Origin of the sequence: Rothia sp. ZJ1223 (assembly GCF_016900985.1) — a bacterium.
GTDB lineage: Bacteria > Actinomycetota > Actinomycetes > Actinomycetales > Micrococcaceae > Rothia.
In genome coordinates this window covers 1-97,657 of sequence record NZ_JAFEUT010000004.1, presented here as the reverse complement: position 1 = coordinate 97,657, position 97,657 = coordinate 1, and the positions used below count along the sequence as shown (strand labels likewise).

Below are 97,657 nucleotides of genomic sequence, written 5' to 3'. Positions count from 1 at the left end.
CCCCCCCCCCCCCCCCCCCCCCCCCCCCCCCCCCCCCCCCCCCCCCCCCCCCCCCCCCCCCCCCCCCCCCCCCCCCCCCCCCCCCCCCCCCAGCGATAAAAGTACCCTTGTATGGCACTTTCGGGCGTCCTAAGGTGAAGCAACCGGTGAAAGGGGCAACGCGCGTCCCCCTACCGCCAGTCTCAACACCCCCTTTTCTTCATGTACCGTTTACCACCGCGTTACGTGCAGGTAAGCGATAGGCTTAGAAGATAGTAGACACTGAAGAAATGGTGAACACAATGATTGAAAAGATGCGCGTACACCCGCCCGTCACCAGCGACTGGGCGAAAGAGGACGCCACCTATCTGGTGGCAATTGATATCGACGGTACCCTGGTGCATCACGACGGCACCATGAGCGAGACCGTCAAAAAGGTGGTACAAGAGGTGATGGCGGCGGGGCACCACGTCATTGTTTCCACCGGACGCTCGCGCCAAGCTGCTTTCCCCATTGCCCAAAAGCTGGGTCTGACCGACGGGTACATGGTCACCTCAAACGGTGCGGTCACCCTAGAACTCAACCCCCGCCTTATTGACGGTTGCCGGGTAGCAGACAGCGTTGTTTTCAACCCCAGCCGAGCTCTGCACCTTCTTGCCGAGAAAGTGCCCTACGCCCAGATGGCGCTGGAATCAGAAGACGGCACTATCTATGCCACCGCTAATTTTCAGGACGGCTCCTTCGGTGCAACTTCAGTGCCTGTCACCAAGGATCAGCTGCTGCAGATGGACGCCGCCACGCGCGTCGTTATTTTCGCTGAAGACGTCGATCAGGACGAGTTCAAGCAGGCTATCTATCAGGCTGGTCTGCACGGTGTGAACTACGCGGTGGGGTGGAGCGCATGGCTCGATATTGCCGCCCATGGTGTTTCTAAAGCATCAGCCCTGGAGCAGTTGCGCCGCCAACTGGGGGTGGATCCCGCTTACACTATCGCTATTGGCGATGGGTATAACGATAAAGAGATGATTCACTGGGCAGCGCGAGGCGTCGCCATGGGCGAGGCACCCGATGAGGTTATCGCCGTGGCGAAAGAAGTGACCCTGAGTGTTTATGAGGACGGGGTCGCCCACACCCTGGCAAGCCTGCTGTAGGAGGCGTCCGTGCTACTGAGAGGGCTGATGTTTCAGATATACCTGAAATTTTCTTTCTAGGGTGGGGAGGAGGGCGACCGGCGCAGACTAGGCAGGTCTTAACCAGCGTATAGAGCGCATTGCCCATCAACTGGTGCAGCAGGTTCTTACACGAAAGGACGCTCGATGAAACAGGCATTTATCGGGGCTCTGCTCTATGACCCCGATTGCGGGTTCTGCGAAAAAAGCGCCTCTTTTACCCAAAAATACCTGAATCTTGCGGCAGAGGTGAAGCCTGCCTACCCCGACGAGCTGGTTGCCTACCGTGTAGACCGGGCGCGCTTTGAGAGCGCCATCCCTTATGAATAACCCTCACACAATCCAAATAAACCCTTGTGTGATGTAGATTGCTATGGTAAATTTTTTTCCAATGAGGCATAAATACAATAGTTAATTCCAGGAAAATTAAGTAAATATTTAGCTGATACCTGTCTATTACATTTGATGTGTAGTCCTCATGGAAAGGAGGTGAAAAAATGAACCAAGAACTAAATCTCGACAACGTTGAAATGATTCTTGAAGAAGTTACTGAGGAAACTCCGGCGCTGATTCGGCAGGGAAACGTTATTCGTTAGAACGCAATAATTTATAGTGTGTCGCATTTTGGATATCTCTAAAATGCGACACAATTTCCCATTAAGGAAGAAATGAAAAACAATACGAAAAAGAGAGATGGGAAAAACTGGGATGGCGTCAGGCTTATAGATACACAAGAATATCTTGGAACTACCCATTCAATGACTACTCATCTAATGGTCAATCATTAGATAAAAGACAAATGATGGATTATGAAAAAATTCAAAATGATACGAAAAGATACATTGAACCTAAAAGCGATAACTATATAGATTTACCTAATTTCGATGAATCTCTTCACATAGTAAGTGAACCATCTTTTGACAATTTAGATATATTTGAAAAGGCAAAAGTTGTGTCGGCATTAGTAGCATTTCCAAGAGGTAAATATCTGTCTAAAACAAATGGAACTGATCACCTAAGCAGAACCAGTCCTTCAGGGGGAGCGCGGCATCCTTCAGAGCTTTATTTAATTGTAGTAGAAAGCGAATTTTCTGGAGTTTATCAAGTTAGTATTGGCACCGAAGACCTTAGAAAAATTTCTGAAGCTCCTACAGTAGAGAAACTTAAGAAAAATATTCCTGGAGCTTTTAGATTACCTGTTACTCCTAAATTAATTTTTATAGTTGCATCAGACTTCGAGAGGAATATGTATAGGTACAGGGAGCCTCGTACTTTTAGGACTTTATTTTATTATGCAAGGCATCTAGGAGGCCTAGTGGAATCTCTGATGGATACCGGGAATACAATTTCTCATGGGCACCAAGGATTTAATGATAGTTATTTGCAAAGAATTATATCTTCTGAGAGTCTTGCATCGGAAAGCCCCATATACATCATTTCTGCCGGATACAGAATAGCTAACTCCAAAGAATTACAAGTAGGAAAATCGTTTATATCAAAATGAAACTAACAATTATTTCTCAGTATAAATTTAATAATGGTAAAGTTTTCCTAAACCCACTTGGTTCATCAAAAAAATATACAATTGATGCTAAAAAACTTGAAATTTCAATTGCAGAAAAACGTTTCGATTTTCGAGGATTAGATAAGGACATTATTAGTTATAAAAAATGGTACGAAAATGGCTGGGGTGAAAGTGTCCCATTTTACTTGTCAACACTTGACGGCAAATATGAGGATGCTGGTTGCAACTTTAATGATGTGCATAAAAAAGTATTGGCTGTCTATGCAGATAAAGATGAATTTCCGTCTGAATTAATCCCAAATTCAGAAACTGTATATGAATTAAAAAATGATATAGATCAGAATTTTTCCAGAAAAGATATTCTTGTTAACAGAAGAACTACTTACATCCCTCAAGGTTCGCGTTTAAAGTACTCTGATATTTCTCATATTTTACTAGACGGGTTCGATAAATTAAGTGAATTTAGAACGATAGACAACCAAAAGAATCCCTTAAATGCATTAGTAAATTTTGGGCCGTCTTTGGATGTATATGTTGTTGTTTACTCTGTTGAAGGGATGGATGAAGGAATCTATAGATATGATTTGGTCAATAAAAATTTATTGCAGATTGATAACAAAGCAGATCGTAAAGAATTTCAAGAAGCCTTAGTCGGCCAGCCTGCACCCTTAACATCTAGCGTATCTGTTATTTATGTATCTGACATAAAAAGACATCAGTGGAGGTACCGTCATGAACGTGCACTACGTGGCTTGTGGATTGATACTGCAAAAGTTACAAATGAGTTGCTTTGGAAGTTGGCATCACTGGCAATAACTCCGCATATAACACCTGCATTCAGGGATTCTAGAATCCTTGGATTATTGGGACTACCTGCTGATCTTAGTTATCTACCTGTATATGCTGTATCATTCAAGGGGTCAGAGAAAAACCATGAATAGCAAGAATAAAACTAAAAATAATTTACTTAAATATGTCTGGCCTTCTCTTCTTGCAGCTTTAGGAAGTATAGTTGTTGGTTTAACAGATTCAGCATTAATTTCTTATTACTCAACTTATGCTCTTGCGGGTGTATCCTTAGGAGCTTCATTCTATGAGCTTCCAGTAAATTGTATTCTCGGTGCCTTAATGGCCTATAGAATTCTCGCACCACGAGTAAACTCTGATTCGAGTCACGAAACTATTGGAATAAAACTATTTTTTAAAATATTTGTTCCTATTTCGCTGTTTATTTCTTTTGTGGGTATAGTATTTTCAATACTGATTTATCGAAATAATTCTGATCCTGTTTGGACCGCTGCACTTTTATACTTTGCTGCTAGAGTACCTAGTCTCGTTGCCGAAACTATCTCAACACTTGTGGCAATACAATTGGTTTCTTGGGGTAAAACAAAAGTTCCAATTATCATATTCTGTATAACTGCTCCATTTAATTTAATTATTGATCTTTTTCTTATCTACGGATTATTTTTCTTTCCTGAGTTAGGAGTTTTTGGGGCAGGTTTAGGAAGCGCCATCGCTTCATTTATCCCTCTTGCATACCTTTTCATGGTATTCAGGAAGGAAAAGAACAAATACAATAAAAAATCAGAGATCATCGTTAGTAACTATAAAGGTTGGGAAAAAATTTCTTTACCTTCACTTGGTTCTGCTTTCGTGGATTACGGAGGTAATATAGTTTTTACAGCATTGATTTCTGCTGCTGGAATTATTGAACTGGCGGGAATGAGATTTGCTATTCAATTCCATATAGTTATTTTTATAATAATATCGAGCTTCTCTGGTGGAATTTTATTTGTGCTGGGCAGTAAGCATAAAGAAGAAATGCGAAATGAAGATTTTATATCTATAAAAAATTATATAGATAAGGTATTTGCTAAAGTTTTTGTCTTTACTCTTATTCTATTTATTTCTTTCTGTGTAATTTTTGGGCGCTTTGTATCTCCAAACGAGGAGGTTGTTCATGCATTTTACAAACTAGCTATATTCTTAGTACTTATCATTCCTTTTGCCTGTATTGCGTACTCAAATATTACGCTGCAGCGCTTTTATGGAATTACTTTAGATGACTTCAAATCCAACTCTTTGGCAGTCTGGGGAGTTCAAATTCCTGTTGCGCTTCTTTTGTTAAACATGTTTTCTGGTATCTGGCCTTTTACTGGACTCCTTGGGTACTGGATTTTTAGAGCATTCTGGAGTAGGAAGCAGGTTAGAACTAGGTTTTATAAGGCGTGTGATCTAGAAAATTGAAAAATATTGCATATACGAATCCTATAGATCATCTAGTTTTTGGTGAGTGGTGGAAATATGACTACGAAGGTGTCCTTCATGGCCTGAATAGAGATAAAATAATTTTCTACAAAAGCCTACTTGCTGAAAATTTATCGAACCCAGAACTCTATCATTTTGGTAAAAGTAAACCGCTTAATAATAGTAAGTTAGAATTTAGTTACTCATTTATAATTAATTTGTTGAATTTACTTGAAGATGAATTCTTGGAATCTCGAGAAATTGTAGCTAACAACTATAATAGATATTTAGATAGATAGGAATTCATTGGCGATACCCCTCTGGAAGTTATTGATTCATTGAAAAAAATTTATAAATATAACCTCCCTGAAAATCAAGCAAGAATTATCGATGAAACAAATTTTTTATTTTCACCGCCTGAGCTAAATAATAGTGTTGATTTAGCTTGTTTTGTGCCAATGCCTGACAGCCATCAGCCAGTTATTTTGTTAAACCCTGGTATTATTAAAAACTTTAGCAAGGATAAGATGTTTAGAATGAAGATATCATTAATTTTTGCTCATGAAGTTGTAGGGCATGCTCTGCAGCATCGTCTACAGGTTATTGATAACACTGATGGGATGTTTCTTGACTATGAGCTCATGGAGGGGTGCGGCATTGTTGCTGAGAGTTCTTTAAGGTTATTTGGTGATTTTGGTAAAGCTGCTGCTACTTTATATAAAGTCAAACGCATTCTCACTTTTGCTTTTACTATGCTTGAAAATCCATTAATCTATCAAAAGATTATTTCATTTAAGGAAATTTGGCCTGATTTCTTTTGCTCAGATGATTTTAATATTTTCAGACGATCTACCCGAAGACATTCAGAAGGAATATTGAAAACATATTTAGAGTTTAATAATTCATCAAGCACTTGTGAAATTACTCCATGGAAAACCATCACCAGATAAACTGTAGTCTCAGTCAAATTTAAATAACTATGGATATGCGTAATAATATTTATTTTACAATATCTCTAGTAGCATGTAAGAGTAATCTTCCAGCTGCCGAGAACGATCCCTTTTGTAACCGCCGAACGGCAGCTAGCATACGGGGCACTGGGTATCGGGCCTGCCCTACGCACTAGCGGCACTGCCTGGGTACGCTGGGCGGGGGCGCTTATGGTGAGCTGGCCCGTGCGTCCTATCGCTGAAAGAGTCTATGCGCTCATTGCTACCAACCGTTACCGCTTACCCGGTGCTTCCGGGGCGTGCGCCCCACCGCCGTCTTTCTAGTCTGCTTGCTTCATAAAGATTCGGTACTCACCGGTAAACTCTAGAATAATGGGTAACTGAGGTGAACAGGGGTGCTAACGTGGGCGGTATTTTAGAGGGCTTTGCCATTATCGGCATCGTGATTCTGGTGGGTTACTGCGTAGCGCGCCTGAAGATTTTACCCAAGGACGCAGGTTTCACCCTCAACCGCTTTGCCTTCTTCGTGGCGATGCCCGCCCTCATGTATACTACCCTCGCAACCGCCGATGTCAGTATCGTTTTTTCCTCCAGATTACCGGTGGCTGCCTTGAGCTTCACTCTTGTTGCAGGGCTTTACACGCTGATTTTCGGTGTGTTACTGCGGCGAGGGGTGGGGCGCGTGACCATGGGAGCAGTCTCTTCTGCCATGCTGAATGCCAATAATATGGGTGTGCCCGTGGCGGTCTATATCTTTGGTGATGCCGCGCAGATTGCCCCGATTCTGCTCTTCCAAATTATTGTGGTGACACCCATTTTGCTGGCAATCATGGACGTTATCGCCAACGGCAGGCTCAGGCTCAAAGACGTCCTCACCCAGCCTGTGCGTAACCCCCTAGTGATTGCCTCCATGCTGGGAGTTACTACCAACCTGGTGGGTTTTCAAACCCCCAGCGTTGTCATGGAACCCATGGAAATTTTGGGTGGAGCAGGTATACCCCTGGTGCTCGTTTCATTCGGTATGTCTTTGCGCGGTAGCACTCCGCTGACGGTGGCTGACCAGCGCCTTGAAACTATTACTGCGGCGCTGTTCAAGGTAGTGCTCATGCCCCTGGTCGCCTACCTCTTAGGCCGGTTCGCTTTTGACCTGCAACCCGATGATCTTATTGCCGCCGTCATGCTAGCAGCCCTACCCACCGCACAGAACGCCTACAACTACGCCTCGCGCTATCAACAATCTGTGATTCTGGTGCGCGATATCGTCCTGGTCTCAGCCTGCATATCTCTACCGGCAATGCTGGTGATTTCCTGGCTGCTGCACAGCGTTTAGGGCTTAATAAGACCTGAGTTCAGTTGCTTGAGAAGACGGTAGACCACCGCACGTGAGGCGATCTCTTCGTGCCAGGACGCGCGGTTCAGCGCGCGACTGACTGCCTGCGACGTAATACCCAATGCTTGGGCGACCGCTGCGGTCTGACCGCGTACACCGGGTATCAGTAAGTCAATGACGCGGTTTTCTGCAACGCTGCGTTTGGCAATGACGCGATAAAGCAGGCGCATCATGCCGGTGAGGTTCTCTGCTAACCCCTGATCGTCAGCACAGACCGCCACCGAACGCACGGGCATGCCGGTGCGGGCTAACTCAACAGCGCGGCGTGAGAGCTGTAAGCCCTCCCCACTACATTCGGCGGTGGAGACAGCGCCCAGAGCACCCGCCAAACGGGGCACCTTCACCTCGCCCACCCCAATACCAATCCAGAAATTTTGGTCGCGGGCAGCAAGCGCGAACGTTGAATACACCTCTTCGGGGTGTGCGAAAACTCCCTGAATTTCATCGTTGTGCAGGGCAGCAAAAGGCACGGCGGGGTCAAGGTCATTGAGCCGCTTGAGCAGCGGCGTCACGTTGTTGGTTGTGCGTGTTATGAGCGTGAGAGTATACATAGGTTCCTGAAGGTGCGAAGTGCGGGTGTACTATTCCCAGAAAAGCGATTCTGTGTCTACCCCGGCAAGGTAGAACTCTTCTTCCAGAGCCCCCCGGCAGATCATGGGTAAGGCAATGGAACTCATGCGCAGGTCGTACCCCAAATAGGCAGTGGTTTTCTCAAAACCATCGCGATAGTGGGCTAGCTCCAGGCACAGCTGGTGGACTCGCTCTAGGTCATCGGCAGAGCCCAACACCCAGAAAGAATCAGGGTCAGTCAGCTGAAACAACCCGACCGGTTGGCCTGCCCTCTCGCGTCCGCGGGTGCGTACCCAGCCGCCTATATTGCCCGTGCCTTGAGCCGGTGCCACAGGGTCAAAAAACCAGCTACGAGCGTGAGACATCCACCCAGGAACCTCCGGCATCAGCAGTTCCTCACCCTGCGCGGGCCAGCTCATCTGGTCAAACAGCGGCGACTCAAGGGCGCTCCAGAACTCGTCCTCGGTGAGCTCAACACCCACACTGTTCATCATTTCCTGCATGCGCGAGCTTTCTTCAATCAGCTGCGGTTTGTTGCCCTCAATATCATCATCGAGCTGGGCTAAATACACCTGGTCCCAGTAGGTAATCTGCGGGTGGTAACCCTGTTCTTTCAGGTTGTGGGCAATAATATTCAGAAACCGCGGCTCGCCCAGGGCAACGCTGCGCTCACCAAAATGAAAGATATAGGGGGAACGCGAGGCGTGGGTAGGAACAAGTTTCATCTGCGTTCCTCCTTTAAACGGTCGCGATCAGGGGTGTGGTTCATGGTTTTCTCCTTAGCTCACAGGTAGCCCTGCGCTGCTTCTTTCTATCGTAGCGGTTTGGAGTGCGGTTATTTCTGTAGGCTTACCCCAACTGTTTGAGCTTGCGCGCCCGCGCGAGCAGGCGGGTAAATCTGCCCAGGAGCAAAAGCGCGTCCGGGGTGGCGGGTAGGTACTGGGTGAGGGTGGGTGCGTGAACGATAACGGCACACCATTTACCGCGTGAAATAGCAACATTGAGGCGGTTGGGTGAGAGAAGGAACTCCGCGCCGCGGGCTGAATCCCCGGCGTTGGAGGCTGCCATAGAGACCAGCACTACCGGGGCTTCTTGCCCCTGGAACTTATCGACGGTACCCACACGTACGTCCTGCAAACCTGCATGAATCAGATGTTCCGTGATGAGATCAACCTGAGCGTTGTAGGCGGCAACCACCAGAATATCGGCAGGTTCGAGAGGTCTGGGCTGGGGATTAGTAGTATCGCCCACCCACTCTAAACCGAGAAAGCTGAGTGCTAGTTTCACGATTTCTTGGGCTTCTTCACTCGACGCGGTGGTGTTACCGGTGTGAGGTACCGCCAGGGCATAAACTCCGGGCAGACGCCCCTGCAAGGACCGCTGTTCACCAGCCGGTGCTGAGCGCAGTTTATCGCTGTAGGAAAGTTGCGAGACGGGGCTGGTAAGCTGCGGGTGCATGCGCCAGGTGACATCGAGAAAGTATCCCAAGGTATCGGGCAGAGTGGTGTGCCCGGCAGAGAGCCAGCCGAGTGCTGATTCATCTACGGGGTAGGGGTGTGAGCCCTGGGTGACCTGGGGGAGCTGCTGGGGGTCGCCAAGAAGCAGCAGGTTGCGAGCTGCCCGCGAGACAGCAAGGGTGTTCGCCAGTGAATACTGCCCTGCCTCGTCAATGACAAGCAGGTCTAGTTCTGCTTCACTGAACTTGCTGCGGTTGGCAAAGTCCCAGGCGGTGCCACCAAAGAGTACCCCCGGTTGTTGCATGAATTTGCCAATGTCGAAGGTCGAAAGCTCCCACCAGCCGTGGGGGTTGGGGTCTTTGCCGCGTTTTTGGGCCTTGGCAATGCGTGCGGGTGGAATCTTACCGTTGCTGATGCACCCGGCGAGCATGTTATCAACCACCGCGTGGGATTGGGCAACGACGCCTACCCGCCAGCCATCGCGTACGAGACGGCTAATGACGTGTGATCCCACGAAAGTTTTCCCTGACCCTGGTGGACCCTGCACCGCCACATAAGAGTTGTCGAGTTCTTTGACCGACCGGTAGATAGCCTCTGCGGTTGCCATGCTGCCCTGAGCCTCAACGAACTCCTCTGGGCGCGGTAGTGAAAACCCGGTGGTGAGCTTGGGCGGACGCTTGCGCAAGATATCTACCCCGGCATGACGCGGCAGAGTGGGCAGGGCTGAACCCACGCGCAGGGCGAGCTCTACCAGTGAGCCCTCTTGCGCCGCTGTGTGCAACGGGGCTGCCGGGGTGAGGGCTATGGGCAACTCGTGGAAGGGCTGTGCTACTTGCGGCAGGGTTTCCTGCAAGACCACCCGCACTGTGACAAACCCTGCGGAAATTCCCTGCTTCTCAAAATCTAGAATCTCACCGGTAAAGTGTCCCGCTCTATCCATGACGCGCGGTAGTGCCCCCGTGCCATTAGTGGCGGCAAAGTGGGTAGCTTGAGCCATGAGCATCTCTTCAAAGTAAGACGGCAGCGGTGCCCCGTACATCAGGTAGAGATTACGCTCGCCCACCTTTAGTGAGGAACCCTCAGCCATGCGCGCGCGTGCCTCAATAATACGCACCATCGATCTTTTACGCGGGGGAACATGCCAGTTCTCCCGCACCGCGATGCGATCAAAAATAAGGGTATTGCGGGTTTCTGCCCAGTCTTCAACGGGTGCCGCCAGCCGGTCGAAATGATCCCACCAGAACTGCTTACGTTCACGGCGGTGGTAACCGGTAGCAGAAGCGACCATGGCAACCGCCTGCTCATCAGCGCTCAAATCAGCATCTGGCCCCAACTGATCCAAATAGTTATGCAGGGTGAGCTCGGCAGCTGACGCTGTTTCTTCTGCATCCACCTGGTTGGCTTCTAGAAGCTCAACGGCAGCCAGCACCTCAGGTTCACGCTCATACTCGCGGCTCACGTCGCGTTCTGCCAGCCCCAGCAACCACTGACGCAATTCCACCAAAGACGCGCAATGCCGGTGAGCGCCTTCAGATAAGGATGTCAAAAACTGCTGGGCTGATTCTTCCTCACCCACCTCTCGCGCCTGACAAAACTCAGCGTAGGTGATAGCCAAAGCACCCGCGTCCTTGGCTTCGCGAACCTGAAAATTCTCACCTTTGTACAAAGGTTCTAGCTTCTCCAGACCGTAGGAACCCTCAGTAATATGCAAAGACTCCCGCACAGTATCAAAGAGATCAACCAGCACATTCTCACGCAAAAGCTGATCAATAATGTCTTCACCGACACCGTGCGAAGCTGCCAGGTTCCGCAAGGCTTGCTTAGGGGCGCTGGTGTAGTGGTAGATACGCATTCCCGGAAACTGCGCTCGACGCTGAGCAAGGTACTCCACAAAGTTCACTAAAGCGGTGCGCTCTTGAGCGCGCGTATGAGCCCAAAAAGAAGTAAAACGCCCCTGCATGGGGTTATTCGGGTTAGTCTCAAGGGCACCTAATAGGTATTCCAGCCCCCAGCTGCCTTCACTGCCCTGCCACAGAGAATCACCCAGGGTCTCAATAAAAAGATCACCTGCATTAGCCAGCGGCAACCCATCTAGCACCGACCGGTTCATCAGGGTATAGCCCATACTCTTGAGTTCATCACCCTCGCGGTAGGTCACCGCACCGTCAGGTTCAAGGACGCCGGTTTGCAAAGCAGCCTGCACCTTTAGCTTCGCTACAGTACTCGAAAGCTGCCGACCGGCAGGTGCCTCCAACACCGCCAACTCATCAATGGTACGTACCCCAAAGTTCTGCACCAGCGCGGTACGCTGGCGCACGGTCAGCCCGGCGGTGAGCAGCACATCCCGGTGACGCTGAGCTTCAGCAAGACAGCGCTCGCACCTTCCACACTGGCTCAGTGTACTTACTGCCTGCGAGCCCTCCCACCAATGAACCGGGCTAGTACCGCTAGCGCCGTGGGCTGCTACCAGCTGCCTCAGCCGTCTACGGCGGTCAGCTACCACATAGAGCACACTGTCAATATCAAAGAGGGCACGCTCTCCGGTGCCCAGAATAAGCCCGGCATGTGGGGCAACGGAGATGCCGTTTTTGTGTAGCTGATCAGCGTAAGCCGCCAGCTGTAACAGTGCGGTAGCCTTGGCGGTGCGAGCAAGTTTGGTGTCGTAGACCGCGTACGAGTCATCTTCTTGCTTAACTAAGAAGTCCGCGCGTCCGAAAAACTCGCCGTCAAAAAAAGAACCCTGAAAAACAACGTCCGCTCCACCTTTTAGCGTGGCAATCGTTTCGGCGTTCTTGGCGGTGAGTTCCTCAAAGCTGTACCCGTGGCGGGTATCAACCTCATAGACGCCACCGATGTGCCCCGGCGTAAACTCCCCGAACTGCTCGCGATAACCAGCGAGCACCGCAGCTTCGTGGTTTTCGCCGAGAGCTATAGCGCGCTCCAGCATGGAGTTTTCAAGGGCGGGGGAGGGGGCTGATCGACCTAATTTTTCATCGAGTGCCTGAACAATAGCGAACTCACAGCTAGTAGCTGCCACTAAGTCAGTTGCCGAAAAAACGAGGTCTTGAGATTCCCTGCCCTCAAAAGAAATGCGGGGTATGGGGGTATCAACAAAGAACATGGGTGTGAAAGATCTCTTGCTAGGGGGGCGGACGCTATACCCCGGCGCGGGGTTTACTTTCAGCCTAGCAAGGGTGGCTGACATTTTAGGGTTGAATGTGCCGGGTGCAACTGGGGTACTGAGTATCATCGACCTGCTTCGCAGGCGGTGCATCTGGTAGGTGTTTTATGCAGGGTGTTTTGTCGCTTGCAGGTGGGTCTGCCACAGGCAGCGTGGGTAGCTATATGAGGGGTGACGGTAGGCGTTCGTATATTTACATACAAAATAAAAAAGTAATCCTATATTCGATAAAATCGAATCTTTATTCGATAATAGGGTGAAAGATGTTAATGTTTGGTGAAGATTGCCGAGATTTTTTGAGGTCTATTAAGGGGGCAATTTTTATCAAATCTATATATTTGGTGGGGTGTAAATGCCGCCAAAGGGTGATTCAAAATCAGCGCGTCTAGCGCGCCGAAACCACCAAAACCCTTGTAGATAAAAGGTTTTATGGTTTTGATAAGCAGTATTTCTTTTATTCTTGTTGAGGTAGAGCCGTAGAGAGCGAATACGCAAAAATATCGAATAAATAAAAATTTTTAAGAGGTAGCGCAAAAGGTCACGATTCTATAAACTGTCACAAACAGAACGTATCCCTGATAGTCAGAGCCCCTCGTTATCGGCTATCGCGAGATGAAAGTGCTTTACCTATCAATGAGTAACCCCATCACCCGCTTGTCCCCCACCCGCCGTCAATTTGGCGCTCTTGCTTTGGCATCAGTGGCAACCACCGTTGCTGGCGCAACCGCTGCTTCTGCTGCGCCCTCAGATCTACGCTCCGTCTCAGCAGCCCAGCGTGAAGCTGATACTCAGGCTTTACTGAAACTGATCAACGACTACCGTGCAGCTCACGGACGCGGTCCCCTGCGTCACTCAGCTACACTGGCAGCTATTCAGGAGCCCGAGGCTAGCCGTCAGTTCACCCAGGGGTACATCTCACACGGCACTGCCTTTTTGAACGATGGTCGCGCATCGGGCTACTCCTTCGCTCGTGAAGTCATCGCTCTGTCGTACAACAATGATCTCGGTCAGCTGATGTATTTCTGGAAGAACTCACCTGCTCACCGCGCAGCAATCCTTGCCCCCGAAGCTAACGCAGCTGGCATTGGTTTGGCGTACGGTCATGGCAGAGGCTTGCCCTGGCGCGTCCTGGGTAACGTCAGCATCTACCGCTATGAGAACGGACGCGGCCCTGCAGACTTGCGCGGTGCCGTATCACGCGGTGAAGTCGCTCCTACCCCTGCTCCCGCCTTTGCCCTTCGCGGTGGCATTGGTGCGGCTTACCACTCCTACGGTGGTCACGCCCGCTTCGGTCACCCCATTATGAACGAAACACTCACCAGCAACGGTGGTTACTACCAGCGTTTTGAGAAGAACGGTGATATTACCCGTTTCATCTGGTCAGCTGATACTGGCGCTCACTTTATTCGCGAAGCCAGTGGTATCGGTTCGTACTGGCTCAACAACGGTGCCGAAAGTGTTCTGGGATTCCCGGTTATGGAGGAGCGAGGCGGTCTGCTTAACGGAGGCACTCACCTGGTGTTCCGTCGTGCAGATGGTTTGCGTAACCGTGTCATTTGGAGCCCCTTCACCGGAACCTCCCACGTGTATGAGAACGGCGCAATTGGCAACCATTGGCGCGTTACCGGTGCCGAGCGTAACCTGGGCTACCCCACCACCACTGAGTACTGGGACCGTCACGAGGTCAAGCAGCACTTCTCCAGCGGTGCAACCATCGCGTGGAGCTCCATCGACGGTTCGGTAGCTGTTCGGTAGTTTTACTCAATATCCATTCCCTTGACACCTCGGTAAGTATCTTCACCTCTCATATTTTTTTAGGGCGTATCCCTAGCGTGGCGAAGACACTTACCGAGGAGTTTCATACCCTACCGGCGTCCGGCAATAAGTGCCGCGGCGCGGTCGAGGGTATTTTTTGCTTGGCTGGTGTTATCGACATCGTTGGTAATGATAGAGAACACCAGCACCTGCTCACCGGGGGTGACAGCGTAACCGCTGAGTGAGAGAACGTCGTTGAGCGTGCCGGTTTTAGCGCGCACGTACCCTTGAGCGCCGCTTTCGTCGGGGTCATCGAACCGGCTGGTAAGAGTGCCGGTGCCACCTGCGATCGGTAAAGAGTCAAGACCGTGAGCGGTGCCGTGCTCGTTCTGCATCATGCTGGTGATGATTTCGGTGATGAGCTGGTTGGTGACCTTGTTGGTGGGCAGCAGACCGCAGAGGTCTTTAAGGGTTAGCCCCTGGGTCGTGAATCCGTCGTGGGTGAGTACTTCTTCAACGTGGCTAATGGCACCGTCAATGGATCCCTCTTTGCCGCTTTTGAGGGCGGATGCGCGTCCTAAGGTTTCTGCGAGCAGGTTATCTGAGATTTGCATCATGTAGGCGCTCTGCTCATAGACGGGCGCTGATTCTACAGTGCTGAGCTGCTGGGCATCCGGTGAGGCGGGTGTATTGTCACCGGTGGTGAAGCTGGTATCTTGCGGTGCCAGGGCGTTGAGAGCGTCTATGAAAGCTCGGTGGGCACTGTCAGCGGCGTTGTCGTAGCGGTTTTCGGTGGGGGCACCGTTTGCGGGAATCGAGTGGGAGTAGAGGGCGATAGGGTGAACGTCTGAGACAAAGCCCGATGCAGTGTCTTCTTGACTCCACTTGGGGTTGGCGGAGGGGCCACTGAAGGCAGAGGTATCGAGGTTCACTTCGTAGGTTCCAGAGCCGCCCTGGGCTGTCAGCGCGTTGATGGTGTCTTGCGCTAGGGTCTGCAGACCGGCACGCCCCACTATCGACTGCGGATCAGAAACACCGGTAGAAAGCAGGGTGTCACCGCCTGCTACCAGGGTGATGGTTTCACCTTCGAGCACGGTTGATGTGGTGAAAGTGTCAGTGGGTGAAAAGGTACGTAGCACGGTGTAATCTATCAAGAATTTGAGGTTGGACGCTGGGGTACGCGGCTCTGCGTCATTGCGGCTGTAGAGCACTTCACCGGTGGCGGGGTCTTCAACGCGGGCGCTTACCGTTCCCTTGAAGTCTTTAAAAATATCGTCGAGCGCTTGGGCGAGAACCTGCGCGTTGGTGGTACTTGAAACCTGCGGGGGTTGCGGTGAAATGGGGGAGTGGGTGGCGTAGCGCGGCTGTGCCTGCTCTTCAAGGTTGTTCGCTGCAACCATCTGTGGAACAGCCCATACTCCAGCGCCTACACAGGCAAGAGTTGCAACACCGGCGAGGGAACCTATAGCTTTTTGTGATACCACGCTTTGACCTTTCTCAATTACTGCTAAGAGCCTACCGGCTATCCCTGCCCAAGTACATTGCCCCGTGCGGCAGGTACACTGTTGCCCCGTTGAGCTATTGGCTCAAAACCGCAGGCTCAGGATGCACAGGTTCTATAAAGTGTGCTTGCATAGATGCTATGACACTTAGACGTTCGCCCATTAGCTGGAGTACCGCAAGCAAAATCGCAGGGTTCTTAGCCCCTGCCGGCCCGAAACTCAAAGGTGAAGACGCGACAAAAGCCGTGGAGTCGATGCGTGCCGCTGCCGATGCCGCTGTTGAGCATGTGTACGCTATCACCCGTCTTGAAGCTGCCCACAATCTGCGTGACTCTGAAGTTCTTATTGTTGACCGCGCCAGTTGGGCGAAGGCGAACGTGCAGTCCTTCAGCGTGCTCCTTGCACCGCTGGCGTCCTCACCCATGGGTAAAAAGCTTGAGAGCATGAGCGCTACCGAGTACAAGTTGGCTACCTCTGCCGCGTCAGCTGAGCTGGGCGCTATTCTCGCTTTCCTCTCGGGCAAGGTACTGGGGCAGTATGACCCTTACGCCCAGGACGCCGGGGTGAGCGATAAGGTTGGTCGCCTCATGATTGTCGCCCCCAACCTGGTTGCTCTTGAGAAAGAGCTCAACCTTGAGCCCGAGGACTTCCGCCTCTGGGTCTGCTTGCATGAGCAGACCCACCGCGTACAGTTCGCCGCTGCACCCTGGCTGAAAGACTATATGCTCGATCAGGTGCGCGCCCTGACCAACGAAATGGGCGATTCGCAGAAGTTCATGGAGCAGTTAGTTAGCTCATCTAGGAAGGCACGTGCTGAGCTTAAAGGCAAAAAGCTGGCAGATACCGCGCCACCGTCTCGAGTTTTTGACCAAGGGTTCACTGAGGAAGGTCGCGCTCGCATCAGTCACCTGACCGCCATTATGAGCTTGATGGAGGGGCATGCCAACGTGGTCATGGATTCTGTGGATCGTTCGATTGTGCCCACTGTCAAAACCATCCGCCAGCGTTTTGAGCGCCGCAGTGCCGCGCAGAAGTTCCTCACCAAGTTCATCTACTCCCTGCTCGGTATGGATGCCAAGAAACGTCAGTACCGCGACGGTCAGAAGTTTGTGCAGTACATCGTTGATGAGCGCGGTATGGACGCTTTCAACCGCATCTGGACCAGCCCCAATACTCTGCCCACCGAAGATGAAATTCACGACCCTCAAGCATGGATTGACCGCGTGCTGGGGCAACCCAAAGAAACCTCTAGCAACAGCGCGGAGGCGTAAGTGGTTCAGGACGCGCGTTCCGGACGCTTGCACCCGGCGGTGGGCGCCGCCCGTGTTGAGGCTGCCCGTGCCCTCAACGATGCCCTTGGCACTGACACTGTTGCCGCATCGGGTAAAACGCGGGCACACACGGATGGTACAGCACCGCTGATTCTTGTCGGTCTCTCAGGCGGAGCCGACTCCTTAGCCCTGGCTGCAACCCTCTCCCACTTCGCCCGCCGCGGCGAGTTGCGCGTGGGCGCAATCATCGTGGACCACCAGCTCCAAGAAGGCTCAGCTCGGGTAGCTCGCACCGCCGCAGCCCAGGCAACTAAACTCGGTCTAGACCCCGTGCTGATCGAAACCGTCACCGTCGCCACCGGCACTGAAGGTCCCGAAATGGCAGCCCGCCAAGCCCGCTACGGTGCCTACAAAAAAGCCGTGTACGCCACCGGCGCCCGCGCCGTAGCCCTTGCCCACACCCGCAACGACCAAGCAGAAACCGTCCTCCTCGGCCTCGCCCGAGGCTCCGGCACCCGGTCGCTGGCAGGCATTCCGCGCGTCCGCACTGAAAACGGCGTCACCTACCTACGCCCCATTCTAAACACCACCCGCGCCAAAGTTGAAGACATCTGCGCCGCAGAAAACCTCACTCCTTGGCACGACCCCACCAACTCAGATGAAAGCATGACGCGCGCTCGCGTGCGTCACCGCATCATGCCCTACCTTGAAGAGAATTTGGGCGGGGGAGTGGCAGATGCTCTTGCGCGCACCGCGCACATTGTTGCCGCAGACGCTGATTATTTGGCGGTTACCGCGGAGCAAGAACACTCCACAGTAACCCTGAATCTGAGCGAACTAACCAGCACTGTACCGGGTGCAGCCCAGCACAGTGCGGCAAAAAAACTGCAGGTGCCTGCCGATGCTCTGGAGGGGGCAGAGCTCGTACTGGCGATGGATCGTGATGCTGTAAGCCAGCTGCACCCTGCTGTGCGCCGACGGGTTCTTGCCCGCGCGGTTGTACAGGCAGGCGGAGAAACCCCGGGCTTCGAGCGCCTAGAGGCACTCGACGACTTCGCGCTCACCACCGCTAAAGGTGGTCCCTTGCAAATGGCAGGGCACATTTCCGTCTACAAAACCCGGCCACCAGTGGCAGGTAAACACGGCAAATCTTTGAGTAAAAGCGGCGTTCTGGTATTCCTACGAACCGATAACCGTTAGACTTGTACCCTAAGCACCAAGCACTCATATCCAAGGATTATTCTCGTGGACGCAAACGACGTAAAGGACGACATCAAGCACGTACTCTTCAGCAAAGAAGAGATCGACGCGAAGATAGCAGAGCTTGCAGCTCGCATTGACGAAGACTACAAGGGCAAAGACGTTCTGCTGGTAGGTGTTCTCAAGGGCGCCATCATGGTCATGGCAGACCTCTCCCGTGCGCTCAAGAGTCACTACACCATGGACTGGATGGCTGTGTCATCCTACGGATCGGGCACCAAGTCATCGGGTGTTGTTCGTATTCTCAAAGACCTCGACACCGATTTGACCGGTCGCGATGTGCTAATCGTTGAAGACATTATCGATTCTGGTCTGACCTTGCAGTGGTTGCAGGGCAACCTGAAGTCACGCGGCGCTAACTCCGTTGAAATCTGCACCTTGCTGCGCAAGCCCAAGAGCGTCAAGACCGACGTTGAGGTCAAGTATGTGGGTTGGGACATCGAACCCGAGTTCGTAGTTGGCTACGGTCTGGACTTCGCTGAGCGTTATCGCAACCTCGATTGCATCGTGACTTTGGCACCGCACGTTTACTCCTAAGGGTTTTTACTTTTTGTAGTGTCTAGGACGCGCCCATCGGCTCTTTTACAGAAGAGTGGGTGGGCGCGTCCTTGTTGTCTTTGCCTTCAACCCCACTGGAATAGAGCAACTTTCGGTGAGGGCAGAGACAAATAGTGTTTTGCTTTGAGGTGAAGAACGCCCCCCACCGAGCAAAATATCAGCTTTATTGGGTACATTGGATAATTGCAGCTTTTTATCTGCGCGCGTTGCCACCTCAGCTCAACACCTTGGCGGGTGTGGACGCGCGTGTTCAACAGTTGGCGGGACGCCGCCGCACACGGAGGGTAGCTTTGGCTCAGAATTCTGATAACAAGCCCCAGGGTGAGAAGAAGGGCTTTTTCTCGAAGCTCTTTTCTGGTCCTTGGTTCTTTGTCATCATTGCGCTGGTAATTTTTGGTGGCATGTTCGCAGGCCCGCTGTTTTCGGCGACCAACCGCGTTGATACCAACGTCGGTATGAACCTTCTGAATGAGCAGAAGGTGGTGAGCGCGAAGATCCACGATGGCGATCAGCGTGTTGATCTTGAGCTGAGAGATGATTACACCAACGCTGCCGGTGACAATTTGGGTAAGGCGCTGACTTTCTACTATGTAAAGCCGCGCGCTACTGAGGTTGTTGAGGCGATGAACGGCGCTGACCTTGAGAGCTACACTGACCAGCCGGTGCAGACTAACTGGTTTACCACCATGTTCTCGTATATGTTCCCGCTAATTGTTGTGATCGCTATTTTTTGGTTCTTGTTGAGCCGTATGGGTGGCGGTAGCTCACAGATTATGAACTTCTCGAAGTCGAAGGCTAAGAAGTTCAATAAGGACAACCCGACCGTTCGTTTTGCTGATGTTGCCGGTGTCGATGAGGCGTTAGCTGAGCTTGAAGAAGTTCGCGAGTTCTTGGCTGAGCCTGAGAAGTTCACCCGTTTGGGCGCGAAGATTCCCAAGGGCGTTTTGCTGTACGGCCCTCCGGGTACCGGTAAGACTTTGCTGGCGAAGGCTGTTGCCGGTGAAGCTGGCGTGCCTTTCTATTCCATTTCTGGTTCTGACTTTGTTGAGATGTTTGTGGGCGTGGGTGCTTCTCGCGTGCGCGATTTGTTCAAGGAAGCTAAACAGAACCCCGCAGCTATTATCTTTGTGGACGAAATCGACGCTGTTGGCCGTCAGCGTGGCGTCGGCATGGGCGGCGGTAACGACGAACGTGAGCAGACCCTGAACCAGTTGCTGGTTGAGATGGATGGCTTCGACGGAACCTCCAACATTATCGTGATTGCCGCGACCAACCGTCCTGACGTGCTTGACCCTGCGCTGCTGCGTCCCGGTCGTTTTGACCGCCAGGTGGGTGTGGACGCCCCCGATTTTAAGGGTCGTCAGCGTATTCTTGAGGTTCATGCAACGGGTAAGCCCATTGATCGCAGTGTTGAACTTTCATCGGTGGCTAAGCGCACCCCCGGTTTCACCGGTGCTGATTTGGCGAACGTGATGAACGAGGCAGCTCTACTCACCGCCCGTGACGGTGGCAACGTGATTGACGAGCGCGCTATCGATGAGGCTATTGATCGCGTCATGGCGGGCCCGCAGCGTTCTTCACGCATTATGAACGAGCACGAGCGTAAGGTGACTGCTTACCACGAGGGCGGTCACGCTCTGGTGGCTGCTGCCCTGCGTAATTCATCCCCGGTTACTAAGATTACGATTCTGCCACGCGGACGCGCCCTGGGCTACACCATGGTTATGCCGCAGGACGATAAGTATTCAACTACCCGTCACGAGCTGCTGGATCAGATGGCATACGCCATGGGCGGACGCGCGGCTGAAGAGGTCGTGTTCCATGACCCCTCGACTGGTGCGTCCAACGATATTCAGAAGGCAACTGATACTGCCCGCAAGATGGTGACCGAGTACGGTATGAGCGCCAAGGTCGGTTCTGTGCGTTTGGTATCGCAGGAATCTGATCCCTTCTTGGGAGGTGGCTCCGGCGGTGGTAACCAGCACTCAGACGCTTTGGCTTTTACTGTGGATCAGGAAGTTCAGGCTCTGCTGGAGAACGCCCACGACGAGGCATTTGAGATTCTGACTGAGAACCGCGACGTTCTTGACCGTCTTGCCTTTGCCCTTTTGGAGCGCGAGACCCTGCTAGAAAACGAGATCGCTGAGATCTTCAAGGACGTCCGTAAGCGTCCTGAGCGCGAACACTGGTACTCCAAGCAGACTCGTGAGAAGACCGAGATTCCTCCGGTGAAGGCTCCCAGCGAGCTTGCCGGTGAGAAGACCTCTGAGGAACCTGCCGAGGGCATCGTTCAACAGCCCGTGGTTGACCCCGACATGGGGGTTGAGAAACCCGCTACCGATGTGAACCCGACCCCCGGTTTGGGTGATAACGGTGGTGTACAGAACCCCGGCGGTCCGGCTGATAATCCCTTCGGTGGTGCTCGCTAGTGGCTGGTGTTAAAGACACTTACGCTCCCGAGATTGACCAGCCCCGCATTGAAGCTGCGGTACGTGAAATCTTGGCTGCCATTGGTGAGGATCCTGACCGCGATGGTCTGGTAGATACTCCCGCTCGTGTAGCGCGTGCCTACGCTGAAATGTTTGTGGGGTTGCATCAGGATCCGGCTGAGATTCTGGGTACGACCTTCGATATTGAGCATTCAGAGCTGGTGTTGGTCAAGGATATTCCTTTTTACTCGACCTGCGAGCATCATCTGGTGCCCTTTCACGGAGTAGCCCATATCGGTTACATTCCGGGATCCGGTGGCAAGGTGACGGGCTTGAGCAAGCTGGCGCGCACGGTGGACGTGTTTGCCCGCCGTCCTCAGGTGCAGGAGCGTCTCACCACTCAGGTCGTGGAGGCACTGGAAGAGAACCTGAAGCCCCTGGGTGCCATTGTTGTGGTGCAGGCGGAGCACATGTGTATGTCGATGCGCGGGGTGAAAAAGCCCGGCGCGAAGACGGTCACTAGCGCGGTGCGCGGTGCTTTGCGTGACCCTGCGACCCGCGCTGAGGCAATGAGCCTTATTATGAGTCAGAACTAAACCCACCCCAGAGGTGACCACGAAAACTAAGAAGTGACCACGAAAAGTAATGCTGACCGTACATCTCGCGGTCAGCATTACTTTTCGTGGTCACCTTGATGATCTATCGTTAGGCTAAAAACCATGAGCACCCTCTCTTCCCTTCATCAGTTGTCTCTGCCCACTGACCGCACCCTCGTGATGGGTATTCTCAATGTCACCCCCGATTCTTTTAGCGACGGTGGGTTGCATTTGGCAGTTGAGGACGCGGTAACACATGCCAAGACCATGATGGCTCAGGGCGCTGACATCATCGACGTAGGCGGTGAATCAACCCGCCCCGGCGCGACCTCGGTAGGGCTAGAAGATGAGCAGGCGCGCGTCCTGCCCGTAATTGAAGCCCTAGCTAAGACGGACGCTGTCATCAGCATTGATACGAAGAACTGGCAGACCGCTCGGGCGGCTATTGAAGCTGGCGCGCATATTATCAATGACGTGTCAGGTATGGAAATCACGGACGGCATGATTGCCACTGTCGCCGACCTGCAGGTGCCTTACATTCTCATGCATTCTCGCGGTAACTCGCAGACTATGGATTCCCTGGCAGCCTACACCGACACCGTTGCCGAGGTAAAGGACGAGCTGATACAGCTGCGCGAGCGTCTCTATGCTGCTGGGGTGAAGCCCGAGAACCTGATTCTTGACCCCGGCTTGGGTTTTGCCAAGGGCGGGCAACAAGACTGGCAGCTGGTCGCTGCCACCGCTGAACTTGCTCAGCTCGGCAACCCCCTACTGGTGGCAGGCTCACGCAAGCGCTTTATCGGCACTGCCCTTGCTGAAGCCGCGCAAGCGCGTCCTGGCGTCCGCGCAGAAGATCAGCAGAAGGACGCGCGTACCCGCGACGGTGCAACGGCGGCTATTACTGCTCTGGTGGCTGCTGCTGGTGCCTGGGCGGTGCGAGTGCATGATGTTCCTTCGAGCGTGGATGCTGTGACTGTTGCCCAGTATTTCTCGCGCAACTCCTCATAGGCTGGGGCGGTGCGTCCGTAAAGTGCCTGACAAACAGTTGGCGTCGTAACTTCACATAGACGTAAAGTCAGTGTGACCTTAAGCTCGGCTGTGGATACCCATATAGAAACGGTCTGCCTGCGATGCCCTATTTTTCCTAGCAAAAGCGGCAATTAGTAGGTGTTTCATTAAACCTGTGGTGTAACTCGCCCGCGCTGACGCGGGTGTTCGGTGGCGAATTTGGGTGATAATTACGAGTAGCTACCAACAGGCGATGCAGAAAGGTAGAAAGTGCATGCGCGGTACTTTTTCGGCGGACGCGATGGAGCGTTACGCTACGGCAGATCGTATTACGCTCACCGGTGTTGAATGTCTGGGCTACCACGGCGTTCTTGAATCTGAGAAGCAGAACGGTCAGCCTTTTATCGTTGACGTGACTCTTTTGACCGATTTTTCATCGTCTGCCAGTAGCGATGATATTGGTAAGACTGCCAATTACGCTGAGGTCGCTGAGACTATTCGCGAGGTTGTCAGCGACGGTTCGGTGGATCTTGTTGAGACCCTGGCAGAGAAGTTGGCGGCAACTATTTTGAGTCGTTTCGCAATTGATGCGCTAGAGCTGACTGTTCACAAACCGCAGGCGCCGATTGAGGTTCCGTTTGCTGATGTTGCGGTTACTATTTTTAGAAAGAAGCAGGCATGAGCGTAGAGGCTGTACTTGGTCTGGGTTCTAACTTGGGCGAGAAGCAAGAGACTTTGTTGCGGGCGATTGTTGATATTTGTTCGCATCCTAAAATTAGGGTGAAGAAGGTTTCTCCCGTTGCAGTGACTGCTCCTGTGGGTGGGCCAGCGCACCAGCCTGATTTTGTGAATCTTGTGGTGCGTATTGAGACTGATTTGAGTCCTTTTGATTTGCTGGATTTCACCCAGTCTGTGGAGAATAAGCATCACCGGGTGCGTGATGTGCGCTGGGGTCCTCGCACCCTTGATATCGACATTATTGACTACTCCACTCTTGAGATGGACGAACCCGATTTGACTCTGCCTCACCCGCGGGCGGCGGAGCGCGCTTTTGTGTTGGAGCCGTGGGCTCGTATGGAACCTGAGGCGGTGCTGAGTGGCGCGAGCGTGCGTGATTTGGCAAAGACTGCCGATGATGCTGATGGTATTAGAGAGTTCTTCCCCGCCCCGGTGGTGTGTGAATGAATCAGGTGCGTGCCCGAGCTCTTCTCTTATGCGCGTCTGTTGCTTTAGCCGCAGGGGCGGTGCTGAACGGGTTGTCGGTGGCAGCCGGTGGCGCTGAGTTGCTGTTGCCTCAGGCGACTGTTTTTCTTGCCCTGATAGTGGGCGCTGTGGTGCTTTTTTATGCCCGCCAGGTGGCAAAGTTTCAGGATGTTTCAACCCGCGCCCAAGCACCGCGTATGAATGCTTTGTTAGCGGCGCGCGTGGCAGTTTTTGCTCAGTCGAGTGCGTTCTCTGGGGCACTTATTCTTGGCTGGCACGTGGCACTGTTGGGTTTTGAACTGACTCTTTACACCCAGCGCGGTGCGTTTGATCCCGTGATAACTGCTGTTCTGGGTCTGGTGACGGGCGGTATTTTGCTGGGCGCTGGTTTGTGGGCCGAGAGCATGTGTAAGATTCCGCCGAATAAGGACGCGGGTACCTCATCTGCGTCGTCGCCGCGTACGGGCGAAGGTTTTGTGGCTCGAAACGATTAACCCAGCCTACTGAGTGATGCCAAGAGGCAGTTTCTTTGAGAGTATGGGGTTATAACTTTTTGCCCCGTTTCCTAAGGACGTGAATGATGACCGACCACCAGCCGCATCGAGTGGGCACTACTTCTGCTGAACCTCTTGGCTCTGAGACATTTTATGATTCTTCTGCGCTGGTACCAGAAACTGCTGATGCTCCCTGGGAATCTGCGGCAAATACACCTGAGACAACACCCGCTCCAGCACCCGCTGAACAGATTGAAGCCACCCCGGTTGCAGCCGCGTCCTTTCCCGCTACTTTGCCCCCTTTGGAGATTGATGAGCGCGGTGGTGAAACCATAGAACCTGCTGAGATTAGCTGGAAGAGGGTGTCGCCGCGCTATGTTAAAGTGCGCTTGCTGGGTCGCGCTCTCTGGTCGGTAATAATGGTGGCAATCTTCGCGCTTCCTCTGATTTTTACCGAAGTTTTGAACTGGTGGAACTGGCCTCTGTGGGTAACGGTTGGCTTGGTAGCGATCATGCTGGTCTGGCAAATCTGGTTGACGCTTTTGGTGAGTCGTCAGGTGAAAGCTATTGGTTATAGTGAACGTCAAGACCACATTCTGCGTACCAGCGGCATTATGTTCAAATCAATGCGCGCTATTCCCTACGGCAGAATCCAGTACGTTGACGTAAAATCTGGGCCTATTGAGGGTAAACTTAAGCTGGCGAGCGTCACTATAACAACAGCCTCTGGCACTATCAGCATTCCCGGCGTGGAGCGTCCTGAGGCCGAACGCTTACGCGAAATCCTCACTGACCTCAGCGACGCCAAGATGGTGGGGCTGTAAACCATGAACACCGAAAACCTCACTCCCGTTGAGGGGGAGCAACCGGCGTCCGCCCTCGTATGGCGTCGTGCCCACTGGCTCTCACCCATTATTAACGCGTGGCTGCTGATCGCTGTTTTCCTTTTTACGTTTGGTCGAGAGTTCGTAGAGCTTATTGTTGAGGACGGCGAGCTGCCCGATGTCTCTCAGGTACCTGATTTTCCCGATGCCCTGAGCTTTTTGGGTCAGTTGGGTACGCTGTGGTTGCCCGCGCTGTTTCTGCTGATTTTTGCGGTCTTATTGCTGCCCTACTACATCGGCTGGTGGTTCTATTCCTTCGCGGTGGACGCCCGCAACGTCTACGTTCGCTCTGGTATGTTGAGTAAAACTGAGCGTCAGGCGCGCCTTGATAGGGTGCAGTCCATCGATATTAATCGTTCACTCCTTGCCCGGTTGCTGGGCTTGGCTGAGTTGAAGTTTGATGTGGCTGATGGTGATTCTTCTGCTCTTGCGGTGAAGTTCTTGAAGTATAAGGACGCGCGTGAGGTGCGCGTTCGCCTGCTGAGCCAGGTGCGGGCGCTTAAGGAAGAGCTACCCACTGCCCCTGCGAATGTGAGTGCGAAGAACCCGCAGGCTGAAATCGCACCTGGGTCTCAGACCCCTAACCGTCGTGAGCGTTTGCACCAGCACCTAGTGGATAATCTGGGCGCGGGTATCACGGATGCTGATGAGCGTCAGGTACTGCACGTACCTGTTGCCCGACTGCTGGCGTCTATGGCGCTGAGTGTGGGCACTATTTTTTCGGTACTGTTCATCGTGTCAATGGTGGCACTCCTGGTACTTCAGGGCGGGAATTTCGTGGCCAATATTGCAGCGATTTTCGGCGCCGTTTCATTATTGTGGAAGCGTTTTAATGCCGGTTATAACTTTCGCCTCTCTATCAGCCCCGATGGGTTGAAGACTCGCTACGGGTTTACCGATACCCTCACTCAGACCCTCCCTAGCGGGCGAGTGCAGGCTATTTCTGTGACTCAGCCACTGCTGTGGCGAAAGATGGGCTGGTATCGGGTGAGCGTTGCGTTGGCTGGTAAGGGCGAGGGCGAAGATGCTGCGTTCGCCGGGCAGCTTCTGCCCGTTGGCACTTACGATGATTTGTTAGCTGTTTTGCCGCTGGTGGTTCCCGGTGCCGATGTTGGTGGTGCGGACGCAACAACTCTGCAAGCTGGGCTTGTTGGTACTGGCGTTGAGGGTGGGTTTACCGTTTCGCCGAGTCGCGCCCGTATCTTTGACCCGCTGACTTATAAACGTAATGGTTTCACCCAGTTGCCCGCTTTGTTGCTGACTCGCAGTGGCAGGTTTACTCGTCGGCTATCTATTGTGCCCCATAGTAAGATTCAGAGCTTGGAGATTGAACAGGGTCCGCTGGCTCGCCGCCGCGCCCTTGCCAATATCACCGTGCAAACCGCAGGGGGCGCGTTCGCCCGGGTACATAATGCCGATGCGGCAACCGCCCGCGCTCTTTTTGTACGCCAGGCACAGTTGGGTGTACTCGCCACCCACTAGCTTCCTTGGATTCTGTCATACCGCCGGGGGCTAACTGTAGCCCCCGGCGGTATAAGCTGTAGTAAACCCCCGTAGAAAGGCACGGTGTAAAGTGGTGAGCCATGAGTAATTACCTCAAACCAGCCCGTCTGGGTATCGGTATCATCAGCGCCGGTAAGGTGGGTGCTGTACTCGGTGCAGCTCTGACCAGCGCGGGTCACGCCATCGTGGGTGTCTACGCTAAATCAGAAGAATCGCAAGAACGCGCCCGCACCCTCCTACCGCAAGCCCCCCTCATGGAAATCCCCCAGATCGTTGAAAAGTCTGAGGTAATTTTGCTTGCTGTGCCCGATGACGCGCTGGCTCCCCTAGTCGCCTGGATCGCAGAACACACCCCCCTGCAATCGGGCCAGATTATTCTGCACACCTCCGGACGCTACGGGGTAGGAATCCTCAAACCCGCCACAGATAAGGGCGCTATCGGCCTAGCAATCCACCCCGCCATGACCTTCACCGGGCTCTCCCTCGACCTCGCCCGCCTCCACAACACCAGCTTCGGTGTTAGTGGCGCTGCACCATTTTTGCCCATAGCGCAAGCCCTAGCTGTAGAAATGGGCGGTGAACCCGTTATTATTGCTGAAGGCGATAGACCGCTTTACCACGCGGCTTTAGCTCACGCATCGAACCACCTCGTTACTATCACGGGGCAGTCGATGCAGATACTAGCATCGCTGGGAATCGAGAACCCTGCACGTTACCTAGAACCCCTAGTGCGTGCCTCGCTCGATAACGCGCTTGCATCCGGTGAATCAGCACTCACCGGGCCTGTGGTGCGCGGAGATTCCCAAACGGTAGAGGCTCACACTGAGGTTCTACACGGCTTTGCTGTAGAAGAGAATGCTCAAGATATTGAGGTAGCCTACCGGGCGTTAGCTCGCGCAACCGCGCAACGAGCCCACGCCCACCAGGCTTTGAATGATGAGCAATACGCGCGCATCATTGACGCCCTCGATAGCTAAAAGCACACATTCATGAAAGGACCGTTCACACCGTGACGAGCCAACCCGTGATTACCCGTACCACGGCAGAATTTCAGACGGCTGTTGCCCAGGCACTTGCAACAGCGCAGCGCGAATTTGATGCACAGGCAACCGATGAGACACCGGCTGAGGCTGCGCGTCTTGGCTTTGTACCCACCATGGGTGCCCTGCACAACGGCCACGCCACCTTGATGCGTCGCGCCCGCGAACAGAACGCCGTCGTTGCTATATCTATCTTTGTGAATCCTCTGCAATTTGGCCCCGATGAGGATTTCGAGAAGTACCCCCGCACCCTCGAAGCCGACGCACAACTTGCCGGTGAAGCGGGCGTCGATATTATCTTTGCCCCCGATGTCGAAGAAATGTACCCCGGCGGTAGCCCGCTCATTACCGTTTCTAGCGGCTCTTTGGGTGGTCTCTTTGAAGGTAAAACCCGCCCCGGTCACTTCGACGGTGCGCTCACCGTCGTTAACAAGTTCTTCAACATTCTTGAAGGCTGCGTGGGCAACCACGAGATCCTCGCCTACTTCGGGCAGAAGGACGCGCAGCAGCTCTCACTCATGCAGCGCATGGTCACAGACTTCAACCACCCCGTCACCATCAAACCGGTGGCTATCGTTCGCGAAGACAACGGGCTGGCACTCTCATCGCGCAACCAGTACCTCTCAGACCAAGAGAAAGAAGCAGCACTCGTGCTCTCCCGCACCCTGGCTCTGCTGCGCGAACAGAGCATCTCCCGCGGTTTTGAGAACCTTGATCTCAAATCAGCGCGTGATTACATCAACAACGCAGAAGGCGTACGCTTGGACTACCTCGAAGTCGTAGACCCCGAAAACTTCGTAGCTCCTACCGAGAACTCCAAACGGGCACTGGCACTGGTCGCCGCCTACGTGGGCGACACCCGCCTCATCGACAACATGGAACTAAGCTAGCAAAGAAGGTTATAGAAGGTTGAGCACTGAGAACACAACCCCCGAAGAAACCGCGCAGACCGAAAACGCTGACCGCGCCTCTGCCCAGCAGAAAGCAGCCGCAGAAGTTTCAGAGCAGATGCAGATTCGCATGGAAAAGCGCGAGAAACTGCTGGCAGCAGGGCATGAGGCTTACCCCGTAGGTCTTGAAATCACCCACAGCATCGACGAAATCCGTGCCCAGTACGAGGATAAACTCGAAGCAGGCGACGAAACCGGCGACATCGTGGGTGTCTCAGGACGCGTAGTCTTTGTCCGCAACACCGGCAAGCTCTGCTTCGCAACCCTGCAGGCTGGCAACGGCACCCGCATTCAGGCAATGATTTCACTGGCAGCAGTGGGGGAGGACGCGCTCGCCAGCTGGAAGGCTCTGGTCGACCTGGGCGACTTCGTCTTCGTTCACGGTGAAGTGATTTCTTCTCGTCGCGGTGAGCTCTCCATCATGGCTGATAGCTGGCAGATGGCTTCCAAGTCACTGCGTCCGCTACCCACCCTGCACAAGGATCTGAACGAAGAAACCCGTGTGCGTCAGCGTTACCTCGATTTGATGGTGCGCGATGAAGCGCGCGAAACCGTTATTCGCCGCGCGAAGATTACCCGCACTGTACGCAAGGTACTTGAGGACCGCGGCTACATTGAGGTAGAAACCCCCATTCTGCAGCTGATTCACGGTGGCGCGGCGGCACGCCCGTTCGAGACTCACCTGAACGCTTTTGACCAGGACATGACCCTGCGCATCGCTACCGAGCTTTACCTCAAGCGCGCTGTTGTCGGTGGTATCGAGCGCGTGTACGAGATCGGGCGCGTGTTCCGCAACGAAGGTGTGGATTCAACCCACAGCCCGGAGTTCACCACCCTAGAAGCCTACGAGGCGTATGCTGATCAGTTCGTGATGGCTGAGCGCATTAAAGAAATCATTCTTGCCTGCGCTGATGAACTGGATATTCACCAGATTGAAACCGACAGGGGCACCATTGACCTCGCCGGTGAGTGGAAGTGGGTTGGCGTTTACCCCGGTCTGTCAGAGGCTGTCGGCGTAGAGATTACCCCCGCTACTTCACTGGAAGACCTGCAGGCTATCGCTGAAAAGCACGAGGTTGATTTTGACCCCAAGTGGGACGCTGAGAAGCTCGTGGTCGAACTCTTCGGTGAGATTGTTGAGCCTACGCTCATCAACCCCACCTTCGTCTACGACTACCCGCCTTCGGCACAGCCGCTGGCGCGTCCGCACCGCGAAAAGGAAGGCCTCATCGAAGCATGGGACCTGATTATCGGTGGCATGGAACGTGGCACCGCGTTCTCCGAGCTGATTGACCCCGTCATTCAGCGTGAGCGTCTGACCGAGCAGTCAAAGCTGGCTGCCGGTGGTGATGATGAAGCGATGCAGCTTGATGACGACTTCTTGCGCGCGCTGGAACACGGCGCTCCCCCCATGGGTGGCTTGGGCTTGGGTATTGATCGCCTCATTATGCTCTTCACTAACCTGGGTATTCGCGAGACAATCCTGTTTCCGCTGATGAAGCCTGAAGCTGAGTAAGGTTTTTTCTACAGGTTTTCTTTGGTAAGGACGCCGCCAGGTACTTTTATGGAGTACTTGGCGGCGTTTTTGCCGTGGCGTAAACTGATGAAACAGATAAGCCTTACACGTCTCTTGCAGAAGGAACCTTTCATGGATTACCTCATTGCCCTTGTGCCCTCAGTATTTGCCGGAATTATTCTTTATTTCATTCTCAAATGGATTTCCAGCGCTGATAGGGCAGAACGTCAGGCACAAAAGGACGCCGAAGCAGATGCCGCTTTGTGGTATGAAAATGTTAAGAAGTCTTCGGGAAACTCTAATCCTTTTGGCAGTAGGAAAGATGACTAAATTTTAATTCTTTTCTGGTTTCGTTTCTTCCCGGTTTATTTGCTATTATGTGAATGCACTTAGCAAATACATGGTGCATCATTAATGCGTCATAATTCTTGAAGAATCAGCACCTTCAAGTAACCCCGTGATGTATCGTGTTTAAACTACTCCAAGGAGAAATTCCCCATGGCTCAGAAAGTTAAGATTATTCTTGAAGATGATCTCGACGGCGGTCCCGCAGACGAAACCGTGCGTTTCGGTCTCGACGGTGCTCAGTACGAGATTGATCTTTCAGGCGCTAACGCAGCTCGCTTGCGCGATGCGATTCGCCCCTTCGCGGCAAAGGCACGTCGTGCAACTACCGCTAACCGCCTCGGTCGTCCCCGCTCAAAAGCCTCAGCTGGCGTTAACCGCAACCCCGAAATCGCGGAAATCCGTCAGTGGGCTAAAGAAAACGGTTATGAGGTATCAGACCGCGGTCGTATTCAGCAGCACATCCAGGACGCTTACTACGCAGCGAAGAAGTAAACTGATTTAGTATTTAGCTCTCCAGGAGCTATATAAAGGGAAGGTTCTTGCCCCAAAGAGCCTTCCCTTTTTGTGCCTTAAAGTGTTTTAGGGGTAGAACCTTGAAAATATGGTCGGAATATTCTAGAAGTTAGCTCAGGGTTGGTGTGGTAGGGATTAGACCAGTACGGGCTTAAGAAATGGGTTTCGGTGCAGGGTGTCGTGGCCGGCAAGCTGAGAGCGCAGTGGATATTGTCCTCTCTCGCATGGGTGTGACTCTACCTCTGCCTTACCTGTAGAAAGGCAGCTCACCCCTATTAATGTGGTGATTGGCACGGGCGCTTTCAAAGGCACCCTTGCGTTCACTCTCTAGCGAACACAGACGAAAACCTGCCTGAAGATGCGTAATCTGGAGGGTAAGAAAAACTGTTTGAGGGAGAGTTCTATGTTTGAACGATTTACCGACCGTGCTCGTCGCGTGGTGGTTTTAGCGCAGGAGGAAGCGCGCATGCTGAACCACAGCTACATCGGCACGGAGCATCTCTTGCTGGGGCTGATTCATGAGGGCGAAGGTATTGCTGCTCGTGCGCTGGAATCTCTTGGTGTTACCCTAACCGCTGTTCGCGAGCAGGTTCAGGACATCATCGGTTCGGGGCAGCAGGCTCCTAGCGGTCATATTCCTTTTACTCCGCGTGCTAAAAAAGTGCTTGAGCTATCAATGCGTGAGGCTATTCAGCTCAACCACGGCTACATCGGTACTGAGCACATCCTGCTGGGTATGGTGCGCGCAAATGAGGGCGTCGCTAACCAGGTGCTGACCGCGCTGGGTGCTGACCAGGCACGCATCCGACAGACCGTGACCGACCTGATTTCGGGCTACCCCGGTGCTGGCGAGAACAAAGAGACCGCAGGTGTTGGCGCGGGTAACTCTAAGGAAGGCACCCCCGCAGGTTCGGCTATTCTTGACCAGTTCGGCACCAACCTGACTGCCGCTGCCCGCGAAGGTAAAATTGACCCCGTCATTGGTCGTCAGCGCGAGATGGAACGTGTCATGCAGGTTCTCTCACGCCGTACCAAGAACAACCCGGTGCTCATCGGCGAGCCCGGCGTCGGTAAGACCGCCGTGGTTGAGGGTCTAGCGCAGGCTATTGTGGCAGGTAACGTTCCCGAAACCCTCAAAGATAAGCACCTCTATACCCTCGATTTGGGTTCACTGGTTGCCGGTTCACGCTACCGCGGTGACTTTGAAGAACGCCTGAAGAAGGTTTTGAAAGAAATCCGCACTCGCGGCGACATTATTCTTTTCATCGACGAGATTCACACTCTGGTGGGCGCTGGCGCGGCTGAGGGCGCTATTGATGCGGCATCAATCCTCAAGCCCATGCTGGCTCGCGGTGAGCTGCAGACTATCGGTGCAACCACTTTGGACGAGTACCGCAAGCACATTGAGAAAGATGCGGCGCTGGAACGTCGTTTCCAGCCCATCCAGGTCGATGAGCCTTCGCAGGCAATGGCTATTGAGATTCTCAAGGGTGTGCGCGATAAGTACGAGGCACATCACCGCGTCACTATCACTGACGAGGCTATTGAGTCTGCGGTGAACCTTTCAGCGCGTTACATTTCTGACCGTTTCTTGCCCGATAAGGCAGTGGATTTGATTGATGAGGCGGGTGCGCGTTTGCGTATTCAGCGCATGACCGCTCCGCCCGAAATCAAGGTGCTTGAAGAGCGAATTGCCAAGGTGCGTAGCGAAAAAGAAGCCGCTATTGGTGGTCAGGATTACGAGAAGGCAGCTTCACTGCGCGATAAAGAGCAGAAGCTCATTGCTGAAAAGGACGAGAAAGATGCGGCATGGCGTGAAGGCGGCGACGCTTTCGGTCAGGTAACCCCCGACGTTATCTCTGAGGTTTTGGCTGTCTCAACCGGTGTGCCCGTCTACAAGATTACTGAGGAAGAAACCGGCCGTCTGCTCAAGATGGAAGACGAGCTGCACAAGCGCGTCATCGGTCAGGACCACGCGATCAAGGCTCTTTCCCGTTCAATCCGCCGTACCCGCGCGGGTCTGAAAGATCCAAACCGTCCCGGTGGCTCATTTATCTTTGCAGGCCCGACTGGTGTGGGTAAGACTGAGCTTGCTAAGGCTTTGGCTGAGTTCCTCTTCGGCGACGAGTCAGCTCTGATTACCCTTGATATGTCGGAGTACCAGGAGAAACACACCGTTTCACGTCTGTTCGGCGCCCCTCCCGGATACGTCGGCTACGAAGAGGGCGGTCAGCTTACCGAAAAGGTGCGCCGCAAGCCCTTCTCTGTTGTGCTGTTCGATGAGGTTGAAAAGGCTCATGCTGACCTCTTTAACTCCCTGCTGCAGATTCTTGAAGACGGTCGTCTGACCGACTCTCAGGGTCGCGTCGTTGACTTCAAGAACACCGTTATCATCATGACCACCAACCTCGGTTCACGCGACATGGCACGTAAGGTGCCTGTCGGTTTCCAGAGCGTTGGCGACCACGAGGGTGATTATGAGCGTATGCAGGCACGGGTGATGGAGGGTCTCAAGGAGCACTTCCGCCCCGAGTTCCTCAACCGCGTGGACGACATCATCGTATTCCCGCAGCTCTCAGAAACCGAGATTCTGCAGATTGTTGACCTCTTTGTAGGTCGCCTGGCTAAGCGTCTCGCTGAGCAGGATATGAGCATTGAACTCACCCCCGCGGCGAAGGCTCTGATGGCAACTAAGGGTTACGACCCGTCGATGGGCGCGCGTCCGTTGCGTCGTGAAATGCAGCGCAATATTGAGGACGTCCTTTCAGAGAAGATTCTGTTTGGTGAGGTTAAGAGCGGTGAGAAGATCACCGTTGATACTGTAGGCGAGGGCGACCTAGCGAAGTTCACCTTCTCTTCACAGCCGATGAGTCAGATGGAAGCTGACGCGCTGGACGCGTGGGCCAAAGACTCCGATGATGATGAAGAGGCACCGGCAGAGCCCGTTTCGGGTATTGCTAATGCGGCAGCTGAATCGGCTGTAGAAGCTGAGGACGCCCAGGAGCCCGGCGATAGCGCTATCGCTCAGGAACAGCCGCGTACCGACAATGACACCCTCTAATCTAAGAGACTGAGGAAGTTCCTCTTCAAGGGCCTGTCTTTCCAGTCCGGCGAGACAGGCCCTTTTTGTTCACATTACTCATACGTTCACATATTATGAACATGTGAGTAACGTGAATATAAGTAGTGTGGGCGCTGTCGAACCCATTCTCGAGGAATTTTTCGAGGGCGGGGTATTTATGGAGGGCACTGAGGGTCTATTGTTCAGTCCTTTTGGTGGCGAACTAACCTATGAGTTGACCTGACGAAGTGCTACGAAGAATTCAGTCAAGACTGAGTTGTTCAACCGAGCGGTAGTGCCCCGACAGTCACAGGAATACCAGCAGGTGCTACTTTGTTTTCCGCACGTGACCAGAGGGTTTCAGCAGTGGCTTCACAGTAAAAATATTCAGTTTGTTGACGCATCTGGTAATGCTTGGATTGAAGGGAAAAACTACAAGATTGGGGTCGAAGGGCGCAGACCGAAAAATGTTCCCGACCTAGACGGTCATCAGCAGATGTCTCGGGCTTTTACTGCAACCGGACTGCGGGCGGTGTTTATGCTTTTAGTTAATCAGGATTTACTAGAACAGCCGGTGCGGAGCCTTGCGGATGCAGCTGGAATATCGGTGGGGGGCTGCCTCGAACGTGTTAAAAAGTTTGGAGCACGAGGGCTTTATTCGCATCAACGGCAGAAGAAGGTCCTTTATACAAAAATCTAAGCTGGCAAAGCGTTGGATTGAAATGTACCCGGTGGTGCTCAAACCTAAATTACGAACTCGCATAAGTGCTGGCTCTGAGCCAGCAGAGGTGATAAAACGGCGCGACGAATGGTCTGACAGTATTCAACTGGGTGGTGAAGTTGCCATGTTGGCTAAGGGGTATGGTATTCGCCCTGTCGAGTCGCTTTTGTATGGAGGTTTCCCGTGGGGAGACGTTACACACGAGCTCTTCGCCTGCGACCTTCTCAGGGAGGAAACGTTATTCTTACTGAGCGGTTCTGGAATCCTGACTACCTACCTGAATCGGATGTAGTCCCCTCGTTATCGATTTTTGCTGATGAATCTATAGATGGTGATGAACGTCAGACACTTATAGCCCAAGATATGTGGAGAGACGATGAAGACCTTCAGAAATTCCACTAGAGATGAAGTATTTACATTTCTTGAGACAAAAATTCAAGAGGCTGATGCCCTACTGGGGCATCATTCCTACATGATGATTGGTTCGTATGTGCGTGACCTGCACTTGAGCAGGGCGGATATGCCGAGTCCGCGGGGTACCCAAGACCTAGACCTGAGTTTGGTCGCAGAAAATTTTGAGGGGTTTGAGCGAACCTTAGAAAGGTTGGGCCCTTCACATGGGGTTATTACACGTGAGCTTTAGGTGATACTCCGGTGGATGTTATCCCCTTTGGAGCTATTGCAGAAGGCGGATCATGTGAACACGGAGATAGTCATTGGGAGCTGCGTGGTTTGCAAGAGTCTTATGATGCTGCTGAAGCTTTTACTGTTGGAACGAGCAGTGTGAAGATTCCTCCCATCCAAGCGATGATGGGTTTGAAAATCATTGCCTGGGGTGAGCGTACATTTCCCACAGACTGCACTGATTTTTACCACTTATTAGTTGCCGCCTGCAAGATTGCAGATGAAGATGGAACACTGCGGGAGTCAGAGATGTGGGATAGCTACACCATCGTAGAGCTGTGTGAAGGAAACCCACAACTCATTGCTGCCGTGATTCAGAGTCAAAGGCTTAGAAATATTTTTGAGGGCGAAGCAGCTGATAGGTGTCGAGAGATTCTCAGTGATATAGATGCGCGAGAGAACTTTATAGCAATGGCGCTGCGGGAGCAGAGAGACGAAACAGTTATTGCTGATGGTAGAAAACTGTGTGAGGCTTTTATTACCGGGCTAGAGTTAGTTTCATGACTGATCTTCTTGTGCGTTCTGCGACTGTTTTTGATGTGCCTGCTATTGAGGGTTTGGTGGCTCCGTTGGCGCAGCAGAAGATTCTGATTGCTAAAGAGACTGTTGCCTATTATGAGGGTATTCAGGAGTTCGTTGTGGTTGAGGTGCGTGAGGCGGACGGCTCAGCTCGGGTGGTTGCGTGCGGTGCTTTACATGTGATGTGGAGGGATATCGCTGAGGTGCGCACGCTGGCGACCAGCGCGTCCTACCGAGGTAAGGGGTTGGGGCGGATGCTTGTTGCCGTTTTGTTGGAACGCGCCCGCGACTTGGGGGTGAAGCAAGTTTTTTGTCTGACCTTTGAGGTTGCTTTCTTTGAGCGTATGGGTTTTCGGGTGATGCCTGAGCAGTCGCAACTAGACCCTGAAATTTTTGCTGAACTGTTGCGCTCCCCAGATGAAGGAGTGGCGGAGTTTCTGGATCTTGCCCGCGTGAAGCCTAATACTTTGGGCAATACCCGTATGATTATCGACCTCTAGCGCGGATTTTTTGTCTGTTAGACTGATAGGAACCATAGTGACCTAAAGCTCATCATAAATGTAAGGATGTGATTGCGCTATGGCTTATGTGGATTTGAAGGGGCAGCCACAAAAACGTGCCCGCCTGGTTACGATTACCCTGGCGGTGATGTGCTTGGTAATTGTTATACCAATGGTTCTTGTCTCTGTACTGACGATGTCTATTATTACCCCGCCGACTTTTGAGCTGCGACAAGGCGCGGTCGAGACAACCGCCCGGGGCAAGAGTGAAGACCAGCAGTGCTGGATGGTTGCAGACCACCTGAAAAAAGACAATATCTTTGGCGCTGAAGTTCTCTCGGTGCGCTACGAAACATCGTGGTGCGCTGAGAATGATGAGATCACAAATATTTCAGCAAATTATATTATTGAACGACGCTTCGGCAAGTGGGCGATTGAAGCGCCAGAGGTAAAAGTACTCGAAAAAACCGACCGCTCAGCCCTTGTTCAGCTGACTGCGCCCCTTTCTTTCAACTCAGCCATCTACTCCATGGGTGGCGATATCGGACGCTCCTACGAGCTACATTCAGATGGCACTGCTGAGTATAAGTGAGGTAGAAAAAATGACTCAAACACTACCCTCAGGTAACATCCGCTACCCCAGTGATAAGATGCCTCATCGCGAGGAGCTCACCTTCGCACGTGCGCGCCCTGGGTTCTTCGCTAGCTGCTGGTATCCGTTGCTTTACTTAGCCTCATTCGCCATCGGTGGGCTGGTGCCCATCATCGTGGTTCTGGTGGGGCTCTATAAAAACGGTTACCAGTACCCCAGCCGATATCAGGTTTACTACCCCCTATATTTCTGGGGATCGGTTCTTCTTGCCCTGCTCTACATGATTTATCTGCTTTACAGCCTTCCCATGAGTTTAGGCGGCTAAGACAACCAGCAATCGCCTTCACGGGGTGTGCAAGAGACTGTAAAGCTAGAGTGAAACGTGCCCCTCGTATTCGCGGGTAAGACCGTCGTTGAGTAGACCTGCGTAGCAGCGTTCAATTTGTTCAGGTGATGAGTTGAGCGCTGCTAACTTTTTAACCGCTGGCACCAGCTCTTGCGGTATGGCAATGTCCACGCGTCCGCCCGTTTGCAGTAAGGACGCGGGCACCGGCGCAACTGCTGCGCGCAACACCGCCATCATTGCCCCGCGTAGCTGACGGTCGGTGCCCTGCCACGCCTGACCGGTGGGTACATAGTCAGCCTCGGGTTTACCCGCAGCCACCCAAGCGCATAGATCCGCAACCGGGCAAAGCTCGCATTTGGGGGACTTAGCGGTGCAGATTAGCGCGCCGAGTTCCATCGTCGCTGCATTCCACAGCACCGAGGTTGCCAGATCAGCGGGCATGAGAGATTCCGCCAGACGGGTTTCAGCGATATTGAGAGACTTATGAGGCAGAGCCTTACCCTCAACTGCTCGGGCAAAAACCCTACGAATATTGGTGTCAATAACTGTGGCACGCTGACCGAAAGCAAACACAGATATAGCTGCTGCGGTATATGTTCCAATACCGGGCAAAGCTAACAACTCATCGTAGCTGTGGGGAACCTCCCCACCGTGCTTCTCAACAATAGCTTGCGCAGCAGCGTGCAACCGTAACGCTCGCCGGGGGTAGCCTAAGCGACCCCACGCGCGCACCGCTTCACCCGACTCAACCGCAGCTAAATCAGCTGGAGTCGGCCAGCGGTCCATCCATGCCTCCCACACCGGCAAAACGCGCACCACCGGGGTCTGCTGCAACATAAACTCGCTTACCATCACCTGCCAATCGGTGCGATCATCAGCACGCCACGGCAAATCACGGGCATTGGCTTCAAACCAAGAATTAATACGTTCGTGCAACTGTTCTACGCGCGCACGGTCAAGAGAAAAGTCCGAAGAAGAGGTCATCACGTCCACACTCTAAACCATCTCAGTAACCTGCTACAAAGTGCGCTGTTTAAATGTCTCATTCAGCATAAAAACCGGTACTCTATATATATGTCTGAACACGATTACGAAGAACTGAACGGATCTCAAGCAGCACCCGTTGGCGAAGAGACTTACCGTAAGCGCCGCATCGCGGCTGCCATTGTTGCTATTCTTGCTATCCTGCTGCTCATCTGGGGCCTTACCTGGCTCTTTGGCAAAATAATGGGTGGCTCCTCTGATGAGAACGCTGCCGGTGCGGCCAGTACTTCGGCGTCTTCAGAACCCTTTGATAGCTTCAGCGCACGTCCGTCTGAATCGGACGAGGCTACCGACAAAGCAACAGATGAGGCTGAGGCAAGCGAGTCAGCTGATGCAGAAGCTACTGCTGAACCCAGCAATTCCGATGAAACAACTGTTGAAGCTACCGAAACCGTAGAGCCCACTGCTAAGGCAACCGTAGAAGAAACTGTTGAACCCACCGTTGAAGCAACCCCGACTCCCACTGAGACTGTCGCCGTTGCTCAGGCATGTTCAGCAGCTAACATGAACGTGGTTTTGACTCCCAGCCAGACCACCTACACCGCAGGTCAGAACCCCTCTATGGCACTGACCTACACCAACACTTCAGCTAACCCCTGCGAAATTCCTGCGGCGGCTCAGGCAGCGGTTATCAACATTACCTCTGGCCCTGCCCAGGTATATAACACTGCTACCTGCAACCTTTCACCTGCAACCGTAGCTGAGCTTGAAGCCGGTCAGATCGGTCAGGCAGCTTTCACATGGGATCGCACCCTGAACTCGCTGGGTTGCAACAACCTGCGTAACGTTCAGCCCGGTCACTACTGGGCAACTGCAACCGTGAACGGCGTAACTTCACAGCCCGCTCGCATCATTATTGCTGGCTAAGCGCGTGCAGTAATTTTCACGCATCTTCAAAAGGCTCCCCGAGACACTGTTTCGGAGGAGCCTTTTGAGTTTCTTACAGGTTTATTGAAGTGCGGCGGTGCCTTACTTAAACTGTTCAAGCAGTAAAGTCTCCGCCATTCGTGAGAGAGATTCACGAATGATGCGCGCCCGCTGTTCACCGATACCGTCGACAGTACGCAGCTCATCGATGGAGGCTGACATGAGGGCGGGGATTCCATTAAAACGGTTAACCAAGCGAGCAGCCACAGCACCGGGCATATTCTTAATACCCGAGAGCAGGCGGTAACCGTGAGGGGCGAGCAGAGCATCGAGGTCAGCTGAATCAAAACCACATGCCTTCGCGATGGCTTCAATGCTCACAATGTCTTTGTCTCCTAAACTCACCAACGCCTCTACCGAGCGGGTAATCTGCTCGCGGGTCGTATCGATGGGGGAGTAGTCCTTCAAAATCAGCTTGGCATCAGGCAAGCTGTGATTAATGAGTTCCTCTAACTGCAAAGAGACGAGCCTGCCGTGAGTGCCCAACTCCAGGACGTAGTACCCGGCTTCTAACGAAATGCGGCGTACCATCTCCATCCGTTGAACCGCGAGCACCACATCGCGTACCGTTGCGCTACCTTCAATCTCAAGCGCTGAGAGGTTATCGAGTACCTGCTCTAGGCGGTTGCGGTAGCTTTCAAGGGTCTGAATAGCTTGGTTGGCGCGGCTCATCAGCGACTGAGTATCTTCTACCGTGTACCGCTGCCCGTCAACGTAGACAGAAATCATTTGGGTGGAGGCACTCACCGCTATCACGGGAAACCCCGTTTGCTGGGCAACGCGGTGGGCGGTGCGGTGGCGGGTACCCGACTCATTGGTTTCCAAGGTGGGGTCGGGCATCAGCTGCACTGCGGCATTGAGCAAAATGCGCGCATCCTTATCGCAGATGATTGCGCCGTCCATTTTTGAAAGCTCACGTAAACCCGTGGGGGTAAAAGCGGTGTTGATTTCAAACCCGCCCGATGAGATTGAGTTAACCGTTTTATCTGAACCGAGAACAATGAGCGCACCGGTATGACCGCGCATGATGCGTTCTAGGCCTTCACGCAGTTCGGTGCCGGGCGCTATGCGGGCGATGGTTTTGAGCAGACGCTCACTATAAACAGTTAGCACCTATTTAGTATACGGGGGTGAACACCGCATGAGCCTTAGCCTGTTTGCGGAAACAGCAGAGCAATAGCTTCTTGCAGGGACGCAACCTCGCGCACTGCCACTCCGGCGGGTACCTCGCCCACGCCAGAGGGCGAGGCGGGCACAATGACGTGCGTGAAACCTAACCGAGCGACTTCTGCGATGCGTTGGCGAATACCGGGCACTGCACGTACCTCACCGGCAAGACCTACTTCACCGAAGACTGCGAGTTTGCGCGGCAGGGGTTTATCTTGGGCAGCTGATGCTAGCGCCATGACGGCGGCTAGATCAACGGCGGGTTCTGAAATTTTCGCGCCGCCCACCGTTGAGATGTAGCAGTCTAGCTTGCCCACACCAAAACCTGCGCGTTTTTGCAGCACTGCCAATAGCATGGCGATGCGTGATGAGTCTAAGCCCGAGGTTGCGCGGCGTGGTTGAGGGGTAGCTGACTGATCGAGTAGCGCCTGAATCTCAGCCAGCAGCGGGCGGCGTCCCTCCATAGTTACGGTGACGCAGGTGCCAGAGACAGGGTGGGCGGTTCGCGAAACAAACAAACCGGAAGGGTCGGTCACCGGCGCAATACCGTCTTCGTGCATATCAAAACAGCCGACCTCATCGGTGGGGCCGTAGCGGTTTTTGATAGCGCGCAGCATACGAATGGCTGAGTGCTTATCGCCCTCAAACTGGCAGACAACATCGACCAGGTGCTCCAAGAGACGCGGACCAGCGATGGTTCCCTCTTTGGTGACATGACCAACCAGCAGGGTACACATGTTGCGTTTTTTGGCGGCGGCAATAATGGACGCGGCAACCTCGCGTACTTGCGTCACACCGCCGGCACTGCCCTCAACCTCTGTGGACGCGAGGGTTTGCACGGAATCTACAACCAGTAGGGAGGGATTGACCTCTTCAATGTGAGCAAGGGCAGTACCTAGATCTGTTTCACTAGTCAGGTACAGGGTCTGAGCTACTGCTCCAATGCGGTCAGCGCGCAGTTTCACCTGGGCAGCAGATTCCTCGCCCGTCACGTAGAGAACGTTGTGGGTGCGTCCTTCATGCGGGGTGCGCGCGAAAGTTGCAGCCACATCGAGTAAGAGGGTGGATTTACCAACGCCGGGTTCGCCCGCCATCAAAATAACGGCACCGGGCACCAAACCGCCGCCCAAGACCCTGTCAAATTCGGGGTTGCCCGTAGACATGTAACGGGCGATTGTTGAATCAACCTCAGCAATAGGTTTCGCAGGAACCTGCACCTTTGATGCCACGGTTGTTTTTGCGACAACACCGCCGCCAGCTTCTTCTACGGTGCCCCAAGACTGGCACTCACCGCAGCGACCCACCCATTTAGCGGTGGTCCAACCACACTCAGTACATTTGTATGCATTGGCAGAACGGGAACGTTTAGTGGTTGCGCGAGGAGTCATAGAACAACCATAGAATAGGCGACCGACAATTTAGGGCGTTTTCGCTCTGGGAAGTTTTCGTACCCAAGAAAGCCACACAAAGTGCTCTAATCCTAACGACCTTTTCTACCTGCTATCAGTTGTTGAATCTTTAGAGTTAGCTGCCCGCGTGCGTAAAACCGTGTTAATAGCAGCGGTATCAACCGGTTGCTCCGCCTCTTCCTGCGGTACATCGTGCAGGAGCGACTCAACGCGTACCGCGCTTGTCTGTGGTGCTGCAATGACCGGCAGAATGTTGGTCTTGGGTGCTCGCTCGGTAATTGACTCACCCAGCGGCACTAGTTGATCTACCGCGTCCTCGTGGCTGAGACCCGTGACCTCTAGCAGATCAACCACGAGCGGTCTGGTCATCAGCACCAAAGACTCACCTTCGAGGGTTTCTACCTTCATCTGATGGGGTTCGAGAGTCGCTGCGACGTGTTCAAGTTCGGTGCGTGCTTTGTGCATCATGCCGCGTCGAGTTTCGCGTTCTTTTGCGCTCATACCCTCACCGAGAGTGTGTACGGCGTTGCCAATATCTACAAAAACTTGGGCGAGAGAATCAACTGCCGTGGAGGAAAGCTGCACGTTTTCTAGGGTTGATGCCATGCGTCGGTTCAACACACGGGTATTGCGAATCGCCAGGTCGGTAGCCGAGAAGCGCTTTGACAGGGTTTTGAGCTCACCCTGTTGAGACTTACCCACGATCGAGAGCTTCGCCAGACCTATAGCGGTCACAACATCAGCTTCGCACTTGTTGAACAGCGGTTGGAGCTGTCGCGCCTCAGAAAGTGCCAACCAGGCAGCCTTACCATCGTATTCCTTCATGGCTTTTGCCGAAGAGTAGAAAACATCAGCAAAGGCATTCATGAGGGCGGACGCGTTACGCCGGGGTTCTTTGCGGGGATCTTTGGGAAAAATGAACATGAGCAAAAAGGCGCATAAGCCACCCACTATGCCATCGAGACTGCGGGCAAAAACCCCGTCAGGGCTGGGCGGTAGCAACACCACCAGCGTTGATTGCAGTCCCATCTGAATGGTGAACAGAATGCCTTTATCGAGAAAACGGGCAATCTGAATAGATATAAACAATACAAAAGTTGCCTGCCACATACCCTGCCCCATGAGCAACATCAGCACATCGCCAATGGCAATACCCAAAATAACGCCCAGCGAAACCTCAAGAATACGGCGCGCGTGGGTGGCGCCCGAAACATAGCCTAAAGAAACAATTGCTGCTGTTGCCGCAAAGATAGGCTCATGGTGACCCAGGAACTGCTCTGCAATGTAGTAGGCGCCCACACCCGAAGCCACAATTTGAAGTGACTGAAAGAAATCTTTGCGTACTCGGGCAATACGAGTAGAGAGTTCATCACGCAGGCGGGTCTTAACGGCAGCAGAATCTGGCATACCCCCAGTTTACCGAGGTCATCGCACCGGCACCGGCTGATGAGACGCACAGCGTACAAAGGCGGTGGGGTACCCGCCAGCGAATGCGCGCGTCCCCCCATACTCCCGCAGAGATGAAGACCTCTTACTCTTAAGTTAACTTCTTGTTTACCCGTTAAAACCCATCAGGTCACCTGGCGCTCCTAGAGTTTATTTCCGATGGTGATACAAAAAACACCGTGATCCTCGCTCGACTCGTTATCGAGACACGCAGTTTTACAGCTAAGGAAAAGATTTCGTGAAAGCTTTGGGAATAGCGCGCTGGGGCGCATTTGCAGCAGTAGGCGCACTGGCGCTCACCGCTTGCGGTAGCGACAACGCAACCGGCGCCGCAACTGATAACTCTAATGCAGGTACCTCATCTGTATCAGGCACCCTTTCAGGCATCGGTGCCTCATCACAGCAGGCAGCAATCACCGCATGGCAGTCAGGTTTCTCCTCAGTAGCTTCAAGCGCAAACATGCAGTACTCGCCCGATGGTTCAGGTGCAGGTCGCAAGGCACTCATCGCTGGTGCAGCTGATTTCGCTGGCTCAGACGCTCACCTCAATGAAGAAGAGTACAACAGCTCCAAAGAGGTCTGCGGCCCCGACGGCGCAATTGACATACCCGTCTACATCTCCCCAATCGCAATCGCCTTCAACCTCCCCGGTATTGACTCACTGAACCTTGACAGCGAAACCATCGCCAAGATCTTCAAGGACGAAATCACCAACTGGAACGACGGCGCAATCGCAGCTCAGAACCAAGGCACCGAACTTCCCGACCTCAAAATTACCGTTGTTCACCGTTCAGATGACTCAGGCACCACCGAGAACTTCACCGACTACCTCGCAGCAGCATCAAACGGCGCCTGGGACAAAGAAGCTGACGGCAACTGGCCCGGTGACTACGCAGCAGAAGCTAACAAGGGCACCAGCGGCGTAGTAGCAACCACCACCTCAACCGAAGGTGCAATCACCTACGCTGACGCATCAGCAATCGGCGATCTGGGCAAGGCAAACATCAAGACCGAAGACGGCTCATACGCAGAGATCTCAGCTGAAACTGCAGCAAAGACTGTAGAAAACTCAGAGCGCATCTCAGGTCTGCACCCCAACGACATGTCAATCGATCTTGACCGCACCCCCGCAACCTCAGACGCATACCCTGTAGTTCTCGTTTCCTACCACATCGTCTGCTCCAGCTACGATTCGCAGGAAAAAGTTGACCTGGTCAAGGAATTCGGCAAGTACGTTGTCAGCAAGCAGGGTCAGCAGGACGCAGCAGAAGCAGCGTCATCAGCGCCCCTCACCAGCGCACTGACTGAAGACGCCAACAAGGTATACGACGCAATCACCGTCAAGTAACAACACACCTGCAGCACCGTCATGCGGTCGCTCTACACTTTCACCAGGTAGGCGGTCTCATTATGCACGAAAATAAACCTTTTGATTATCGGTCACAAACACTAGAGGCGGCAGTCCAAACATGTCTATAACCTCAGAACAGCCGACTGGACCAGGAACAACCCGCACTAAAACGGGTAGCCTCTCCAACTTGAGTGGTCACGGGAACCCAGCAGCAGACAAAATTTTCTCTGGCATCTCACTGGCAGCAGGCGTCCTGATCCTCGTTGTTCTAGCAGCGGTAGCTATCTTCTTGGTCGCTATGGCATCAGATACGTTCGCTGCCGACCCCGCCGATCTCACCGGCGGTAAGGGCTTCGCCAACTACATCTGGCCCCTGGTCACCGGTACCCTCATCGCAGCAACTATCGCGCTGATTCTTGCAACCCCCATCGGCGTGGGCGTAGCGCTGTTTACCTCGCACTACGCACCGCCCAAGTTCGCTAAGACCATCGGCTACATTATCGACCTTCTGGCAGCGATCCCCTCAGTTATCTTCGGTGCTTGGGGCGCATCCGTCCTAGCACCGGCAGTTGTTCCCTTCTACAACTGGCTCGCAAAATACTTCGGCTTCATTCCAATCTTTGAAGGCCCCGCCTCACAGACCGGTAAAACTATCCTCACCGCGGGCGTTGTTTTGGGCATCATGATTCTACCGATTATCACCGCAATGTGCCGCGAAATCTTCTTGCAGACCCCCAAACTTCAAGAAGAAGCAGCCCTCGGCTTGGGCGCAACCCGCTGGGAAATGATCCGCATGACCGTGTTCCCCTTCGCACGCGCCGGCATCATTTCATCCGTCATGCTCGCACTCGGTCGCGCACTGGGCGAAACCATGGCAGTCACCCTAGTACTGGCAGGTGGTCCCTTCAAAGCGTCTCTGATTCAATCAGGTAACCAGATGGTCGCCTCAGAAATCGCCCTGAACTTCCCCGAAGCATACGGTCTGCGCATGTCAGAACTTATCGCAGCCGGCCTGGTGCTCTTCATTATCACCCTGCTGGTCAACGTACTAGCACGGTTCATCGTGAGCCGCTACAACACAGGAAACGAATAAACCATGAGCCTAGTAGCTACCAGTTCCTCACGCCTCACCTCATGCCAGGCACCTAAGTGGCTGGTACCGGTTATCGGCTTGTCAGCCCTGATCTTGGGTGCTGCACTCTCAGCCCTCAACGGATTCAACCTGGGGCTGTGGGCACTGTTCACCTTCCTGATTTTCGTGACTGCAAGTCCGTTTGCAATCGGCGCTATCGAAGGCGCTCGCAAGGGTAAGGACGCGTTCGCCCGCATCTTAGTCTACGGCGCTTTCTTGCTGTCACTAATCCCCCTGATTTCAGTACTGTACGTGGTTATCGCCAAAGGCGTACCCGGTCTTTCATCCAACCTGCTCACCACCTCTATGAATGGCGTGACCGGTGTACACGATAACAGGGCAGCAACCGGTGAAGCTCCGATTCTCGGCGGTATCTACCACGCAATCATCGGTACCCTCGAAACCACCCTGCTCGCTACCCTCATCTCGGTGCCCGTTGGTCTGATGACCGCCATCTACCTAGTGGAATACGCCACCGGCGGTATTTTGGCGCGCTCTATCACCTTCTTCGTAGACGTGATGACCGGTATTCCCTCCATCGTTGCGGGTCTGTTCGCGGCATCCTTCTTCACCTGGGCATTCAACGACCCCTCAATGCGCATGGGCTCCGTTGCCGCTCTAGCGCTGTCAGTGCTCATGATTCCCACCGTTGTTCGTAACGCAGAAGAAATGCTGCGCATTGTTCCCAACGAGCTACGCGAAGCGTCCTACGCTTTGGGCGTCCGCAAATGGCGCACCATCACCAAGGTCGTTATTCCTACCGCGATCTCGGGTATCGCATCGGGTGTTACTTTGGCGATTGCCCGCGTGATTGGTGAAACCGCTCCGATTCTGGTGACCGCAGGTTTCGCGACCTCCATCAACTGGAACGCATTCGGCGGCTGGATGGCGGCCCTGCCCACCTACATCTACTACCAGATCATGACTCCGACCTCACCGAGTTCGGCAGCAATCTCAGAGACCCGCGCCTGGGCGGCGGCTCTGGTGCTGATTGTGATCGTGATGTTGCTGAACCTGATTGCGCGTCTTGTTGCTAAAATGTTCGCACCCAAGACCGGCCGCTAAAGATCACCTACAATTTCAGGATTTTAGAGAAAAAGGAAAACTACAGTGTCTAAGCGCATCGATATTGAAGATTTGAATGTTTACTACAGCGACTTTTTGGCGGTAGAGGACATCAACATGGTGATTGAGCCGCGTTCTGTGACAGCGTTCATTGGTCCTTCTGGCTGTGGCAAGTCAACTTTCTTGCGTACTTTGAACCGTATGCACGAGGTTCTGCCCGGTGCTCGCGTTGAGGGTAAGGTTTTGCTGGATGGCGAGAACCTGTACGGCAAGGGAGTTGACCCGGTAGCTGTGCGTACCCACATTGGTATGGTGTTTCAGCGTCCTAACCCTTTCCCGAGCATGTCGATTCGTGAGAACGTGCTGGCGGGCGTGAAGCTGAATAATAAGAAGATTTCGCGTACTGATGCGGATGGTTTGGTGGAGAAATCGTTGCGTGGCGCTAACCTGTGGAATGAGGTGAAAGACCGCCTGGATAAGCCGGGTGCTGGTCTTTCAGGTGGTCAGCAGCAGCGTTTATGCATTGCGCGTACGATTGCGGTGAAGCCTGAAGTTATTCTTATGGACGAGCCGTGTTCGGCGCTTGACCCGATTTCTACTTTGGCTGTTGAGGATTTGATTAATGAGCTGAAGGAGGAGTTTACTGTGGTGATTGTGACTCACAATATGCAGCAGGCGGCTCGTGTATCTGATAAGACTGCGTTCTTCAATATCGAGGGTACGGGTAAGCCGGGTAAGTTGATTGAGTATGCGCCGACGCAGGAGATTTTCAATAATCCGCGTGAGAAGGCTACTGAGGATTATGTCTCGGGAAGATTTGGCTAAACACAAATTTTCCGAGTGAGCGAGGAAATAAAAATTTGTGTTTAGCTCGGAGTATGGCGAAGCGGCAACGAGAGAAGCGCGTGAGCGTAGCCAACTCGTGGCGGGAGCCCCTGCGTGTGGGCTGAACTAGAAAATTCCGAGTGAGCGAGGAAATAAATTTTCTGTTCTAGAGGCTTATTCATAGGGGGGTATCCTACCCCCCCTATGAATAAGCCTTCCATTTTTGGAGCAGAGGGCGAATAACATTGAAATTAGCTGCCGCAACACGGGAGATTAGCAGTACTGCACCCCAGCGAGAAGGCTAATAAAGTGGTAAAAGAGATGATATTTTTTGAAGAACATGGCAACCTCACAGGTTGGTAGGGGTGGAAAACAGGTGGAAATCGACCACGTTATCTAAGGGAGTAAAGTAAAAGGTTCAGAATAAAACTAAGATTTATCTGTTACTTGTATCATACTTATGGATTTAGTATTTTCAATGAAATTATTGAATTTTTTATTTGTACTGTTGTTCTTGCGAGACTTATTCATAAGGGTAGAGGCAAGCAGCTGAAGACGGCCGCTCGTCAAGCGCTAACTGGCTTCTAGCCTCGCAAGCTCGTCTGGCTCGGAATTTTCGCGGATTTTATCCCCTTGCCTGGCGTGAATTGCCTAGCTGCATCGCGAAGCAGGGGCCCCGGCAAGAGGGCTGTTGGTGGGTGCGCGTCCGTTGGAGGTCGCCCCTTATGAATAATCCTCTCTACTTCCCGATTTTTGTTTTCTCGCTTGCTTCTGAAAATCGTGAATGAGCGAACTTCTTGCATGAGCCTCCACCTTTGGGTGGAGCTTTTTCCTGTATGCGGTGTGGACTTGACCTGCTAGCCGGGGGGGGGGGGGGATCGCGCGTCCTAATGCTGGTGTTTAGACCAAGGGTGAGAGCGCCAGCATGATGATAGCTGAGAGGCAGAAGGTTGCTGGTATGGTGGCTGCCCAGGTGATGAGTACATGACTGATGATAGGTAGGCGTAGGGCGTTGAAGCGTTGGTTGACTCCGGCACCGACTACTGAGGATGCGGCAACGTGGGAGGAAGAGACGGGTGCGTTGAGCGCTAGCCCGCCGAAGAGCATGACGCTTGCTGTAGTTAACTGTGCGATGGCTCCGCGAAAGGGGTCTATGCGGACCATTCGGGTTGAGATAGTGCGTCCGATGCGCCAGCCCCCGAGCACGGTGCCGAAGGCGAGAACGATGCCGGTGATGATGAAGCTCAGTGCCAGTACTGAGGGGGTTAGTTCATAGTTAGCTGCGGTGAACATGAGCAACAGAAGAATGGTTGCTTTTTGTCCGGTTTGAATGCCGTGTCCTAGCGAAATTGCTGAGTTGGAGAGTGAGAGGGCATACCTCGATAGGGAATTGACGGCGCGGGGGTAGGAGCGCCGCGCGATAGCGTAACCGGGAAATACGAGTGCCCAGGAGGCGACGAATACGAGGGCGGGTGCTAGCAGCAGGGGCAGAAAGACGAGCGTCCAGAAGCTCTGGTGGAAGACGTCCTGGTGGTGTAAATTGACTGCGCTGGCTGCCCAAGACGCGCCGAAGAGACCCCCGATAATAGCGTGGGTTGATGATGAGGGCATACGCAAGAACCAGGTGAGCAATCCCCAGAGGATAACGCTGATGAGGGTAGCGATGAGCATTGCTAGACCGGCAGAGGTGGAGGGGACGTTAATCCACCCTTGGCTGTAGTTGGCAAGTACAAAGCCGGCGAGGAGTACTCCTACGAGGTTGAAGAAGGCACTCACGGAGACAGCCCGCATGGTGGTGAGGGCACGTGAGCGCACGGCGACTGCTACGGCGTTGGGTGCGTCGTGAAAACCGGTGATGATGAGGTGGACGGCAAGTAGTAGCACGCCTGAGGTGAGCAGGGTGAGGGTCACTTACGACTCCTGCACGATGATGCGCCCGATGTCGGTGGAAACATCACGCATTGAGTTTGAGGTTGCCACCAGCTGCCTGATGAATTTGGAGGTTTTTTGGTAGCGGTCGTGTTTGTAGGAGTCGATGATTTCGGCGTCGTAGACCTCTGCGGTTCGCGCTGCTTGTTTGGTGATGCGTAGCATGTCGATCCAGTATTCATCGAGACCGTGGAGCTCACCCATGCGGGGAATGATGGCGGCGGTGAGCACCGATTCGCGTTGAATAATGTCGAGCAGGGTTGTTGCGTGCGGGGTGAACCTGTCAATTTTGTGTAGGTTGAGAATGTGCGCTGCGCTGGTGAGGTGCTCGACTGCGCGGTTGAGGTGCAACGCTAGTGAGTACATGTCTTCGCGGGGGATCGGCGTTGCGAAGGAGCTGCGGGTTGTCGTCATTGTTTCGAAGAACTTGTTGGTGGTTTGGGTTTCGTGGTCGAGCATCCGGTCAAAGAGTTCGGAGTACTGATCGGGGGTTGAACCCAGCATTTCAGAGAGTAAAGCTGCTGCGTCTGCGACTTTTTTGGCGAGGTCAGCAAGTGATACGAGGGCTGCATTCTGGTGTGGAAAGATGCGCTGAAGCATGGTGAAAGCCCTTTGCAAATAACAGGTTAATACGAAACGCCTTCAACGATAACGTATGAAGGTTAATAAGTTGCTGTAGCGGGTAGGGGGAGGACGCGCGTGATGGGGCGTCTGCCCTGCGTAGTTAAATGGGGCGGTAGGGGTGCAGTGAGCAGAGTACGGTCACACCGGCATGCTACCGCAGAACCTACCGAACCTCTTCATCTGTGACCAGAAATTGACGGTTGCGGACGCATGATGCCCCGCTTCTGCGATAAGAAGCGGGGCATGATACATATGAAAGTTTAGGGGCATCGGACTGGGAGCGCCTCTCGGCGGAAGGCCGCTCGTAGCGGCTAAAAATGGAGCCCGGGGCTACCTATTAACAGCCCGACACCTGATAACCAGTTTTCTAGTTTTGGGTGTGGGTGTCAAATTATGCGGCAGGTTAGTCTAGAGTTCCTAGACGCCATTTTGCTGCGGCTGCTTCTAGTTCTGCGGCGACGGTGGTGAGCCTGTTGGCTCCTGCGCGTAGGTTGCGTGCTTTACGATCTACTTCTTTGCGTACTTCAAGGGAAGGTTCTAGCGTCGGCGGGTTGTTAGCTGGCTGGGGTGCTTCAGGGGAGCTATTGATAGTCTCCCCAAAATGCAGGTGGTGGGCGACCGCGTCCTGACCCAAAGCTACGACCTTACAGAAAGCCGCGAATCGTTCTAAGGCAACATCGAATTCGCCAGTATACGCGCCGGTGAGAATAGCGTCTACGGTGCTAACGATTTCGCGGTCGGTGGGTGGATCAGCAACGCCGGAGACCACTCGCGAGACTTGGTCTGATTCCATACCCAGGGTGTAATAATGGCTAATCAAACTTGGATTTTTGCGGATGGTGTGCCGCAGCGCGTACATGCGCCAGAGTGCACCGGGTGTAGAGACTGCGGCGGCCTGCGACCACATTTCTGCAATGGTTTCTAGCCCGTAGTGATCGGTGAACTCCACGAGACGGGTGATGACAGTGAGATCGGAGTGGGTACGCGCGCGTCCTAGAATAGCGTGGGCTGATTCGTAGGCAGCAGCAGAGATGAGGGCGGGATCGGCTCCGCCTAGTTGGTTGGCGAACTTTTCGGGGCCAAAGACGATGGGTTTGTGGTGTCTGGGGTGGGCGCTCATAGGATTTCTAGTTTAATACTATTGCCTTAGAGGTGGTGCAGGGTTCACTCTGGGCTATCGGTGGGTAATGGGGGGGCTATTCACGATTGCGGTGAAGATAAGCGCGGCTATGGCTCCACCTAGGGTTTGCCCGGCGAGCACCGCTATTTGCAGTTGGGCGGCAAAGACGGGGGACGCGCCACCCTGATGAAGCCCACGAAGGTTCCTGGTAGGGCGACCAGACCTCTTGCTTTTGTCTGATCAAGATAAGGGGGGCAGAACCTCAGCGATTCATTAGAGCACACAGCGATGAACAGCCGGGTGCCAGCCAGATCATGCCCCCAGCATCGTACGCCCGGAGCCTCGTTTGAAAAGTAGTTTTCAAGAGTGTATAGTTGTGTTCGCTGACTTTGTCAGTGGATGCGCCTTTAGCTCAGTTGGTAGAGCATCGGACTTTTAATCCGTGGGTCGTGGGTTCGAGCCCCACAGGGCGCACAAATAATAACCCCGCGTTTCGCCTAGTCAGGCAAGGACTACGCGGGGTTTTCTTGTGCTCAAAACTGCCCCCGTGAACACACTGTGAACACCTTTGCCAGATACTTTGAAAGGTTCTCCCTGTGGTCGCGTACACTAAAACTCATGACCGAAACACTGCATGTTGTCTCTGCCGGGTTCTCTCATCTGAAGGGTACCAGCCATCAGCCACGTCATCTGGTTGAACTTACCGATAAAGGCGTAATCGGTGACCGCGAATTGTGCCTGGTTGATCCGGTGCAAAAACGGGTGTTGCGTACCGTGCAGAACCCTGCCCTGCTAAAAGTCATCACTGAGGTTGCCGACAACAGGCTAACGGTCGCCTTCCCCGATGGTAAGAGCTATACGACCCCGCTTGTTGAAACCGGTGAGGTTATTGTTTGTGATTATTGGGGTCGTAATGAATCAGTTCATCCCATTGCCGGGCAACTATCTGAAATCTTCACTTACTACCTGGGGCGCCCCGTTCTTCTGGCGCGGGCAGAACGCAATGTCGTCTACGGGCGTCCTCTCACCATCATTGGAACAGCCTCCCTCAAAGAGTTAGGTCAGCGCTTGGGGGCGGAGAACTTCGAACAGCAGTACGCTCGCTTTCGCGCGTCCTTGGTCGTTGAAACCAGTGAGCCTTTTATAGAAGAAACCTGGCAGGGGTGCTCTTTCGACCTCACTGCAAAGCGCGGGATACTTGCCCAAGACAATTACAGCGTCAACATCGCCAACCCTGTACCTCGCTGCGCAGTCATTGACTACAACCCAGCAACCGGTGAGAAGGACGCGCGCATCCTGAAAACCCTCGCGTCTTTTCGCCCGCTCAACGACAAGGGAGAACCCTGCTTTGGCGTCTTTGCCTCCCTCCGTTGAGATCCTGATTAATCGTCGAGATCCTGTTTTAAAACAGGATTTGAGCAATTAAGTCAGGATCTCGGCGTATAACTAGTAGGTATGACTATCAAAAGCGTAGAAAAAATTACCATACTGACCACCGGTGGAACCATCGACAAGGTGTACTCCGTAGTCGGTGAGCTTGAGATTGGTGATCCTTCGGTTCCGCAGCTGCTGACAGCCGTACTGACCGACGTTGAGTTTGAGCTGATTCCAGTGCTGGCAGTTGACAGCCTTGATATGACTGATACCGACCGTGCGCAGTTAGTCGATGCACTCGAAGGCGTAGCTACCGATCATGTCATCATCACCCACGGCACTGATACCATGCCCGAGACCGCCCGCTACCTGCTAGAGCACGCGCGTCTTGAAGGCAAGATTGTGGTTCTTACCGGTGCGATGCAGCCTGCTTCTATGCGTGTTTCGGACGCGGGGTTTAACCTGGGTGCGGCTGTTGCTGCTCTTAATCTTTTGGACGCAGGCGTGTACGTGAGTATGTCGGGCAAGATTTTTAAGGGTGCCACCGTGGTGAAAGATCGTTCTCGCGGTATTTTTGGCGTCCGCCCTTAGTGTTTGTATTGCCCATCACTTAATGTAGCGGATATGGTTAATAAGTCACAACGAAAGCAGGATTTTATGAGTAGCGCACCGCAGTATCCTCTACCGCCTGAGGGTTTTGAGCAGAATCAGCAGTTTTCGGAGGGGGCGGATGCGTCTGCTCAGGGTCGCTTCGTTGTTCCGCGTACTGTTCGCGCGGCCTTCACAGCTATCTGCGTGTTGGGTGTTCTGTATGGCGCTCAGCAGATTTATGGCGTAATTCTTAGCAGTAATCTACCCTCTACTCGTGAGGCATCTGAAACGTTAGGAAGTGGTTTCACCACAGCAACTAACATTGCAGCTGCTTTGTTCAGCTTGGGTTTTGTGGTTCTGTTTTTTGTGGTGGCGTGGTTTGTGAAGGTAGGCGCGCAGTGGGCTCGTATTGTGGCGATTGTGCTCTCAAGCCTCTCCCTCGTATCGACTGTGGTGGGTTTGCTGCTCATGCCTTTGCTGGACAGTTTGATGGAAAGTGTTGCATCGCAGGTCGATGTACAAGACTTCAGAGAAGTTCAGACACTGATTAGTGATCCGCTCGCTATTGGTATGAGTATCGTGGCAGCAGTCCTTTATGTCTTTGTGATTGTTACTCTCTCACTGCGTCCTTCAAGTCAGTACTATCGGGCGATGCGCGAGCAGAAGATGATGAAGCTACGTTCAGCTCATCAGACGATGTATAACGCGGTTTATAACCCTCCTGCTGGTTCATCCGGTCAGCCGGTGCCGCCCCGCGACTTCGTGCAGGGTTACGCACCCGCCGCAAACCAAGGTTCCACTGCGTCTCAGCAGAGCTGGCAGACCTCACACTCTGAACCTCACTCCTCTCAGGGGGCAGTGCCGCAGGCACCTACGCAGCGCCCTGACCAATCACCCCAAAACCAAGGAAACTACCGCGCACCGGGAGAATCGGCTTTTTAGAGTTCTACTTTTTGACCGGTCTTTTTGTAAGAAAGACTATGTGTCAAACTCTCAATCCTGAAATCGTAGAGAAGAGCGGAATAAGCTAGAGCATGGGCATAGTTTGATGCGAAAGTGTATTCATCTATTTCACCGGTGAGAAGCTCAACAAGGCTACTATTATAGACATCAAAGGGGTAGCCAATGAGCCCGTCTGATTCCCAGAAAACAACCGCTGTCTGAATAACTAGTAAAAGGTAAAGAATGATGCTTTTGAGATGATCTTTCTATATGTGGTGCGTTGGGGCAAATCACGGTGCATTTTTAGTGCCCTGAACCTTGGCGTACCGTATTATCACGCGCTTTCGGCAGGCTTTTCAGGAGGGTCAGGGCGCTGATGATACCGGCGCTGCACAGGGCGACCGCCACGATTGATGAGTAGCCTACACCGAGCGAGAAGGCATTTTGGGCGCTGCTGATGAGGGCGCTCGCTGCGGGTTCTGGGTAGCGGGTTGCCGCGTCCATTGCACCGCCGAGGGTTTCTTGGGCGATGTGCTGATCGGTGGTTGAATAGCCTGCGGGTACTTGCACATTGAGTCGGTAGATGGCGGTCAGCACTGTGCCGAGAATCGCTGCGCCCAGGACGCTGCCGAACTCGTAAGCAGTTTCAGAAACGGCTGAGGCAGCGCCGGCTTTGTTGGCGTCTACTCCGCCGATGATGGCATCGTTAGCCAAGGTTTGCGCCGCACCATTGCCCAGCCCTAAGAGCATGAACCCGAGCACGAAGATGAGAAAGGACGCACCGGTAAAGCCGCCGGCAGCAACAAAAGTGTAACCGGTAACGGCTAGCGTCAGCGCTGCGGCAACGAGGTGGGCAGGTCTAAAAGATTGAGCCAAACGCACCACGAAAAGACCGGAGAAGATAGAGCAGAGAACACCCGGTAGCATGGTGAGACCAGCCTGCATGGGGGTAAGCCCCACAACGAGCTGCACGTATTGGGAGTAGAAAATCATGAAGCCTGTCATGCTAGTCATGGTGATGAGATTGCTCAGCAGCCCCCCGGTGAAGGTCTTTGAGTGAAACAAAGACATATCGAGCATGGGGTTCTCTAGCTTGTTTTGTCGCCTCACGAAAGCCCACGTAGTGACCGCGCCTACGAGGGCTGCGGGGTAGATGCTGAGGTGCTCTAACCCCTCGGTAGCACCCACTTTCAGCGCGTACACCAAACCGAACATTGCTGCCATCACCAACATAATGCTCAGCGGATCAATGGATCCGGGCGCTTCCGAGCGGGAATTAGGCACCAACAGAGGCATAAGAATCAAAGCGGGAATCAGGATCAAAGTAGCAATGAAGAAGATCGAACCCCACCAAAAATGCTCCAGCAAGAACCCGCCCATAACCGGTCCCAAAACTGCCCCGGCGGAAAAGCCAGATGCCCAAATAGCAAGAGCCGCACGACGCTGGTTGGGGTCAAGGAAAATATTGCGTAAGAGCGAAAGGGTAGCGGGCATCAACATCGCGCCAAAGAAGCCTAATGCTCCACGCGCCGCAATCAGCCAAATCGCGTCCGGAGCGAAACTTGCAAAAGCCGAAACCACCGCAAACCCCACACAGCCAACCAAAAGCAGGGTGCGGCGTCCTACCTTATCGCCTAGAGCACCCATCGGTACTAGCAGGGCAGCAAGAACCAGCGGGTAGATATCAACCATCCACAAAAGCTGCGTGCCGGTAGGTGCCATGACCCGTGAAATTTTGGGCAGCGCGAAACTGAGCACTGTATTATCAACTGAAATCAGTAGAACCGGCAGCATCAGTACAGCAAGTGCTAGCCACTGTTTGGTGCCAGCACGCAGGGGAATGGTGGTGGTGATAGGCATACTGCCCAGTCTACTCGCGTGCAGCTGTGACCCCGGCTATGCGTTGAGAGTGCATTTTAAGACATCTTTTGAGCTAAAAACCTGTCTTAAATTGCGCTTTCGGCTACTGTGAATAGTGATGACTACCGTACAAATACCCTCTTCAGATTCTCTTTACCACCGGGCACTTGAGCTCCTTCAATGCCTGACCAATAATCCTGCTGCCCGGTTTCACGCGGGTCAGTATGAAGCGATTGAGTCGCTGGTTCTACACCGCCGTAGGTCATTGGTGATTCAGCGAACGGGGTGGGGTAAATCGGCGGTTTATTTTCTGTCGGCGCTGTTGATGCGTGAGCAAGGTGCTGGGACTACCCTTATTGTTTCTCCTCTCTTAGCGCTAATGCGTGACCAGGTGCAGGCTGCCGCTCGTGCGGGGGTACGCGCCGCGATGGTAAATTCCTCGAACGTCACGGAGTGGGATGCGATTGCCCAGCAGATTTCTCGCGGCGAGATAGATGTTCTGCTGATTAGCCCCGAACGCCTGAATAACCCCGCCTTTTTGAGGGACTGGATGCCTCACCTTCTGCCTTCTTTGGGCATGTTGGTGGTGGACGAAGCTCACTGTATTTCTGACTGGGGGCATGACTTCCGCCCTGACTACCGCCGTATTCGTACCCTGATTGAGCAGCTACCGTCTCATGTGCCGGTGTTAGCGACAACGGCAACTGCTAACGAGCGGGTGGTTCAGGACGTTATTGAGCAGCTTGGCACTCACGCCTTGGCTCCTCAAACTGGGCAGGGTAGCTGGGCGGACTCGTCCGCTATGGTAAATTCCGTCCCGGAAAATACGGTGCCCGGTGACGTTTTTGTACTGCGTGGCCCGCTGACCCGTGATTCTTTGCGGTTGGGGGTGTTGAGTCTTGATCACTCAGAACAGCGCCTTGCCTGGTTGCTAAGCCACCTCAATGAGATGCCCGGTTCAGGCATTATTTATACGCTCACCATCTCGGCAGCAGTTGATACTGCAACCGCCCTGCGCGCTGCGGGCTATGAGGTGTACGCCTACACCGGTCAGACTGATACCGAGGAGCGCGAAGAACTCGAACAGGCGCTGAAAGAGAACCGCCTGAAAGCTCTGGTTGCCACGAGTGCTTTGGGTATGGGGTTCGATAAGCCAGACCTGGGTTTTGTGGTTCATCTGGGCGCACCTTCGTCTGCTGTTGCTTATTATCAGCAGGTTGGTCGCGCAGGTCGCGGTGCTATTAACGCTGATGTGCTTTTACTGCCTGGTTCAGAAGACAAAGAAATTTGGGAGTATTTCGCGGCGGCTTCGATGCCCACCGCCGAGAACACCGGGGCAGTCTTGCAGGTTCTGAACGAGGCACGGTCGCAGGGGCAGGCGCTGAGCGTTCCTGCCCTTGAGGCAAGGGTAGATATCAAACGTTCCTCCCTCGACTTGCTCCTAAAGGTCTTGGCAGTCGAAGGTGCTGTTCAACGCGTAGAAAAGGGCTGGGCTGCCACCGGCGCACCCTGGCATTACGATCGCGAACGGTATGATCGGGTGGCTCAGACGCGAGTTGCAGAGCAAAACGCCATGCTCGACTACATCAGCACCACACAGTGCCGTATGCAGTACCTTGCCTTTCAGCTTGATGATGAGAGCGCAACCCCCTGCGGGCGCTGTGACACCTGCGCTGGCACCTGGTACCCGACGAATATTACAACGGACGCCCAAGAACAAGCCCGCGGCGCACTGACCAGCGAGGGGCTAGAGATCGCTCCGCGCCGTCAATGGCCAAGCGGCCTTAATAACCTGGGCGTATACGAAAACGGCAAGCCCCTGCGCGGCAAAATACCGGCAGAACACCAGGCAGAACCCGGCAGAGCACTTGCCCGACTCACCGATTTAGGGTGGGGCAACCAGCTCCGCGAAATCTTCACCAACGCCGAACAGACCCCCGAAAAAGACGCACCCCTTTCTGATGAACTAGGACGCGCCTGCATCCGCGTACTGGCAGCCTGGGACTGGCAAGCACGCCCCACCGCCGTTGTACACCTGCCCTCACCTGTGCGTCCAACCTTGACGGAATCTCTAGCACAAGGGCTCTCGCGAACCGGCAAAATACCCCACCTCGGTGCTCTACATCAGCTCTCAGCAGGGCACTTTGGGGGTAACAGTGTTTTCCGCTGCGCGGCAACAGTACATTCCTACGCCCTCCCCGAGACGCTAGAAAGCTACCTCAACGAATACAACCCCGACATCCTGCTGGTCACCGATCTGATCGATTCACGCTGGTCAATAACCGCAGCTGCCCGCCTCCTCAAAGTGGGCGGCGCTCGCAGCGTCCTTCCCTTCGCCCTTGCAAGTACCCACTAACACCATGACTGAACCCACCACTTCGCAACCGGTGGCTCCCGGTAGCTACCTTGTTGCCCGTCGTGCCCGGCAACCGCACCATGAGCAGTGGATGCGCCAAGCGCTAATGCAGGCTCGTCAGGCTCTAGAGCACGCAGATGTTCCCATCGGCGCTATTGTCGTGGACGCTCATGGTGAGGTGATAGGTCGCGGCTATAACCAGCGCGAAGCCCACCAAGACCCCACAGCCCACGCTGAAGTTATAGCTTTGCGTGAAGCTGCTCGCGTCACCGGCTCGTGGCGGCTTGATGGGTGTACCCTCGTCGTTACCCTAGAACCCTGCCTGATGTGTGCGGGCGCGATCTTGCTGGCGCGCGTCCCCACCGTTGTCTTTGGGGCGTGGGAAGAAAAGATGGGTGCTGCTGGTAGCGTCTATGACACTTTGCGCGATGCGAAACTTCCCGTGCGAGCTGAGGTGTACTCAGGTGTTCTTGAGGAAGAGTGCGCTGATCTTCTGACTGATTTTTTTGTGGGTAGGCGAGAGCCTAGACCGTAGTTGGCGCGCGCTTTGGGCACCACAGAACCGCAGGAGAGGGCACCGGGCGCCACAGTCGAAAAAATCTCCCCTAAGTTACTGGCAAGTAACACCGCATCGTTGCCGTCTGGGGGTATAATTTTTGAAAAATAACCCCAGTAATTTCAAATACTGAGGTTTCAGACCACGCACGCTCACTTGAGGTGAGCAACTTTCCCTCAAAGGTGAACCGTGACAGAAACCCCTCTCTACACCCCCGACGAGCCGTACTCACAGCGCTCTCTTTACTCTTCTATCCCGGCGGCAAAACCCCCGAAGACCACTAAAACCCAGCTCAAACTCTTCGAAGCAGCCCTAGAAATTATGCGAGAGAAAGGCTCTGAGGCGACTACCGTTGAAGAGGTTGCTGAGCGCGCCGGAGTTTCAAAAGGCACGGTCTACTACAACTTTGGGTCGAAGAAGACCATTGTTGATCAGCTACTGAAGTACGGCTCGAAGCTGCTTATCAACGAGATCAACAGAGGCAGGAGCGCAGACGATACCCGCGAGGGTCTAGAGATTGCCTGCCGCTCAGCCTTTGAATTTTTGGGGGAGCACCGAGGGTTCGCCCGACTATGGATCTCTGAGGTTTGGCAGAACCCCGAAGAATGGTCGCCCACTATGCGCGAAGCTCGCAATCAGGTAGTGGTTGCTATTCGAAGACTCGTGCAGTTGCTTGCTACCCAGTACACTGTTGATGCCACCCGCAGTCCCGATACCGTGGCGGTTGCTCTCTTTGGTGCGGCTTTCATGCTGAGTATGGACCAAGAAGTTCACAACGCTGATCTTGGTGTCGCTGACGCTACCCAGGCAGCTATGTTGGTGATTGACGGTTACATTACTGGAATCCACCCCACTTTTGTGCACCTCAATAACGCGCGTATTTGAGTATTGTTCGGGTTTTCGGTAAGCTCATAGACACTGGTGACGTGTCCGAGCGGCCGAAGGTGCAACACTCGAAATGTTGTGTACGGTAACCCCGTACCGAGGGTTCAAATCCCTCCGTCACCGCCAGATAAGACCCCGCGTTTTACCTAGCCAGACTGGGAATCGCGGGGTTTTTGTATGCCCAAAACCACCCCGTGAACACAAGAGCGCTACTTCACTCGTCCTTGCCGGTGTGACCATGTTCTGTTCAGAGGTGACCAGGTTCTGCCCAGGTGACCACGATAAACCTGCTCACCTGGGCAGAGGGTGGTCACACCGGGTAAATCGTGGTCACTAGTGACAAAAGCTGGTCACACGGGTGAGGTAGGGGGTATAGAAAGCTCGGTGCGGACGCGCTACTCAGTCGGTGGGTGCTACCGGACGGTGGTAGGTTTGTTGTATGCGTATTAAAGTTCTTGACCACCCGCTGGTGGACCACAAAATTACCGTGTTGCGCAGTAAAGATACTGCCTCACCGATTTTCCGTCAGCTCGTTGACGAGCTGGTGACTCTGCTTGCTTACGAGGCTACCCGTGAGATTCGCGTAGAAGACCGTGAAGTGGAGACCCCGGTGGCGAAGACTGTGGGTAAGCACATTTCGTCTCCTCGCCCCCTGGTGGTGCCGATTCTGCGTGCCGGTTTGGGTATGTTGGAGGGTATGACCCGCCTGATTCCTACTGCTGAGGTTGGTTTCTTGGGTATGGCTCGTAACGAGGAAACCCTCGATATCGTGACCTACGCCGAACGCCTGCCTGAGGATCTTACCGGCCGTCAGGTCTACGTTCTTGACCCCATGCTGGCAACCGGTGGAACCTTGATTGAAACCATCAAGTTCCTGCGTAAGCGCGGAGCAGAACACATCACCTGCCTCTGTATTCTGGGTGCGCCTGAGGGCATTGAAGCTCTTGAAAAGGGTGTGGATGGTCTCGAAAATATTGACCTGTTCCTCGCTGCTCAGGACGAGCGCTTGAATGATAAGGCGTACATTGTGCCCGGTCTGGGTGATGCTGGTGATCGTCTCTACGGCGTTGCTGAGTAATTATAATCGGGTAGCCGATCTATAGGTGGCATGCCGGGAAAAGTGGGTCGAGCGGATGCGTCTGCTCGACCCATCTTTTGTTGGTGGGTGGGTGCCTGTGCGGTGGTTATGGCTGAGCACTTCTGTGCGTGTGTTTCGCCGTGAGGTGCGCTTTGTGAGCAAAGTGGCAATCTGATGCTTTCGGTGGAGCGTCGGCTCAAGGCTCTTCTGTCTGAAACGTATCTTCGAGCGGTGCATCTTGTTAATGTGAAGGGTGCAAAAATTATTGTTCACTCTTGACAAGTTAGCTGTGTGTATCTCTCAGCACTGTGTATTCTTGTAGTTGGGTAATATTTCACGTGAGAGGCTGTAACGCTAGAGCAACTCTCGGTATCATGTGAATATGTATGCATTAAATATTCGCTGAAATATTTTGTAACACGAGCAAAAAATGCGCATACAGTTCAGCATGAGAAAAAATGATAATTGTTACTTGATTTATTGGGCTAATCAGAGTTCGATAAAAGAGCAACACACACGCAAAATTATTACGCGGTTAGCGCCCAACTGTACTAAAAGCGCAGCACCCCATTGGTGGGGCTAATGCGTTTTTGAGTCACACGAGAGCAGGAGAAAAATGTCAGGTGCACCTGGATACGTTCATATTTCCCAGCGCGGTCGAACCGGTGCCCATCAGGCTGCACCCGGCGTCGCGCGTTCTGCTAAGTCATACCCGGCTAATCTGCGTCCCATGACTGCCAGCGTGCCGGAGCCTCCTGCGCCCTCCAAACTCGCTGCTGAGTCTGAGGCGCGCGGGTTCGTGCTCTACGTGGGATTGAGCGAAGAAGCTGCTGCCGCCAAAGGAACGTCCTTGGTGCGAATTGTTCAGGATCTTCGTGCTTACACCCATAACTTGGTGTCTGAGGCTGAATCGTACGCTGCGGTTGCTCTTGCGCCTACCAATGCTGAGGGTAGCGACCTTGAGGTGGTTCGCAATGCTTTGGGTGATCCCACTGCCGTTCATCACGCACCTGAACCTGCTGCACCGCGTCAGGGTGGTATTTTCTCTTCTGACTCAAAGCCCACCCACACCACCGGTGTGCTGATTGACCTCTCGCGCCGTGAAGTCTTTTTAGACGGTGAGCTACTGAACCTCACCTTCAAAGAATTTGAGCTACTGAACTACCTGGTTGAAAACGGTGCGCGCACCGTTGCTCGTGAGGAACTACTGCACAGCCTGTGGCACGACGCTGAAGAGGTGCCGAATGAGCGCACCATTGATGTGCATATCCGCCGTCTGCGTTCGAAGCTGGGACGTCTCTCGAATACCGTTCGTACCGTGCGCGGTCAGGGCTACCGGTTCTATGAGCATCCTGAGGTTGTTATCTGGGCAGCTCCTGAATACTCCATCTAAGTCTCAGAAGACTTCCAGCGTGGTAGATTGCTGTGCCTCTTGGGTAGGCTAGAGAGCATGAGTGAAACAGACTTTCAGATTGCATCTTCAACCCTCGGCAGCGGCTCGCAGCGCGTAGCTTTTTTGCACGGGCTTATGGGGCGGGGTAAAAACTTCACCCGCATTGCCCGCGGTCTGGGCGATGATTTCACCGTTTTGCTCATGGATATGCCCAACCATGGTGCTTCGGGGCGGACGCAGGATTTCGACTATGCGCGCATGGCTGACCTGGTAGCTGAGAATCTGCGCAAAGGCTTCGCGCACGAGGGCCCGGTGGATATTGTGGGACACTCGATGGGCGGTAAGATCGCTATGCTGCTGGCACTGCGTCACCCCGAGCTGGTGAACCGTCTGGTGGTCATGGACATCGCGCCCAACGATTCAAAGGGTAGTTTTACGGTGCTCTTGGATTCTTTGTTGAGCTTGAACCTCAAGACCCTCACCTCCCGCAGCGCCGCTGGGGACGAGATCTCCGACCGGGTGCCTGACGCTGGCGTCCGTGGTTTTCTACTGCAGAACCTTGCCCGCGGTCAAGACGGTTTCTACTGGGAGCCGAACCTGGGGATGCTGCGCGAAAATCTGGACGCGATTATGGGCTGGGATGCCCCCGACGAGGAGCCTTTTGCCGGGCAGGTTCTGTGGGTTGCCGGTGGAAATTCTAACTACATTCAGCCCGAAGATACCCCAACTATGCGTGCTCTTTTTCCGAAGGTTCGCAAGATTACGGTGAAAGGCGCTGGGCACTGGGTACACGCCGATAAGCCCGACGCGGTGATTGAGATACTGTCGGTGTTTTTAGGCAAATAAGCACCCATTACACAGCTAAATACGGGTAAAACATCCCGCGAACGCTGGTTTGCGATGTTCTTGATGCGGCGTCATAAACAGTGGGTCTTGAAAGTGCGGGCTATATACTGGGCTACTGGTTCGTGTACTTTCTTCCTCGAGGAGCTCGTTATGGCAGCAGAAAAAACGCCGCCTTCAGTAGCAGATGTAACTACCGGCCCGCCCGGAAAACCAGCAGCAACACGCGCACCGGGCAAACTCAGTAAGCTCGGACAAGTCATGTACCCACACAATATTCACCCGGCGCTTGTACCCGGTGTCTCTATTGAAGATCAGCGGGTCAGCTACAGAATTGACAAGCCCATTCTTATTACCGTGGGGGCGGTCATCATCGCTTTCGTGGTGTGGGGTGTGATTGCACCTCAGAGCGTGCTTGATACATCAACTGTGGCTCTCACCTGGGTAATGCAGAACCTGGGCTGGATCTTTACCAGCATTGCCGCGGGGCTCATGGTCTTTTTATTGGCGCTGGCGGCTAGCCGCTACGGAAATATTCCGCTGGGTCTTGACGGCGAAAAACCTGAGTTCTCCACCGCGTCGTGGGCAGCTATGCTCTTTGGCGCGGGCATCGGTATCGGCATCATCTTCTTTGGCCCCTACGAGCCTCTCTCTTACTACCTCAGCCCCCGTCCTGGTGCCTATGATGCAGCAACGGCGGAGGCAATCACAGGGGCAATGGCTCAGGCAGCCCTGCATTGGGGTTTTAACGCTTGGGCTATCTACGCCATTGTGGGGTTGGCAGTTGCTTACGTTTCTTACCGGCGCGGACGTGTGCCACTCATGAGCTCGATTCTCGCCCCACTTTTTCCCAACCACCGCAATGATTCGCTGGGATCGCGCACTATCGATGGGTTGGCTATTATTGCCACCCTTTTTGGTACCGCAGCCTCGCTCGGCATTGGCGCCCTGCAGATTGCTCGCGGTGTTGAAATTGTCTCTGGCTGGTCACCTGCCGGTAACACCATGGCGCTCATCATCATTGTGGTACTGACTATCGGCACCATTATTTCTGCGGTCTCCGGCGTCTCTAAAGGCATTCGCCTGCTCTCGAACGTCAATATGACGCTCGCTATCGGTCTGGCAATTTTCTTCTTCGTTGCAGGTCCCACCGCTTTCTTACTGAACATTATTCCGGCAACCATCATCGAATACGTGGGTACTCTGCCCGATGCTTTGAGCGCCAACATGGCAGAGTCAGAAGAAATGGAAGCATTCCTTTCTGGCTGGACCACCTTCTATTGGGCGTGGTGGGTGAGCTGGGCACCCTTTGTCGGCGTGTTTGTTGCTAAGATTTCGCGCGGACGTACGATCCGCCAGTTCATTCTGGGCGTACTGTTTATTCCCTCCACCATTATCATTCTTGCCTTTACGATTCTGGGGGGCACCACCATCTGGTTACAGCGTGAATCCAATGCTGTTGCACCCGATGGAACCGCGGCGTCCATGCCTGCTCCGCAAGAAATTTTCTTCGTGGTGCTTGAGCAGCTGCCCGGCGCACAGTTCGTTGCTCCGCTGGTGATTTTCATGCTGGCGATCTTCTTCATTACCACTTCAGATTCAGCGTCACTGGTAAACTCGCAGCTTTCGCAGAAGGGCAACCCTAACCCCAATAAACTCGTTACTACTTTTTGGGCACTATGCATGGCAGGTATCGCCGTGGTTATTCTGCTGACCGGTAACCAGAACGCCTTGCAGGGGTTGCAGAACCTAATTACCATTACTGCTCTGCCCTTCTCGGTGATACTTATTCTCATGTGCGTTGCACTGGTTAAAGAATTGCGTAATGACCCGCTGAGCATTCGCCGCGACTACGCGCGTACCGCCGTTGAAAAGGCTGTGGTACACGGTGTGAGCGAGCACGGTGACAACTTCAAAATTGCCATTGAACCCACCGACCCCACCAGCGAATACGCCACTGGCGCTGACTTTGACTCAACGGCAGAGGAAGTGACTGAGTGGTATACACGCACCGATGAAGAGGGCAACCCGGTCAAATTCGACTACACCCACGGTGTGTATCTGAACGAGGACGGTCAGCCCGTCACCAAAGAAAACCAAGTGCTAACCCCCGAAATGTTCGAGGAATACAAGAACAGGCACAAACGTTAAGCCTCTCACCACCGCACCTCCACAAGCGGCGCAACTATTCGTTATGAATATTTGCGTCGCTTGAGTGGGTTATGGTGAAGTTAGATACAAGCACCGCATCACGTCACTGAAAGGATTTTTGCACATGAGTATCGCAGCTGATACCAACGAGAAGTTTGTTCACTATGCCCACGGGGAACGTCTAGTTTCTACCCAGTGGGTCGAAGAAAACATCAGCACCCCCGGCCTGGTAGTACTCGAATCAGACGAGGACGTACTTCTCTACGAAACCGGTCATATTCCCGGCGCCCTCAAAATTGACTGGCACACCGAACTCAACAACCCCGTCACCCGCGACTACGTGGACGCTCAGGGCTTTGCTGATTTGATGAAAGCCAAAGGTATCTCACGCGATGACACTGTGGTCATCTACGGTGACAAGTCGAACTGGTGGGCAGCCTACGCCCTGTGGGTTTTCACTCTCTTCGGTCACCAAGACGTCCGACTCATGGACGGCGGCCGCACCAAGTGGGTTGAAGAAAACCGCGCCCTCACCACCGACAAGCCTGACGTTCCTGCCACTGACTACCCCCTGGTAGAGCGCAACGACGCACCCATCCGCGCCTTCCTACCCGAGGTCAAAGCCAACATCGGCAAGCTACCCCTGATCGATGTTCGCAGCGCGGACGAATACACCGGCGCTCGCACCCACATGCCCGGTTACGCTGAAGAGGGCGCTCTGCGCGGCGGTCACATTCCCACCGCTCACTCGGTACCCTGGGCTAAAGCAGCCAATGAAGATGGAACTTTCAAGAGCTTCGATGAACTCAAAGCCCTGTACATTAAAGAGCTGGGCTTGGCTGACGCCGATGACATCATCGCCTACTGCCGTATTGGTGAGCGCTCATCACACACCTGGTTCGTGCTGAAGTTCCTGCTGGGCATTGACAGTGTGCGTAACTACGACGGTTCCTGGACGGAATGGGGCAACGCTGTTGCCGTACCCATCGTCAAGGGCGAAGCACCCGGTGAGGCTCTATAAATGACCAGCGAACTCACCGGAAAACTGGCAGAAATCGCCGCTGAATTTGCGGAGGTAGCTGCGTCCGACCGCCTGCAACTGCTCTTAGAATTCAGCCAGTCTTTGCCGGTGCTACCCGAGCGCTACGCCGATCACCCCGAGCTACTTGAGGCCGTACCCGAATGTCAGTCACCGATTTTTCTCATTACTGAGGTTAATGACGGGATTGTTAACCTTTTCTTCTCAGCGCCTGCTGAGGCACCGACTACCCGCGGTTTCGCTTCTATCTTGCATGAAGCGCTGGACGGTCAGAGTGTAGAGGACGTACTTGACGTACCTGAGGACACTGCCTTGCGCCTTTCGCTGACCGATCAGGTGAGCCCGCTACGACTGAACGGTATGAGCGGTATGCTGGCGCGTATTCAGCGTCAGGTGCGCGAAAAAATATAAGATCAGTAGCTTTTCTTCTGACTAAGGGCGCACAAAGGGAAATCTCCGAGAAGAGTTTTTGTGCGCTCTTGCCTACCCAAGGAGCACCATGAACGCCACCAAACTGCTGATTATTATGCGCCATGCTGAGGCGGACTGGGGTCTTGACGACTTCAACCGCCCGCTGACCAAGCGCGGGCATGCTCAGGCACCGCAAGTAGGGCGCTGGTTGCTGGAGAAGGAGTACGTGCCCGAGATGATTGTTTCTTCGGCAGCTTTGCGTACCCGTCAGACAACAACATGGGTTTCTGAGGGGCTGGGGGAGAAAGCGCCGACCGCATCCTTGGACAAGAACCTGTATAACGCGCCCGCACGCAAGCTGGTGTCGGCTATCAATAGTGCCCCTGAGACGGTACAGGCGCTGATGCTGGTTGCTCACCTGCCGGGCGTGCAGGACGCCGCCCTGCAGCTGGCGCGCAGCGATTCGGACTACGATGCGCTGATGGACGCCTCCTACGGGTTCGCGCCCTCATCGGTGGCGGTCTTTGAAGTAACTGATGAGTGGGCAGCCCTCGACACAGCCTGCACCAAGATGATTGATTTCAAGACCTTCTAATGGTCTCTGTTCCGTGTGCTGGTAGAGCCTCCAGCATGAACAATCTTTACTGCTGAAAGATGAGCACCTAGAGCGGTTTCAAAAACATACCCCCATACTCCCTTTTGAGGAGTGAAAAAATGAAGCCCCGCAGTTCCCGTGGGAACTGCGGGGCTTTTCTTCGCATACGGTACTTTTCTTTTCGCCACCTGTGTAAAGTTCCCTCTTATTAACCTGCATTGCTAATCAGTTCCTGAAAATATGTTCTGAACACTTGTGCTTTAGAATGTTTTTGTCTAGTGTGAGACTTGCATGGGCATGTGTGGGGCGTCACCGACGAAGGCGATCAACCACTGTGCAATACATAAAGTATGTGAGTCATGCCTGAGTCGTAGGCAAACATAAGAGAAAAGAACGAAATGGCGTCTAAACTGCAAAAACAGAGGGTTGAGGGCCCTTTCCTCGACAGAATTGGCATTCCTGGTGTTCTCAAATGGGGGTTCCTGGGACTTCTTATATTTCAGACTGGTCTCGGTGTAGAAGCCAACTTTATTACTCCGCACCTGGTTGAAGTTCTTGGTAGTAAAGAAGCTACAGCTTCATACATCATTACCGCCTACTCGCTGGCGGCTCTTATAGCCAGTTACCTCTCAGGTGTGCTTTCTGACCTCATGGGTCCTAAGAAAGTCATGATTATTGGTTTCGCTTTGTGGGCTATCTTCCAGGTTTCCTTCCTTTTGTCATTGGGCACAGGAAATTATTGGCTAGTTGCTGTTACCTACTTCTTCCGTGGTCTGGCATACCCGCTGTTCTCCTTCTCCTTCCTTGTGTGGGTGAATATTACTGCGATGAAGTCTATGGCTGGCACTTCTGTGGGCTGGTTTTATGTAATGTTCACAGGTGGTCTTCCCATATCGGTTCGTTGGTTGCTATTGCATCGATTTCTGTGTTCGGAGGCGGCACAGCAGGTGAGCATGGAGCGATGTGGGTAGCGCTTGCGCTGGCGACTGTTGGTGCTCTTATGGTTTTCTTGGGATGCCGCGCTGAAAACGGTAACAAGCGCATTGCCCCCGCACATGAGTCGACCTCAACCGTTTTACTTTCGGGTATTCGCTTGCTCTTCTCGAACTCAAAGGTTATGCAGGGTTTCTTAATTCGTTTGATTAACACTGCCCCCCAGTTTGGTATGTTCGTCATTCTCCCTGTTGTTATTGCTGATGAACTCGGTTGGGGTCAGTCGCGTTGGCTTTTGATGACCACCTTCATCTTTGCAGGCAATATTCTTTTCAACGCTTTCTTTGGCAATGTTGGAGACCGCATTGGCTGGGTTAACACCGTGCGTTGGTTTGGGGTTTTTGCATCGGCTATCGGTCTGTTGTTGTGGTGGTATGTTCCGCATATGGTCCCCGCTGGTTCCACCTGGGGCTACGTTGTTTCTGTGGTTGCCGGTGTTACCTTTGGTATCTGCTTGGCAGGTTTTGTTCCGATGGGAGCGATTATGCCTGCTAACGCCCCCGAGCACCGTGGTGCAGCAATGGCAATGTATACAACTGCTGCAGGTGGTGCTGCATTCTTGGGTACCTCGGTTGTTTCAATCGTGCTCAGCGTTACCGGTGCTTTGGGGTGGGATCCCTTCATGCAGAAGTCAGCTGTTATCTGGGCGTTTGTTGCCTTGTACGGTTGTGCGTTCATTATGGTAGGTAATCTGCGTACAGAGCAGGACGACCCTGTGAAGCGTCAGCAGATGCGTGATGCAGACACTGCGGCACTTGAGATCCTTGCAGCTAATAAGCAGCGCACCGATATTAGAGAAAGCTAAGAACGCATATTGATAAAAGCCCCTGAGCACCCTATGTGGGCATCTCAGGGGCTTTTCTCTGCACCTGGTGCGGTCTTAGCTATTGAGGTGGGTAAGTATATCTTTTGCGGTTGCTTCGTCTGTAACTAACTTTTTGAAGGTGCCTAGCTTGGTTGCAGCAATGATCGATTGGACTTTTTCTTTCCCTACAGCAATAGCGACGCTGTGAGGAATTGCTTGAAGCTGTTCCAATGGGATGCGAATCGTTCTGTCGCTTCCTGTGTAAGGGAGGTCATTACCTGCTTCATCAAAGAAGTGCAAACAAACATCACCTACTGCATCTGTTAGTTCCCCTTGAGGGATATCAGAGGCAATTGACGTTCGCCGGGTTGTAACAGCTCCGATTCCGACTAGGGCACCCTGTGCGTGTTTCCAGTGAGCGATTGTTTCTTGGAAGGAAGCATCTTCGTGAAGAGCTTTGTACATAAGTGGTGTAGGTATGACGCGGGCGAAAATAGGGAGATGTCGACTGCCGGTTTTCTGTGCCATTGTTCGAACGATTTCATTGGGCTGGTGCCACGGTTCTGGTTCGGATACACCGCCCACGGTGGGTATCAGGGTAACTCCTGTGAGCGGGGGTAGGTTCATGTGGGAGATTCCGTATATTGCTAATCCAGATGCTACGGCTAATGTGCTCCCGTGTGTAAGTTTCATATCTGCGATAGCGGTGAGTACGGCATTTTCCATGCCGGGACCCATGGTGGAGTCTTGAATTCCAGGAGAAAGGTAAACCTTGTGGAGGTTGAGTGCCTCGGCAAGCCGTTCGGCTAAGAGTTCATTAGACTTTGCGTCCGGGTGGATGACGTTGATCTGAACGATTCCCCGTTCCTTTGCCTGAGCTAACATGCGGCTTACTGTTGGGCGCGACACGTTGAGGCGTTGGGAAATCTCTGCCTGGCTGAGGTTCTCGGTGTAGTACATATTTGCAGCTGCAAATAGATGGTCTGAGTTGTAAAAATCTGTAGGGTTGGTGTCCATGGCGGCTCGCAAGGTGGTAGAAGGGTTTATCTTATGGATAATTCTAAGGGTTTTGTCATTCAAGCTCCGCACCGCTAAAAATTCTTAAGAACATTTGTGCTTGACATTTGTTCTCGGGGTGGCAGAATTGGTGTTGTATGCAACACACAGCAATCAAGGCTATAAAGGAGATCAGCGATGACCGCGACCCTACCCGAAACCATGCAAGCAGTTGTAGTGAAAGGTCCCGAGAACTACGTTCTTGAGACAGTGCCCGTACCGACTATTGGCGATACGGATCTGCTCATCAAAATCGACGCTGTCGGTATTTGCGCTTCTGACCTCAAATGCTACCACGGCGCACCCAAGTTCTGGGGTGATGAGAACCGTGCGCAATGGGCAGAAAACGACCGCATCGCGGGTCACGAAATCGCCGGTACTATCGTTGCGGGTTCAGCTGAAACCCTGAAGAAGCACACTGACGGCAAACCTTACGAACTGAACATCGGTGACCGCATCGTCATCGAACAGATCGCTCCCTGTGGTGAATGTCGCTACTGTCAGCGTGGCGAGTACTGGATGTGCGGTCCCCACGATATGTTCGGTTTTAAGAACTGGGATGGCGGTATGGCTGAGTATATGCTTGTACCTTCTCTGGCACGCGTCCACAAAATTTCAAAGGACGTAGCACCCCAGCACGCAGCGTTCGCGGAACCTCTGTCCTGCGCCCTACACGCGGTCGAGCGCGCCAACATCAAGTTTGAGGATGTTGTTGTTATTGCAGGTGCCGGTCCTATCGGTCTGTCTGCGCTGATTGGCACCCGCCAGAAGAACCCGCTGAAGATTGTTGTTCTTGATATGGCGGAAGATAAGTTGGCTCTGGCAAAGAAGCTGGGCGCTGATGAGGTCATCAATATTAAAAAAGTTGACGCTGTCCAGAAGATTAAGGATATGACCGATGGCTACGGCGCAGATGTTTACATTGAGTGCACCGGGCATCCCTCAGCTGTTCCGCAGGGTTTGAACCTGCTACGTAAGCTCGGCACTTACGTTGAATACTCGGTCTTTGGCTCGGATGTCACCGTTGACTGGTCCATCATCTCCGATGACAAGGAACTTAACGTCTACGGTGCTCACCTAGGTCCGCACACCTGGCCTACTGCGGTAAAGATTATCGAATCCGGCATCTTGCCACTGGATGAAATCTGCACTCACCAGTTCCCGCTGGAAGAATTCCAAGCTGGCTTGGACACCGTGGGCGACTCACAGGGCGATTCCATCAAATGCACAATCGTTCCTGGACTAACCGAGACTGTCAACCAGCTCAAGAAGTAGTTTACAAGCGAAGAAATAGCATCACCGAGAAAGGCCAACGATGACCAAGCTCTACAACGATCCAGCAGAATTTGCCGACGACCAACTCGAAGGCTTTTTGGATTTGTACTCTGACCGTCTGGTAGGCGTCCCTGGTGGTGTTATCTCTCTTCCTCCCAAAGAACCTCAGGTCGCTGTGATTGTGGGGGGCGGCTCGGGTCACTATCCCGCTTTCGCGGGCCTGGTGGGGCCTGGCTTTGCATCCGGTGCTGTAGTGGGCAATATCTTCACCTCACCGTCAGCCGCTCACGTGTACTCAGTTGCTAAGGCGGCAGACCAAGGCAAGGGGGTCATCCTTACCTTCGGTAACTACCAGGGTGACAACATTAACTTTGGTATCGCCGCTAAGATGCTCAACGCTGAGGGTATCGACACCCGTATTGTGGTGGTCAAGGACGACATCGCGTCCGCACCCGAGTTCGACAAGCGTCGCGGTATCGCGGGTGACTTTACCGTTTTTAAAGCAATGGGCGCAGCGGCCGCTGCCGGTAAGTCTATTGACGAGGTCGAGCGCATCGGCAACCTTGCCAATGAAAACACCCGTACTCTGGGTGTAGCTTTCTCAGGCTGCACTATGCCCGGTGCGGATCAGCCACTTTTTACCGTTGCTGAAGGTCAGATGGGCGTTGGTCTTGGTATCCACGGTGAGCCTGGCATTCGTGATGAAGCTTGTGCCTCTGCAAAAGAGCTAGCAACCATGCTTGTCGATGCCGTTTTGGCGGATGCACCTCAGGGTGCGGGCAAGCGTATTGGCGTGATTGTCAATGGATTGGGCGTTACCAAATACGAAGAACTTTTCTTGCTCTACCGCACGATTGCGCCCCATTTGCGCGCAGTGGGTTACGAGATTATTGACCCCGAAGTTGGTGAACTCGTGACCTCTCTAGACATGGGCGGCGTATCGCTGACCGTCTTCTGGCTTGATGGTGAACTTGAAGAGACCTGGACAGCTCCAGCTTATGCTTGCGCCTACCGCAAGGACGCTAAGCAGCTTGAAAGCATTGAAAAGACTTACACCGCTAAGTCCGCAACCGTCGATGCAGAATCGATCATTGAGGCCTCTCCGGCAGCTGCAGCAATCGCCGCTAAGGTGCGAGAGGCTGCCTTAAGCGTCGCTAATCTGATGAAAGAACAGGAACACTACCTGGGTGAAATTGACGCAGTAGCGGGCGATGGCGACCACGGTCGCGGTATGGTGCGTGGTGCAGAAGCCGCCCTCGAAGCCATTCAGAATGCCCCCGATAGCGCCGGTCCCTCGCAGTTGCTTAAACTCGGCGGACGGGCTTGGGCAATGCTGGCAGGTGGAACCTCAGGTGTTTTGTGGGGAGCGTCCCTTGAAGCAGCGGCTAATACTCTGGCAGACGATGCTGAATCCTTTACTCGGGATCAGGCGGCTGCAGCAGTTCAGGCTTTCGCAGATTCAATGGTGACCCTGGGTGGAGCTCAGATTGGTGATAAGACCCTGCTCGATTCTCTTCTACCTTTCACCGAGGCTTTGCGTGATTCTGAGGCAAACCTTCCTGATGCTTGGGCTGAGGCTGCGAATCTAGCAATTCAGAAAGCAGAAGAAACATCAGCGCTTTCTCCCAAGAAGGGACGCGCTCGCCCGCTAGCCGAAAAATCCATTGGTAACCCAGACCCGGGTGCTATCTCCATGGCAATGATTTTGACTCACGTCGGCACATACTTCCGTTCCTAAAGACTGCCAAGGGTATTCCGGTAGCTCTACCGACCCATCGCTCACGAAATACACGTATGCCACAGGCATAGAAGAAAGGTTGATAAAGATGGCTGAAGACCTTCGACTCATTGTAGGTTGCGACGCCGCCGGTCTGACTTACAAGATCGCGATTAAAGAACAACTCGAAGCTGACTCACGCGTGGCATCCGTACTGGATATTGGAGTGGGCACTGGCGAACACACTCCCTACCCTTCTATAGCTATTGCGGCTGCCGAAAAAATTGCAGCTGGCGAAGCTGACCGCGCAATCCTGATTTGCGGTACCGGTCTTGGCGTAGCGATTTCTGCCAATAAGGTTAAGGGTATTCGCGCTGTTACCGCGCACGATTCTTTCTCCGTTGAACGTTCCATCCTGTCAAATAACGCACAGATTTTGTGCATGGGTGAGCGTGTAATAGGTAAGCATCTTGCCCTGCGTCTGGCTAATGAATGGATTAGCTACACCTTCGATGATTCCAGCGCTTCTGCTGACAAGGTCAAAGTGCTGACCGACTACGAGGGCTAATAAGCCCGAATTTTTCTACGTTTAGATAAACCTCAGATGCATTCACTGTTGTGGGTGCTCGTATATAGGAGATCCACTGTGAAACTGAACCAGTCAAACCTCGAAGCTATTAAAGAAGAAGCTTCCGCCAAGTTATCCGAAGGCTCAACCTTCTCGATTCCCACCTACGACCGTAAGAATCTGAAGCCATCTATCGTTCACTTCGGTGTGGGTGGCTTCCACCGCGCTCATCAGGCAATGTATCTTGATGAGCTGTTGAACAAGGGGGAGACCACCTTTGCTATTGCAGGTATGGGCGTTTTACCGCACGACGTAAAGATGCGCGATGTGCTCAAAGAACAGGACTACCTGTACACCTTGATCGCTCGTGATCCGCAGGGAAATGAGGACATCCGCGTTATTGGTTCAATCGTTGATTACGTGTGGACTCCTGAAGACCCTGCCGGTGCTGTTGAGTACCTAGCTCAGGAAAATATTAAGATCGTTTCGCTGACTGTGACCGAGGGCGGTTACAACTTCAACCAAGTCACTCACGAGTATGATCTGACCACTCCCGCAGTCGCTGAGGACCTCAAAGATCCCGAGAACCCCCGCACTACTTTCGGTTTGGTGGTTCAGGCGTTGAAGCTGCGCCGTGAGCGAGGTATAGCACCCTTTACCGTAATGAGCTGCGATAACATTCAGGCTAATGGTCACTTGGCATCAAAGATGTTTACTGCTCACGCTCGTGCGCTTGACCCCGAATTGGCGTCCTGGATTGAAGAGAACGTTCCTTTCCCCAACTCAATGGTTGACCGTATTACTCCCGCGACCACCGATGATGACCGCGCCTATGTTGCTAAGAAACTCGGCTATGAAGACGGTTGGCCCGTAGTCACCGAAGACTTCATTCAGTGGGTTCTGGAAGAGAACTTTGCAGACGAACGTCCTGCCTACGAGAAGGTGGGCGTGCAGGTAGTTGATGACGTTGAGCCTTATGAGAAGCTAAAACTTCGTATGCTCAACTCATCGCACCAGGGTCTGTGCTACTTTGGTCATTTGGCGGGTTACCACTACGTTGATGACGCGGTCAACAACCCGCTGATCGAGGAACTGCTCCTGCGTTATATGCGCGAAGAAGCAATGCCTACTCTGGATGAGCTGCCTGACACTAACGTCGATCAGTACGCTAAGACTCTGATAGAGCGCTTCACCAACGAGGCTATTAAAGACACCGTTCCCCGTTTGTGCGCTGAGTCCTCTGACCGCATTCCCAAGTGGCTGATGCCCGTTGTCTTCGACAACCTCAAGGACGGCGGCAAGGTTGAACTCTCCGCTGCCATCGTCGCGTCCTGGGCTCGTTATGCCGAGGGCACCGATGAAAAGGGCGAGGCAATCAACATCGTCGATAATGCTGAAAAGAAGGTTCGTGTCGCAGCTCAAGCTCAACTGAGCGATGACGAGCTTGCCTTCCTGTGCGATAAGGACTTCTTCGGTGATGTCGTCAACGACGAACACTTCACCAAGCCCTACCTTGAGACTCTGCGCTCACTACACAGAGTGGGCAGCATCAAGACATTGGAGAAAATCCTCGGCAAGTAATGTCCGTGCCCAGCCTTCTATGGTGTAGCGCATCTTGCTGGGCTCGAACATCCGCTGTCGAGTTCAGCCTTTTCTTTCCCGAGATATAAGGATTTAGTCATGACACAGTACGTTCTAGGGATCGATTCATCTACGCAGTCCTGCAAAGCGCTGCTTGTGAATGCTGAGACCGGTGAGGTCGTGGACGAGCGTCGTGCGTCTCACCCCGTTGGCACCGAAGTAGACCCCCGAGCCTGGGTAGAGGCACTTCATGACGTCACCCAAGACGTGCTGCCCAAAGCTGATGCAATCTCTATTGCCGGTCAGCAACATGGCATGGTCCTACTGGATGAAAACAATGAGGTAGTGCGTGATGCACTGCTATGGAACGATACGCGATCTGCTGGTGAAGCTGAAGAACTCACCGCCTTTTTGGGGGGCCCTCAGCGAGCTGCAGAGAAGGTGGGTAGCGTGCCGCTTGCCGCTTACACCGCAACCAAGTTGTTGTGGGTACGTAAAAACGAACCCGAAAATGCGGCGCGTGCTGCCAAGGTTGCTCTGCCCCACGATTACCTGACTATGCAGCTAAACACCGACAAAAAACTGTATACAGATCACGGTGAAGCATCAGGTACCGCCTACTACAACCCGACTGAGCGACAGTGGGACGCTCCGGTCGCATCCTGGGCTATTGGTCATAAAATCCAGTTGCCCGAGCTAGCAGAACCTGCGCAAGTAATTGGCAAAACCGAAAGTGGCGCGCTAATTGCACCGGGCACTGGCGATAATATGGGCGCGGCACTTGGCTTGGACCTGCAAGATGGAGATGCCGTAGTATCTATGGGCACTAGTGCTGTCGCTATGATGCTTTCAGACGTGCCTGCTGCCGATTACAAATACAATGTTTCTGGTTTTGCCGATGCCACCGGAAAGTATCTACTGCTTGCCTGCACTCTCAACGGCGCACCCGTCATGGACTTCGCCTGTACAACCTTGGGTGTAGACCATGACGAACTTGCTCAGATGGTACTGCATGCTGAATCCGGTGCTAAAGGCGCGGTGTTTATTCCATACATTACCGGTGAACGAACTCCTAACTTGCCAGAGGCACGTGCTCACTTGGGAAACATTGGCCCCGGTCTCGAACGCAAAGATATGGCACGCGCTATGGTTGAAGGCTTAGCGTGCTCTGTGCGCGAAGGATTAGAAAAAATTGTTGCGCAGCGCGGCGCTGAACCTGACCGCATCCTGCTCATTGGCGGCGGCGCAAAATCTAAAGCATTCCGTGAGGTTCTGGCGCAGGTGCTAGGAATTGACATTTATGTACCTGAACCTGCAGAGTTCGTTGCTTTGGGCGCTGCGCGTCAAGCAGCGTGGGCACTATCTGGTAAGCAGGCTCCCCCTACCTGGGGTAAAGCCGAAATGACCAAGATAAGTGCAGAGAAGCGCCCCTCGATTTATCGTAATTATATTTCTTATCGTAACGAGCTCTACCCTCAGGTGGCTTAGAGCCATCCAGCGTCTACTGCTGACCAAAACACCAGAGCTTTCACCCCCATATGTTCAAAGGAGAACTTCATGACTGATTTCTCAGGAAAAATCGCTATCGTCACGGGCGCAGCGTCCGGTATTGGGCTAGCAATCTCTACCTACCTCGCTGAGCGAGGCGCGGTTATCGCGGGAGTCGATCTTTCCAAGAGGGTTCGAGATATAGTGGCTGACCTGACCGGGCAAGGACATCTAGGTATTGTGACTAACCTCGCGAACGAGGGGGCCGCGGCCGCCGCTGTAGAAGAGGTAGAGCAGAAACTCGGTACTCCGCATATTCTGGTCAATTCAGCCGGAGTGGTGTTCTTGGACGCTGCCGAAAAGCTCTCTGCCGAAGACTGGAATAAAACTATTGCAGTCAACCTGACAGCTTCATTCTTCATGGCACAAGCTGCTGGTCAAGCAATGCTTAAAGCCGGTTATGGACGCATCATAAACATGGCATCCCAAGCATCTGTCATCGGACTAGACCAGCACGTTGCCTACTGTGCCTCCAAAGCCGGGGTTGTAGGTATGACGCAGGCACTATCACTGGAGTGGGCGCCCCGCGGAATCACCGTGAACGCTGTATCACCGACTGTCGTTGAGACTCCCTTGGGTAAGAAAGCATGGGCGGGGGAGAAAGGTGAGAAGGCAAAAGCTGCTATTCCAGTGGGTCGGTTTGCCCAGCCAGAGGAAATAGCAGCACTCGTCGGGTACCTAGCCTCAGAAGAAGCGGCGATGATAACCGGTTCGAATATGCTCATTGATGGAGGCTTTACTGCTCAGTAATATGAATTAGCATAGATATACTTTGAAGCCCCGCAGTTTCCACGGGAACTGCGGGGCTTCAAAGTGTTTTTGGCGTAACAGCGAGAACTTACGGTTGCATCGCACGTAGTTGATGTTGAATATCAGCTGTGACAGTGTACAGCTTGCGGTAGTGGGAGTAGAGTTCCTCATAAGCTGTAACGTGAGTTGGTTCGATGATGCGCTCTACTGGGTTCCATTCGTCTAGCGAATGGACAGCGCCTAGGGCTTGAGCCACCATAAAAGCATCACCGTAAGATGCCCCTACGGACTCGCGGCGAAGCTCTTGAGCGCGTCCAGTCACGTCGGAAACAATCTGAGGCCACAGATCAGAGGTGACCCCGCCACCGGCAGCTGCAATGGATTCAATCGATGCCCCGGCTTGTTCCATTACTTTAATATTGTGCCGCACGGCAAAAGCAGTCGCTTCAAGCAAGGAGCGGTAGATGTGACCGCGACCGTGTCTCAGGCTCAGCCCAATCATCACGCCGCGCGCATCGGGGTCTTGAAGAGGGGTGCGCTCACCGGCAAAGTAAGGCAGAGTAAGAAGCCCCTCAGAACCCGCAGGAACTTCTCGTGCAGCATCCACTAATGTGGCGTAATCGCGTTCACCGGAAATATTGCGGAACCAATCAGTTAAAGCCCCTGACGTAGCTAGACCGCCGGCAATGTTGTAAGTACCTTCCCGAGTGCCGGTGGTACCCCACATTGAAGCATGATGAATACGATCAGGTGAATTAGCCACCAAAAACAGGGTGGTACCGTACATCAAAAAGAGCTGGTTATTTTTAATGGCACCCACAGATTCTTGCTCAGCCCAGGCATCCACCGTACCGAATATAACTGGAATACCGGCGGTAAGCTCAGGCACCTCAGGGGTGGTCGTTGTTTCACCGCAGATATCGTGGCTCCACCCTAATCGGGGTAATACAGTACCGGGTGCTACTTTCTCAACCATGTGGCTGTCCCACTCGCGGGTGGCTGGGTCGTACAGTGGAGTACACTGGCTGGCGGAATGGCGGTCAAGCACGTATTCACCAGTGATGCGCTTAATGATCCATGAGGACGGCATATAAAAGCGGGCGCCGGACGCGAATACATCGGGAAAACGCTGGGCGAACCACCTGAGCTTTGGTCCACCTGCTTGGGTGGTGAGCTGAGAATCGTAATTCTCTAGCAGGTAATCCTGCCCCCAGAGACTGGAGAGTTCCGCTATCTCGTCACGAGCACGGTAATCAATGCCGTAGAGAGCAGCTGGAGCTATCGGAACATCGTTGGCGTCCGTGACAGCGATACACGGGCCCATGCCCGATACTCCGATGCCTTTTACGGTGACGTCATTGCGGGTAAGTAAAACACTGTAGAGAGCCTTGAATTCATCCCACCAGATATTCATATCCATCTCTACAAGCCCCGCCTTGCCGCGGGTGATGGAGTGTTCTTGAACCTGGGAATCAATGACAGCGCCCTTGCTGTCAACTAATACGGCTTTAGTGCTTGAAGTGCCAACATCTAAACCAAAATATACGGGAGTGCTCATAGTGCAATTCTAGTGATGCGAGCCGGAATACTAAGAGATTTGCTGGCGAATGCTTCCTAAAGGCGGGGTGAACGGCGTTATAAGGAAGCATATGCAAAAGCCCTGTCGCTTCTTTATCAGAAGTAACAGGGCTTTTGTTATTGGCGGAGACGGGGGGATTTGAACCCCCGGCCGAGTTTAACCCCGGCCCTTCATTAGCAGTGAAGTCCATTCGGCCGCTCTGGCACGTCTCCTCGCCGCATTGTTATTGAAAGCTTTCGTCAACTTATTGCTCAACCGCAACACAGCGTTACCCACAATACCGTATGAGGGTGAGTTGGTCAAAGTCGTTAGCTGCCAAGCTCAAAATAGCCCTGAAACACCGTGCTCAGTAGCGCCTGTCGATTACCTTCGATCCAAAAAGTGGAAAGTGAAGTATCGTGACTTATCAGCCGGCGCCGCAGTAGCAGCCCCGCAGGCTCAATTGAAGGTGAAAAGAAAGCACGCAACGCCCTCACGGTGGGCATTATTAGGTACCTTCGTCCGGGGTATTGTTCGTGGCTGCTGTGAATTTAAGAAATTAAACCAAAAGCCCCGCTTTTTGTAGGAAAAGCGGGGCTTTTTTGTGGCGGATGGTAAGGGATTTGAACCCTTGAGACGGGGTTGCCGCCTACTGGTTTTCAAGACCAGCTCCTTCGGCCGCTCGGACAACCATCCAAGTTAGGTGCTGAAAGCACTTGAAATAGTATTGCACAGTTGCTCTAGGGTTTGCAAAACAAACGGGGGTATCGTGGTTAAAGCCACGTTGGGTGTTGAACCTGAAGGAGAAGAGTTCTGTGAAAGCCGTTATCGAGAATGAGCACGGTGCGCCGGGCGTCCTTGAAGTAACTGAAACTGATAAGCCGCAGGTAGGGGCGGGGCAGGTGCTGGTTCGGATTGCTGCCGCAGGGCTTAATCGGGCGGATGTTGTGCAGCGCAAGGGGCATTATCCACCTCCTGCCGGTGAAAGCAAGATATACGGACTTGAAGCTGCCGGCGTCATTGAAGAAGTTGGTGCGGGCGTCCCCGCCAGCCGTGTGGGGCAAAAGGTCATGGTATTGCTAGCTTCGGGTGGTTACGCAGAATATGTGGCGGTGGACGCGCGTTGCGCCATCGATATTCCTGAGGGGCTGAGCTTGGTTGAAGCCGCCTGTCTGCCAGAGGTTGCTGCCACCGTGTATTCCAACCTGGTGATGGTTGCCGGTGTATCTACTGACCCGCGGGATAATGCGGGCAAGAGCGTTCTGATTCACGGTGGTTCTGGTGGCATTGGTGCTCATGCCATTCAGCTGTGCGTAGCCTTGGGACTGCGAGTTTTCTCGACCGCCGGAACGTCTGAAAAATGCGACTATATTGAGAGCCTGGGTGCTGAACCCATCAACTACCGCGAGCAGGACTTCGAGCAGCTGGTTGATGAGAAAACTGAGGGTGCAGGGGTCAACTTCATCTTCGATATGGTGGGTGGCGCTTACCTGTCTCAACACCTGCGCGCGCTGGCACTGGATGGCTCTATGGTGACCATCGCAGTGCAGGGTGGAAAAGTAGGGGAGTTCGACCTGTCACTTGCCATGAAAAAACGCCTTAATATTTACGGGCGCACCTTGCGTGCCCAAAGCCTTGATTATAAGGCGCGCGTCCTTGAAGGAGTAGAACAGTACGTGGTGCCCTTGGTTAAGGAAGGGAAAATCAGCCCGAACCTCCACAAAACATTCCCGTTTGGCGAGGTTACGGCGGCGCACGAATATTTCGATTCTGGTCAGCACAGGGGCAAAGTTGTCTTGGTGATGGAGTGACCCGAACATAATGAGTCGTCTGCCTGGTTGTTGTCAGCGATACACAGGTTTATTCTTGGGGTAAGTCACATTTATTTTCTCACCCTAAGGAGAACCCGTGAGTCACCACACCCGGGCAGACGTCGTGCTTGACGATCGCCCACCAGCATACGTTGAGCTAGAGATTCTTCATGAAGAAGACAAGAAATGGACCCCCAAGAAAATTGCTCTGTGGGTCATTATTGCGTTAATCGGCGGTATTAGCTGGACCATGCTGGCTATTGTTCGCGGTGAAACCGTGAACGCTATCTGGTTTGTTTTTGCCGCTGTTTCAACCTATTTCATTGGCTACCGTTTTTACTCAAAGTACATTGAGAATAAGCTGACCGAGCCTGATGACCGTCGTGCAACTCCTGCAGAGTATGACGCCGATGGCAAGGACTACGCTGTTACTGACCGCCGTGTGCTCTACGGTCACCACTTTGCGGCAATCGCTGGTGCTGGTCCGCTGGTTGGTCCCGTTCTTGCAGCTCAGATGGGTTACCTGCCCGGCACTATCTGGATCATTGCTGGTGTTATTTTTGCTGGCGCTGTTCAGGACTACTTGGTGCTGTTCTTCTCCATGCGCCGTGGCGGACGTTCGCTGGGTCAGATGGCGAAAGAAGAGCTCGGTCCTATCGGTGGTTACGCAGCGATTCTTGCAACCCTCGCTATCATGATCATCATTACCGCGATTCTCGCGCTGGTGGTTGTGAACGCTATGGGCGAATCCCCCTGGGGTGTTTTCTCTGTCGGTATGACCATCCCGATTGCGCTGTTCATGGGTGTTTACCTGCGTTACATTCGTCCGGGTAAGGTCAACGAAATTTCGATTATCGGCTTTGTACTGCTGATGATTGCGATTATCGGCGGTGGCGTTGTTGCTGACACTGAGTGGGGCGTACAGTACCTCACTTTGGAGCGCACTACCTTGGCTTGGGCTGTTATTATCTACGGTTTCATTGCGGCTGTTCTGCCCGTGTGGTTGCTGCTGGCACCTCGCGATTACCTCTCAACCTTCATGAAGATTGGTACTATCTGCCTGCTTGCTATCGGTATCATCGTGGTTCGTCCCGAGATCACTGTTCCTGCTTTCTCTGAGTACGCTTCTCGTACTGATGGCCCGGTCTGGTCTGGTGGCTTGTTCCCCTTCCTCTTCGTTACCATTGCCTGCGGTGCGCTTTCAGGCTTCCACGCTCTGATTGCTTCGGGTACTACCCCCAAGATGGTTGAGAAGGAACGCCAGACCCGCTTTATTGGTTACGGTGGCATGCTTATGGAGTCCTTCGTAGCTATCATGGCGCTGGTTGCTGCTTTGACCGTTGATCGTGGCATCTACTTCGCCATGAACTCCGCTGCCGGTGTAACCGGTGGCACTGTTGAAACCGCCGCTGTTTTCGTGAACTCTCTCGGTCTGACCGGTGTGAACGTCACCCCCGAGCTACTGCAGACCACAGCTGAGAATGTGGGCGAGCACAGCATCGTCTCGCGTACCGGTGGTGCTCCCACCTTGGCTGTGGGTATGGCAGGTATCTTGCACAACATGATGCCCGCGTGGGATCTGATGAGCTTCTGGTACCACTTCGCGATTATGTTTGAGGCTCTGTTCATTCTGACTGCTGTGGACGCAGGTACCCGCGTTGCTCGCTTCATGTTGCAGGATACTCTGGGCAACTTCTTCCCCAAGTTCCGCGATCACAACTGGCGTGCTGGTGCATGGTTCGCTACCGCGGTGATGGTTGCTGGCTGGGGTGGCATCCTCATTCTGGGTGTTACCGACCCGCTGGGTGGTATTAACACCTTCTACCCGCTCTTCGGTATCGCTAACCAGCTACTGGCTGCTGTTGCTTTGGCTGTTTGCCTGGCAATCGCTGCGAACAAGGGTAAGTTCAAGTACCTCTGGATTATTGCCCTGCCGCTTGCCTTCGACCTGGTTGTGACCGTTGTTGGCTCGTACCAGAAGATCTTTTCTTCTAACCCCTCTGTGGGTTACTGGGCTAACCACTTCCGCTACAAGGAAGCTCTTGCTGCCGGTGAAACCTCGCTCGGTGCCGCTCAGAGCGTTGAGGCTATGGAAGCGGTTGTGCGTAACACTATGGTTCAGGGTATTCTCTCCATCGTGTTCGTAGTGCTGGCGCTGATCGTGGTGATTACCGCGGTGATTGAGGTTCTAAAGGCGAAGAACGGTCACGCCATGAAGTCACACGAGAACCCCTACGTTGAGTCAGAGATTTACGCTCCTGCGGGTATGTTTGTCACCCCCAGCGAGAAGGATCTCGAAGCTCAGTGGCGCGAATACTACAAGAGGCACCCTGAAAAAGAATTAGCGAAGGGGCACTAAATGAGTCAAACGGTAACACCCGGCGGCGATGGCACGGTAGAGAAAATTAAGTCTTTCTTTACCGTTGCTGGTCGTATGTGGAACGGTTTTTCGGGTGCGGATAAGTACCACAAGTATTTAGCGCATCACCGCGCGACTGGCTGTGAGCACGAGCCCATGACGGAGCGTGAGTTCTGGCGGGACTACACTGACCGTCAAGACAAAAATCCTGAGGGGCGTTGCTGCTAGCTGATATCCGTTAGCTATGTAAGAGTGCGGACGTGCGTTGTGGGCTACTGCGGTAGTTGCACGGCGCGCGTCCTTTTGTGTTTTGGAAAGAATCATTGACAGACCGTCACTAAAAATATTAGGCTTGCCTAAGTAAACTAGTGGTGAGTGGATAGTCTTGAAAGGGGGAGCCATGGGGTTCAAAGGTTACCTGCAGAAGCGTCGCGACGATGCTGATCTGGGGCAGGGGCTGTGGCGGCGTAACCACGACAGGTTTGTGCGCGGTCTTGACCGTTTTCATCAGATTCTTGAGCGTATGCCTTCAGAGCAGATGATTGATCTCATGGTGCCCGAAGCTAACGCGCTTGCTGATTTGTTGCCGCGCGTGCGTGCTGTTGCCGAGCAAGCCCACCGGTTAGCACCGAGCGACGGGGCAGATATTCCCTACTCACCCAACGGTACCTACTCAGATCTGAACCGTTCTCTCTCGAAAGCCGGCAATTCCTTGGCTCTGTGTGCAGAGGCACTCGCGATGATGCGTTGCTCCGGTGAGTGTAGCCTTAACTGCGCCGGTAAGATTTCTGTGGCTCGCAGAGTTACCACCGTTGAGGAACACGTAGCTGCTGCCGAGGTGCTGGTTCAGGCGGCGGTCCTCGAAAAGTAATCTGCCTAGAGCTGTACATACTCACCTGCGTGTGAGTTGCGTGAACCCTGAGGCTTTAGTGAGCTGTGCTAGCTTGTAGTAGCACTGTTGCTGAGTTTCGGCTCGGTATAAGAGATGGGGATCTTTTACAACAGCGCACTTAGCTACATTGACCGGTACACCAGGGGGGAAATGTGAACCGTTACGGGCACATTGATGCCATGCGCGCTTTTGCCGTGCTACTCGTTGTTTTCTCGCATGCGGGGCTCAGCTTTGTGCCGGGTGGTTCTGGTGTCACCATATTTTTTGTAATTTCAGGTTTTATTATTACCTACCTGCTGTTGCGCGAACGCGAAAAGACCGGTGGGTTTGGTATCGGCGGTTTTTATATGCGCCGTCTGATTAAGATTGCACCGCCGCTGGTCTTGATTATCGTTATTCCCACCCTGCTGTACATGGCATCTGGCGGTTCAGTAGATATTCTTGATTTCTTAGGGCAGATTTTCTTCTTTCTCAACTGGCGTTACCTTGACTCAAATATCAACGTTTTCCCAGGTACCCACGTCACCTGGAGTCTTTCTATTGAAGAGCAGTTCTACCTGGTTTTCGCACTTATTTGGCTGGTGGCGGTCAAGAGCAAAAACTACCTGAAAATCATTACCCGACTTTCGATTGCTGTGGCACTGTATTCCTTTGCTGCGCGCGTCCTGCTGTACTTGGCAGGCGCATCGAACGACCGTATTTACTTTGGTACCGATACCCGCGTTGAGGCAATAGCCATTGGCACTCTGACCGCTATTTGGTATTTCAAGCACCGTTCAACGGAGTACCTGCGCGGTACCGAATACACAGCCCGCCACGGTTATGAGGTGGTGCCGGGGGAGGCGCGCGAACGCTCTATTCCTGTACTGGGCCAGACCTACATCCCGGTGGTCGCTGTGGCACTGTACTTGGTGTCGCTGGTGATCCGCGATGAGGCTTTCCGTGAAACCCTGCGCTATTCCATGCAGGCGATAGCCGCCGCCCTCGTGATTCTATGGGGGCTCACCGAACGCCGCGGCGCACTAGGACAGAAACTTCACGACGCGCTGCAATGGCGCGTGCTACAAGTTCTGGGACTCTCCTCATACAGTATCTACCTGCTGCACGATGTGGTGAATAAGGCCTTAGAACCCTACTTTGAGCACCTGCCCGTGCCCGTGTCACTGCTGATTTTGGTGGTGCTGGGAATCGCCGGTGGCGTAGCTATCTGGAAGTTCATTGAACTCCCTGCCCAAGCATTCAAAGACCGCCACTTTGCCTCAGCAAATACAAAAGCTGAGATGGCAGCTACATCAGAGCGCAACCAGCTAGAAACCCGCGAAGCGCCCTAAACCCAGGCTAGGTCAGACCGGGCATCAAGATATAGAAAGCTCGCATCATCTGTTACAAATGGTGCAGTCTTTTTGTGTTGCTGCTTTCTTTAGCTCTTCACTGCCCCGTAAAAATTGTGCAAAAATGCCCCCAATTTTCTGTGCGGATCGGGGTTATTTTGCACAAGATGTGAGCGGCAGACGTGAGGCTCTAGAGTAGACCCTCCTCGCGGGCGCGGGCAATGGCGCCGGTGCGGTTATCGACCCCCAGCTTGCTATAAATATGCACCAGATGGGTTTTCACCGTTGCCTCAGAAATAAAGAGCTGACGCGCCAGCTCCTTGTTGGTAGCGCCGGTGGCAAGCAGGGCGAGTAGCTCTTTCTCACGGGCACTAAGCGTAACGTGCGACCGTTGCATGCGGGTCATAAGCGCCGAGGCGATATCGGGTGACAGCGTATTTTTGCCTGCGGCAGTGTTGCGAATAGCCGCGTGTACCTGTTCCGGCGGTGCGTCCTTGAGTAAATAGCCCAGAGCACCTGCCTCAAGGGCTGCAACAATATCTGCTGAGGTATCAAAAGTGGTGAGAATAAGGACGGGCGGACCACCAGCCGCAGCAAAGGCAGCAGTGGCGTCAATACCGTTGAGGGGCTTCATCTGAATATCCATGACGATGATGTCTATAGCGGTGCCAGCTGCGCTTAAGGAATGCGCGGTCGAGAGCGCCTCAGCTCCGTCTGCTGCCTCAGCTACGACTCGAATATCGTCGAAACCTGAGAGTACAGCACGCAGCCCTGCGCGCACGATGGGGTGGTCATCGACAAGCAAAATGTTGAGTGTTTGTTGCATAGTGGTGAGCCTATTTCTGCTGGGTGAGGGGTATGTGGGCGCTGATAACGGTGCCTTCACCTGGGGTGGAGTCTACCGTGAGTGTGCCACCGAGGGCGTGGACGCGGGCGCGTAGTGAGGTGAGCCCGTAGCCGGTGTGCCCGGTAGTATCTGCCAAGGCAGAGGTGTATTCGCTCAGTTCAGCGGGCGTGAATCCCCTGCCGTTATCGAAAATATCGAGGGTGACTTCGTTTGCCCAAATGCCGAGGGTAACGGCGCTGTGGGTGGCGCGGGCGTGCGCCGTGATATTGGCGAGTGACCCCTGGGCGATGCGTAAGAGCGCCTGGCGGGTTTCTGCCGGTAGGTGCTCATCTGAGGTTTCTTCGCCGTGAACTCCATCGACGCGCAGGGTGCAGGTCAGCGGTGTGCCTTTAGCGAGTTCCTGCGCTTGAGTGTCTGTGCAGAGGCGACGCAGGGCTGGAACCAGCGCGGTGTCGAGGGCGGGGGAGGCTAGATCGTGAATGAAGCGTCGAGCCTCCGCGAGGTTTTCGTGCGCTGAGGTTTCAATGAGGTGCAGAGCGTCAGCAACCTCGCCGTTGCGTCCCTGCTCAAATGCTGCTGAGGTGGCGCGTGACATGAGCACGATAGATGACAGCCCTTGGGCTAGAGTGTCGTGAATTTCGCGGGCAAGGCGTTCGCGTTCTTCGAGTCTGCCCGATTCGTGTTCTTGTTGGGCTAGCTGTGCTTGGGCGGCGCGCAGCTGATCGGCGATGCGTGCTTGGCGTAGCGCGTCCTGGTGGAGGGCCCTGTACGCGAAGCTCATAATAACGGCGATAAGCGCACCTAAGACCGGTCCCAGAATAACGCCCGGACTGAGCGTTACATCAAGCGGCGATTCTGTGCGCAGAAAAGGAAAACCCACCGTGAAGACTGTCAGCGCGAGAACAGTGAAAAGAGCTGTACGGGTGGGTAGAACATGTAGCGCTAAGAACATGAGAGGGAACACCAGCCAGGTGAACCCGGAGCTCATGACCATCAGCACCACCCACAATGCCACTACGCATCCCAGCCATGCTGATGCGAAGGGGCGAGGGTTAAAGCCGGTGCGTCCCTGCCTTATGGCTCGCGCGTACCGGTTCTCTAACACGGTACCCACCACATAGAACACACCCAGGGCGACAGCGCCGTGGGTTGCTCCCACTTTGGCAACCGTTGAAAGGTGAGAGTCCTGAAGGGAGATTGTGACCCCCGCGGCAAGAAGCACCGCGAACATGATATGCAAGCTCACCCGCAGGCTCTGCAAAACGGCGGCTCCGGTGGTGGGGATTGAGCTAGACATGGTTCTAACTCTAAAACACAATCTTCGCCCACCGGCACCGTTAAGGTGGCAGAAGTTCTTTATCAACCAAAAGGTTGATAGATGATTCAACCTTCTTCGCGATGTAAATGCAGCGCAAACCGCGAAGAATAAGAGGGGTAAAGGTTACTAATTTTCAGAGAAGACGGAACAAAATGTTTTTGGGTATCAGAGATATCGTGTTTGCGAAGGGGCGTTTTGCCCTCATTGCCTCTGTGGTGGGGCTGATTACCCTACTGCTGGTGATGCTCACCGGGCTAACCGGTGGGTTGGGCGGCCAGAACACTAAAGTTCTTGAGGATATCAACGCTGATCGGTGGGTTTTTGATACCTCCGGTGGCGCTGAAATTTCTTTTTCAAATTCGAGTATCACCGCTGAACAGGCGGACGCGTGGGCTACAGGTTTCGGCGTTGATGCGGTGACTCCGGTGGGGTTTATACAGGGCAACCTTGAAGCTGAAACATCAATGGGTGTTGCGGTAGTGGGGGTTCCTGCAGATTCTGATCTGGTGACCCAAAAGGTGGGTGCCTCCGGTGGCGCGGTTCTTACCCCTCGCGACGGGGAACTCATCATTTCTTCGCAGATCGCCGCAGACACCTCAGCTGATGTGGGAGATACCGTCACTGTTAGCGGGCAAGAACTTACCGTTGCAGGTATTTCAAACGATACGTTCTACTCCCATACCCCGGTTGCCTGGACCTCCACTGCCACCTGGCAGTCACTGGCACACGTTCCTGCTGACACCGTGGGCACAGTGCTTGCTATCAAGGGCACCGGTGACAGCGCAGACTATGAGCAACTCGCGTCCGCAACGAATACCAGCGCGGTAAGCACCCGTGATGCCTTCGCGGGGCTTTCTGCCTACTCCTCAGAAAATAAATCCCTGGTCACCATGCAGGGCTTTCTCTACGGTATTTCGGCGCTGGTTACGGTTTCCTTTCTGACAGTGTGGACTATTCAGCGCACCCGCGATATCGCCGTTCTGCGAGCGCTGGGCGCATCAGGTAGCTACCTGCTCAAGGACGCCCTCTTCCAAGCCGCAGTGGTTCTTGCCACGGGAGCACTAGCTGGGGCTCTGCTCGGCTGGGCGCTAGGGCTTGTTGCCAGCGGCACCGTACCGTTCCAACTGGACGCGAGCACCGTCCTAGTACCGGCAGTCGGCATCTGGGTTCTCGGCATCGCAGGGGCGCTCATTGCAGTGCGCCGCGTCGCTAAAACTGACCCCCTGCTAGCACTCGGCGGCAACTAACCCCACCACCAACCACACCCCTAACACCACAAGAGAGACCCCAGACACGAAAGAAGAACACCGTGAGCACTCAAGCAGAACCCGCTACTTTCACTTCCAACCACCACACAACCGCTGCCCTCACCCTAGGCAACGTCACCCTCGAATACCCAGACGGCGTAGACGCCCACGGCAACCCCACCAGCGTCCGCGCCCTCGACAACGTCAACTTCACCGCCCACCCCGGCACCTTCACAGCCCTCATCGGCCAGTCTGGCTCCGGCAAATCGTCCCTTCTCTCTGTCGCATCAGCACTCATCACCCCAACCAGCGGGCAAGTACTGGTAGGCAACACAGACATCTCCCACGCCACCGACGCTGAACTCACCACCCTGCGCCGCAAAGAAATCGGTATCATCTTTCAACAACCCAACCTCATCGCCTCCCTCACCGCAGAAGAACAGCTCATCCTCGCCGAACACATCCGCGGGGCACGCGGCAAAGAACTCAAAAATGCTCGCGCTCGCGCTCAAGAACTTCTTGAGCTGGTAGGGCTGAAAAACCAGGGGAGCAGACGTGTTCACCAGCTATCAGGCGGTCAGCGTCAGCGCGTGAACATCGCCCGAGCACTCATGGGCAACCCCACTCTCTTACTCGCTGATGAACCCACCAGCGCCCTCGACCACGAACGTTCCGTTGCCATTGTTGAACTACTGCAAAACGTAACCCGCGAGTTCGGGGTAGCAACCATCATGGTCACCCACGACGTTGAATTCGCAGAAGCCGCTGATACGGTTGCCACCATGAATGACGGCAGGTTAAGCCTTCAATAAGTTTCTGCGTCAACTGCTGCGTTCACTGACATCCAGATGAGAAAAGCCCTCTGTTCTACTATGCTTAAAAGCGGTTTGCACACTTACTGACGAGGTACAGGTTCTTTTCGATGGTCACTTTTCACCGTAATGAGCGCGCAGCGTCACTGCCAGCGCGTCTTTCACGCTCATGGATGTTCGTTTCAGCCGCAGCCGAAAAAGACAAGATCGCTGCGGCACTAGAATCTGAAGCCGATTCTATTTTGATTGACCTCGAGGACGGTTGCCCGCCCGAGAAAAAGGATTCAGCTAGAGAACACGTGATTGACCTGCTCAATGGCGGGGTTGAGGCGTGGGTTCGCATTAACAAGTTCGGAACCGACCACTGGCACAAGGATGTCACCGAGCTACCCAAGGCTAAGGGTCTGCGCGGGGTGATGCTCGCCGAGGTTGAAGAAGCTAGTATGGTGACTCGCACCGCGATGATGATGCCTCCAGGCACCCCTATTATTGCTCTGATTGAGTCTGCTATCGGTATTCTCAACGCCGTTGAAATTGCGCGCGCTCCCGGTGTTTTCCGCCTGGCCTTTGGTATCGGCGACTTCCGCAAAGATACGGGTATCGCAGCTGACCCGCTTTCCTTGGCGTACGTTCGTACCCAACTGGTGCTCGCTTCCCGCGCCGGTGAACTACCCGGTCCGATTGATGGTCCATCAGTGGGTAAGCACGGTGCTGAGCTGGTTAAAGACTGCTCAGTGACCTCTGCCGCCGGTATGACTGGTAAGCTCACCCTCGACCCCGCCCAAGTAGAAACTATCAACGTTTCGCTGGCACCGAGCGAGGACGAGATCCAGTGGGCGCGCGATTTGCTACAGAAGCAGGAGGGCGATTCGATGCCCAAGGATGGTTCTTACCTGCCCCGCCTAGCACGCGCCAAGAAGGTATCGCAGCTGGCAAAGACCTACGGTTTGTGGCGTAGCTAGTCTCTTTTGAATAACCCAAGATCTGAGGACGCGCCCACCAACCCCATATGTACGGGGTGAGTGGGCGCGTCCTTGTGCTTATAAGGTGCTGACCTAGGCGCTTACCGGGTTATTCTCCGGTGTGGGAGTCCTGAGAGTACCCGATGAGGTAGGCGATAATCCAGGAGGTCACCAGGGAGATGCAAATGACGGCGAAAAGGGAGCCGTCGTGGGTGAAGATCCAGCGGAAGAAAAGCCACAGCCCCGTCATGGGAATCAGCACCGTAATAAAGAGGGCAATAAACCACGGCGTAATAGTAGATGGGGTACCGCGACCGATGCCGAAATAATCTTTGAGCATGCTCTCCAGTGTAAAACAGCTCCCTGTGAGAGAGCAGTTAAGTTATCCCCGTGGTTGTTGTTTACGGTTCTCCGTATTTTAAACGCGGGGAACCATAAACAACCATGGGGGATAACTCAGTGCTGGTTGAGTACAAAGACAAACGCCCCCACCGAGTGACGGTGACGGGGTTGAATATGGAGCCCCCAGTCAGATTCGAACTGACGACCTTTTCTTTACGAGGGAAATGCTCTACCCCTGAGCTATGGAGGCGAACGCTTGCGCGAACGAAGTTACTTTATCAGAAAAGTCTTACCTGCCGCCACCTACCTGGTAGCCCGGACGCGACTACCGGCTCCGCGCGTCCGCGCAACCAACCGTGGGGGGTGGGGGGAGGAGGCGACACGGTGATGAGTTCAAGTCATATAAACTCAGATACCTCAGGTTGAAAATGTGCAACGATGAGTAAGAGGCAAAATGCCTACCGGTTGCGTCTGCACAGCACAAAGAAACAGAAGAACCCACGAGAACGAGAAAAGGTAATAGAACCATGAACACTCGCCTAACCCGCAGAACCCTTTTGACAGCTGGCGCAGCAGTGAGCGCCCTTGCCCTAGCTGCCTGCGGTAAGACTGAAAAAATCGCCACCCCTGAGAGCCCGGTAACCCCCACCGGCGAGGGCGTCTACACGCGCAGTGCCGACGGCTTTCACCTGAACTCAAAGGTAGAAGCACCCACCGTGGTTCTCTACAGTGATTTCCAGTGCCCCTACTGCGCTAAAGCTGAACCCACCTATATGGAAGCGGCGCAGGAACTTAACGGGGTTATGAATGTAACCGTCAAGAACTTCCCCCTGCCTATGCACGCTAATGCTGTGCCCGCCGCGCTCGCCGTCGAAGCTGCTGAGGCGCAGGGCAAGCACGTTGAGATGGTGCAGCTGGTATTCGAACACCAGGACGAGTGGAAAGATCAGTCTCTTGAAGAAGCCCGCACAACCTTTAGGGGTTACGCTGAAGAACTTGGTCTAGACCTTGAAAAGTACACCGCGACCTTTGAAGATAACGCAACCTTGAAGCTGGTTGAAAAAGACTTTGAGTCAGGACGCGCCGTAGGAGTTTCTGGCACACCTCAGTGGGTGGTCGGTGGCACTGTGGTCGAGAGTGTTGATTCGAGTACGAGTAAAGATGATATGGTAGCTGCTTTTAAAGAAGCAGCGAATCTGTCATAAAGCCCAATATAAGAATTCACTGTAAAAAGAAGTGTTGGGCTGTGCCACGAATGCAGAGGTAAAAGCCTCTGGTGTTCGCGGCACAGCCCAACGTTTGTGGTTTTGGGTCTAAAGCAGCGCTCCGTGACAGCATCAGCATTGCGGTACACAATGCCAGTACCAGTGCTCCTGTCATCAAAATAGGCACCGTATGTGGCTGATATTTTCGTGGGTAATACTCACTGATTGACGCTCGTATCTGCTGGTTGCGGTAGCGAAAACCCAGCCTACAAGCTCAACGATCACTAGGGACGGGACGAGAGCTAGGACGTCAAGCGCAGCTGGACGAGAATGAGCCCGAAAAGCGCCAGGCAGGTGTGTGCCCACGAGATCGAGGTGTGTTCGGGCTGCAAATCGGTGTCTTGGTGTAGGGGATCGCGGGAGGTACGGTTAAGTCGCATCACTGTTCAGAACCTAGAACGAGAGGTAGATAGCGGGCGCTGCGAGAGTGCAGACGATGCGACGAGCAGGGGCGTTTCGGGGGTCTGGTTCTGTGCCGTCTTTGAAGAGGGCGCGGGTGAGTCAGTTGCGTGAGTTGTGGTGCGCATGGGTTCTCTTGGGCGCGTCTTATAGGGCGGGTTTGACGCTTTGTCATTGGGGTGTGGCATCAGTTATATAGAATAACAAAATACCTTATTTTCTCTTTGAGGAGCCGTTTTACTATGTCTTTGCGTGTAGCTCTAGCTCAGATTTCTAGTACTCGCGATGTTAGTCGGAATATTGAGCTGGTGCGGCAGCGGGTTGCTCAGGCTGTTGAGTACGAGGCTGATCTGGTGGTTTTCCCTGAGGCTGCGATGCTGAGTTTTGACGGTGCGCTGCCGGAGCTTACCCAGCAGTGGCACCTGAAGTGGGAGGAGGCGCTGCGCGAGATTGCAAGGGAGTACGGTGTGGCTGTAGCTGCCGGTGGCTTCGCTCCGGCGGGGGAGCGTGTGCGTAATCAATTGTGTTTTGTGACCCCCGAGGGCGAAGAGAGCGTCTACACCAAGATTCACCTCTTTGACGCTTTTGGTTTCGCTGAATCTGACACTGTTGAGGCGGGTGAAGAGTTGGTGACCGGCAACTGTAAGGGTATTACCGTGGGGTTGAGTGTTTGCTATGACGTGCGTTTTCCCAAGCTTTTTGCTGAGTATTCGCGTCAAGGCGCGCAGGTGCAGATTGTCAGCGCGTCCTGGGGTGCAGGAGAAACCAAGGTAGAGCAGTGGCGGGCACTGACTACCGCCCGGGCCCTTGATTCCAATAGCTTTGTGGTGGCAGTGGGGCAGTCACACCCGATCACCGCTGACCAAGAATTTGACCCTGAGAGCAAGGCGCCGTTGGGAGTGGGGCGCTCGCGCGTCATTGATCCTTTTGGACGTGAGCTGGTAGAGCTTGGAGAGTCTCCGGCTTTGCGTTTGGTTGAGCTGGATCTTGATGCGGTAGAGAAAGCCAAAGAAGAGTTACCGGTGCTCGAAAACGCTAAACTCGGTTACTAAGGCTGATTTTTAGGGAGGAGAAGATTGTGGGATTTTTTGATGTATTTTCAGGTAAAGACTCGACCCCACAGAACATTGAGGCGCAGCTGAATGCAACGGTGTCGGGCAAGGTGCAGGGGGTAGGGTTTCGCTGGTGGACTGCTGGTGAAGCGAAGAACCTTAAGCTTGTGGGGTATGCCAAGAACCTTGATAACGGCGATGTGGAGGTGGTTGCTCAGGGTGCGCGTGAATCGTGCCAGCAGCTACTGGATGTTTTGCAATCTGGTGATACTGCCGGTCACGTCGAGTCGGTGACCGCAGATATTTCGCAGCCTACCGGAACCTTTAAGGGTTTTGGTACTTACTAGCTTCGATATAAATTTCAATTGTTTCTCACCGCATCAGCCGCTTTACCCGAAAGAAAACCTGCCATGAGTTCAAAAAATAAAAGCGTTCAACTTTCGGTATCTGGTCTGAGCGCCCAGATTCTGCCCGATGGCATGAGCCCTGACGGTTACGTGCTTGAGATTGGGGGTGCGGAGCAGTCGCACCTTGATTTGGGCGATCCGAGCTTCATTTTCTACGAGTACCTGCGTCGAATCGGTAACGTCATTGACCTGCTGGCAGCCCCCGGTGATCCGTTGCGGGTGGCACATCTAGGTGCAGGTGCGCTGACCCTGGTGCGTTACGTTCAAGTAACCCGCCCCGGTTCACCCCAGATTGCTGTGGATATTGAGCGTGAGCTGCCCTCTCTCGTCCTTGACGCTCTGCCCCTACCCGCCGGTAGTCGCTGCCAGGTATTAGTAGAGGACGCTCGCGCCGCCCTACCGGCACTCACACCCGCGCTCGGTGCGGCACCGCAGGCTATCATCCTCGATATTTTCTCGGGCTGGAGCGCACCCGAACACCTCGCTGATGAGGGATTCTATCGGGAAATGAAAGAGGTTCTCGATGCAGAGGGCGCACTGATTATTAATGTCGGCGATGATGCTGGGCTCAGCTTCTTTACAGCCCAAGCGCGATCGCTACTTAACGTTTTTGAACACCTCTGGTGCCTTGCGCCCACTGTCATGCTCGACGGCAAACATGCGGGCAACCTTGTACTCGTTGCAAGCCACCACGAGCTAACCGCCGACCTTAAAACCGCGCTCATCGGGCAGGGCCCACACCCGGCGTCCGCCCTCGACACCTGGCAGGTTCAAGAACTCATAGATGAGCTCAGCTAACTGAACCCACTACTTTTACACAGAACTACCCACACCGTGAAGGGGTACCCGTGAAAACCTCAATTTCAACCCTGGCACTCATGAGTCTTCTCGTCCTTAGCAGTTGTGGATAAAGCGCTACAGAAGCTGACACCGCAACAGCGTTGGTGAGCCCTTCAAAGACTGCGGCAGCGTCATCAACCCCGAGTACATCACCTAGCGGATCAGCCCAAGAAACAGCGCCGTCATCGGGTGGGGAAGCATCAGCCTCTGCTAGCCGTAAAGCACCCACTATCACCGAGAGAACCCTACCGGCAGGTGCCCTCGCTCAGAATGAGCAGAACGAACAGGGGCAGGGCGACCAGAAAAAGAAGAATGAAACTGAGAACACCGCTGTTCTTCTGCCGGTGTACACTCTGAGCAACGGGCAAAAAATGGCGACGGCGTTGAGTCCCAGCGGTAACATCGCCTGCGAAATTTATGTGGATCGCGCCCAGTGTTCGGTACTGTCGCTGAGTGAATCAGCTCCACATGTGCCCGGTCAGGTGGGGGTTCCGGGGTGGTCGTATGCGGTAAACACCCAGGGTGCAGTTTATGATACCCAGCTTGCCCAGGCGCCGCTGGCGACGCTCTCAGATACCCGTGGTCAGGTGTTGCAGTACGGCACTCGCGCAGGGTGGAGCCAGTTTGAACTGTTGAGCGAAGAAACCGGTATGACTCTGCGCGATACCCGCACCGGTCACGGGGCAACCTTCAACAGGGACGGCATCACCACCTTTTAGAGGGTTCACCTCGTGACGAAATTGTCAGTGCAACCGTCTATAGAAGTAAGCTGATAACGTAGAATTCACATCAAGTGATACAACAAACAAAGCGAAGGTGTAACACGATGTTCGGCAAAATGTTTGATGCAAAGAGCGCTTTTGATGAGAACGGCCAGCCCAAGCCTGCTGTCACCAAGGTCATTGATAGCGTGCTGAAGATCCAGCGACCCATGGTGGTTGGCATGGTCAAGAAGCTGCACGAAAAACACCCTAACGAGACTCCCGCTCAGATCGCTGAGCGCCTTGAGAAGTCATACCTGCGTGATATCACCGTCGGTGGTGGCGCGGTGGGGGCGTCAGCATTCGTGCCCGGCATCGGTACCGTAACTTCTGTTGGTTTTTCCGTTGTCGCTGTGGCAGGTTACTTGGAACGCACCGCCATCTACATTCAGGCAATGGCTGAATTGCACGGCGTCCAGGTCAATGACCCCGAAGAGGGTCGCATGATGGTCATGGCGCTCATGCTCGGTGAAGACGGATCAAACCTCATGAGCTCCATTCTTGCTCAAAGCACCAAAGCCGGTGGTGTCTCTAGCAAGTGGGGCATGATGATGGGCAAGAGCAATAACAGCGGTAAGCTCTTCAGCGTTGAAAAGACCATCCGTAACATGTTTATCAAGCGTTTCTTGACCAAGCAGTCCGGCGCTTTGCTAGGTCGTGCACTGCCCTTCGGCATTGGTGCGGTTGTTGGTGGCGGCGCTAACCTGGCGCTGGGCAAGAAAGTAGTGAGCGAGGTCGAGAACGCTTTTGGTACTCCTCCTGCGATTTTCCCCGATGAGATTTCAGGACGCGCACCCCGAGTTGCTGAACCTAAGCAGAATGAAGCGGCAGGCGAGGTCACTGTCTAGTTTCGCCTGCACAAACTGATATACAAAAGCCGGTTTGGTGCATCCAAACCGGCTTTTGTACACCGAGGCTTATTCAAAAGTCCTACCACCGGCATAAAACACCCCCCACACCACCGCAAACACCCACCCATACACCCCAAGCAGCCGCCTGAAACCAGAATCCAAAACACGCCACATCTTCACCTACGCACCCACACGCTCCACCACCGACTGCAGCCGATTCAGCACCCTATTATTACGCCTGCACTCAGCACTAAGCCTGACCCCTAGGTAAACGCTTAGCCGAAGTGACCAGCCCCAGACCCACATAACCCTTATCCGCCAAAGTCGTCTCATCCAGATACTTCCCTGAAGTGCCCCGGGTTTTGTTCCTAGGCATTTGCCTTGATTTCTATTCTCTCGTGATTTGGATTGCCAGTCCAAAACCCTGCTTCTACCTCTGTCGGCGTACGGTAACCGAGACTTTGGTGAAGCCG

The 97,657-nt window shown here is 53.6% G+C and carries 90 protein-coding genes and 5 tRNA genes; 74 read left to right on the top strand and 21 right to left on the bottom strand.

Going from position 1 to position 97,657, the window contains the following annotated elements:
• Positions 1-281: 281 nt before the first annotated feature.
• The 8 genes from JTP09_RS06350 (at position 282) to JTP09_RS10340 (ending at position 7,203) form a co-directional block, all read left to right on the top strand.
• Entirely contained in the window at positions 282-1,130 is an 849-nt protein-coding gene (locus JTP09_RS06350) for a Cof-type HAD-IIB family hydrolase (protein ID WP_239478953.1), read from the top strand.
• Positions 1,131-1,295: 165 nt separating this feature from the next.
• Positions 1,296-1,478, top strand: a complete 183-nt coding sequence (locus tag JTP09_RS06345; RefSeq protein ID WP_204877618.1) for a hypothetical protein — start codon at positions 1,296-1,298, stop codon at positions 1,476-1,478.
• 469 nt (positions 1,479-1,947) lie between these two features.
• A complete protein-coding gene (locus JTP09_RS06340) occupies positions 1,948-2,652 on the top strand; it encodes a hypothetical protein (protein ID WP_204877617.1) in 705 nt (234 codons plus the stop codon).
• Positions 2,649-3,614, top strand: a complete 966-nt coding sequence (locus JTP09_RS06335) for a hypothetical protein (RefSeq protein WP_204877616.1) — start codon at positions 2,649-2,651, stop codon at positions 3,612-3,614. Before JTP09_RS06340 ends, JTP09_RS06335 begins: the two co-directional genes overlap by 4 nt.
• Positions 3,607-4,923, top strand: a complete 1,317-nt coding sequence (locus tag JTP09_RS06330) for an MATE family efflux transporter (protein ID WP_204877615.1) — start codon at positions 3,607-3,609, stop codon at positions 4,921-4,923. The genes JTP09_RS06335 and JTP09_RS06330 overlap by 8 nt, the downstream gene beginning before the upstream one ends.
• On the top strand, positions 4,920-5,222 hold the full coding sequence (locus tag JTP09_RS06325; RefSeq protein WP_204877614.1) for a hypothetical protein: 303 nt from the start codon (positions 4,920-4,922) through the stop codon (positions 5,220-5,222). Before JTP09_RS06330 ends, JTP09_RS06325 begins: the two co-directional genes overlap by 4 nt.
• 39 nt (positions 5,223-5,261) lie before the next feature.
• Complete coding sequence (locus JTP09_RS06320; RefSeq protein ID WP_204877613.1) at positions 5,262-5,873, top strand: hypothetical protein; 612 nt, start codon at positions 5,262-5,264, stop codon at positions 5,871-5,873.
• A 403-nt stretch (positions 5,874-6,276) separates the two neighbouring features.
• On the top strand, positions 6,277-7,203 hold the full coding sequence (locus tag JTP09_RS10340) for an AEC family transporter (protein ID WP_204877612.1): 927 nt from the start codon (positions 6,277-6,279) through the stop codon (positions 7,201-7,203).
• Here the strand turns inward: JTP09_RS10340 and JTP09_RS06310 are convergent.
• The 3 genes from JTP09_RS06310 to JTP09_RS06300 form a co-directional block, all read right to left on the bottom strand.
• Positions 7,200-7,814, bottom strand: coding sequence for a recombinase RecJ (locus JTP09_RS06310; protein WP_204877611.1), 615 nt, complete (start codon positions 7,812-7,814; stop codon positions 7,200-7,202). The genes JTP09_RS10340 and JTP09_RS06310 overlap by 4 nt on opposite strands.
• Before the next feature lie 30 nt (positions 7,815-7,844).
• Positions 7,845-8,558, bottom strand: a complete 714-nt coding sequence (locus JTP09_RS06305) for a hypothetical protein (RefSeq protein WP_204877610.1) — start codon at positions 8,556-8,558, stop codon at positions 7,845-7,847.
• A gap of 124 nt (positions 8,559-8,682) precedes the next feature.
• Positions 8,683-12,411, bottom strand: a complete 3,729-nt coding sequence (locus tag JTP09_RS06300; RefSeq protein WP_204877609.1) for an AAA domain-containing protein — start codon at positions 12,409-12,411, stop codon at positions 8,683-8,685.
• Positions 12,412-13,104: 693 nt separating this feature from the next.
• On the opposite strand from JTP09_RS06300, the gene JTP09_RS06295 reads away from it, so the two are divergent.
• Positions 13,105-14,226, top strand: a complete 1,122-nt coding sequence (locus JTP09_RS06295; RefSeq protein ID WP_204877608.1) for a CAP domain-containing protein — start codon at positions 13,105-13,107, stop codon at positions 14,224-14,226.
• A 110-nt stretch (positions 14,227-14,336) separates the two neighbouring features.
• Here the strand turns inward: JTP09_RS06295 and dacB are convergent, their stop codons facing one another.
• Positions 14,337-15,710 (bottom strand): D-alanyl-D-alanine carboxypeptidase/D-alanyl-D-alanine-endopeptidase, encoded by a 1,374-nt coding sequence (gene dacB, locus JTP09_RS06290; RefSeq protein WP_204877607.1) that lies wholly within the window; start codon positions 15,708-15,710, stop codon positions 14,337-14,339.
• 158 nt (positions 15,711-15,868) lie between these two features.
• Between dacB and JTP09_RS06285 the strand changes: the two genes are divergently transcribed.
• The 23 genes from JTP09_RS06285 to JTP09_RS06175 all read left to right on the top strand — a co-directional run bounded on the left by JTP09_RS06285 (position 15,869) and on the right by JTP09_RS06175 (position 37,703).
• Entirely contained in the window at positions 15,869-16,999 is a 1,131-nt protein-coding gene (locus JTP09_RS06285; RefSeq protein ID WP_204877606.1) for a zinc-dependent metalloprotease, read from the top strand.
• Entirely contained in the window at positions 17,000-18,199 is a 1,200-nt protein-coding gene (tilS, locus tag JTP09_RS06280; RefSeq protein ID WP_370592521.1) for a tRNA lysidine(34) synthetase TilS, read from the top strand.
• 45 nt (positions 18,200-18,244) lie between these two features.
• Positions 18,245-18,796, top strand: a complete 552-nt coding sequence (hpt, locus tag JTP09_RS06275; RefSeq protein WP_204877605.1) for a hypoxanthine phosphoribosyltransferase — start codon at positions 18,245-18,247, stop codon at positions 18,794-18,796.
• A 311-nt stretch (positions 18,797-19,107) separates the two neighbouring features.
• The gene (gene ftsH / locus JTP09_RS06270) at positions 19,108-21,246 is read left to right on the top strand and encodes an ATP-dependent zinc metalloprotease FtsH (protein ID WP_204877604.1); all 2,139 of its coding nucleotides are present in this window, start codon (positions 19,108-19,110) and stop codon (positions 21,244-21,246) included.
• Complete coding sequence (gene folE, locus JTP09_RS06265; protein ID WP_204877603.1) at positions 21,246-21,842, top strand: GTP cyclohydrolase I FolE; 597 nt, start codon at positions 21,246-21,248, stop codon at positions 21,840-21,842. The genes ftsH and folE overlap by 1 nt, the downstream gene beginning before the upstream one ends.
• 123 nt (positions 21,843-21,965) lie before the next feature.
• The gene (gene folP / locus JTP09_RS06260) at positions 21,966-22,850 is read left to right on the top strand and encodes a dihydropteroate synthase (protein WP_204877602.1); all 885 of its coding nucleotides are present in this window, start codon (positions 21,966-21,968) and stop codon (positions 22,848-22,850) included.
• 274 nt (positions 22,851-23,124) lie between these two features.
• A complete protein-coding gene (gene folB / locus JTP09_RS06255; protein ID WP_239478952.1) occupies positions 23,125-23,532 on the top strand; it encodes a dihydroneopterin aldolase in 408 nt (135 codons plus the stop codon).
• Positions 23,529-24,035 (top strand): 2-amino-4-hydroxy-6-hydroxymethyldihydropteridine diphosphokinase, encoded by a 507-nt coding sequence (gene folK / locus JTP09_RS06250; protein WP_204877601.1) that lies wholly within the window; start codon positions 23,529-23,531, stop codon positions 24,033-24,035. The genes folB and folK overlap by 4 nt, the downstream gene beginning before the upstream one ends.
• A complete protein-coding gene (locus tag JTP09_RS06245) occupies positions 24,032-24,547 on the top strand; it encodes a DUF3180 domain-containing protein (protein ID WP_204877600.1) in 516 nt (171 codons plus the stop codon). The genes folK and JTP09_RS06245 overlap by 4 nt, the downstream gene beginning before the upstream one ends.
• Positions 24,548-24,633: 86 nt before the next feature.
• Positions 24,634-25,371, top strand: coding sequence for a PH domain-containing protein (locus JTP09_RS06240; protein ID WP_204877599.1), 738 nt, complete (start codon positions 24,634-24,636; stop codon positions 25,369-25,371).
• A gap of 3 nt (positions 25,372-25,374) precedes the next feature.
• Positions 25,375-26,913, top strand: a complete 1,539-nt coding sequence (locus tag JTP09_RS06235; RefSeq protein ID WP_204877598.1) for a PH domain-containing protein — start codon at positions 25,375-25,377, stop codon at positions 26,911-26,913.
• A 101-nt stretch (positions 26,914-27,014) separates the two neighbouring features.
• Positions 27,015-27,911: a Rossmann-like and DUF2520 domain-containing protein gene (locus tag JTP09_RS06230; RefSeq protein ID WP_204877597.1), complete on the top strand. Its 897-nt coding sequence runs from the start codon at positions 27,015-27,017 to the stop codon at positions 27,909-27,911.
• 32 nt (positions 27,912-27,943) lie between these two features.
• A complete protein-coding gene (gene panC, locus JTP09_RS06225) occupies positions 27,944-28,864 on the top strand; it encodes a pantoate--beta-alanine ligase (RefSeq protein ID WP_204877596.1) in 921 nt (306 codons plus the stop codon).
• A 118-nt stretch (positions 28,865-28,982) separates the two neighbouring features.
• Entirely contained in the window at positions 28,983-30,440 is a 1,458-nt protein-coding gene (gene lysS, locus JTP09_RS06220; protein ID WP_204877817.1) for a lysine--tRNA ligase, read from the top strand.
• Positions 30,441-30,572: 132 nt separating this feature from the next.
• Positions 30,573-30,770 (top strand): hypothetical protein, encoded by a 198-nt coding sequence (locus tag JTP09_RS06215; RefSeq protein ID WP_204877595.1) that lies wholly within the window; start codon positions 30,573-30,575, stop codon positions 30,768-30,770.
• 168 nt (positions 30,771-30,938) lie between these two features.
• Entirely contained in the window at positions 30,939-31,280 is a 342-nt protein-coding gene (locus tag JTP09_RS06210; RefSeq protein ID WP_204877594.1) for an Lsr2 family protein, read from the top strand.
• Between the two features lie 424 nt (positions 31,281-31,704).
• Positions 31,705-34,362, top strand: coding sequence for an ATP-dependent Clp protease ATP-binding subunit (locus JTP09_RS06205; RefSeq protein ID WP_204877593.1), 2,658 nt, complete (start codon positions 31,705-31,707; stop codon positions 34,360-34,362).
• 295 nt (positions 34,363-34,657) lie between these two features.
• Positions 34,658-35,062, top strand: coding sequence for a hypothetical protein (locus JTP09_RS06200; RefSeq protein ID WP_204877592.1), 405 nt, complete (start codon positions 34,658-34,660; stop codon positions 35,060-35,062).
• A 204-nt stretch (positions 35,063-35,266) separates the two neighbouring features.
• The gene (locus JTP09_RS10335) at positions 35,267-35,485 is read left to right on the top strand and encodes a type IV toxin-antitoxin system AbiEi family antitoxin (RefSeq protein WP_204877591.1); all 219 of its coding nucleotides are present in this window, start codon (positions 35,267-35,269) and stop codon (positions 35,483-35,485) included.
• A gap of 252 nt (positions 35,486-35,737) precedes the next feature.
• Positions 35,738-36,271, top strand: a complete 534-nt coding sequence (locus JTP09_RS06190; protein ID WP_204877590.1) for a hypothetical protein — start codon at positions 35,738-35,740, stop codon at positions 36,269-36,271.
• On the top strand, positions 36,268-36,786 hold the full coding sequence (locus JTP09_RS06185) for an amino-acid N-acetyltransferase (RefSeq protein WP_204877589.1): 519 nt from the start codon (positions 36,268-36,270) through the stop codon (positions 36,784-36,786). The genes JTP09_RS06190 and JTP09_RS06185 overlap by 4 nt, the downstream gene beginning before the upstream one ends.
• Positions 36,787-36,865: 79 nt before the next feature.
• Positions 36,866-37,378, top strand: coding sequence for a hypothetical protein (locus JTP09_RS06180; protein ID WP_204877588.1), 513 nt, complete (start codon positions 36,866-36,868; stop codon positions 37,376-37,378).
• A 10-nt stretch (positions 37,379-37,388) separates the two neighbouring features.
• Complete coding sequence (locus JTP09_RS06175; RefSeq protein ID WP_204877587.1) at positions 37,389-37,703, top strand: hypothetical protein; 315 nt, start codon at positions 37,389-37,391, stop codon at positions 37,701-37,703.
• Positions 37,704-37,748: 45 nt separating this feature from the next.
• On the opposite strand, the gene JTP09_RS06170 is transcribed toward JTP09_RS06175, so the two are convergent.
• Positions 37,749-38,708, bottom strand: coding sequence for an A/G-specific adenine glycosylase (locus JTP09_RS06170; RefSeq protein ID WP_204877586.1), 960 nt, complete (start codon positions 38,706-38,708; stop codon positions 37,749-37,751).
• 90 nt (positions 38,709-38,798) lie between these two features.
• Between JTP09_RS06170 and JTP09_RS06165 the strand changes: the two genes are divergently transcribed.
• Positions 38,799-39,635 carry a hypothetical protein gene (locus tag JTP09_RS06165; protein ID WP_204877585.1) on the top strand — a complete coding sequence of 279 codons (837 nt, stop codon included), beginning with the start codon at positions 38,799-38,801 and terminating at the stop codon, positions 39,633-39,635.
• A 102-nt stretch (positions 39,636-39,737) separates the two neighbouring features.
• Here JTP09_RS06165 and disA read toward each other — a convergent pair whose 3' ends face one another.
• The 3 genes from disA to JTP09_RS06150 form a co-directional block, all read right to left on the bottom strand.
• On the bottom strand, positions 39,738-40,808 hold the full coding sequence (gene disA, locus JTP09_RS06160) for a DNA integrity scanning diadenylate cyclase DisA (RefSeq protein WP_204877584.1): 1,071 nt from the start codon (positions 40,806-40,808) through the stop codon (positions 39,738-39,740).
• 35 nt (positions 40,809-40,843) lie between these two features.
• The gene (gene radA, locus JTP09_RS06155; protein ID WP_204877583.1) at positions 40,844-42,250 is read right to left on the bottom strand and encodes a DNA repair protein RadA; all 1,407 of its coding nucleotides are present in this window, start codon (positions 42,248-42,250) and stop codon (positions 40,844-40,846) included.
• A 105-nt stretch (positions 42,251-42,355) separates the two neighbouring features.
• A complete protein-coding gene (locus JTP09_RS06150; RefSeq protein ID WP_204877582.1) occupies positions 42,356-43,678 on the bottom strand; it encodes an aromatic acid exporter family protein in 1,323 nt (440 codons plus the stop codon).
• Between the two features lie 277 nt (positions 43,679-43,955).
• Here JTP09_RS06150 and pstS point away from each other — a divergent pair, with 277 nt between their 5' ends.
• The 4 genes from pstS to pstB all read left to right on the top strand — a co-directional run bounded on the left by pstS (position 43,956) and on the right by pstB (position 48,090).
• Entirely contained in the window at positions 43,956-45,065 is a 1,110-nt protein-coding gene (pstS, locus tag JTP09_RS06145) for a phosphate ABC transporter substrate-binding protein PstS (protein WP_204877581.1), read from the top strand.
• A 121-nt stretch (positions 45,066-45,186) separates the two neighbouring features.
• Positions 45,187-46,161: a phosphate ABC transporter permease subunit PstC gene (pstC, locus tag JTP09_RS06140; RefSeq protein ID WP_204877580.1), complete on the top strand. Its 975-nt coding sequence runs from the start codon at positions 45,187-45,189 to the stop codon at positions 46,159-46,161.
• Between the two features lie 3 nt (positions 46,162-46,164).
• A complete protein-coding gene (gene pstA / locus JTP09_RS06135) occupies positions 46,165-47,265 on the top strand; it encodes a phosphate ABC transporter permease PstA (RefSeq protein ID WP_204877579.1) in 1,101 nt (366 codons plus the stop codon).
• A gap of 45 nt (positions 47,266-47,310) precedes the next feature.
• A complete protein-coding gene (gene pstB / locus JTP09_RS06130) occupies positions 47,311-48,090 on the top strand; it encodes a phosphate ABC transporter ATP-binding protein PstB (protein WP_204877578.1) in 780 nt (259 codons plus the stop codon).
• 900 nt (positions 48,091-48,990) lie between these two features.
• Here pstB and JTP09_RS06125 read toward each other — a convergent pair.
• The 3 genes from JTP09_RS06125 to JTP09_RS06115 form a co-directional block, all read right to left on the bottom strand.
• A complete protein-coding gene (locus JTP09_RS06125) occupies positions 48,991-50,001 on the bottom strand; it encodes an inorganic phosphate transporter (protein WP_204877577.1) in 1,011 nt (336 codons plus the stop codon).
• Complete coding sequence (locus JTP09_RS06120) at positions 50,002-50,619, bottom strand: DUF47 domain-containing protein (protein WP_204877576.1); 618 nt, start codon at positions 50,617-50,619, stop codon at positions 50,002-50,004. It lies immediately after the preceding gene.
• Positions 50,620-51,046: 427 nt separating this feature from the next.
• Positions 51,047-51,763, bottom strand: a complete 717-nt coding sequence (locus JTP09_RS06115; RefSeq protein ID WP_204877575.1) for a hypothetical protein — start codon at positions 51,761-51,763, stop codon at positions 51,047-51,049.
• Between the two features lie 401 nt (positions 51,764-52,164).
• Here JTP09_RS06115 and JTP09_RS06110 point away from each other — a divergent pair.
• The 4 genes from JTP09_RS06110 (at position 52,165) to JTP09_RS06095 (ending at position 54,670) form a co-directional block, all read left to right on the top strand.
• Positions 52,165-52,237, top strand: a tRNA-Lys gene (locus tag JTP09_RS06110).
• Positions 52,238-52,381: 144 nt separating this feature from the next.
• On the top strand, positions 52,382-53,137 hold the full coding sequence (locus JTP09_RS06105) for an MOSC domain-containing protein (RefSeq protein ID WP_204877574.1): 756 nt from the start codon (positions 52,382-52,384) through the stop codon (positions 53,135-53,137).
• 81 nt (positions 53,138-53,218) lie between these two features.
• Positions 53,219-53,728, top strand: coding sequence for an asparaginase domain-containing protein (locus tag JTP09_RS06100; RefSeq protein ID WP_204877573.1), 510 nt, complete (start codon positions 53,219-53,221; stop codon positions 53,726-53,728).
• A gap of 66 nt (positions 53,729-53,794) precedes the next feature.
• Positions 53,795-54,670 (top strand): hypothetical protein, encoded by an 876-nt coding sequence (locus JTP09_RS06095; RefSeq protein ID WP_204877572.1) that lies wholly within the window; start codon positions 53,795-53,797, stop codon positions 54,668-54,670.
• Between the two features lie 303 nt (positions 54,671-54,973).
• On the opposite strand, the gene JTP09_RS06090 is transcribed toward JTP09_RS06095, so the two are convergent.
• Positions 54,974-56,530 (bottom strand): MFS transporter, encoded by a 1,557-nt coding sequence (locus JTP09_RS06090; RefSeq protein WP_204877571.1) that lies wholly within the window; start codon positions 56,528-56,530, stop codon positions 54,974-54,976.
• Positions 56,531-56,648: 118 nt separating this feature from the next.
• On the opposite strand from JTP09_RS06090, the gene JTP09_RS06085 reads away from it, so the two are divergent.
• From JTP09_RS06085 to JTP09_RS10025, 13 genes are all read left to right on the top strand, one after another.
• A complete protein-coding gene (locus JTP09_RS06085; RefSeq protein WP_204877570.1) occupies positions 56,649-58,886 on the top strand; it encodes an ATP-dependent DNA helicase RecQ in 2,238 nt (745 codons plus the stop codon).
• 4 nt (positions 58,887-58,890) lie between these two features.
• Positions 58,891-59,421, top strand: coding sequence for a tRNA adenosine(34) deaminase TadA (tadA, locus tag JTP09_RS06080; protein ID WP_255521042.1), 531 nt, complete (start codon positions 58,891-58,893; stop codon positions 59,419-59,421).
• 210 nt (positions 59,422-59,631) lie between these two features.
• Positions 59,632-60,327, top strand: a complete 696-nt coding sequence (locus JTP09_RS06075; RefSeq protein WP_240333975.1) for a TetR/AcrR family transcriptional regulator — start codon at positions 59,632-59,634, stop codon at positions 60,325-60,327.
• 35 nt (positions 60,328-60,362) lie between these two features.
• Positions 60,363-60,453, top strand: a tRNA-Ser gene (locus JTP09_RS06070).
• Positions 60,454-60,766: 313 nt separating this feature from the next.
• Positions 60,767-61,405: a uracil phosphoribosyltransferase gene (gene upp / locus JTP09_RS06065; RefSeq protein WP_204877569.1), complete on the top strand. Its 639-nt coding sequence runs from the start codon at positions 60,767-60,769 to the stop codon at positions 61,403-61,405.
• Between the two features lie 616 nt (positions 61,406-62,021).
• A complete protein-coding gene (locus JTP09_RS06060; protein WP_204877568.1) occupies positions 62,022-62,798 on the top strand; it encodes a winged helix-turn-helix domain-containing protein in 777 nt (258 codons plus the stop codon).
• A 57-nt stretch (positions 62,799-62,855) separates the two neighbouring features.
• Complete coding sequence (locus tag JTP09_RS06055; RefSeq protein ID WP_204877567.1) at positions 62,856-63,644, top strand: alpha/beta fold hydrolase; 789 nt, start codon at positions 62,856-62,858, stop codon at positions 63,642-63,644.
• A 150-nt stretch (positions 63,645-63,794) separates the two neighbouring features.
• Entirely contained in the window at positions 63,795-65,792 is a 1,998-nt protein-coding gene (locus JTP09_RS06050; RefSeq protein ID WP_204877566.1) for a BCCT family transporter, read from the top strand.
• 124 nt (positions 65,793-65,916) lie between these two features.
• Positions 65,917-66,813, top strand: coding sequence for a sulfurtransferase (locus JTP09_RS06045; RefSeq protein ID WP_204877565.1), 897 nt, complete (start codon positions 65,917-65,919; stop codon positions 66,811-66,813).
• Positions 66,814-67,242 (top strand): SufE family protein, encoded by a 429-nt coding sequence (locus JTP09_RS06040; RefSeq protein ID WP_204877564.1) that lies wholly within the window; start codon positions 66,814-66,816, stop codon positions 67,240-67,242.
• A gap of 88 nt (positions 67,243-67,330) precedes the next feature.
• Positions 67,331-67,837, top strand: coding sequence for a histidine phosphatase family protein (locus JTP09_RS06035; protein WP_204877563.1), 507 nt, complete (start codon positions 67,331-67,333; stop codon positions 67,835-67,837).
• A 398-nt stretch (positions 67,838-68,235) separates the two neighbouring features.
• On the top strand, positions 68,236-68,808 hold the full coding sequence (locus tag JTP09_RS10030) for an MFS transporter (RefSeq protein ID WP_239478951.1): 573 nt from the start codon (positions 68,236-68,238) through the stop codon (positions 68,806-68,808).
• Positions 68,763-69,635: an MFS transporter gene (locus JTP09_RS10025; protein ID WP_370592533.1), complete on the top strand. Its 873-nt coding sequence runs from the start codon at positions 68,763-68,765 to the stop codon at positions 69,633-69,635. Before JTP09_RS10030 ends, JTP09_RS10025 begins: the two co-directional genes overlap by 46 nt.
• Before the next feature lie 75 nt (positions 69,636-69,710).
• Here JTP09_RS10025 and JTP09_RS06025 read toward each other — a convergent pair whose 3' ends face one another.
• Positions 69,711-70,715, bottom strand: a complete 1,005-nt coding sequence (locus tag JTP09_RS06025; protein WP_204877562.1) for a sugar-binding transcriptional regulator — start codon at positions 70,713-70,715, stop codon at positions 69,711-69,713.
• Positions 70,716-70,829: 114 nt separating this feature from the next.
• Between JTP09_RS06025 and JTP09_RS06020 the strand changes: the two genes are divergently transcribed.
• From JTP09_RS06020 to JTP09_RS05995, 6 genes are all read left to right on the top strand, one after another.
• Entirely contained in the window at positions 70,830-71,966 is a 1,137-nt protein-coding gene (locus JTP09_RS06020; protein ID WP_204877561.1) for a zinc-binding dehydrogenase, read from the top strand.
• A 40-nt stretch (positions 71,967-72,006) separates the two neighbouring features.
• Positions 72,007-73,704 (top strand): dihydroxyacetone kinase family protein, encoded by a 1,698-nt coding sequence (locus JTP09_RS06015; RefSeq protein ID WP_204877560.1) that lies wholly within the window; start codon positions 72,007-72,009, stop codon positions 73,702-73,704.
• A gap of 88 nt (positions 73,705-73,792) precedes the next feature.
• Positions 73,793-74,251: a ribose-5-phosphate isomerase gene (locus tag JTP09_RS06010; protein WP_204877559.1), complete on the top strand. Its 459-nt coding sequence runs from the start codon at positions 73,793-73,795 to the stop codon at positions 74,249-74,251.
• 78 nt (positions 74,252-74,329) lie between these two features.
• Complete coding sequence (locus JTP09_RS06005; protein ID WP_370592520.1) at positions 74,330-75,832, top strand: mannitol dehydrogenase family protein; 1,503 nt, start codon at positions 74,330-74,332, stop codon at positions 75,830-75,832.
• Between the two features lie 99 nt (positions 75,833-75,931).
• Complete coding sequence (xylB, locus tag JTP09_RS06000; protein WP_204877557.1) at positions 75,932-77,320, top strand: xylulokinase; 1,389 nt, start codon at positions 75,932-75,934, stop codon at positions 77,318-77,320.
• Positions 77,321-77,389: 69 nt separating this feature from the next.
• Positions 77,390-78,130 (top strand): GolD/DthD family dehydrogenase, encoded by a 741-nt coding sequence (locus JTP09_RS05995; RefSeq protein WP_204877556.1) that lies wholly within the window; start codon positions 77,390-77,392, stop codon positions 78,128-78,130.
• 88 nt (positions 78,131-78,218) lie between these two features.
• Here the strand turns inward: JTP09_RS05995 and JTP09_RS05990 are convergent, their stop codons facing one another.
• The 3 genes from JTP09_RS05990 to JTP09_RS05980 form a co-directional block, all read right to left on the bottom strand.
• Positions 78,219-79,688, bottom strand: coding sequence for an FGGY-family carbohydrate kinase (locus JTP09_RS05990; protein WP_204877555.1), 1,470 nt, complete (start codon positions 79,686-79,688; stop codon positions 78,219-78,221).
• A 141-nt stretch (positions 79,689-79,829) separates the two neighbouring features.
• A tRNA-Ser gene (locus JTP09_RS05985) sits at positions 79,830-79,921 on the bottom strand.
• Between the two features lie 372 nt (positions 79,922-80,293).
• A tRNA-Ser gene (locus JTP09_RS05980) sits at positions 80,294-80,384 on the bottom strand.
• 119 nt (positions 80,385-80,503) lie between these two features.
• On the opposite strand from JTP09_RS05980, the gene JTP09_RS05975 reads away from it, so the two are divergent.
• From JTP09_RS05975 to JTP09_RS05955, 5 genes are all read left to right on the top strand, one after another.
• Complete coding sequence (locus JTP09_RS05975; protein ID WP_204877554.1) at positions 80,504-81,499, top strand: NAD(P)H-quinone oxidoreductase; 996 nt, start codon at positions 80,504-80,506, stop codon at positions 81,497-81,499.
• 97 nt (positions 81,500-81,596) lie between these two features.
• Complete coding sequence (locus JTP09_RS05970) at positions 81,597-83,858, top strand: carbon starvation CstA family protein (protein ID WP_204877553.1); 2,262 nt, start codon at positions 81,597-81,599, stop codon at positions 83,856-83,858.
• Positions 83,859-84,086, top strand: coding sequence for a YbdD/YjiX family protein (locus tag JTP09_RS05965; RefSeq protein WP_204877552.1), 228 nt, complete (start codon positions 83,859-83,861; stop codon positions 84,084-84,086).
• Between the two features lie 172 nt (positions 84,087-84,258).
• Positions 84,259-84,729: a dehydrogenase gene (locus JTP09_RS05960; protein ID WP_204877551.1), complete on the top strand. Its 471-nt coding sequence runs from the start codon at positions 84,259-84,261 to the stop codon at positions 84,727-84,729.
• Positions 84,730-84,902: 173 nt separating this feature from the next.
• Positions 84,903-86,081 carry an acyltransferase gene (locus JTP09_RS05955; protein WP_204877550.1) on the top strand — a complete coding sequence of 393 codons (1,179 nt, stop codon included), beginning with the start codon at positions 84,903-84,905 and terminating at the stop codon, positions 86,079-86,081.
• Between the two features lie 190 nt (positions 86,082-86,271).
• Here JTP09_RS05955 and JTP09_RS05950 read toward each other — a convergent pair whose 3' ends face one another.
• Positions 86,272-86,907, bottom strand: a complete 636-nt coding sequence (locus JTP09_RS05950) for a response regulator transcription factor (protein ID WP_204877549.1) — start codon at positions 86,905-86,907, stop codon at positions 86,272-86,274.
• Positions 86,908-86,917: 10 nt separating this feature from the next.
• Complete coding sequence (locus JTP09_RS05945) at positions 86,918-88,225, bottom strand: sensor histidine kinase (RefSeq protein WP_204877548.1); 1,308 nt, start codon at positions 88,223-88,225, stop codon at positions 86,918-86,920.
• Between the two features lie 173 nt (positions 88,226-88,398).
• On the opposite strand from JTP09_RS05945, the gene JTP09_RS05940 reads away from it, so the two are divergent.
• From JTP09_RS05940 to JTP09_RS05930, 3 genes are all read left to right on the top strand, one after another.
• Positions 88,399-89,493, top strand: coding sequence for an FtsX-like permease family protein (locus JTP09_RS05940; RefSeq protein WP_204877547.1), 1,095 nt, complete (start codon positions 88,399-88,401; stop codon positions 89,491-89,493).
• A gap of 62 nt (positions 89,494-89,555) precedes the next feature.
• Positions 89,556-90,305: an ABC transporter ATP-binding protein gene (locus JTP09_RS05935; protein WP_204877546.1), complete on the top strand. Its 750-nt coding sequence runs from the start codon at positions 89,556-89,558 to the stop codon at positions 90,303-90,305.
• Between the two features lie 110 nt (positions 90,306-90,415).
• Entirely contained in the window at positions 90,416-91,267 is an 852-nt protein-coding gene (locus tag JTP09_RS05930; RefSeq protein ID WP_204877545.1) for a CoA ester lyase, read from the top strand.
• A gap of 109 nt (positions 91,268-91,376) precedes the next feature.
• Here the strand turns inward: JTP09_RS05930 and JTP09_RS05925 are convergent, their stop codons facing one another.
• Together JTP09_RS05925 and JTP09_RS05920 are read right to left on the bottom strand one after the other, a co-directional pair.
• Positions 91,377-91,607: a hypothetical protein gene (locus JTP09_RS05925; RefSeq protein ID WP_204877544.1), complete on the bottom strand. Its 231-nt coding sequence runs from the start codon at positions 91,605-91,607 to the stop codon at positions 91,377-91,379.
• Between the two features lie 177 nt (positions 91,608-91,784).
• A tRNA-Thr gene (locus JTP09_RS05920) sits at positions 91,785-91,859 on the bottom strand.
• Between the two features lie 277 nt (positions 91,860-92,136).
• On the opposite strand from JTP09_RS05920, the gene JTP09_RS05915 reads away from it, so the two are divergent.
• A complete protein-coding gene (locus JTP09_RS05915) occupies positions 92,137-92,814 on the top strand; it encodes a thioredoxin domain-containing protein (RefSeq protein ID WP_204877543.1) in 678 nt (225 codons plus the stop codon).
• Between the two features lie 302 nt (positions 92,815-93,116).
• On the opposite strand, the gene JTP09_RS05910 is transcribed toward JTP09_RS05915, so the two are convergent.
• On the bottom strand, positions 93,117-93,257 hold the full coding sequence (locus tag JTP09_RS05910) for a hypothetical protein (RefSeq protein ID WP_204877542.1): 141 nt from the start codon (positions 93,255-93,257) through the stop codon (positions 93,117-93,119).
• Between the two features lie 258 nt (positions 93,258-93,515).
• Here JTP09_RS05910 and JTP09_RS05905 point away from each other — a divergent pair, with 258 nt between their 5' ends.
• The 5 genes from JTP09_RS05905 to JTP09_RS05885 all read left to right on the top strand — a co-directional run bounded on the left by JTP09_RS05905 (position 93,516) and on the right by JTP09_RS05885 (position 97,181).
• A complete protein-coding gene (locus tag JTP09_RS05905; RefSeq protein WP_370592519.1) occupies positions 93,516-94,325 on the top strand; it encodes a carbon-nitrogen hydrolase family protein in 810 nt (269 codons plus the stop codon).
• Between the two features lie 26 nt (positions 94,326-94,351).
• Positions 94,352-94,672, top strand: a complete 321-nt coding sequence (locus tag JTP09_RS05900) for an acylphosphatase (protein ID WP_204877541.1) — start codon at positions 94,352-94,354, stop codon at positions 94,670-94,672.
• Positions 94,673-94,735: 63 nt separating this feature from the next.
• Entirely contained in the window at positions 94,736-95,530 is a 795-nt protein-coding gene (locus JTP09_RS05895; RefSeq protein WP_204877540.1) for a spermidine synthase, read from the top strand.
• A 146-nt stretch (positions 95,531-95,676) separates the two neighbouring features.
• Positions 95,677-96,291, top strand: coding sequence for a hypothetical protein (locus JTP09_RS05890; protein ID WP_204877539.1), 615 nt, complete (start codon positions 95,677-95,679; stop codon positions 96,289-96,291).
• Between the two features lie 107 nt (positions 96,292-96,398).
• Complete coding sequence (locus JTP09_RS05885; protein WP_239478944.1) at positions 96,399-97,181, top strand: di- and tripeptidase; 783 nt, start codon at positions 96,399-96,401, stop codon at positions 97,179-97,181.
• The last annotated feature ends 476 nt before the right edge of the window (positions 97,182-97,657 follow it).

Coding starts and splice junctions, on each gene's coding strand:
- JTP09_RS06345 (WP_204877618.1), top strand. CDS start 1,296: ATGAAACAGGCATTTATCGGGGCTCTGCTCTATGACCCCGATTGCGGG.
- JTP09_RS06150 (WP_204877582.1), bottom strand. CDS start 43,678: ATGCCAGATTCTGCTGCCGTTAAGACCCGCCTGCGTGATGAACTCTCT.
- JTP09_RS05945 (WP_204877548.1), bottom strand. CDS start 88,225: ATGTCTAGCTCAATCCCCACCACCGGAGCCGCCGTTTTGCAGAGCCTG.
- JTP09_RS05960 (WP_204877551.1), top strand. CDS start 84,259: ATGGGGTTCAAAGGTTACCTGCAGAAGCGTCGCGACGATGCTGATCTG.
- JTP09_RS05905 (WP_370592519.1), top strand. CDS start 93,516: ATGTCTTTGCGTGTAGCTCTAGCTCAGATTTCTAGTACTCGCGATGTT.
- JTP09_RS06095 (WP_204877572.1), top strand. CDS start 53,795: ATGAGTAGCGCACCGCAGTATCCTCTACCGCCTGAGGGTTTTGAGCAG.
- JTP09_RS06230 (WP_204877597.1), top strand. CDS start 27,015: ATGAGTAATTACCTCAAACCAGCCCGTCTGGGTATCGGTATCATCAGC.
- xylB (WP_204877557.1), top strand. CDS start 75,932: ATGACACAGTACGTTCTAGGGATCGATTCATCTACGCAGTCCTGCAAA.
- upp (WP_204877569.1), top strand. CDS start 60,767: ATGCGTATTAAAGTTCTTGACCACCCGCTGGTGGACCACAAAATTACC.
- JTP09_RS06120 (WP_204877576.1), bottom strand. CDS start 50,619: ATGCTTCAGCGCATCTTTCCACACCAGAATGCAGCCCTCGTATCACTT.
- JTP09_RS05885 (WP_239478944.1), top strand. CDS start 96,399: ATGTTCGGCAAAATGTTTGATGCAAAGAGCGCTTTTGATGAGAACGGC.
- JTP09_RS05995 (WP_204877556.1), top strand. CDS start 77,390: ATGACTGATTTCTCAGGAAAAATCGCTATCGTCACGGGCGCAGCGTCC.
- JTP09_RS06055 (WP_204877567.1), top strand. CDS start 62,856: ATGAGTGAAACAGACTTTCAGATTGCATCTTCAACCCTCGGCAGCGGC.
- JTP09_RS05915 (WP_204877543.1), top strand. CDS start 92,137: ATGAACACTCGCCTAACCCGCAGAACCCTTTTGACAGCTGGCGCAGCA.
- JTP09_RS10030 (WP_239478951.1), top strand. CDS start 68,236: ATGGCGTCTAAACTGCAAAAACAGAGGGTTGAGGGCCCTTTCCTCGAC.
- JTP09_RS06305 (WP_204877610.1), bottom strand. CDS start 8,558: ATGAAACTTGTTCCTACCCACGCCTCGCGTTCCCCCTATATCTTTCAT.
- JTP09_RS06175 (WP_204877587.1), top strand. CDS start 37,389: ATGACTCAAACACTACCCTCAGGTAACATCCGCTACCCCAGTGATAAG.
- JTP09_RS06170 (WP_204877586.1), bottom strand. CDS start 38,708: ATGACCTCTTCTTCGGACTTTTCTCTTGACCGTGCGCGCGTAGAACAG.
- radA (WP_204877583.1), bottom strand. CDS start 42,250: ATGACTCCTCGCGCAACCACTAAACGTTCCCGTTCTGCCAATGCATAC.
- JTP09_RS06045 (WP_204877565.1), top strand. CDS start 65,917: ATGAGTATCGCAGCTGATACCAACGAGAAGTTTGTTCACTATGCCCAC.
- JTP09_RS05950 (WP_204877549.1), bottom strand. CDS start 86,907: ATGCAACAAACACTCAACATTTTGCTTGTCGATGACCACCCCATCGTG.
- JTP09_RS06100 (WP_204877573.1), top strand. CDS start 53,219: ATGACTATCAAAAGCGTAGAAAAAATTACCATACTGACCACCGGTGGA.
- JTP09_RS05925 (WP_204877544.1), bottom strand. CDS start 91,607: ATGCTCAAAGATTATTTCGGCATCGGTCGCGGTACCCCATCTACTATT.
- JTP09_RS06060 (WP_204877568.1), top strand. CDS start 62,022: ATGTCAGGTGCACCTGGATACGTTCATATTTCCCAGCGCGGTCGAACC.
- JTP09_RS06165 (WP_204877585.1), top strand. CDS start 38,799: ATGTCTGAACACGATTACGAAGAACTGAACGGATCTCAAGCAGCACCC.
- JTP09_RS06040 (WP_204877564.1), top strand. CDS start 66,814: ATGACCAGCGAACTCACCGGAAAACTGGCAGAAATCGCCGCTGAATTT.
- JTP09_RS06335 (WP_204877616.1), top strand. CDS start 2,649: ATGAAACTAACAATTATTTCTCAGTATAAATTTAATAATGGTAAAGTT.
- JTP09_RS06015 (WP_204877560.1), top strand. CDS start 72,007: ATGACCAAGCTCTACAACGATCCAGCAGAATTTGCCGACGACCAACTC.
- JTP09_RS06085 (WP_204877570.1), top strand. CDS start 56,649: ATGACTACCGTACAAATACCCTCTTCAGATTCTCTTTACCACCGGGCA.
- folK (WP_204877601.1), top strand. CDS start 23,529: ATGAGCGTAGAGGCTGTACTTGGTCTGGGTTCTAACTTGGGCGAGAAG.
- JTP09_RS06330 (WP_204877615.1), top strand. CDS start 3,607: ATGAATAGCAAGAATAAAACTAAAAATAATTTACTTAAATATGTCTGG.
- JTP09_RS06180 (WP_204877588.1), top strand. CDS start 36,866: ATGGCTTATGTGGATTTGAAGGGGCAGCCACAAAAACGTGCCCGCCTG.
- JTP09_RS06115 (WP_204877575.1), bottom strand. CDS start 51,763: ATGAGCGCCCACCCCAGACACCACAAACCCATCGTCTTTGGCCCCGAA.
- folP (WP_204877602.1), top strand. CDS start 21,966: ATGAGCACCCTCTCTTCCCTTCATCAGTTGTCTCTGCCCACTGACCGC.
- JTP09_RS06350 (WP_239478953.1), top strand. CDS start 282: ATGATTGAAAAGATGCGCGTACACCCGCCCGTCACCAGCGACTGGGCG.
- JTP09_RS06050 (WP_204877566.1), top strand. CDS start 63,795: ATGGCAGCAGAAAAAACGCCGCCTTCAGTAGCAGATGTAACTACCGGC.
- JTP09_RS06235 (WP_204877598.1), top strand. CDS start 25,375: ATGAACACCGAAAACCTCACTCCCGTTGAGGGGGAGCAACCGGCGTCC.
- JTP09_RS06310 (WP_204877611.1), bottom strand. CDS start 7,814: ATGTATACTCTCACGCTCATAACACGCACAACCAACAACGTGACGCCG.
- JTP09_RS06035 (WP_204877563.1), top strand. CDS start 67,331: ATGAACGCCACCAAACTGCTGATTATTATGCGCCATGCTGAGGCGGAC.
- JTP09_RS06010 (WP_204877559.1), top strand. CDS start 73,793: ATGGCTGAAGACCTTCGACTCATTGTAGGTTGCGACGCCGCCGGTCTG.
- lysS (WP_204877817.1), top strand. CDS start 28,983: ATGCAGATTCGCATGGAAAAGCGCGAGAAACTGCTGGCAGCAGGGCAT.
- JTP09_RS06210 (WP_204877594.1), top strand. CDS start 30,939: ATGGCTCAGAAAGTTAAGATTATTCTTGAAGATGATCTCGACGGCGGT.
- tadA (WP_255521042.1), top strand. CDS start 58,891: ATGACTGAACCCACCACTTCGCAACCGGTGGCTCCCGGTAGCTACCTT.
- JTP09_RS06285 (WP_204877606.1), top strand. CDS start 15,869: ATGACACTTAGACGTTCGCCCATTAGCTGGAGTACCGCAAGCAAAATC.
- JTP09_RS05990 (WP_204877555.1), bottom strand. CDS start 79,688: ATGAGCACTCCCGTATATTTTGGTTTAGATGTTGGCACTTCAAGCACT.
- pstC (WP_204877580.1), top strand. CDS start 45,187: ATGTCTATAACCTCAGAACAGCCGACTGGACCAGGAACAACCCGCACT.
- JTP09_RS06020 (WP_204877561.1), top strand. CDS start 70,830: ATGACCGCGACCCTACCCGAAACCATGCAAGCAGTTGTAGTGAAAGGT.
- JTP09_RS05930 (WP_204877545.1), top strand. CDS start 90,416: ATGGTCACTTTTCACCGTAATGAGCGCGCAGCGTCACTGCCAGCGCGT.
- JTP09_RS06090 (WP_204877571.1), bottom strand. CDS start 56,530: ATGCCTATCACCACCACCATTCCCCTGCGTGCTGGCACCAAACAGTGG.
- JTP09_RS06340 (WP_204877617.1), top strand. CDS start 1,948: ATGATGGATTATGAAAAAATTCAAAATGATACGAAAAGATACATTGAA.
- JTP09_RS06205 (WP_204877593.1), top strand. CDS start 31,705: ATGTTTGAACGATTTACCGACCGTGCTCGTCGCGTGGTGGTTTTAGCG.
- JTP09_RS06240 (WP_204877599.1), top strand. CDS start 24,634: ATGACCGACCACCAGCCGCATCGAGTGGGCACTACTTCTGCTGAACCT.
- JTP09_RS05965 (WP_204877552.1), top strand. CDS start 83,859: ATGAGTCAAACGGTAACACCCGGCGGCGATGGCACGGTAGAGAAAATT.
- JTP09_RS06185 (WP_204877589.1), top strand. CDS start 36,268: ATGACTGATCTTCTTGTGCGTTCTGCGACTGTTTTTGATGTGCCTGCT.
- JTP09_RS06105 (WP_204877574.1), top strand. CDS start 52,382: ATGACCGAAACACTGCATGTTGTCTCTGCCGGGTTCTCTCATCTGAAG.
- folB (WP_239478952.1), top strand. CDS start 23,125: ATGCGCGGTACTTTTTCGGCGGACGCGATGGAGCGTTACGCTACGGCA.
- JTP09_RS05940 (WP_204877547.1), top strand. CDS start 88,399: ATGTTTTTGGGTATCAGAGATATCGTGTTTGCGAAGGGGCGTTTTGCC.
- pstA (WP_204877579.1), top strand. CDS start 46,165: ATGAGCCTAGTAGCTACCAGTTCCTCACGCCTCACCTCATGCCAGGCA.
- JTP09_RS06295 (WP_204877608.1), top strand. CDS start 13,105: ATGAGTAACCCCATCACCCGCTTGTCCCCCACCCGCCGTCAATTTGGC.
- JTP09_RS06215 (WP_204877595.1), top strand. CDS start 30,573: ATGGATTACCTCATTGCCCTTGTGCCCTCAGTATTTGCCGGAATTATT.
- JTP09_RS06245 (WP_204877600.1), top strand. CDS start 24,032: ATGAATCAGGTGCGTGCCCGAGCTCTTCTCTTATGCGCGTCTGTTGCT.
- JTP09_RS06300 (WP_204877609.1), bottom strand. CDS start 12,411: ATGTTCTTTGTTGATACCCCCATACCCCGCATTTCTTTTGAGGGCAGG.
- JTP09_RS05895 (WP_204877540.1), top strand. CDS start 94,736: ATGAGTTCAAAAAATAAAAGCGTTCAACTTTCGGTATCTGGTCTGAGC.